Genomic DNA, 113,930 nt, shown 5'->3' on the forward strand with positions numbered 1-113,930 from the left:
AGATCCGCGAGGCCGCCAAGCTGATCACCGCGGCCAAGCGCCCGGTCCTGTACGTCGGCGGCGGCGTCCTGAAGGCGCAGGCCACCGCGGAGCTGAAGGTCCTCGCAGAACTCACCGGAGCGCCCGTCACCACCACACTGATGGCGCTCGGCGCATTCCCCGACAGCCACAAGCTGCACGTGGGAATGCCGGGCATGCACGGAGCGGTCACCGCCGTCACCGCGCTGCAGAAGGCCGACCTGATCGTCGCCCTCGGAGCCCGCTTCGACGACCGCGTCACCGGCAAGCTGGACAGCTTCGCGCCCTTCGCGAAGATCGTCCACGCCGACATCGACCCGGCCGAGATCGGCAAGAACCGCGCCGCCGACGTGCCGATCGTCGGAGACGCCCGCGAGGTCATCGCCGACCTGATCCAGGCCGTGCAGGCCGAGCACACCGCGGGCCAGCAGGGGGACTACACCGCTTGGTGGAAGGACCTCAACCGCTGGCGCGACACCTACCCGCTCGGCTACGACCAGCCCGAGGACGGCTCGCTCTCCCCGCAGCAGGTCATCGAGCGCGTCGGAAAGCTGGCCCCCGAGGACACGATCTTCGCGGCGGGCGTCGGCCAGCACCAGATGTGGGCCGCCCACTTCATCGAGTACGAGAAGCCCGCCACCTGGCTCAACTCCGGCGGCGCCGGCACGATGGGGTACGCGGTCCCGGCCGCGATGGGCGCCAAGGCCGGCCGGCCGGACCGCACGGTCTGGGCGATCGACGGCGACGGCTGCTTCCAGATGACCAATCAGGAACTGACCACCTGCGCCCTGAACAACATCCCGATCAAGGTCGCCATCATCAACAACGGCGCCCTCGGCATGGTCCGCCAGTGGCAGACGCTGTTCTACAACCAGCGTTACTCCAACACCGTCCTGCACAGCGGTCCCGAGGACATCGGCCCCAACAAGGGCACGCGCGTCCCGGACTTCGTGAAGCTGTCGGAGGCCATGGGCTGCGTGGCGCTGCGCTGTGAGCGCCCCGAGGACCTCGACAAGGTCATCGCCGAGGCCAACGCCATCAACGACCGCCCCGTCGTGGTCGACTTCATCGTCCACGAGGACGCCCAGGTGTGGCCGATGGTCGCCGCAGGCACCTCGAACGACGAGGTCATGGCCGCCCGCGGGGTCCGCCCCGACTTCGGCGACAACGAAGACGACTGAGACCGAGAGCGAAAGAGAGACCCAGAGTCATGTCCACCAAGCACACGCTCTCCGTCCTGGTCGAGAACAAGCCCGGTGTCCTCGCCCGGATCACCGCCCTGTTCTCCCGCCGCGGCTTCAACATCGACTCCCTGGCCGTGGGCGTCACCGAGCACCCCGACATCTCACGCATCACCATCGTCGTGAACGTCGAGGACCTGCCGCTCGAACAGGTCACCAAGCAGCTCAACAAGCTCGTCAACGTCCTGAAGATCGTCGAACTCGAGCCGTCCGCGGCCGTCGGCCGTGAACTGGTCCTCGCCAAGGTCCGCGCCGACAACGAGACGCGTTCGCAGATCGTCGAGATCGTCCAGCTGTTCCGCGCCAAGACCGTGGACGTCTCGCCCGAGGCGGTCACGATCGAGGCCACCGGCTCCAGCGACAAGCTGGAGGCGATGCTCAAGATGCTGGAGCCCTTCGGCATCAAGGAGCTCGTCCAGTCCGGCACCATCGCCATCGGCCGCGGCTCCCGCTCCATCACGGACCGCAGCCTGCGGGCGCTGGACCGCAGCGCCTGAACCCGCCCGCATGGCGAGACCTGAAAACTTTCTTCCCCCCGCCCGCCGTACGGTGGGTCGCAACACCAGCACACATAGGAGATTTCCAGTGGCCGAGCTGTTCTACGACGACGACGCCGACCTGTCCATCATCCAGGGCCGCAAGGTCGCGGTCATCGGATACGGCAGCCAGGGCCACGCCCACGCGCTGTCGCTCCGTGACTCGGGTGTCGACGTCCGTGTCGGTCTGCACGAGGGCTCCAAGTCCAAGGCCAAGGCCGAGGAGCAGGGCCTGCGCGTGGTGACCCCCTCCGAGGCCGCCGCCGAGGCCGACGTCATCATGATCCTGGTGCCGGACCCGATCCAGGCCCAGGTCTACGAGGAGTCCATCAAGGACAACCTCAAGGACGGCGACGCGCTGTTCTTCGGCCACGGCCTGAACATCCGCTTCGGCTTCATCAAGGCCCCCGAGGGCGTCGACGTCTGCATGGTCGCCCCCAAGGGTCCGGGCCACCTCGTCCGCCGTCAGTACGAGGAGGGCCGCGGCGTTCCGTGTATCGCGGCCGTCGAGCAGGACGCGACCGGCAACGGCTTCGCGCTGGCTCTCTCGTACGCCAAGGGCATCGGCGGCACGCGGGCGGGCGTCATCAAGACGACCTTCACCGAGGAGACCGAGACCGACCTGTTCGGCGAGCAGGCCGTGCTCTGCGGTGGCACCGCCGCGCTGGTCAAGGCGGGCTTCGAGACGCTGACCGAGGCCGGCTACCAGCCGGAGATCGCGTACTTCGAGTGCCTCCACGAGCTGAAGCTCATCGTCGACCTCATGTACGAGGGCGGCCTGGAGAAGATGCGCTGGTCGATCTCCGAGACCGCCGAGTGGGGCGACTACGTCACGGGCCCCCGCATCATCACGGACGCCACCAAGGCCGAGATGAAGAAGGTCCTCGCCGAGATCCAGGACGGCACGTTCGCCCAGCAGTGGATGGACGAGTACCACGGCGGTCTGAAGAAGTACAACGAGTACAAGACGCAGGACGAGAACCACCTCCTGGAGACCACGGGCAAGGAGCTCCGCAAGCTCATGTCCTGGGTCAACGAAGAGGCCTGAGGTACTCCGGGTCCGGGGCACCGCCGCGGGGCGCTGCCCCGGACCCCGCTCCTCAATCGCCGGAGGGGCTGAATCTGTCGCTTGTCCATGGTGTCCAGCCACGGACGGGTGATCCTTCCGCGGAGGCGTAAGGCGAGGCCCGTCTCGCCACTACACTGCTGTTCAACAAACGCGTCAGGCCCACAGCGTCGTGCGTCTTCCACGCGGCTGAGCGACACCGAGGAGGGGCAGGCACGCCCCCGAGCCGCCCGGCACGCACTCTCGCCGCACCGGCCAAAGGCCCGAGTAGCTCCGCTACGAGGACCTTCGTCCGGCACGCCGAGAGCACGCACCGAACGACACGGGATCGCACCCGCCCCTCCCCGGTGCCGCTCCCCTCCACCCGCATGCGGCCGTCGGGACGGCCGTCCGCATTGGACTTGTGAGGACTCACGTGAGCACTGCTGCCAACGGCAAACCGGTCGTACTCATCGCTGAAGAGCTGTCGCCCGCCACTGTCGACGCCTTGGGCCCGGACTTCGAGATCCGTCAGTGCAACGGCGCGGACCGCGCCGAGTTGCTGCCCGCCATCGCCGACGTCGACGCGATTCTGGTCCGCTCCGCGACCAAGGTCGACGCCGAGGCCATCGCGGCCGCGAAGAAGCTGAAGGTCGTCGCCCGTGCGGGCGTGGGCCTGGACAACGTGGACGTGTCCGCCGCCACCAAGGCGGGCGTCATGGTGGTGAACGCACCCACCTCGAACATCGTCACCGCCGCCGAACTCGCCTGTGGCCTGCTCATCGCCACGGCCCGCAACATCCCCCAGGGCAGCCAGGCGCTCAAGGCCGGTGAGTGGAAGCGCTCCAAGTACACGGGCGTCGAGCTCGCCGAGAAGACCCTCGGCGTCGTCGGCCTCGGCCGCATCGGAGCCCTTGTCGCCCAGCGCATGTCCGCCTTCGGCATGAAGGTCGTCGCCTACGACCCCTACGTGCAGCCCGCGCGGGCCGCGCAGATGGGCGTCAAGGTCCTCACGCTCGACGAGCTGCTCGAAGTCTCCGACTTCATCACCGTGCACCTGCCCAAGACCCCCGAGACGGTCGGTCTGATCGGCGACGACGCCCTGCACAAGGTCAAGCCCGCCGTCCGCATCGTGAACGCCGCGCGCGGCGGGATCGTCGACGAGGAGGCGCTGTACTCGGCGCTCAAGGAAGGCCGCGTCGCGGGCGCCGGTCTGGACGTGTACGCGAAGGAGCCCTGCACGGACTCCCCGCTCTTCCAGTTCGACCAGGTCGTCTGCACCCCGCACCTCGGCGCCTCCACGGACGAGGCGCAGGAGAAGGCGGGCGTCTCCGTCGCCAAGTCGGTGCGCCTCGCCCTCGCCGGTGAGCTGGTCCCGGACGCGGTGAACGTCCAGGGCGGCGTCATCGCCGAGGACGTGCGCCCGGGTCTGCCGCTCGCCGAGAAGCTCGGCCGGATCTTCACCGCGCTCGCGGGCGAGGTCGCCGCGCGGCTCGACGTCGAGGTGTACGGCGAGATCACCCAACACGACGTGAAGGTGCTCGAACTCTCCGCGCTGAAGGGTGTGTTCGAGGACGTCGTCGACGAGACCGTCTCGTACGTCAACGCGCCGCTCTTCGCCCAGGAGCGTGGCGTCGAGGTCCGCCTCACCACCAGCTCGGAGTCCCCGGACCACCGCAACGTGGTCACGGTGCGCGGCACCCTCACCGGCGGCGAGGAGATCTCGGTCTCCGGCACGCTGGCAGGCCCCAAGCACCTGCAGAAGATCGTCGCCGTCGGCGAGTACGACGTGGACCTGGCCCTTGCCGAGCACATGGTCGTCCTGCGGTACGCGGACCGTCCCGGTGTCGTCGGCACCGTCGGCCGTGTCCTCGGTGAGTCGGGGATCAACATCGCCGGTATGCAGGTCGCCCGCGCGGACGCGGGCGGCGAGGCGCTCGCCGTCCTGACGGTGGACGACACGGTGCCGCAGCCGGTGCTGAACGAGCTTGCCGCGGAGATCGGTGCGGAGTCCGCGCGTGCGGTGAACCTCACGGACTAGTAACCCCGCGGCTTCGGCTGCCGGTTCATCACCGGCTTCGCCGAGTTCGTCCTCAAACGCCGGACGGGCTGGAAACCTCCAGCTCGTCCGGCGTTTGCGTTGCGGACGGCGCCTCCTGCGCCGTCCGGCGCAGCGTCACCGCTGCCAGTGCCGCCGAGGCGGCCAGCAGAACCGCCCCCGTGAGCGCCGCGACATGCATGCCGTTGGTGAACGCGTCGCGGGCCGTGTCGAGCAGGGCCGTGGCCGCCTTGTCCGGCATCTCCTGGGCCACCGCGAGCGCGCCGCCGAGGGTCTCGTGGGCCTCCGCCGGGGCCGAGTCCGGCATTTCGCTGCGGTAGACCGCGTTGCCGATGGAGCCGAGGAGCGCCATGCCGAGCGCGCCGCCGAACTCCTGGCCGGTCTCCAGGAGCGAGGAGGCCGAGCCCGCCTTCTCCGCCGGGGCCGAGCCGAGCGCCAGGTCGGTGAGTTGCGAGCCGATGATCACGGCGCCGCAGGCGATGAGCCCGGCGGCCGTGAGGACCGTCCACAGCGAGTCCGTGCCGGTCAGTGTCAGCACGCCGAAGCCGCAGGCCGAGGTGACGAAGCCGGACGAGACGACGTAGGCGCGGTTGACCCCCCGCTGCACCAGAGCCGTGGCGACCGGGGCCGCGAAGCCGATGAGGACCGAGGGGAGCAGCGCCCACAGGGCGGCCTCCAAGGCGCTCTTGCCGAGGACGGACTGCAGGTACTGCGTGGTGAAGTACGCCGAACCCATCATCGCCAGCACCGAGATGAGGTTGAGGAGGACCGCGGGGGCGAAACCGCGGCCCCGGAACAGCGCCGGCGAGATCAGCGGTGACTCCGTGGTGCGCTGGCGGTGGACGAACAGGGCGGCGAAGACGAGTCCGACGACGAGCGAAGCGACGTACGCGGCCTCGAAGCCCTGGGCGGCGATCTCCTTGAGGCCGTAGACGACGGGCAGTACGGCGGCCATGGACAGCGGCACGCTCAGCAGGTCGAAGCGGCCCGGCTCCGGGTCCTTGAACTCGGGGATGAGGACCGGCGCGAGGACCAGGAGCATCACCATCGCGGGCAGGTTGACCAGGAAGACCGAGCCCCACCAGAAGTACTCGACGAGAAGTCCGCTCATCACCGAGCCGAGCGCGATGCCGGCGACCATCACGCCGGACCAGATGCCGATGGCCTTCGCGCGCTGTCCGGCGTCGCGGAACATCGTGCGTACGAGGGCCATCGTCGACGGCATCAGGGTCGCGCCGCCGATGCCGAGGACCGCGCGGGCCGCGATCAGCATCTCGGCGCTGTCCGCGTACGCGGCGGTGAGCGAGGCCGCGCCGAAGGCGGCGGCGCCGAACATGAGGAGCTTGCGGCGGCCGATGCGGTCGCCGAGCGAGCCCATCGTCATCAGCAGACCGGCGAGCACGAAGGCGTAGATGTCGAAGATCCAGAGCTGCTGGGTGCCGCTCGGCTCCAGGTCCGCGCTGATCGCGGGGATCGCGAAGTAGAGGACCGAGACGTCCATCGAGACCAGGAGCAGCGGCAGCATCAGGACGGCGAGGGCGGTCCACTCCTTGCGGCCCGCGCGCTCCGGGACCGCCGAATTCGCTTGTTCGTGCGTCGAGTTCGTCATGCCGAGGACTGTACGGACGTCTTAAACAGTTGTCTAGTACGAGCGTATAAAACGATGGTCTGGGACGAATGTATGGATCGGGGGTACGCTTGCCCGCATGGGACACCGTGAGGATCTGCTCGAAGGCGCCAAGCGCTGCCTGCTGGAGAAGGGCTTCGTGCGCACGACGGCCCGCGACATCGTCAAGGAGTCGGGGACGAACCTGGCGTCGATCGGCTACCACTACGGCTCGAAGGACGCGCTGCTCGTGGAGGCGTTCGTCGCCCTGGTCGAGCGGGCGGGCGACAGCTTCGGCGACGCCCCCGCGGGGCAGAGCGCCACGAAGGACGGCTCGATCGAGCGCTTCGAGGAGGTGTGGGCGAACATCCTGCGCGCGTTCCCCGAATCCCGCGCCATCTGGATGCTGTCCTTCGAGGTCATCACGCAGGGCGAGCGCCTCGCCGGAGTGCGCGAACTCCTGGTCAAGGCACAGCGGGAGGGCCGCAGCGGGATCGCCGCTGTCTTCACCGGCATCGAGGAGAGCGTCCTGCCGGAGGACGTGGTGGAGACCGAGGGGCGCTTCTACACGACGCTGCTCAACGGCCTGATGGTGCAGTGGCTCTTCGACCCGGATTCGGCGACGACCGCCGAGCAGCTCACGGAGGGCATGCGGCGGGCGATGGGGCGGATGTCCGGGGCCTGAAATGCCTGTGGTGCGGGCGGCGTCGCGCCACCCGCACCACGAGGGGTCATGCCGTGCCGGGGTGCTTCGCTACCACTTGATGCAGGCGCGCGGGACGTAACCGATCTTGCTGCTGTTGTTCGGGCCACCGTAGAGCCACTGGGTGCTCGTCTTGCCGCAGAGCGTGTACTTCTGGCCCGTGATCGGCTTGCCGTCGTTGCAGACGGTGCCCTTCTTGCCCTTGGACCACACGCCGACGGCGGTGGCTCCGAGCTTCGCGTGCGTACGGATCTTCACGCTCTCCTTGGCGGGAACGTTGATGATCGCGGCCCTGCAGTTGGGCGCCGCGGAAGCGGACACGTCCGCCGAGGCCACGCCGGTCGAGAGGGTGGTGCCGATGAGGGCGGCAGCGGCGACGGCGGGGCCCAACAACCTGAACTTCATGGGGGGTTCGTTCTCCTTCTGAGGTGGGGGTCGATCAACAGGGGGAACAGTATCCGGCCAGGCGCGGGCATGGTCACGTCACGAGGGCTCGTTGCGGGGCTGGTACGGCTGTGTAGGGAGCGCGATTTCATGAGCACTGAGTCCTGCGGAGATACCGGAATCCGCGCCCCGTGCGCAATACGCGCGGTCGGTGATCATGAGCAGAATCGGCAGTTGGACCCTAAGCAGCCCCCACAGCCTGTAGCAGGCTCAGACGTGGGAAGCGCAAAGGGGGTTGGGGGTGAGCAATGGTCTCCGTATGAAGCTCGTGGTGGGGTTGAGCTTCAATGATCGTGACGATCGCCGGCTACTCAAACCGGCGATCGTCGGCTATGTTGCGGCCGTTTGACGGGACGTCCTGTCCAACCGAGCGACGGTCATACTGCAGGCTCAAACGAAGGTCCTGCACTTCCGCTCAGTCAAGTGGTGCCCTGTGGCGCACGATGCGGGTGTAAGAGAGTGCCGGGGCTGATCCCGAGGAGCCGGGCGTCGAATATGCACATCACCGCGACCGTCTGGCCGAGATGAGCGGGCCATTCAAATTGTGCAACATGCCCGTGCAATTCCTGGCCTGGGACCGGACCTGCGCCTTCCTCCGCCGCTGGTGCGAGAGAGGTCTGATCGCCAAATTTCACAACCAGTCGGGCAGGAAGGTCCGCCAGGCGGCGGGCCTGGCGGATCCCGCGGCTACTGTGATCGACTCGCAGTCGGTGAAGGCGGACGCGGGCGTCGGCGCGGGCAGTCGGGGCTACGACGGCGGTAAGAAGACATGGTGTCAGTCGGCGCCGCCGCTAATCGGAGGGTTCGCAGCCCGAGGTACGGAAGCGCCTGCCGCCGATGAGGAACACTGGCTGGGAAAAGTTGAAGACGAGGCGCGGCATAACGCATCGGTCACCGAGTCGAGGATGAACCGCCCGTGTTGGGGCAGCGGTGGCGTATATCGGAAGCCACTCTCCGTGTGCGTGACGATGATGCTGCCCGCGCAGCATCGGTTTTCCGCGCGTCCTCGGGCCATGGCGTCGGAGAGGTGCCCTTCGGACAGGGGCAGTGAGCCTGCCCCGTGGCAGTGGACCGACAGCTGAGTGCAGGCGATGTGCGCGTCGGGGGCGGCCTCGCGCACCCCCTTGATGATGTCCCGTCGCGGGTTGGCCGTCCGGCCGCTCGTCCCCATGGAGAAGACCACGAGGCGCGGGTCGACGGCGGCGGTGAGAGACCGGGCGAAAGCCACCGGTTTCGCGGAGCCGGGGAGACCGCCGTGATGCGGGAAGACGAGGACCTCCGCGGAGAGTTCGCGCCCATGTTCCAGGAGGTCCCTCAGTCCGACCCCGTCGATGTCGCTGGCGAGGAGCACCGCCTCCGCGCCGTCGAGCAGGACCCGGACGACGGCGGCCATCGTGTTGCTCGTCACCTTCCCGAATCGAGGATCATGTGCCCGTGGACCGGCGAGTGCCATCACTGTCCTCGGGTGGCAGACTTCGAGTTCCGCCCGTCCTACGCGGATGGGAATTCCCGTATCCGTACGGACTGGCAGGATGCCGGTGGTGCGCTTGTCGTCCGCCAAGAGCTGCAGGGTCTGCTGGAGGTGCCTCCACGCCTTCGTGTCCTTGGACGCGTCCGTGTTGATCCGGATCCGTCCAAGCGGCCACTTCGGGTCGAGGAGGAGCTGATTCATCCCCGCGATGTGATCGTTGTCGACATGGGAGACGATTACTTCCTCAAGGGTGGCACAACCGATCCTCTCGAGTTCCGCGTGCGTGGTGTCGTCCGCAGCGTCGATGACCGCGCAACGCGACCCGTCGCGGACGATGGCGGAGTTTCCGTGCCCCACGTCCAGAATGGTGACCGCGAGCTCTCCCTTGGGGGAGCCGCTCTGGCTGGGGAGGAGAGGCGCGGTCACAGGGCTTGGATCTCCTCGGACAGTTGGGGGGCCAGGGTGATGTGCGTGAAGCAGAGGTCTTCTGCCCGACGGGCGTAACAATTGACTTCGGCCCGCAACCAGGTCCCGGGCGGCAAGGACCCAGCAGACGTTCCCGTGTCCTGCTCAAGTCGCGACAGTGGCAAGCGCGCCGGACGGGTCAGGCTCCAGCCGCTGACAAGCACCTCTGCATACGGACTCTCGCCCTCCGGGTGCACGGCGAGGACCTCGACCGGGGTGCGGAACCGGCGCCGTTCACGCGACACCGTGCCGGCCGCCTCCTCAATCGCGTACCGGACCGCACCGAGGACCTGTTCGCTCTCGGCACCTTTGGGGACGACCGCGGGGATGTCGGCCCGCCACTGATGGATGGAGGACGCCTCATGGGTGCCGACATGCGTACTCATCACGATGGCCGGGAGCTTTTGTGGACGGCTGTTGGCCCGCGCGGCGAGCTCTGCCCCCGTGAAGGCGACCGTCCAGCTGTTGCGTAGCAGGTGGTCGCAGACGAGTACGTCCATGGGAGGAAACGTGGAAAGGTACTCCTCGGCTGTCGCCCGGGGTTCTGGCCGGGGCATGATCAGGGCCCGCATGTCGAAGTCCTCGAAGAGCCGGCCGAGGGCCTCGGCCTCGGCGGTCACATCGTCGACGATGCCCACAGTCCGGACACCCTCAAGCTGAGAAGTCACGCTCGTTCCCCCTGTCCGTCGTTCGAGTCCCCCGTGGCGGCCGTTGTCGAGACCGGCAGCTCAATCAACAACCGTGCGCCTCCCAACGGTCCGTTTTTGAGAGCATTTTGACGGCCTGTCATATCGCTGACGGAATCCCGGACAATCGTCAGACCCAGGCCCGTGCCACCGTCGCGAGTGGTGTATCCGGGCACCCAAATCTCCTCCAGCGGAGCTCGAATTCCCGGCCCCGAGTCATCGACGGTGAGCCTGATCCACAAAGCCTCCTCCTCGACGAAGGACTGGGTGGCGAGATGGACCCTCCGCGCCTCACCGCCGTCCGGACGAGTCAACGCATGGACGGAGTTGACGAGCAGATTGGCGATGATTGATTCGATCGCGGCCTCGTAGGTACGCACATGAAGGCCCTGACACTCGAGATCGTGAGTGACGTGGATACCGCGATCGCTGAGGAAGTTGTGGAACAGCCTCAGGGTGGTCAGGCACACCTCGTCGATGTCCACGTCCTTTAGGTCGCGCTTCTTGCGGACGAGGAGATTCAGCGGGAGCTGCGCGAAGATCTGCAAGGTGTGTGCGCCGTCCATGATGCTGTTCAGAGACGGTTTGTAACGGCCGTCGACGGTCGACGCGTCGACATCCTGACGGAGCCTCCTGTCGACCGTGCGTGCCTCTTGGACGATACGCGCGGCGGGTTGCTGCGCCTCGTGCGCGAACACGGCGGTACTCGTTCCCACGGTGGCGAGGGCTCGGTAGAGGAGCAGTTCGGCGTGGAGATCCTGAATCTCCCGCAGGCGCTGATCCGCCAGGCGCTGCGAGGTGGTAAGGACGCGCTGGACCGCCTCACGGTCGATGTCACCGCCCAACCGTCCCTGATCGTCCGCTAGCTGCTCCTCCATGTCCTCTCTGGCTCTGGTGAACTCGGCCTCGGCGTCGGCACTTTGGGCCTTCGTGCGTGTGCGTTGCACCTGCCGTTCCCGTTCGCGAAGCTGTCGACGACGCTGCGATGCCCATTCCACCGCAGAAACCGCGAACTCGCGCAGCTCACCGAACGCGGCGTTGTGGACAAATCCGCTGCGATCCGTCTTGGGCTGGAGACGATTCTCGGGATCACTGACGACGAGGCACCCTACGGAGTTGTTGGTGTAGGGGCGAAATTCGGAGAGTACCGCTCGGCGGACATTGATATTCAGCCAGTCGTCCCCGGGATCACCGTAGGGCTGGACACGCAGCCCATGATGATAGAGATGTACGCCGCCGACATCCGAGAGCCAGCTCTTGATCTCGGGTGTCGGCTGCATCGAATTACGCAAGGCGACTGAGTTTTTCGGGTTGAGATTGAACATCCACAGGTCGAACTGAGCTGCTGGCGCGCTGCTGAAGAGTTGGTTGGCGCCTACGGGAGGTCGCCTACGGCGGTCTCCGACTGCGGCGGCCCGGAGCTCGCTCGCAGTCGCCGTGGCGAGCAGATTCGCCTTGTGGTCCCTGAGTTCCACCGACTGAGTGCCATCCGCGCCAAGCTTCCCCGACAGGTGAAACTCCGCCCATTGCAGATGTTCCTGGGTTACCGAAGCAGCGAGGTCTTCGTGCCCGAACGCCGAAGAGTTCCAGAGGATTTTAAAAGTCGACTCGGACTGGAACGGCCCCGTGAGAAGCATGAGTGAGCGCGACAGTCGCTCGACGTCGACGTCGCTGAGGCCCACACGAAGGTCGTGTATCTCAATGCGGGTTCCGACGCGCCCGTGAGGCGCGACCTCGCGGAGCTCCAGCGGGACATCCTCCACTGCGTGTGCGGAATCGAGCTCGTCCCAGTCGATATAGAGCTCGTGCTGTACATCCGTGCTCGCCCGAGCCCGTGTCGTGACCTTCACGCGACGCCCCAGCCGGAGGGCCGCAAGCCGTCCAAGTCCCTTCTCTCCGACCCGACGTCGGTTCCTACTTGTGAATGGGGACGATGACTTTTCGGAGCTACCGATGAGTAGGAAGTCGGAGGTGAGCTGGGCACCGGTCATGCCGTCCCCATCGTCCGTGACGATGATGGAGCCGCCAGGGCGCGTGGCGTTGATCAGCTCGATGCCGCACTCGGTGGCATCGGCGTCATACGCGTTGCGCACCAACTCCATGATCCCCATGTCAGGGTGCGGAACGAGTTCTTCACCGAGACGTGTGAGGATCCTCGGTGCGAATCGCAGATGGTGCCTGGCCAACTGGAGCCGCCTCTCCCGAGCAGTGGATTCCGCGGATTATAGCCGTGCGTGCCTATCTTGGGTCTTGTTCCGGGAAGTGATGCAGGTGATCAGACAGATGCCGCACACCCCGGAGCTTCGGCGGCCCGACCACCGCCCCTTGGCGGAGAAGAATCCGTCGCCCCTCAATCTCAGTGACGGTGAACTGCTCACCGTTGAAGCCGATTGGCAGCCCCGGCCGCAGCATCGTCGTCCACCGGGTCATCTGTGCCTCCGCAGTACGCAATCACCCGACAGCGGCCGGACCGAGAGGTCGGTGGTCAGCCGCTCCGCCCGCAGAAGTGTCTCAGCGACGGACGGGCTTCCTCGCGCCTCCCGTCTCCGGTCGGCGTTCGGTGAGCGCCATCCCGCCGTCGACGCCCCCCTTCCAGACCCGTTCGACTTAACCGGCCGGTACGACACCGGGACACCAATAGGCGGCCAGAAGCCTGACCGTGGTCGCCGAGGCGTAGTCGCCTGAGTAGTGCGCCACCCCGTGCACCGACCGGACCCGACGCCACGGGGCCGACTCGTCGAAGTCCCTATCAGTCGAGGAGACCACGTCACATGATCTCCGGCTGTAGTACGTGCCACATGGATGACCGCCTCCGGGCATGTGCTGGAATACCGCGCTGCCGCAGGCGACCTTCGAATCCGTTCCGTTGTCACGTCAATCCGGCGTCTCGAATCAGGGCCGCAACCCTAGCCTGGTTCTTGAATACGTTACCCGGGTATGCGTTGGCTGGGAATGCCAAGACCATGGCGGCGACATACGAATTGACCTCCGACTCCAATCCGCCCAGAACGGGATTCAGATCACTCTTGGGATCTCTCAAGAAACTATCCCCCAGCTTCCTCATCACCAGATGCGCGATGACTCTTCTGCCATGCACCGCGATACCAGCCTCCGCGCCGTCGCGCTCTCGCTCGATCTTGTCGAGCAACTTGTCGACAGAAACGGTGATCCTCACAGCTCGCGTAAGCCTCAGGGGGTCCGTATTCGGATTGAAGAGGGAGCGATAAACGGATGCCTCGGAAAACAGTCGGGAAACTTCCCGTTTGGCGATCACCGAGTGATTTACGCTACTTGAGGCGCATGCAAGGGCCACTGCGGCCTGCCTTACCTCAATCACCTTTGCAGAATCCTTCGATTTAGCCTGTTCCGCTGAACGCAGAAGGTACTCATATCCGAGCACCTGCAGTTCACGGGCGAGACGGTGCTGCTCTTGGTCCAAGAAGGCAAAATCCTGACTGGAAACTTCATTCTGGGTATTGGCGAACCTCGTGATGCGGCGTCCCAGTTCATCTTCGGCTTTAGGTACCTCGATGCATCGCACGAGAACGAAAGCACTTCCCAGATTCTTCTCATGCTCTGTTCCGAGCACCGTGCCCAAGGTTGAAACGGTCTGCGCTCCATTGACGATGCTCGCACCGGAAAGTTTGAAGAATCCGACGTCACGATTCAGGGCGCCTCCGGGACCAATCTCAATCGCCTCTGCCAGCACAGTGATGCCGTTGTTGTAATAGGCAAACCGTTCCGGATCATCACCGATCGTTTGTAGGATCCCATCATTAATATCAGATCTAGGAATCACGACACGAATGTTCTCGGCGAAAAGATCGATACCATGGTCCTTGAACCAACCCGCAATCTCGGCCGCGCTAACCCGTCCGTAATACATTCTTTGGGGTTCGGACGCCCGCCCCCAGTCGAGCATCTGCAACTCGATATCAACGGCAGGTCGCGCCTGCTCCGAGATTGAATTAAAGAGATCGGCCTGAGTGAAGTGAACATGGGTGGCGAGGGGTTCAATTCCTTCCAGGTCATTGAGTTGATTCAGCAATTCGAGAATGGGATCCTGAACTTCCGATGCAAGCGCATCGCCGGCTGTCGTAACTGTGACCAATCGGATACGAGCCCCTGGCGTCTTTAGTAGATCACGAACTGCCGTCCTCGTGCCTTCGGAAGCATGAGCGAGATCATTATCGGCACGCATTCCGAGCAGCGATTTTACGCCTTGCAAGAACTTTAGAACGTCACCCAGCGCCATAGAACCCGACCCATCCTGGCGCCACTTTGATTGAACAAAGACAACCAACTTTGTCGTCGAGTCGACTCCGATGGCATCAATTCCCCGGTCTTTAGCACCGTCTGTGATCTCAATCAACGGCTGAGACCCTTCCGAGGAACCCAGAACAAGATGGACGGAATGAAGCGCCAAGAGGCGCGACAGGTTATTTACATCATCCAAGTCGGTGTTCCAGTTTTCCGGCTCATAAAGAGCGCGAACGTGAGTCTCGATCTGACTGACGTGAAACTTGCTCACACCATTTCCCCTCTGGTTGACCAGGAAAGTTATCGAATATATCCATCAGATGCGGGGGAGTTGCCTGTGGTCAAGGCGGGAGTTGCTGACGTCGCATCTGGTGTACCCCTCTTCCAAGCTGCGGACCTACTCAGCGCCGACAACTTGCGTGGGGGCCATGACGTGACGATGCCAAGAGGGTGGCCGCAGGGTCGAGAGATCAAGCTGGTCGGGTTCGTATCCCCGTGCCTCCCTGTCGCTCCGCGGAGGTCACTTTCATCGCACTCACAGTCTCCCGTCCGCGATGTGGAGGATCTCGCGGGCTTCGCGGAGGAACTCCCGTCCGCGTTCGGTGGGGGCGAGGGGTCTGGCAGAGCGGTCGATGATCTGGAAGCCCACTGCCTTCTCGACGCCGATGACTCGTTGGCGGAGCGCGCTGTCGGTTCCGGAGCCGTCACTCCGGGCCGCAGCGGCGAAGCTGGGGTGGCCGGGGATTCGGGTTATGGCTCGTAGTCGGTCGAGGGCTTGCGAGGTCATGACCACTTTGCGCATGTCCTCGGACAGGGGGCGGTGAAGGTTTAAGTGTCCGACGGCGTTGTAGCAATGCCCCCCAGAGGGGCGGATCGGGATATCCCAGGCTTTGGCCATCTTGGTGAGGTGGTAGTGGGTGACGCCGCGTTCGCGCGCGAGGTTGGCGATGTCGCGTTGGCGTACAACGTACTCGTGGTGGAGCCATTCGCGTGTGATGTCGGGGCGGTCCGGGATGCGTCGTGGCCGAGGGCGGAGTGGGATGCCTTCCTGCCGGAGGAGCCGGCGGACCGTGTCAGGTCTGCAGGACGCCAGGTTGGCGATGTGCGTGAGTTCCAGCTTCTGGTTCACGTAGAGGTCCCGGAGTCGATCCGAGGCAAGGGCGTCTTCGCGGATCTTGACGGTTCTCACGGTCCGTGTGCTGAGGTGTTTGCCGATCACGTCGCTGGGGGTGGTTGCGCCGGTCTCCGTTAGATCGCAGTAGAGGCGGACGTGTTCTGAGGCCAGGCCAAGAGCATCAGCGGCCTCGTGGATGGTGCCGGACGTTACGAGCAGGTCGCGGAATTCGTCCTTGACGATGTCTGTGGGGGAGAGGCCGGGCCATCGGGCAGCGGTCACCCAGGCATCAGGTGGTTCCCAGGTAACGGGTTCGATGATCTTGTGGTGGGCGAGGTTCTCTTCGGCCTGCTGGCGTAGAAACGAGCGGAGGGCGCGGGGCGCATGGAACCGGAACTCCGAGCAGTGCCACGCGAACCGGTAGGACGCCCCTTCGGGCGGGGGATGAACCTCGCCGGTCAGCAGCATCAGGAGATACGCACGCATGAGGAAGACGCGATGCTGCTGGCCTGGGTTCCAGCCCTGCTGGGCGCATAGCCGCGTATATGCATCGAGATCGAGGGTGACGGTGGTGCTGGTGAAGGTGGCTCGTCGTCCGGCGTAGTCGATAGGCGAGCCGTGCTGGTCCAAGGCGCGGGCGAGCTGGGCCAGTGTGGATGCCAGTGGGGTCAGATCGTGATCGAGGTAGAGGCGTCGTTCGATGCTGTCGCGGTCGGTGTTGATCTCCTGGTTGCCCAGGAGCGGGCCGACACGTTCGAAGTTCAGCTGGGGCGGTCCGCCGGGAAGCAGAAGGAAGCTGCTGCAGCCGCGGCGGAACGTGCCCGCGCGGGGGGCCTTGTTGTTCGTGGGCCGTGGGAGCAGGCGCATCGTCCATCCGGGCCAGAGCATCGCAGGGATCATGGCCGCCCGGCGGGTGATGGCGTCGGCTGAGAGGTCCGGCCAGCGCGGTCGGGGGCCGGCGCTGGCGTAACGAAGTCGGGCGTGCAGGGTGGCACGGCGGTCGAGCTTGGCCAGCACGCGCCCGACCAACTCGGGACCGCTCCAGGTCCACCGGTCGGCCATCGCGCCGATGTTGTTCTTCGAAGCCTTCAGCAGTGAGCGGTCGGCTTCGAGGATCCACTCGAAGAGTGCCTCGTGGTCGGCATGGCCAGGGTGGAGGGCGATGCGGGCCAACGCGGTGCCGACGGCGGCGTTGTGGGCGTCGTGCCCGACGTCCTCGCTGGTCAGTTGCGGTAGCTCTCCGCCGCATTCGGCCACGACGGTGAGTACGACTTCCGGCGCTTGGTCCCCGATGGTGTGCAGGCACCTCCCGGCCATCGTTGTGTACCAACAGATCCCGCGGCGAGAGGCCAGCGAGTTGGGCCCGGGTGAGCTGCTTGGGCTTAATGCGGTCCGGGCCGTTGACCTCCTGAAGCCAGCCCGGAAGCCGGGTGGGCGAGTACTGGCAGTCGTCGCCTTCGAACGGCGCGAGGTCCTCGGCCGTACTCAACGGCTCTCCCAGACGTCGGCGTAGTAGTCCTCGTCGGCGTTCGCGAGTATGTCCTCCTCGCCGGGCACGACCGCTTCCAGCTCGTCGTCCTCGTCATCGTCGCCACCCGGAACCTGTTCCGTGGCTGCGACGGCCCGCAGGTTCGCATGCCCCGGCTCGTCCTTGCTGGCCCCGGGCCCGCCGGTGGCCGCCACACGCCGCAGAGACGACAGCGAGGCGACCACATCCGCCTCGTCCGGCGCCTCATCTTCGCCGACCATGCGCAGCCGATCCTGCGACAGCCGCAGCGCCATCCGGCGTTCGGTACGGTCCCGGGTCAGTCCGGCGCCCCAGCGATCCAGCAGCTCGATCAGTGCACGCTTGGTATCCGGGAATCGATGTGTCTTCTTGGCGAGCCTGCGGGCGTAGACCACTGCCTCTCGGCTCACCGGGCCATCGAGAGCTGCCGCATGCTCCCAGTCCAGGACGTGCCAGGTCCGCTCCTTCGGGTCCTGGAAGTACGCTTTGGTGATGTCGCCGGAGTCAACGGCGATCGGCCACTTCCCGGCGTCAACACCCCGGTAAGGGCTGGGCTGGTTGCGGTGACCGTTGAGCCCGTCGCCGTTGTAGCGCAGGCCGTCGACCTCCACGCCGTAGTGGTGGATCGGGACGCGGAACTCCTCGAGGAAGTCCAAGGCCAGATGGGGCCGCAGGGGGATCCGCAGCGGGCCGGCCCGGGTCACCCCGTGCTCGAACATCTCCAGCGGGCTCAGCTTCAGCCCCGTCACCTCCGGGATGCACAGCCCTCGGTGGTGGCGCCTGTGGTACACCGTGGTGATCCATTCCCGGATGATCGCTTCGAGTTCGTCAATGAAGAAGTACGCCTCGTCCTCGACCTTCTCGCCGCGGCTGTGCACATCCGAGCCCTTGTATCCGGGCAGTGCGGCCAGGATGCCCTTGTTGAGGGTGCCGAACCAGCGTTCCACCGGCTTGTCGGTCGGGGTTTTGGGACGGGCGGGCTGCAGCGAGATCCGGAGCTTGGCACAGACGCTCTTGATGTGGTTCGAGAGGTAGACCTTGCCATGGTCGAAGATGATCGTTTCCGTGGCGACCGTCGGCAGCAGCGGCTGCCCGTCCCGGTCCACCAACTTCTCCGCGTCGACCACCACAGCCGACGGAACACCGCAGTACGGCAGCGGCTCCCCGCCGTTCGCGCGGGCCTCACGCGGACGCACTGTCTCGTACAACACGCCCGCGACATCGACCGACTTCGTCGACACCGGGGTCAGCCGCAGCCCCACGATGCACCTGCTGTACAGATCCATGGCGACGGTCAGTTCGCAGCGCACCCACCGGCAGGTCACCGGCTCCATCGCGAAGACATCCAGACTGTTGGTGTCCAGCACCACGTACTCGCCCGGCCGAGTGGCACGCAGCCTGCCGTACGTGCCCTGCGGACCATCCGCGATCGACCGCTTCCCCTTCGTGCTGCCCTCGAAGGCGTTGGTCCCCTTGGACATCTGCCGCAGCAGCTCATAGCCCATCGTGCGGGCCGGCAGCGGAACCGTGCCCTTCCCGTGTTCCTTGACCAGTCGCTCCTCGATCTCGGTCAGGATCAGCCCCCGCACCGGGCGACTCGCCTTGACGTTCGCTTTCAAGACCGACTCGGCCATCTCCACCCAGCGGGGATCCGCCCGCTCCAACACACTGCGTGCCAGCCGGTCCACAACGAGTCCGGCCGGGCCCGACTTCTTCAGCGCCGCCGTCCACCGGCGGACCGTACTGACCCCGACACCGAGCTCGGCAGCCTTGACTGCGTAGCGGTGCAGCATCGGCTTCCCTGATGCGAAGTCCGCACGCGGCTCTCCCTCCAGGGCAAGCGCAGCGTCGCCGAGCCGGTACCCGGTGAGGACCTCCTGGATGTGCTGGACCTTCACTGTCAGCTCGTCGTCCTCCTCGTTGGCCAGACCACTCAGCACAGCCGCAGCCGCCGTCACCTCCTCCGGGACTGACACCAAGACCGTGGTGGTGGGATGGGAGAGCAGCACCGAGATGTCGACCTGCCTCAGTTTCGGTGGCCCGGCCAGCCCTGACTGCCGCAGGAGAATCCGTCGGCCCTCGATCTCCGCGACGGTGAACTGTTCACCGTCGAAGCTGACCGGCAGACCGGGCCGCAGCGTTGTCGTCCACTCGGTCATTCTTGCCTCCACAGAACGCACTCACCCGACAGTGGCCGGGCCGCCAGGTCCGTGGTCAGCCGCCCCGCCCACAACAGCGCCATCAGCGCCGGACGGGCTTCTTCAGGAGGTCTGCCGCCCGCCAGACGACGCTCGGCGAGAACCATCTCCTCACCATCAACGACCTCCTGCCAGGCCCGCTCGACCTCGTCATCGGGCACGACTCCTGGGTGCCGATAGGCGGCCAGGAACCTGACGTTCTCCACGAGCGTCCGCTCTGCCCCCGACCAGATCTCGTACTCCCAGCCATGCCGCTCGATCAGCTGCCTCGGCCAGTCCAGCGCGTGTACGACCTTGGGGTCCTCAAGCCGTGAGGCCGGCTTGACGTTGACGACGCGCACTGGCCCCGAATCCATCACCAGGAGAAAGTCCGGAACGTGACTGCGCACCTTGCCGTCGATCCGCGCCACCATGCGACAGGGCTGGGCAAAGATGCCGCACACCACTGGATCGAAGTCGGCGAGCAGTAGACGCGCCAGCTCCAGCCGACTTTCGTAGACGACCTGACCGCCCGTCGTCGAGGACGCATAGTCGCCCGAGTAGTGCGCCTTCCCGTGTACCGAACGAACCCGGCGCCACGGCTCGGACTCGGTGAAATCCCTCAACCGGAGCTGAGCGAATGGGAATTCACGAGTCGATCCGTCCCCGTACCGGATCGACGCCGTCGGGACCGTGCGCTTACTGCGGCCCTTGCGCGGACGCTCTGTCGCCATACTTGAACGATGCGAACGCTTCGCACCGCCCAAACCGGAAGATCTTAAACAGTCGACTACTGACAGCTACTGACCGTAATCACTGCCCATGATCACGCGGAAATGCTCGAACGGTGCTCATGGTCACGCGGAAGTGCTCACGAAACTGCGGATCCTAGAGGCTGTTACAGGCGTGACGACTTCAAGACCATGTGCAGCAGCAACCGGTCCTCGCCGTCGTCCAGATCGAGGCCCGTGAGCTGCTCCACGCGCGAGAGGCGGTAGTAGAGCGTCTGGCGGTGGATGCCCAACTCCGCCGCCGTGCGGCCCGCTTGGCCCGCGCAGTCCAGGAACGCCTCTGCGGTGCGGGCGAGTTCGCGGTGGGCGGGGGAGAGCAGCGCCCGGGCCACCGGGTCCTGGGCGGCCTCCGCGGGCAGCGAGGTGAGCAGGCGGTAGGGGCCCACGTCCGACCACTGGGCCACGGGGGCGAAGCGGGGCTCGGCGCGGGCCGCGCGGGCCGCCGTCGACGCCTCCCACCAGGCGGCGCCGAGCTCCTCAAGGCCGTGCCTGGCGCTCGCGATGCCCGCCGCCGCGGAGCGGGCCGACTCCAGGAGCCGCGTGGCCGCCGCCACCGCCGGGGTGGACACGTCCGCCGAACGCAGCCGGACCAGGACCGCGAGGCTCTGGCCCGCCGTACCCCAGGGCACCGTGCACAGGGCGGTCGCCCCCTGCACCGTACGCACGGAAGGGGCGGAGTCGGGGTCGGCGGAGGGCCAGGGCGCGACGCACACCACCGCGTGCAGGCCCTCGCCGCGCGGGCCGAGCGCCGTGCGCAGGTCCGCCACCGCCATGTCCCGCTGCCAGCCGCGCTCGGCGGTCAGGGCCGCGCGGAACTCCCGGGTCAGATCGCTGCCGGCCTGCGCCTCGTCGGCGAGCAGCGCCCCGATGCGGCCCGCCACCTCCATGGCGGCGGTGAGCTGGGCGTCCGTGGGTCCGGGGGTGTCGTCAAGCAGCCATACGTAGCCCAGGGCGAACCCCCGATGCCGTACGGGAAGGCAGATACGGCCGCGGACGACGCCCGCCTCCGGAGTGGGCGGAATGCGGACCGGGGCCGTCGCGCGCGTGATGCCGAAACCCTCGAACCAGGCGCGGACGTCGGCCGTGGAGCGGCGCGTGAGGATCGAGCGGGTGCGGACCGGGTCGAGGGCCGCCGCGTCGAAGCCGCTGTCGCCGCCGCCGTCGTGCGCGCCGAAGGCGATCAGCTCGAAGTCGCGGTTCTCGAGCGTCGCGGGCGCGCCGAGCAGGGCCGAGATCTCGTCGACCAGTTCCTGGTAGTCGCCTTTCACGCTGTCCATTCTGACGTAGTTCGCCCCCGCCTTCAGACAGATGTCTGAGATCCAGGGCACGGATGCGTGACAGCTGTCGATGGCACCGGCTCCGAGGGATCCTTAAGTTTCACGGTGGTTCTCCGTGCCGTACCGGGTTGTTACGCATATCCAGGTACGGCCCCGTCTCAATCTCTCCGTGGAGGTGCCCGTGCTGGGTCCCGTGATCCTCGCCGCGTCGCGCAGCGACCGGATGCGCCGTTTCGTGTCGGCGGCCCCGGGCACCAAGCAGGTCGTCGGCCGGTTCATCGCCGGTGAGACGGTGGACCAGGTCGTCCCGATCATCACGGACGCCGCCGACAAGGGCCTTGAAGTCACCCTCGACGTCGTCGGCGAGGACATCACCACGCCCGAGCAGGCCGCCGCCGCGCGCGACGCCTACCTGGAGCTCGTCGAGCGCCTCAAGGACCTCGGCCTCGGCACGAAGGCCGAGATGTCCGTGAAACTGTCGATGTTCGGCCAGGCGCTGGAAGGCGGCCACGAGCTGGCCCTCGCCAACATCCGCCCGGTCGTCGAGGCCGCCGCCGCGATCGGCACCACGGTCACCCTGGACGCCGAGGACCACACCACCCTCGACTCGATGTTCGCCATCCACGAGGAGCTGCGGAAGGACTTCCCGCAGACCGGCTGCGTCATCCAGTCCTACCTCTTCCGCACCGAGGACGACGCCCGCCGCCTGGCCGCCGCCGGCAGCCGCGTACGCATCGTGAAGGGCGCCTACAAGGAGCCCGCCGAGGTCGCGTACCTGGACAAGGCGGAGATCGACAAGGCGTACGTGCGGATCACGCGCATCCTCATGGAGGGCGACGGGTACCCGATGATCGGGTCCCACGACCCGCGCCTGATCTCCATCGCGCAGGAGCTCGCGCGGCGTGCGGGGCGCAAACTGGATGAGTACGAGTTCCAGATGCTGTACGGCATCCGCAGCGACGAGCACGTTCGGCTCGCGGCCGAGGGCCACCGGATGCGGGTGTACACCGCGTACGGCACCGACTGGTACGGATATTTCATGCGCCGCCTCGCGGAGAAGCCGGCCAACCTGCTCTTCTTCGCCCGCTCCATCCTCACCAAGGGCTGAGCGCTCCTTTCCCGACTTCCCCCGACCCCCCCTTAAGGAGATACGGACTCATGGACGCCGTGACCCAGGTCCCCGCCCCCGTCAACGAGCCGGTGCATGGCTACGCCCCCGGTTCCCCGGAGCGCGCCCGCCTCGAGACCAAGCTCAAGGAACTCTCCGAGAACCCCATCGAGCTGCCGATGACCATCGGCGGCGTCAAGCGCCTCGGTGGCGGTGAGCCCTTCCAGGTCGTGCAGCCGCACAACCACAAGGCCGTCATCGGCAACGGCCGCGGCGCCACCAAGCAGGACGCCCAGGACGCGATCGACGCCGCGCTCGCCGCCGCCCCCGCGTGGCGCGCGATGGCCTTCGACGACCGCGCCGCGATCATCCTGCGCGCCGCCGAGCTGCTCTCCACGACGTGGCGCGAGACGCTCGCCGCCTCGACGATGCTCGGCCAGTCCAAGACCGCCCAGCAGGCCGAGATCGACACGCCCTGCGAGCTCATCGACTTCTGGCGCTTCAACGTCAAGTACGCCCGTGACCTGCTCGCCGAGCAGCCCCCGGCGAACGCGACCGGCGTCTGGAACCGTCTGGACCACCGCCCGCTCGAGGGCTTCGTCTACGCGATCACCCCCTTCAACTTCACCGCGATCGCGGGCAACCTCCCCACCGCCCCCGCCCTCATGGGCAACGTGGTGGTCTGGAAGCCGTCCCCGACGCAGACGCACGCCGCCGTCCTGCTGATGCAGCTCCTGGAAGAGGCGGGCCTGCCCAAGGGCGTCATCAACCTCGTCACCGGCGACGGCATCGCCGTCTCCGAGGTCGCCCTGCACCACCGCGACCTCGCGGGCATCCACTTCACCGGCTCGACCCCGACCTTCCAGCACCTGTGGAAGACGGTCGGCGAGAACATCGCCAAGTACCGCACCTACCCCCGCCTGGTCGGCGAGACCGGCGGCAAGGACTTCGTCGTCGCGCACCCGAGCGCCGACCGCGCCATCCTCAAGACGGCCCTGACCCGTGGCTCCTTCGAGTTCCAGGGCCAGAAGTGCAGCGCCTCCTCGCGCGCCTACGTTCCGGCCTCGATCTGGAACTCCGGTTTCAAGGAGGAGTTCGCGGCCGAGGTCGACGGCATCAAGATGGGCGACGTCACGGACCTCTCCAACTTCATCGGAGCGGTCATCGACGAGCGCGCGTTCGCCAAGAACAAGGCGGCCATCGACCGCGCCAAGTCGGACGACTCCTGCACGATCGTCGCGGGCGGCACGTACGACGACTCGGTGGGCTACTTCGTGCGCCCGACCGTCGTCGAGTGCTCGGACCCGGCGAGCGAGGTCTTCACGACCGAGTACTTCGGTCCGTTCCTTGCGGTCCACGTCTACGAAGACGACAAGTACGAGGAGATGCTGACCCAGATGGAGTCGGCATCGGACTACGCCCTGACGGGTTCGGTCATCGCGAACGACCGCGCGGCAGCGGCGTACACGATGGACAAGCTCCGCTACGCGGCGGGCAACTTCTACATCAACGACAAGTCGACCGGCGCCGTCGTCGGCCAGCAGCCCTTCGGCGGCGGTCGCGCCTCCGGCACCTGCGACAAGGCGGGCGCCCCGCAGAACCTGCAGCGCTGGACGCTGACCCGCGCCATCAAGGAGACGCTGGTCCCGCCGACGGAGTACGGCTACCCGCACATGGGCTGACGCCCCCCGGGGCCTCGACGCCCCTCCCTGAACTCCGCCTCCGACCTGGGCCCCACCCCGGTCGGGGGCGGTGTCATTTTCCGGGGCCGTCCAGGCGCCGGGTCAGGAAGCCGTCGATGAGCCCGGCGATCTGCGCCGCGTGGGTCTCCAGGGCGAAGTGGCCGGCGGGCAGGAGGTGTACCTCGGCCTCCGGCAGGTCACGGAGGAAGGCGAGGGCGCCGTCCGGCACGAAGATCTCGTCGTGGGCACCCCAGGCCGCGAGCAGCGGCACCTGGGAGGCACGGAAGTACTCCTGGAACGCGGGGTACAGGTCGATGTTGCTGCCGTAATCACCCATCAGGGCGAGCTGGATCTCGTCCTGGCCCTCGCGCGCCATCAGAGCGATGTCGTGGAGCCAGGCGTCGGGGCTGACCAGGGACGGGTCGGGAACGCCGTGCGTGTACTGCCACTTGATGCCTTCCGGGGAACGGATCTCCCGTACGGCGGCGGCGGTCTTCTCGTTCGGGTCGGCGATGTACGCGAGGACGGGCGCCCAGGCTTCGGCGCCGAGGCCCTCCTCGTACGCGTTGCCGTTCTGCGTGACGATCGCGGTGACGCGCTCGGGGTGCGCGAGGGCCAGGCGCAGACCTATGGGTGCGCCGTAGTCCTGGACGTAGAGCGCGAAGCGGGTCAGGCCCAGCTGCTCGGTGAACTCCGCGGTGAGGTCGGCGAGTTCGGCGAAGGTGTACGTGAAGTCCTGCGGCGCGGGGGTGGCGGAGCGGCCGAAGCCGATGTGGTCCGGGGCGATGACGCGGTAGCGGTCGGCGAGGAGCGGGATGAGGTCGCGGAACATGTGCGAGCTGGTGGGGAAGCCGTGCAGCAGGAGGAGTACGGGGGCGTCGGCGGGGCCTGCCTCGCGGTAGGAGATCTCGTGGCCGCGGACGGTGGTGGTGCGGTGGTGGGTCTTGTGGGTTCCCTGACTGCTCATATCTAACCCCTCAAGTGTGGTTTGGTGGTTGCTTCTGGGGTGAGTAGAGCACAGGACGGTCTAACCAGTCAATGTTCTTTAGAGGGTTAGGTGTGGCGGCGGCGGTCAGACGCTGCTCTTGCCCGTCGCCGCGGAGATCACCTCGTCCAGGACCTCCCTGGCCCGCAGCAACTCCTCCACCATGCCGTCGATCCGCGCCCGCTCCACCGCCAACTCCTCCACCAGCCACGGCGTGGCCTTCTCCGAGGGGCCGCCGTCCTTGTCCCGCATGCACGGCAGCAACTGCTCGATCTTCGCGCTGCACAGGCCCGCGGCGAACAGCTCCTGGATGTGGATGACGCGGTCCACCGCGTGCTCCGGATACTCACGGTGCCCGCCGGGAGTACGCTCGGCGGCCAGCAGGCCCTGCTTCTCGTAGTAGCGCAGCGACCGTTCGCTCACAGCGGTACGCTTCGCCAGCTCGCCGATCCTCATGTCCCGCGTACCTCCGCACTTGAATCTGACACCAGTGTCAGCTCCTACCGTTCCGGCATGACGAACAGCGAGCTCCTCACACCGTATTCCGCGCCTTCCGCCCACGGCCTGCGTCTGCCCAATCGCATCGTGATGGCCCCCATGAGCCGCCATCGCGCCGCGGAGGACGGCACCCCGCTGCCCGTGGTCGCCGAGCACTACGCCCAGCGCGCCACCGCCGGCCTCATCGTCACCGAGGGCATGTGGCCCGCCAGTAGAGGGCAGAGCGACTGGCGGATCCCGGGGATCGAGACCTCCGCCCACGTCGCGGGCTGGCGCAGGGTGACCGAGGCGGTGCACGAGGCGGGCGGCAGGATCTACGCGCAGCTCATGCACGGTGGCCGCAAGGGCCACCCCCTGGCCCGGATCGACGGCGACCTTCCCGCGGGGCCCTCCGCGGTGCTCGTGCCGGGCCGTGTCCACGTCAGCGACGGCGGGAAGGCCGATCCGGTCGTCCCGCGCGCGATGACCCGCGACGAGATCCACACCGCCGTGCGCGACCATGTCACCGCGGCCCGCAACGCCGTCGCCGCGGGCTTCGACGGGGTCGAACTCCACGGTGCCAACAGCTACTTGATCCACCAGTTCCTCGCCGACAACACCAACTTCCGCGAGGACGAGTACGGCCGGGGCTCGATCGCCGACCGCATCCGCTTCGCCGTCGAGGTGACCCGGGCCGTCGCCGACGCCATCGGCGCCGAGCGCCTTGGGCTGCGCCTCTCGCCGGGCAACCCGCAGTTCGGCATGGCGGAGGCCGACCCGGGCCCCGTCTACCGCGCCCTGGTCGACGAGCTCGACGGCCTCGGCCTCGCCTACCTCCACCTCACCGACAACGCCGACTACCCCGCCCTCGCCGACCTGCGCCCCCACTGGCACGGCACGCTCATCGCCAACGTGGGCGAGAACGGCGACCCGACCTCGCGTGAGGCGGGAGAGGCGGTCCTGGCGGCCGGGCGCGCCGATCTCGTCTCGTACGGCAGGGCTTTCATCTCCAACCCCGACCTGCCGGAGCGGTTCGCGGTGGACGCGCCCCTCCAGGAGATCGACGCGGCGCACCTCTACACCCACGGGGCCGAGGGGTACACCGACTACCCTTTCCTGGAGCGCCAGTTGGTCTCCGCTCAGACCTCCACAAGCACCTGATCCAGCGTTTTCCGCACGAGATCGGGGACCTGGCAGTCCGGTGCCGGATAGCCCACGGGTATCACCGCGAACGCCTTCTCGTTCTCCGGACGGCCCAGGACCTGCGACAGGAAGCGCATGGGGCTCGGAGTGTGGATCAGTGCGGCGAGCCCCGACAGATGCAGCGCGGAGAGCAGCATCCCGACCGCGATGCCGACCGACTCGTCCACGTAGTAATGCTTGTGCTTGGTGCCGTCGTCCCCGAGCCAGTACCGCTGCTGGAAGACGACGATCAGCGCGGGCGCGTCCGTCAGATGGGTCTTGATCCCGTCGGTGCCGAGCGGACGCAGCGCCGCGAGCCACTCCTCGCCGAGCCGGCCGTCGTACGAGATCCGCTCCTCGCGCTCGGCGGCCTCGCGGATGCGCGCGCGGATCGCAGGATCCCGTACGAGGACGAACGTCCACGGCTGCTGATGTGCGCCGGAGGGTGCGGTCGCCGCGCACGCGATGGCGTCCCGCACGGCCTGCTCCGGGACGGGGTCGGGGGCGAACTGCCGCACCGTGCGCCGCTCCCGCATCCGCGTCCGCAACTCGGCGGCGTGCGCGAGGGATTGGTCCTCGGGCATGCGGGCGGGGCGGTACGGGACGGAGCGGTAGGGCTCGCCGTGGATGGGGGTCCACTCCTGCTGCTGTTCGGTCTCAGGCATGCGTCCGATTCTGCGGCGGAAGGTGCCGCGCGCGCCATGGTGCAGACCAATTTCCGGCCGGGGTGGCCGCTGTGCCCGGAGTCCTCAGCTCCAGCCCGCCACGATCAGCGAGAGACCGGTCGCGAAGCCGCCGCAGAGCAGCGCCAGATACACGGCGTAGAACCTGCGCAGCCGGTGTACGAGGAAGCCGAACGCCCCGAAGGCGAGGCCCACCGTGAGGGTGCGGGAGCCGCGCGAGAGGGCCGAGTGGGCCAGCCAGTCGGACGGCGCGATGTCCGCGCGGCCCGCCTCCCGTGCGTACACCTTGAAGGGGATGCCGTTCCAGGGCTGGTGGCGGACGGCTGCCGCCGACTCGACGGACAGTTCCTCGCGTACTTCGGCGCGCATACGTTCCGTGGTCAGCGGCTGCGGCAACTGGACGCCTGAGGCTGCCAGTTGGAGCGCGAGGAGGCCGCCGGCCAGGCTGCCCGCCAGTGCCAGGAGGGACAGCTTCAGGGCCCGGCGCGGTACCGCCACGCAGGCGATCGCCAGGAACAGCTCCGGCATCAGCGGCCAGCTCAGCGCCTCCGCGCACGCCCAGGCGAAGGCGAGTGCGAGGCCCCAGCGGGAGCCGGCGACCGTAGCGGTGCGCTTGCGCGTGGCGGAGTCCCTGAGGGGTTCTTCGTTCGTACGCCGACGCAGTGCGGCCACCGCGTCGCGGGCCTCCTCGGGGGTGACCGAGGCGGGCAGCGGCTCACCGATGGCGACCCGCACCAGGGCGGGGCGGAGCCTGCCGTGCTTGGGCAGCAGGCGGTCCGTGCCCGCGATGGCGACCGGGACCACGGGTACGTTCGCGTGTCGGGCGAGCACCAGGGCGCCCTTGTGGAAGGCGCCAAGTTCGCCTGCCCTGGCGCGGGTTCCCTCCGGGAAGAGGACAACGGCTCCGCCCGCGCGGAGGCCGTCCGCCCTGGCGAGGAGGTCGTCCATGCCGCCACCGGTGCGGCGCACGGGGAATCCCGCGGCGAGGCGGCTGCAGATGCGGCTGCGCCGGCGGGAGGCGAACCAGTAGTCGGCGGCGGCGCCGATCGCGGGGGAGTGGCGGGCGTCCAGGGCGGCGAGGAGGGCGGCGGTGTCGGCGTGGGAGGAGTGATTGGCCACGACGACGCAGCCACCGGGCGGCAGTTGACCCCTTCGCTGGACACCTCCGGTGAGGGTGAGGAGGGTCCACCACAGGGCGCGGCGGAGGTACGCGGCGCGAGGCCTTGCGCACCGTCGATCACCGGCTCCGCCGAGTTCGTCCTCAATCGCCGGACGGGCTGGATACGTCGTACGAACCCTCACAGCGTCACCACCATCGTCAGGAGCAGAGCCACCAGCAGCGAATCGATCCGGTCGAGCAGGCCGCCGAACCCGGGCAGCCAGCTCCCCGCGTCCTTTACTCCCGCCTCTCGCTTGACCATCGACTCCAGGAGATCCCCGAGCACGCAGCCCACAAGCACCGCCGCCCACAGCACGGGGGAGAACGCGCCGACCGCGGCCAGCGCCCCGGCGGTCGCGGCGGCGGCGCCCACGACCCCGGCCCAGGTTTTGTTGGGGGAGAGGGGAGACAGCGGGCGGGACAGGAATCCGGTGCGGCCGAGCGCCGTGCCCCCGCACCACGCCCCTACGTCCCCGAACGCCACCGCGACCCCCACCGCCACCGCCGTGTCGCCCAGCAGGACGAGGCCGCTCAGCGATACGGGGATCCACAGCAGCCCGAAGACGGTCCGCGAGGTGTGCGTGAAGCCGTGCGTCGCGTCACCCGAGAGCAGCGAGGCCAGCGCGGCGGCAATCAGCAGGCCCCCGGCCGTCCTCAGGTCCAATGCGTCAGGCGCGACCCAGGCGAGGCCCGGCACCGCGACGGCCCCCGCCCACAGCACCGCGCGGTCGCCCCGCGGCAGCCCCGCCATCCGCGCGTACTCGCCCACGGCGACGACGCCGAGCCCGGCCGCGAGCGCGAACACCCCCGCCCGGCCGAGGAAGAACGCCCCGAGGAAGAGCGGCGCGGACAGCGCCCAGGTCCGCCACCGCTTGCGCAGCTCGGCCCGCATCCGCACCCCCGAGGGCAGCGCGGCGACGGCTACCCCGCCCACACCAAGCACCCCGGCCACCACGGGCACCGCCCGCCCCGCCGCTTCCCCGGCGACGAACGCGGCGCTCATCGCTGACCCTCCGGGCAAGCCTGGCCCAAGTCCCGCCACAGCCGCGCGAGCCGCAGCCCCGCCGTCAGGGCCGAGCCCGCCGCGATCACCGCCAGTACCGGGATCACCCAACCCGAAGCCGCCGCCAGGACGACGAGCGCGCAGCGCTCCGTCTTGCCGACCGGGCCGCCGTTCAGGCGCCCCGCGCCCGCCGCCGCCCCGGCAAGCGAGACCCAGGAAGGCAGCGTGGCCGCGAGGCCTGCCGTGGCCACCAGCCAGAGCGGGGCCAGGGTCAGGAAGCCCGCGATGACCACCAAGTCGGCGGCGCGGTCGCCCAGTTCGTTGAGGAGCGCGCCGCGGCGCGTCATACGGCCGGTGTCGCGGGCCAGCGCCCCGTCGAGGTTCGCGAAGGCGAGGCGGGCCGCGAGCAGCGCGGCCACCGGGAGCGCGGCCACCGGCACCGGCAGCCAGGCGAGCGCCGCCGCCGCGCCCGCGGCGCAGAGCACGCCCGCCACGGTGAGGGTGTCGGGCGACACCTCGCGGCGGGCGAGCGCACCGCGTACGCCGGACAACCGGTCCGCGTACCAGGGCTTGAGAGCGTAGAGGCCGTTCATGGCACCGACTCTGCCGCCGCCGGGCCGCGGGCGAATCGGCGTGCGTACTCAGATGTGCGCTGAGTACGGTGGACGGGTGACCACGCTGCGTACGGCCCATACCTCCGATCTCGCGCCCGCCGAACTGCGCGCCGCCCGCGCGCTGATGGACGAGGCGTTCGACGGTGACTTCGCCGACGCGGACTGGGACCACGGACTCGGCGGCGTCCACGCCCTGGTGCACGACGCGTCCGGCGTCCTCCTCGCGCACGGCTCCGTCGTCCAGCGCCGCATCCTGCACAACGGCCTCTCGCTGCGCATCGGTTATGTCGAAGCGGTCGCCGTCCGCCCGGACCGGCAGCGGCAGGGCCTCGGCGGGCAGGTCATGGGCGCCTTGGAGCGGGTGATCGACCGGGCGTACGTCCTGGGCGCGCTCTCCGCGTCGGACGAGGGCCGGCGGCTCTACCTCGCGCGCGGCTGGCAGGAGTGGAAGGGCGCGGTCGGCAGCCTCGGCCCGGACGGGGTGATCCTCATGCCGGATGAGGAGCCCCCGCTCCTCTGGGGCGCCGCCCTCGACCCGGCGCACGACCTCCTCATCGACTGGCGCGACGGAGACATCTTCTAGACGGTGACGATGATCTTGCCGAGGTTCTCGCCCCGCAGCATCCCCAGGAACGCCTCCACGATCCGCTCGAACCCGCCGACCACGGTCTCGTCGAGCCCGACGCGCCCGCTCTGCAGGTGCGGCACCACGAACTCGTACAACTCCTCTTGCGCCTCATAGTGGTTGCGTAGGTGGAAGCCCTCCATGCGCAGGCTCTTCTCGACGATGTCGGGGAGATTGCGCAGGGCGTACGGCGTGCCGGTGCTGTTGTACTGGGCCATCGTGCCGATCCGTACGATCCGCCCGTACTCCCGCAGCGAGGAGATCGCCGCTTCGAGGTGCTCGCCGCCGACGTTGTCCACGTACAGGTCGATCCCGCCGGGCGCCGCCTTCGCGAGCAGGTCGGCCGTCGGGCCCGCGTGGTAGTCGAAGGCCTCGTCGTAGCCGACGTGTTCGGTCAGATAGGCCGCCTTCGCCGCCGTCCCCGCGCTGCCGACGAGCCGCCCCGCTCCCATCAGCCGGGCGAGCCGCCCGGTGGCCGTGCCCACGCCACCGGCAGCCGCCGAGACGAACAGGTCCTGCCCCTCGCGGAGTTGGGCGATGCGGGTGAGCCCGACGTAGGCGGTGAGCCCGGTGCCGCCGAGGATGCTCAGATGCGCGGAGAGCGGTACGCCCTCGAAGCGGGGCACAGCGCGTGCCTCGCCGGGAGTGACGACGGAGTGGGTGCGCCAGCCCTGCCGGTGGAAGACGATCTCGCCCTCGCGGAGCGCGGGGTCGCGGGACTCGATGACACGGCCGAGCGCCCGGCCCTCCAGGGGCGCGTTCAGTGCGAAGTCCCCGTCCATCATTTCGCGGTGATAGGGGTCCACCGACCAGTACAGGTTCTCCACCAGGGCCGTTCCGGGGGCGGGCGTCGCAGGGGCGGACTCCACGAAGGCGAAGTGGCCGGGGGTGGGGTAGCCGTGGGGGCGGGCGATCTGGTGCACGGTGAGCGCGGTCTCGGTCATGGCGCCGACCGTACGGAGGAATGAGGGGGCCGGGCAGAGGGTTGCGCTCATGGAACGGCCCGGACCATGAAGAGCCCTCATAGAAGCAGGTGGGACCCAGGATGACCGCAGCCAGCACCGCGAACGCGACTGCCGCCGCCAGTGACCTGGCCCCGCACGAGCTGCGCATCCTGGTGGCCGTCGACTGCGAGCGCGGCTTCTCGGCGGCGGCCAAGGCCCTCGGGGTGACCCAGTCCGCCGTCTCGCACTCCATACGCGGGACCGAGCGCAAGGTCGGAGCAGTGCTCTTCGAGCGGGGCCGCAAGGGCGCGACGCCGACCGCGGCCGGTGCCGCCGCCGCTGCCCACGCCCGGCGCGTCCTGCGGCTCCTGGACGCCCTGGCCGCCGATGCCCGCGGCGCCGAACGGGGCACGGTCGCGGGCCCGCTGCGCATCGCCGCCTTCCGCAGTGTGGTCCTGCACCTGCTGCCGCCCGTCCTGGAGCGCCTCACCGCCCGCCATCCCGGCATCGAACCGGAGGTGCGCGTCGTCCGCGAGCTGGGCGCGGGGACCGCGGGGGAGGTGGCGGAGGGGCGTGCGGACGTGGGCATCGCGACGGTCGGGGCGAGCTCGCCGGTGCCTGCGGGGCTCATCGGCGGCGTACTCGTCGAGGAGCCCTACTCGCTGGTGCACCCCGCGGGCCACCCCGACCCGCGGTCCCTGCCACTGGTGGACTGGCACGAGAACTGCGGCTCCTACACCCGTCAGTGGTGGGCCGGGCAGGAGTGGATCCCGAAGGCGACCGTCCTGACCGAGGACGACGGAGCAGTGCTCTCGATGGTGAGCAGGGGTCTCGGTATGGCGATCATGCCCGCGCTCTCCCTGAACGGAGCACCGGACGGAATCGAGATCACTGATCTCGGTCCGGAGCGCCCGACGCGTTCCGTGGGCTACGTCACCACCCCGGAGCTGGCTCAGACGGCCGCCGTCCGGGCCCTGATCCGCGAGCTCAGAGGTGCCGAAGGGGGGGCGGCGAGTGAGGCCCGTCTCAGATAGTAGGAAGTCCGAGTAATTGTGGAGACAGATGCTCCGTCCTCGCTTAGCTTTGTTAGAAGCCGAACGTCTCGCTCGATCAAGCGAATGGCGGTCGTGAGCCGGAGCCCCACGCAGGCAACCCCTGCGGCTCCTCCGCTCCCCGCCCCTTCCGGCGTCTCGAAATCACGCTTCCCTCAAGGAGTGGACTTCTCATGGCCGAGACGACCGCACGCCGAGTCCGACACGCCTCCCGTACCAGCGATTCCGACCGCAAGAAGGCCGCCGCGGCCCTGCAGCGCGCCCTCGACCGCAGGGACAACGGCGGCGAGACGGGTCACTGACCCGCCCGCGCACCTGAGTCCCTACTTACCGCGCACCACCTCGAAGTGGTCCACGCGCTCACCGCTCTCGGCGAGCGCGGAGACCGTCAGCTTCGGGCTCGCGCCGGCCGTCACCTCCACCGCGAGGAACGAGAAGCCGGTGTACCGCACCCGTGACCACTCCACTGTGTCCGGGTCGGGAAGGCGCGCCTTCGTCCAGTGGAACGACAGGATCGAGTCCCGGTCCTCGACGTTGCCCTCGAAGCTGTCCTTGACGCCCGCCGGGAAGCTGTAGAGGTCCTTGCCCGCGCCGCCCGCGGTGACGTACACGATGCCGTCGCGCGTCGGATCGGTCGACGCGCCGACCGGCACGGGCTTGCCGACCTCGCCGTTCTTGATGGCGTCGGTGCGCTCGTAGACGTGGTTGTGTCCGTTGATGACCAGGTCCACCTGGTGCTTGGTGAACAGATCGAGCCACGCGTCGCGCACCCCGCCGTCCGAGGCGTGGGTCGCCGTCGAGTACATGCAGTGGTGGAAGAAGACCACGACGAAGTCGACGGACTCGTCCGCCCGCAGTTCTCTCAGGCGCTTGTCCAGCCAGGCGGTCTGCTTGCCGTCCGTGTACCCCTTGTTGGCGGGGATCTCGTACGAGACGTCGTTCGCGTCGAGCGCGACGACGCCGACATTGCCGTACGTGAAGGAGTAGACGCCCGGCGCGTTCTTGGGGTCGAAGCCGTTCTCGGGGAGCGACCAGCGGGCGGACTGGCCTCCGTAGCCGTTGGGTGAGTACCAGGCCTCCATGTCGTGGTTGCCGGTCGTCACCATCCATGGGACCGACTTCGCCACGGACTCCGTCTGCGCGAGGAAGGTGTCCCACACGCGTGCGTCGTACGTGTCGGACTCCTTGCCGTGCCCGGTGCTGTCCGCGTAGCAGATGTCGCCCGCGTGCAGATGGAAGGACGGGTTCTGGCCCAGGATCAACTGGTCGTTGGCGAGCGCGTCGTAGCTCACGCCCTGGTCGCCGAAGGCCGTGAAGACGAACTTCTCCGCTTTGGCCGGGGCCGTGCGGAAGGAGCCGATCGTCGCCATCCGCTCGGGCGACGCCGGGTCGAAGCCGTCGTGCCCGACGCCGTAGTAGTACGTCGTGCCGGGCTTCAGGCCGTCGAGTGCCGCGTGCAGGTAGTACTGCTCGACCGCGGGCAGCTTCTTCGACAGGGACGGGGTACGCAGGTCGCGCACCTCCGCCTCGACCTTCTGGCTCAACTCCCAGGGCTTCGACCCCACCCGCAGGTAAGGGGACTTGACGGCGAACGGCACCTGCCAGGAGACCCGCATCTGCGTCTTCGGGTCGGCCCCGAAGGCGAGATGCCGGGCGAAGGGCGCCACAAGCCTGCCGTCGACCTTGACCGGCGCGGACGGCGAGGCCAGCGGGCTCGACGCCGAGGCGCCCGCGCCGTGGGCGCTGCCCGAGCTGCCCGCGAGCAGCGCGATGCCGCCCGCCGTTCCAGCCGTGGCGAACGAGCCGGCGAGAACCTTGCGGCGGGAGAACTTCTTGCGCAGGTACGCGTGCTGTTCCGGCATGCTCATCCCGGACGCGAGGTGCTCCGGTATGCCGACGTTGGGGGTCTCCATAGAGGGAGAACTTCCCAGTAACTTCCAACTCCCGCCAGGCCTGCGGGTGAAGAGAGGGTGGCCATGTGGTGGCGTACTCGTGGGGCATGCGCGCGGCCTACCAGGGGTGTCCGCATGCCGGACTGCTCGTGTCATCCCGTGGGACGGAGCGTAGGCTGCCCGCATGTCTCGCAGCATCAATCTCGCAGTGATCCCCGGTGATGGAATCGGCCAGGAAGTCGTGGCCCAGGGGCTCAAGGTCCTCAATGCCGTCCTCCCGCAGGATGTGAAGCTGGAGACCAAGGAGTTCGACTTCGGCGCCAAGCGCTATCACGCCACCGGTGAGACCCTCACCGACGCCGACGTCGACGCCCTCAAGCAGTACGACGCGATCCTCCTCGGCGCGATCGGTGACCCTTCGGTCCCGTCCGGCGTCCTGGAGCGCGGCTTCCTGCTGAAGCTCCGCTTCCTCTTCGACCACCACGTCAACCTGCGGCCCTCGAAGCTCCTTCCCGGCGTCTCCACCCCGCTCGCGGGCCAGCCGGAGATCGACTTCATCGTCGTACGCGAAGGGACCGAGGGCCCGTACACGGGCAATGGCGGCTCGATCCGCACGGGCACCCCGCACGAGGTCGCCACCGAGGTCTCCGTCAACACCGCCTTCGGTGTGGAGCGCGTGGTCCGTGACGCCTTCGCCCGCGCGCAGGCCCGCCCGCGCAAGAAGCTGACGCTGGTCCACAAGAACAACGTCCTCGCGTACGCCGGTCACCTCTGGACGAACGTCTTCAACAAGGTGGCCAAGGAGTTCCCCGAGGTCACCACCGACTACATCCACGTCGACGCCGCGACGATCTACCTCGTCACCGACCCCGGCCGCTTCGACGTGATCGTCACCGACAACCTCTTCGGCGACATCATCACCGACCTCGCGGCTGCCGTCTCCGGCGGCATCGGCGTCGCGGCCTCCGGCAACATCAACCCGGCGCGCGAGTTCCCCTCGATGTTCGAGCCCGTGCACGGTTCGGCGCCGGACATCGCGGGCCAGGGCAAGGCCGACCCGTCGGCCACCGTTCTGTCCGTCGCGCTGCTCCTGCGTCACCTCGGGTACGAGGACGAGGCCGCGCGCATCGAGACGGCCGTCTCCGCGGACCTCGCGGAGCGCGGCGAGACGGTCCGCTCCACGGAGCAGATCGGCGACGCCCTCGCCGTACGAGTAGCTGGCTGACCCGGCAGCTCACCCTTCTGACGCAGAAGCCGCCGGGTCTGGTTCACGACCCGGCGGCTTCTCGTATGCGGCTCCGGGTGCCACCATCGACCCCTGGGCCGCATTCACGCTGTTTCTTCCTCGGGGCCACGCGAGCGATAATCGAACGTGGGGCCGCGGAATGCAGGGTTACTCGGACGTCCTAGTACGAGAAGTACAGGCGTGAGCGCGGTCCGTCACCATCACACCGTGAAGGACTAGTACTCATGACGACGACGCCGACACCCACGATCGAGCTCAAGCCCACCTCGTCCCCGCTGTCCGACGCGGAGCGCGAGGCGATCCTGGCCAACCCCGGCTTCGGCCGCCACTTCACCGATCACATGGTGACGATCAAGTGGACGGAGGGCCGCGGCTGGCACGACGGCCAGCTCGTGCCGTACGGCCCGCTCTCCCTCGACCCGGCGACCAACGTCCTGCACTACGCGCAGGAGATCTTCGAGGGCCTGAAGGCCTACCGCCAGCCCGACGGAACGGTGGCCTCCTTCCGCCCCGAGGCCAACGCGGAGCGCTTCCAGCGGTCGGCGCGGCGCCTTGCGATGCCGGAGCTGCCGGTCGAGACGTTCATCGAGGCGTGCGACGTCCTGGTCAAGCAGGACAAGGCGTGGGTGCCGGCGCATGGTGGCGAGGAGTCGCTGTACCTGCGTCCGTTCATGATCGCGAGCGAGGTCGGCCTGGGCGTGAAGCCCGCCAACGAGTACCTCTTCATCGTCATCGCCTCGCCCGCGGGCGCGTACTTCCCCGGTGGGGTCAAGCCCGTCTCGATCTGGCTGTCGGAGGACCGTGTGCGGGCCGTCCCCGGTGGCGTGGGCGACGCCAAGACCGGCGGCAACTACGCGGCGTCCCTGCTGGCGCAGGCCGAGGCCGCGGAGAGGGGCTGCGACCAGGTCGCGTACCTGGACGCGGTCGAGCACAAGTGGGTGGAGGAGCTCGGCGGGATGAACCTGTACTTCGTGTACGGGGACAAGATCGTCACCCCCACGCTGACGGGCTCGCTCCTTGCCGGAATCACCCGGGACTCGCTGCTCACGGTCGCCCGTGACCTCGGCTACTCCTCGGAGGAGTCGCGGGTCTCGATCGACCAGTGGCAGGCGGACACGTCGGAGGGCACCCTGACGGAGGTCTTCGCGTGCGGCACGGCGGCGGTGATCACTCCGGTGGGCACGGTGAAGTGCCGCTCGGGGGAGTGGACCCAGAGCGGCGGTCAGCCCGGCCCGGTGACGATGAAGCTGCGGGAGGCGCTGCTGGATGTGCAGCGGGGGACGGCGAAGGACCGTCATGGGTGGATGCACGACCTCGGCTGAGGGTTTTCCTGTGCGGGTGCGGTGCTGGTACGAATCCCGCACTTGCCCAGCCCAGGCATACGTTCCCCACCCGCTGGCGCGGTACGCCCCCCACCCGCCCCACTCCTGTCGCAGTCCGATCCCACCCACCCACCGGCACCGCCGGGCGATCGGGTGGGTGGGCGGGAAAGGTTTGTTTCGGTGAGGGTGGATGCGGGGTGATCGGGTGAGTGGGCGGGGAAGCCCGTTCGGGCAGGGGAGAGCTGCGGGGCCCGGCCCGGCTACGGGGTGGGGACGGTGACCGCCGGCTCTGGGGACGGCTCCCGCTCCAGGGCCGCGTACATCAGACCCCCCACCACCCCCGACAGCAGGAAACTGCAGTCCACCCCACCCGTGAGGGACAGCAGCGGCCCCTCGTAGGAGGGAAGCGAGACCGCAGCCACGCCCACCACCGCTCCCACCGCCCAGCTCACCGTCGCCGGGACGTTCCAGCCCCCGCGGTACCAGTACACCCCGCCCCTGGAGCGGCGGTTGAAGACCTGGAGAGCCTCCGCGTCGTACACGCCCCCGCAGCGGACGAAGCCGATCAGGGTGATCACCGCCCAGGGGGTGCCGATCGCCGTGAGGAGGAGGACGAAGGACGTCATCGCGTCCTGCGCCTCCCACGCGTAATGGCCCACGAACACGCACCCCGTGGCCACCACCGCCACCGTGTACGTCGCCCGGGCACGGGAAGCCCGCGGCAGGATCGCATCCAGGTCGAGGCCCATCGAGTACAGCATCAGGCCCGCGTTGCCCACCGAGCCCGCGGAGGCGGCCAGCAGGAGCGGGATGAGGTACCAGGTGGGGGACGCCGACACCAGCGGGCCCGCGTAGTCGAGCGCCGCCCCCGCCGCGTACGCCGTGAACGTACCGAAGAGCTGCGGCACTAGGAGCCCGGCGAGCAGGCCGACCCACGACGCCCGCAGGACCGTGCGGGAAGTGTGCCGCGTAGGAGAGACGTAGCGCGTGTAGTCGCCCAGGAGCGTGATGAACGCGATCGGGCCGCTCAGTCCCGCCGCCACCAGGGCAAGCAGCCACGTCGGCCAGAACGAGCCCAGGAGATAGCCGCCCGCGTCGGGCAGGGCCGAGGTGGTGAAGTCGGGGCCGTAGGCCACGAGGCCGAGGATCAGCAGGGCCGTCATGCCCACCGCGAGGACGCGCGACAGACGCAGCAGGACCCGGTAGCCGTAGACCGCGCCGGTCACCGTGGCGGCGGCGAGGAGCGCGTACACGACCCCGTACGAGAGAGCGCTCGCCGGGAGCCCCGTCAGGCGGTGCAGCACGCCCACCATCACGTCGCCGCCGATCCAGACGGTCAGCGAGGTGTAGCCGAGGGAGAGCAGGAGGCCGACGACCGAGCCGACCAGGCGGCCCCGCACGCCGAACTGGGCGCCGGAGGACGTGGAGAGGTTGGTCCCGGTGCGGAGGGAGACCAGGGCCAGGGGCGCCGTCAGGGCCGTGCCCAGGACCGTGCCCGCCACCACCGAGGTGACCGAAGCCCACCAGCCGAGGCCGAACGACACCGGCAGCCAGCCGAAGACGATCACCCCAAGGCAGAGGTTGGAGCCGAGCAGGATCGAGATGAGATCGCGGGGGCCGCTGGTGCGTTCCCCGTCCGGGATGGTGTCGACTCCGCGTTGTTCTATCGGCATGAGGGTGCCCCTGACGCTGGATCGTGGCGGTCTGCGCACACAGGCCGCCGTCCGACTGTTTGAGTGCCGCTCTATGTGACCTGAGCCCTGCTCCTACGTCAATGCTTCCGTTGCGTGGATCTCATGGTTAGAGTGACATTCAAACGACGGAGGTGTGGTGCGTGCGGCTTACCCCCACGGAACGCGACCGGCTGCTGCTCTTCGGGGCGGCCGAGCTGGCAAGGGCCCGCAAGGCGCGCGGCCTCAGGCTCAACGTCCCCGAGGCGACCGCGCTGATCGCGGACACGGTCTGCGAGGCGGCCCGCGACGGCGCCCGGCTCGCCGAGGCGATCGAGCGGGCACGTGCGGCCCTCGGTCCTGACGACGTCCTGCCGGGCGTCGCGGACGTGGTGACCGAGGTGCATGTCGAGGCCGTCTTCGACGACGGGTCCCGGCTCGCCGTCGTGTCCTCGCCGATCGGCGAGGGGCTGGGGAGCCAGGCGCCCGGCGCGCTGCTCCCGGGCCCCGAGCACGAGGAACTCGCGCCGGTGGTGACGCTCAGCGTGCACAACACGGCCACCGTGCCCGTCTCGGTCACCTCGCACTTCCATCTCTTCGAGGCCAATCCCCGGCTCGACTTCGACCGCCGTGCCGCGTACGGCATGCGGCTCGCGGTGCCCGCCGGGTCCTCCGTGCGCTTCGGGCCAGGCGAGAGCGTCGACGTCGGGCTCGTGCCGATCGGCGGCGAGCGGATCGCGATCGGCTTCGCCGGACTTGTGGACGGCGCGCTCGACGCGCCCGGCGCCAAGGAAGAGGCCCTGCGCAGGGCCGTGGCCTGCGGCTATCTGGGAGCTGACCGATGAGCATCGATCCATACGCGTACGCGGCGACCCACGGGCCCCGCGCGGGCGACCGCGTCCGGCTCGGCGACTCGGGCCTGGTGGTCCGGGTGGAGTCCGACGCGCAGAAGTACGGCGACGAATTCCTCGCCGGGTTCGGCAAGACGGCCCGCGACGGGCTGCATCTGAAGGCCGCCGCCGTGCGGGAGACCTGCGACGTCGTGATCAGCAATGTGCTGGTGATCGACGCGGTGCAGGGCATCCGCAAGGTGTCCGTCGGCATCCGCGAAGGCCGTATCCACGCCATCGGACGGGCCGGCAACCCCGACACCCTCGACGGCGTCGACGTCGTCGTCGGCACCGGCACGTCCATCGTCTCGGGCGAGGGGCTGATCGCCACCGCCGGATCCGTGGACACCCACGTGCATCTGCTCTCGCCGCGCATCATGGAGGCCTCGCTCGCCTCCGGCGTCACCACCGTCATCGGCCAGGAATTCGGGCCCGTGTGGGGCGTCGGCGTCAACTCGCCCTGGGCGCTGCGCCACGCGTTCAACGCCTTCGACGCCTGGCCCGTCAACATCGGCTTCCTGGGGCGGGGTTCGTCGTCGGACGGCGCGCCGCTCGTCGAGGCGCTCGCCGAGGGCGGGGCCTCGGGCTTCAAGGTCCATGAGGACATGGGCGCCCACACGCGCGCCCTGGACACCGCGCTGCGCGTCGCAGAGGAACACGACGTGCAAGTCGCCCTGCACAGCGACGGGTTGAACGAGTGTCTGTCCGTCGAGGACACCTTGAAGGTGCTCGAAGGACGGACCATCCACGCCTTCCACATCGAGGGCTGCGGCGGCGGTCATGTGCCCAACGTGCTGAAGATGGCGGGCGTGCCGAACGTCATCGGCTCCTCCACCAACCCCACGCTTCCCTTCGGGCGCGACGCGGTCGCCGAGCACTACGGGATGATCGTCTCCGTCCACGACCTGAAGACCGACCTGCCGGGCGACGCCGCCATGGCCCGCGACCGCATACGCGCCGGGACCATGGGCGCCGAGGACGTGCTGCACGACCTGGGCGCCATCGGGATCACCTCGTCCGACGCGCAGGGCATGGGCCGGGCCGGTGAGACCGTACGCAGGACCTTCGCGATGGCCGGGAAGATGAAGGCCGAGCTCGGGCCCATGGAGGGGGACGGCGCGGACGACGACAACGCGCGCGTCCTGCGCTACATGGCCAAGCTGACCATCAACCCCGCCATCGCGCACGGCCTCGCCCACGAGGTGGGCTCCATCGAGGTCGGCAAGATGGCCGACATCGTGCTGTGGCGGCCCGAGTACTTCGGCGCCAAGCCACAGCTGGTGCTCAAGTCCGGCTTCCCCGCGTACGGCGTCGTGGGCGATCCGAACGCCGCGACCGACACGTGCGAACCCCTCGTCCTTGGACCGCAGTTCGGGGCGTACGGCGCCACGCCCGCCGACATCTCCGTGGCCTTCGTCGCGAAGGCGGCCGTCGACCAGGGCAACGACCAGATGCCCACCCGGCGGCGCAGGGTCGCCGTGCGGGGTACCCGTGGCATCGGGCCCGCCGATCTGCGCCTCAACTCCCGCACCGGCTCCATCGACGTCGACCAGCGCTCCGGCCTGGTCACCCTCGACGGCGACCCGGTGCGCTCCGAGCCCGCCGACTCGGTCTCGCTCAACCGCCTCTACTTCCTTTAGTCCTCCTTCGTAGGCCTCCCCGTAGGGATCACCATGACCTTCCGTATGCCCCCCGAGTGGGCCCCGCACGAGCGCACCTGGATGGCGTGGCCGGGACCCAACCCGACGTTCACGAACGAGCGGGAGCTCGCCGACGCGCGGGCCGCCTGGGCGGGCGTCGCCCGTGCCGTACGCCGCTTCGAACCCGTCACGATGATCGTCGGCACCGGCCAGAGCGAGTCGGCCCGCGCGCTCCTCGGCCCGGACGTCGAGCTGGTCGAACGCGATCTGGACGACGCGTGGATGCGTGACATCGGCCCCACCTTCGTCCGTGACGGCGACCAACTGGCCGCCGTGGACTGGGTGTTCAACGGCTGGGGCGGCCAGGACTGGGCCCGCTGGGAGCACGACGCGAAGATCGCCCGCCATGTCGCCGACCTCGCGGGCGTACCCGTCCACGCCTCGCCCCTGGTCAACGAGGGCGGCGGAATCCACGTCGACGGCGAGGGCACGGTCCTGCTGACCGACACCGTCCAGCTCGACCCGGGACGCAACCCCGGCCTGACGCGCGAGCAGGCCGAGGAGGCGGTGCACGCCCGTATCGGCACGAGCAAGGCGATCTGGCTGCCGCGCGGCCTGGCAGGCGACTACGGCCAGTTCGGCACCCGTGGCCATGTCGACATCGTGGCCGCCTTCGCCGCCCCCGGAGTCGTCCTCGTCCACTCGCAGCAGGACCCCGCCCACCCGGACTTCGAGATCAGCAAGGAGATCATCGGGGTGCTGCGGGGGCAGACGGACGCCCGGGGACGCACCCTGCGGATCGTGGAGGTGCCCGCGCCGACCGTCCTCACGGACGACGAGGGGTGGGTCGACTACTCGTACATCAACCACTATCTCTGCAACGGCGGCGTCGTCCTGTGCGCCTTCGACGACCCGCGCGACGAGATAGCGGCGGGCATCTTCCGCCGTCTCTTCCCGGAGCGGACCGTGACGCTCGTGGACGCCCGTACGATCTTTGCCGGGGGTGGTGGCATCCACTGCATCACCCAGCAGCAGCCGAAGATCTAGCGTCGCCCACGAAGACCGGGCGGCACCTCGTACCTCAGGAGTCCCCCGTGGCCCAGGCCGCACGCCGCAAGAACGCCCCGCCGCGTGAGGACGTGCTGGCCGCCGCCATGGCGATGATCGCCGAGCGCGGCCTGGAGAAGCTCACCATGGCCGCGCTCGGCCGCGAGGTCGGCATGAGCAGCGGCCACCTCCTCTACTACTTCCACTCCAAGGACGAGCTGCTCCTGCGCACCCTGGAGTGGAGCGAGGCCGCGCTCGGCGCCGAGCGCGGCAGGCTGCTCGCGCGGCGGGGCACGGCACGCGAGCGCCTCGACGCGTTCGTCGATCTGTACGTTCCCGACGCACCCGGCGACCCCCACTGGACGCTCTGGCTGGAAGTCTGGAACCGCTCCCTGAACGCCGCCGAGGCCGAGCGTGACCGGCAGGTCGCCATCGAGGGTGCCTGGCACCGCGACCTGGTGGCGCTGCTCGCCGAAGGTGTCTCGCGCGGCGAGTTCGGCGCCCTGGACCCCGACCGGTTCGCTGCGCGCCTGAGGGCGCTGCTCGACGGGTTCTCCATCCACGTGGCGATCGGTCTGCGCGGCACGGGAAGGGACCAGATCCTCGCGCATGTACGGGAGTTCCTGGACGGAGCGCTCGCCTCGGCCCCCACGGACCCCGCCGCCCCCGTCTAGGTTGTACGCAATCCTGCGGATTGCCTGTCGCCTGGAGGTGCGCTTGTATCCCGGTGGGCCTTCGGTGTCCGGCCGGGGGTCACGACAGGTTTTGGGGGAAGCCATGTCCACTGTCAGACGTGTGCGCTCAAGTGCCACCGGCCTGTGCCTGGCCGCCGTGCTCGGCACACTGGGAGCGCTCCCCGCCCACGCGGAGCCCGATCCGCTGCCGCCGCCCACCGAGCGGATCAGCGTCACCCGCGCCGGGGAGCAGCTCGCCGAGGCGTCGTACGACCCGGCGATGGGGGATCGCCGGGTAGCCGCCTTCACCACCGACGGGGGCGCCGACGGCCTCTCGCGGGTGTTCGTCAACGCGCCCGGCGGCATAGCGGAGGTCAGCTACAACGCCAACGGGCCGTCGTACGAAGGCGCGCCCTGCGCCAGCGGGCGCATGGTCGGCTTCGTCTCCGAGTCCACGAGCCTCGGCAGCCCGAGGCCCGACCACCGCCCGAACGTCTACATCCGCAACCGTTCGGTCGGCAAGATCACCGGCCTGCACAGCTACCAGGGCGTCCGCTTCGCCTCGATGGGGGAGCCGCACGTCGACCCCGGCTGCCAGTGGATCGTCTTCACGGCCACTCTCCCGGCCATCGACGAGGACCCGAAGCCCCAACCCCGCGTCTACCGCTTCCAGTTCAACGGCGGTGGCACGGACCTGATCAGCGAGGCGTCCGGAGGGGCCGCGGCGAACCCGTCGATCAGCTTCCAAGGGGAGTACGTCTCCTACGAACAGGACGGCGACATCTACGTCCGGAACACGCTGACCGGCACCCTGGAGAAGGTGTCCGTGGCGCGGGACGGGGGCGGCGCGAACGGCACGTCCTCGGGCGCCTCGCTCAGCTCCGACGGGCGACGCGTGGCCTTCGACTCGAAGGCCTCCAACCTCGCCGCCGGTGACAAGAACCGCGACAAGAACCGCGACGTGAACGTCTTCGTGCGCGACCTCGACGCGGGCACCACGACGCTGGTGAAGGGCCCGGGCAAGAAGGGCTACACCGCGGACGCCTCGCTCGCCCTGAACGGCACGCATGTCGCCTACACCTCGGCGAAGCGTCGCGGCAAGGGCTCCGTGCCCGCCGTCTACGTACGCGAACTGGCCACCGGGACAACGCAGTTGGTCAGCGTCGACCAGAAGGGTGGCCGCAACGACCTCCCGGCCGGGAACCCTTCGGTCAACGACGACGGAACCGTGGTGGCCTTCGACTCGGCGTCGGCCGGCCTCGTGCCGGGGGACACCAACGGCGTGTCCGACGTCTTCCTCCGGACAGTCGAGTGGCAGCCGCAACCATAAGCGCATCTCGTGCATCACAGACATTGCGGACACTGCGCGTGCATGTGAACGCACCGACCGCACCGAACCAGCGGAAACCACGGGGGATTTGACCATGCCAAGCAGCAACACCCTGCACCGGAACAAGCGCCGAGCGGCCCTGGCCGCCGCCGCACTCGTCGCCGCCGTCACCGCCACGACGCTGCCCGCCGCCGTCGCCGCACCCGGCGCCGCCGGACCCCGCACGGAAGGCGTCAGCGTCACGCCCGACGGCAAGGCGGGCAACGGCGGCACGTCGGGGGCGGTGATCAGCCGCGACGGGCGGTTCGCCGCCTTCGACTCCGTGGCATCCGACCTGGTCGCCGGCGACACCAACGGACAGCGCGACATCTTCGTACGCGATCTGCGCACCAAAAAGACCGAGCGCGTCGCCATCGAAGGGCGCGAGCTGCGCGGTCCTTCGCTCAGCGCCGACGGACGCTACGTCGCCCTGATCTCCAGCCCCGATGGCTCCTACTCCGACTCCGACGTCCGGCTCTACGACCGCAGGACCAAGAAGGTCGAGCGGCTCGACGTCGAGCTGCCCGACGGCTTCGCGGGGACGGGCGCGGGCAGCGTCTCGCTGAGCGCCAACGGCCGGTACGCCGTCTTCAGCACCCGGCACACCTCGAAGGGCCCGGCCGTCTTCCTGCGGGACCGCAAGTCCGGAAGCACCGAGCGCATCAGCCAGCCCGACGACACCTGGGAGCCGCGCTCCTCGCACTCGCCGACCGTCAGCGACGACGGCAGCCGCGTGGTCTACGCCCGCAACTACTCCAACGGCCCGCGCGGCGACGACTGGAGTGACGTATGGCTGCGGGACCGCACGACGGGCGAGCTGACGAAGATCGACCGCTCGTACGACGGCTCGCAGACCGAGAAGGAGTCACTCGAACCGGCGATCAGCGGCGACGGCCGCACCGTCGTCTTCGAGTCCCGTGACACGCATCTGATCGCGGACGACGACGACGCCGCGTGGAACGTCTTCGTGCACGACATCGCTTCCGGCAAGAACCAGCGCGTCCACGGCACCCAGGGCGGCCCCGGCGAGGCCTACACCCGTTCGCCCGCGATCAGCGCGAACGGCCGCTATCTGACGTTCATCTCGGAGCTCACCGAATCCGGCTCCGAGTACGGCAAGGAATGGCCCGTCTACCTGCGGGACCTGAAGAAGGGCGGCACCACGCTCGTCACCCCGGACACCACGGGCGGCGCGGCCACGGCACGGGTCGCTCCCGGCGGCATCTCGGCGGACGGCAGCCGGATCGCTTTCACCTCCGGCGACAAGACGCTCCTGAGCGGTGACACCAACGACCGGGACGACGCGTTCGTACGCCACCTGCGCTGATCCATCCGTCGGCTTCGCCCGCGGGCGGCGCGTCCCATGCGCCGCCCGCATCGTGAGACGGGGCAGCGCGGTGTGTGCGGGCTGTGGCAGGCTGCCACCGTGCTCTCGTTCGCCATGATTATTGGCAGCAGGCGCGCCGGTCCGCAGTGACCGTCTCGTACCACCATGTACGGGCGGACACCGTCGTCTCCAGACCCGCGCGCAAACCTCTCGTACCCACGAGGGGTTTTTTCGTTTCCTGGCCCAACATCAGCCGGACGCGGAGCGCGAGGGATCATTGAGGCGGTGGAGCCGGTCATTCCGGTAGACCGAGATCCGACACAGGAGCCAGATCAGCATGACGGAAACCAGCACACCCGACGATACGTTCCACGTCTTTGACACCACGCTGCGCGACGGCGCGCAGCGCGAGGGAATCAACCTGACCGTCGCGGACAAGCTGACCATCGCCCGGCACCTGGACGACTTCGGCGTGGGCTTCATCGAGGGCGGCTGGCCGGGCGCCAACCCCCGCGACACCGAGTTCTTCGCCCGCGCGCAGCAAGAGATCACCTTCCGGCACGCCCAGCTCGTCGCCTTCGGCGCCACGCGCCGCGCGGGCGGCACGGCCGCCACGGACCCGCAGGTCAACGCCCTGCTGGAGTCCGGCGCCCCGGTCATCACGCTCGTCGCCAAGTCCCATGACCGGCACGTCGAGCTCGCCCTGCGCACGACCCTTCAGGAGAACCTGGAGATGGTGCGCGACACCGTCTCCTACCTCGTGGACCAGGGGCGGCGCGTCTTCGTCGACTGCGAGCACTTCTTCGACGGCTACCGCGCCAATCCCGAGTACGCCAAGTCCGTCGTCCGCACGGCATCCGATGCGGGCGCCGACGTCGTCGTCCTGTGCGACACCAACGGCGGCATGCTCCCCGCCCAGATCCAGGCGATCGTCGGGACCGTACTCGCCGACACCGGCGCCCGGCTCGGCATCCACGCGCAGGACGACACCGGCTGCGCCGTCGCCAACACGCTCGCCGCCGTCGACGCCGGCGCCACGCACGTGCAGTGCACGGCCAACGGCTACGGCGAGCGGGTCGGCAACGCCAACCTCTTCCCCGTGGTCGGCGCCCTGGAGATCAAGTACGGCATGCGGGTCCTGCCCGAGGGCTCGCTGCGCGAGATGACCCGCGTCTCGCACGCCATCGCCGAGGTCGTCAACCTCACCCCCTCCACGCACCAGCCGTACGTAGGTGTCTCGGCCTTCGCCCACAAGGCGGGCCTGCACGCCTCCGCGATCAAGGTCGACCCGGACCTCTACCAGCACATCGACCCGGACCTCGTGGGCAACCGCATCCGGATGCTGGTCTCCGACATGGCGGGCCGCGCCTCCATCGAGCTCAAGGGCAAGGAGCTCGGGATCGACCTGGGCGACGACCGGGAGCTGGTGGGCCGGGTCGTCGAGCGGGTCAAGGAGCGCGAGCTCAGCGGATACACGTACGAGGCCGCCGACGCGTCCTTCGAGCTGCTGCTCCGCGAGGAGGTCGAGGGCCGGGCACGCCGCTACTTCCGCGTCGAGTCCTGGCGGGCCATCGTCGAGGACCGCCCCGACGGCACGCACGCGAACGAGGCGACCGTGAAGCTGTGGGCCAAGGGCGAGCGCATCGTCGCCACGGCGGAGGGCAACGGCCCGGTCAACGCGCTCGACCGGACGCTGCGGGTCGGCCTGGAGCGGATCTACCCCCAGCTCGCCAAGATGGAGCTCGTCGACTACAAGGTCCGCATCCTGGAGGGCAAGCACGGCACGTCCTCCACGACCCGCGTGCTGATCTCCACCAGTGACGGTGACGGCGAGTGGTCGACGGTCGGCGTCGGGGAGAACGTCATCGCGGCGTCGTGGCAGGCGCTGGAGGACGCGTACACCTTCGGGCTGCTGCGGGCGGGCGTCGAGCCGGTGGAGTAGAGCCGGTGGAGCAGAAACCGGGCCCGCTCCGGACCGCCGTCGCGTGCCCGACTGAGTTAGCTTCGAAGTATGAGCAATGGGGCGAAGCGAATATTTGTCGCACTGTCCGGGCTGCTCCTGTCCCTGGGTGCCGTGTCGTTCACGGCGGCGCCCGGGGCTACGGCCGCCACCAGCGTCCCCGCGGTCGCGGACGCCTGGGAGAAGAGCCCGGTGTACGTGGATCCGGCGGCCTCGGACCAGCTGTCCTCCGCCGACGCGAACGCGCTCGCGGAGAAGATCAAGGACGCCGACAAGCCCGTGTTCGTGGCGGTGCTGCCCGCCGACTTCCCCAAGCAGCACCTCTTCCAGAAGCTGCGGACCGAGACCGGCGTGACGGGTGTGTACGGCATCCGGCTCGGTGACGCCTTCGACGCGAAGGCCGACCCTCAGGTGCTGAGCCCCGCCGCCGTCGACAACCTCGTCACGACGTACGGGGGCCCGGACAGCACACTGACCCCCAAGGCCCAGCTCAACGCCTTCGTCGACCAGGCGGTGCGTGACGCCAACGGGTCGGCGCCCTCTTCGTGGGGCGGCGAATCCGGTGACGACGGCGTCTCCGTGGGCGCGCTCGTGGGTGTCGGCGCGGTGCTCGTGGCGGGCGGCTTGGCCTCGTACGCGGTGATCCGGCGCAACCGTCGCCGCCGCGCCGATGAGCAGCGGGCGGCCCTGGAGAAACTGCGGGTCGTGGTGGACGAGGACATCACGGCGTACGGCGAGGAGCTGGACCGGCTCGACTTCCACCCCGCCGAAGCGGGCGCCGACGACGCGATGCGCGCCGACTACGAACGGGCGCTCGACTCGTACGAGAAGGCGAAGTCGTTCATGGCGGCGGCGCAGCGCCCCGAGGAGGTCCGCGGCGTCACCCAGGCGCTGGACGACGGCCGCTTCTCGCTCGCCCTGCTCGCCGCACGACGGGAGGGCAGGCCCTTGCCCGAGCGCCGCGCCCCCTGCTTCTTCGACCCCCGGCACGGCCCGTCCGTGAAGGACGCCCAGTGGGCACCGCAGGGCGGCGCCGAACGTACGGTCCCGGTCTGCCTGGCGGACGCGACGCGCCTCGCGGAGGGGGAGGAGCCGATGGCGCGTACGGTCGCGACGGACTCGGGGGAGCGGCGGCCGTACTGGGAGGCGGGCCCGGCGTACGGGCCGTGGGCCGGCGGGTACTTCGGTGGCGGCATGCTGCCGGGGCTCCTCGTGGGCACGATGCTGGGCGGAATGATGGCGAGCCCGGCGTACGCGGCGGACTACGGCGCGGGGTACGGGGACTTCGGGGGCGGGGCCGGTTCGGGCTTCGACGGCGGGGACTACTCCGGCTCCGACTTCGACCCCGGGGACTTCGGCGGCGGCTTCGGTGGCGGGGGCGGCGGGGACTTCGGCGGGGGCGGGGACTTCGGGGGCGGCGGTTTCTAGGGTTACGCGGGCCACGGGTCAACCGACGCCCGGCGGCCGCATCCAGCCCTCAGGCCACGCTCAACCCCGTGAGCTCGGCGGACAGTTGCCACAGGCGCGCCGCGGCCTCCGGGTCCGTCGCCCAGGGCTTGACGCCGCCGATCAGCATGTCCTCGGTCGTGGCGGGCCCGGCGATGTCGCAGTCCTGGCAGTACGCGCCGCCATGGGCGTCGAGCAGCGGGGACGTCGCCGCCCAGACCGCCGTGGCCGCGCCCCGCGCCGGGCTCTTGAAACCCCGCGCCGGTGTGCCGTCGGGCGCCATCCAGCCCTGGGCGATCTGTTCCTCCCGGGGGATGTGGCGCTGGAGGGGCGTGAGGATGCTGCCGGGGTGTACGGAGAAGGCCTGCGGGCCGGTGCCGTGCGCGCTCAGGGAGTTCAGGTGGAGGGCGAAGAGCGCGTTCGCGGTCTTGGACTGGGCGTAGGCCCGCCAGCGGTCGTAGCCGTCGTGGAAGTGCGGGTCCGACCAGCGGATGCCGGAGAGGAAATGACCGGACGAGGCGACGGACACCACACGCGCCGTGCCTGAACTCAACGCCGGGTAAAGGTGGTTGACCAGCGCGTAGTGGCCCAGGTGGTTGATCGCGAAGTGGGACTCCCAGGTGCCGTCAGGGCCGACGCGGGTCTCCGGGCAGGCCATCACTCCCGCGTTGTTGATGAGGAGGTCGAGGGTGGCGTGTGTATCGAGGAAGCCGTCGGCGAAGCGCGTGACGCTTGGCTGGTCCGCCAGATCCAGCTCCCGCACCTCCACCCGCTCGGTGCCCCGCAGCGCATCCCGCGCCGCCCCGGGCCTGCGCGCCGGAACGACGACGTGGGCGCCCGCACGGCTGAGCGCCCGGGTGATCTCCAGACCGAGGCCGGAGTAGCCACCGGTGACGAGAGCGGTCCTGCCCGAGAGGTCGATCCCGCCAAGTACGTCGTCGGCGGTGCTGTGCGCACCGAACTCGCTGCCGATGGGGCCGAGTTGTGGCTGCCGCTGCCCTTGTCGCTTCTGTCGAGGTGAGGTCATGGGCGTGACGCTAGAAGCTGAACCGCGCTCCAAGGCAAGGTGTGCCCTGTTCGATGGCGGACCCGATCCCCCCACGCTCGACGCACCTCACCAGCCGGAGGAATCTTGAACGAGCAAGGCACGAACACCACCACGCCTTCTGCCACCACGTGGGCCGTCCTCGACAGCGCGCACGCGGCGCTCCGTACGGCCGTCCGGGGTGTGCGGGCCGGGGACTGGGACCGCCCGACGCCGTGCGCCGAGTGGAACGTCACCCAGGTGCTGCAGCACGCCGCCGGTGATCAGCTCGGCTACGCCGCGGCCCTCGGCCATGGGCCCGGCCCGGCGGAGAATCCGTTCGCGCCGTCGGGAAAGCTGACGGACAGCCCGGAGGCCCTGCTGGAGCCGGCGCTCGCGGCTGCCGCCGAAGCCTGGGCGGCCGTCGACGAAGCGGCTCAGGAGGTAAAGGTGCCGCTCCCGCCCGGCGCCATGACCGCCGTACTCGGCGTGGGCGCCTGCGCACTCGACGCCGCCGTCCATGCCTGGGACATAGCGGTGGCGACCGGCCAACCATCGCCGCTCACCGACGAGTTGGCGAGGCCGCTGCTCGACGTGGCCCACCACATCGTCGAGCCGATCCGTGCCTTCGCCTTCGCGCCCGCCCTTGAGCCGGAGGAGGGCGACACGGATGACGCGGACCTCGCCGCACTGCTGCGTTACCTCGGCCGCAGCCCCGACTGGACGGCAGAGTAGAGCCCACAAACCGGCCCACCCACCCCGCCCCTGAAACGCGGGGCAATCGGGTGGGTGGGAAAGGCTCCGCCGCGCAGCGGCGGGCACGGACACCGCTCAAGGCTCAGGAGCCGGAACGAATCGCGGAAATGTCGAAGCGAAGCTTGATCTTGTCCGAGACAAGGACCCCGCCCGTCTCCAGCGCCGCGTTCCACGTCAGGCCCCACTCCGAGCGCAGGATCTCCGCCTTGCCCTCGAAGCCGACCCGCTCGTTCCCGAAGGGGTCCGTGGCCGAGCCGTTGAACTCCAGGTCGATGGAGAGCGGCTTCGTGGTGCCGAGGATCGTCAGGTCACCGGTGACGCGGTAGTCGTCGCCGCCCAGCGCCTCCGCCTTGGTGGAGCGGAAGGTCATCTCCGGGAACTCGTCGATCTTGAAGAAGTCCGAGCTCTTCAGGTGACCGTCACGGTCCGCGCTGCCGGTGTCGATGCTCTCCATCTGTACGTCGAGGGAGGCCGTCGACTGGGCGGGGTCCGTGCCGTCCAGGTGCAGCGTGCCGGCGACGTCGGTGAAGGAGCCCTTGACGTTCGTGACCATGGCGTGGCGGGCGACGAAGCCGATCGACGAGTGCGAGGGGTCGATCGAGTAGTCGCCGGTCAGGGCGGCCAGGTCGGGGTTGACCGTGGCGGGCGCCGTGGCGGTGGTGGCGGATGCGGTGTCGTTTTCGTTCTTGCGGCCGAAGAGACCCATGACTGCTCCTTGGGGACGAGCTGCGGGGGTGAGCCGAGCTGCGAGCTACGAGGGATTGATCTGTTGAACGTTCAACGAGATCGACCATAACTCTATTCAGTTCAACTTTCAACCTTTGTTGGGGTGTGAGGATGTGATCCCCGCGGTGTGAGGTGTCTCTCACGTTCACCCTTTGTGGAATCCCTACAGCGCCACACTCCTCTGAGCAGTCACTTCGGGCCCACTGGGGCGCGCTTCTGTTCGGGGGTGCCAGGAAAACGGGCCGGAGACTGTGCAGAGTCGACGGTCCGTTTCTATGGGCGTACTTCGTAAGGTCACTACATGACCGTTTTGGACGACACCGCTTCTCCCGAAGGCGAGCCCACCGACGCACGTGGGCGCGTGGCCGAACTGCACGCGATCCGTGCCGAGGCGCTGCGCGGCCCCAGCGAGAAGGCGACCGAGGCCCAGCACGCCAAGGGCAAGCTGACCGCCCGCGAGCGGATCGAGCTGCTTCTGGACGCGGGTTCGTTCCAGGAGGTCGAGCAGTTGCGCCGGCACCGGGCGACCGGGTTCGGCCTTGAGGCGAAGAAGCCGTACACGGACGGTGTGATCACCGGGTGGGGCACGGTGGAGGGCCGCACGGTCTTCGTCTACGCCCATGACTTCCGCATCTTCGGCGGCGCGCTCGGCGAGGCGCACGCCACGAAGATCCACAAGATCATGGACATGGCCATCGCGGCCGGTGCCCCGCTGGTCTCCCTGAACGACGGCGCCGGCGCCCGTATCCAGGAGGGCGTCTCCGCGCTCGCCGGGTACGGCGGCATCTTCCAGCGCAACACCAAGGCGTCGGGTGTCATCCCGCAGATCAGCGTGATGCTGGGCCCGTGCGCCGGGGGAGCGGCCTACAGCCCGGCCCTGACCGACTTCGTGTTCATGGTCCGCGAGACCTCGCAGATGTTCATCACCGGACCCGACGTGGTCCGCGCGGTGACCGGCGAGGAGATCTCCCAGAACGGTCTGGGCGGCGCCGACGTGCACGCCGAGACGTCGGGCGTCTGCCACTTCGCGTACGACGACGAGGAGACCTGCCTCGCCGAGGTCCGCTACCTCATCGCGATGCTCCCCTCCAACAACCGCGAGAACCCGCCCGCCCACGAGTCGGACGACCCGGCGGACCGCCGCTCGGACGTCCTGCTCGACCTGGTCCCGGCGGACGGCAACCGTCCGTACGACATGACCAAGGTGATCGAGGAGCTCGTCGACGACGGCGATTTCCTTGAGGTCCACGAGCGCTGGGCCCGCAACATCATCTGCGCCCTGGCCCGCCTGGACGGCAAGGTCGTCGGCATCGTCGCCAACCAGCCGCAGTCGCTGGCCGGCGTCCTGGACATCGAGGCGAGCGAGAAGGCCGCGCGCTTCGTCCAGATGTGCGACGCCTTCAACATCCCGATCGTCACGCTGCTCGACGTGCCCGGCTTCCTGCCCGGCGTGGACCAGGAGCACGGCGGCATCATCCGCCACGGCGCCAAGCTCCTCTACGCCTACTGCAACGCCACCGTGCCGCGGATCTCGCTGATCCTGCGCAAGGCCTACGGCGGCGCCTACATCGTCATGGACTCCCAGTCCATCGGCGCCGACCTCACCTACGCCTGGCCCACAAACGAGATCGCGGTGATGGGCGCCGAAGGCGCCGCCAACGTCATCTTCCGCCGCCAGATCGCGGCAGCCGAGGACCCCGAGGCCATGCGGCAGAAGATGGTCAAGGAGTACAAGGCCGAGCTCATGCACCCCTACTACGCCGCCGAGCGAGGCCTGGTCGACGACGTCATCGACCCCGCCGCCACCCGCGAGGTCCTCATCAGCTCCCTCGCGATGCTCCGCAACAAGCACGCAGACCTGCCGTCGCGCAAGCACGGCAACCCCCCGCAGTAATTCCTGCAGTAGCCCACAAGGAGAACGCTGCACATGACTACCCCCGACATCCGCGTCGAGAAGGGCCACGCAGAGCCCGAGGAGGTCGCCGCCATCACGGCGATCCTGCTGGCCCGCGCCGCGGCCACCGCCCAGGCGCCCACGCCCCGCCGAGGCCGCGACAAGGCCGGCTGGCGCCGCCTGGAGCGCACCCCGGGCTTCCGCGCCCCGCACAGCTGGCAGGGCTAGCACCTCGCCCGACCGCACCTGAAAGGGCCCCGCACTCACTGGAGTGCGGGGCCCTTTCCCATGTGCCGCGGGGCAATGACGATGGGCCCCGCACCACCTGAGAGTGCGAGGCCCATCGACGTACAAGCAAGGACCGCTAACGCAGCCGCGCCATCAACGCGTGCTCCACGAGCGTGATAAGCCCGCTCTTCGCGTCCGCGCGATGCCGTGCGTCGGTCGTGATGATGGGGGTGTCAGGGCCGATCTGCAGCGCCTCGCGCACCTCGTCCGGCGTGTACGGCTGATGGCCGTCGAAGCCGTTGAGGGCGATGACGAAGGGCAGGCCGCTGTTCTCGAAGTAGTCGACGGCGGGGAAGCAGTCGGCGAGACGGCGGGTGTCGACGAGTACGACGGCGCCGATCGCGCCGCGTACGAGGTCGTCCCACATGAACCAGAAGCGGTCCTGTCCCGGCGTACCGAAGAGGTACAGGATCAGGTCCTGGTCCAGGGTGATGCGGCCGAAGTCCATGGCCACCGTCGTGGTGGTCTTGTCCCCGGTGTGGGTGAGGTCGTCGATGCCCGCGGACGCGGACGTCATGACGGCCTCGGTGCGCAGCGGGTTGATCTCAGAGACCGCCCCGACGAACGTGGTCTTGCCCACGCCGAAGCCGCCCGCCACCACGATTTTCGCGGAGGTGGTGGAGCGGGCTGTTGCTCCGCCGCTAGAGCTTGCGAAGTCCACTGAGCACCCTTTCGAGCAGTGTCACGTCAGGCTGACCGCCGGCGGACTCGTCGCCGCCCGGCTGATGGATGGCGACAAGTCCGGCCTCCGCCAGGTCGGCTACGAGGATCCGGGCGACGCCGAGAGGAATGGTGAGAAGTGCCGAGATCTCAGCGACAGACTTGATCTCGCGGCACAGATTGCAGATCCGCTGATGCTCGGGCAACTGGCCCTGCAACTGGTGCGGTTGTGCGGTGGTGTGCACCAGCGCCTCGATGGCGAGCTGGTAACGGGGCCTGGTACGTCCGCCCGTCATGGCGTACGGGCGCACCAGGGGGTTGCTCGCGGCACCGGCGGGCGCCGGTTCAGGAGCGCGTCGCTGTGGCTGCACTGGCTGGATCCTGGGGGTATGAGGCTGCTCGTACGGGCTCTGGCGGGGGCCCGGCTGCTGCGGCTGCTGGTAAGGCCTGCGGTGCTGGCTCGGCGCGGAGGGGAAGTTGTAACGGTTGGGCGCCCCGTCGTGCGGTCCCTGACCCTGGCCGTGACCAGGCGACCAGTTGGCCGATGACGAACCGTCCGGGGGTGTTCCTGAACCTGCCACGTACTCCTCCTCCGACTGTGCCGGGCACCATCATTCTGGAGCCGCGTCCCGAAACCTTACGGCCACGGGACGCGAAAACGCACCGTACGTCTACTAGTTGAGAAGGCTCCCCTGCAGCTCCGCACGCAGGTCGGGCGTGAGGACGGTGCCGGCACGGTCGACAAGAAGCGCCATCTCGTACCCAATGAGACCGATGTCCGCGTCCGGGTGGGCGAGTACGGCCAGCGAGGACCCGTCGGAGATGGACATAAGGAAGAGAAATCCTCGCTCCATCTCCACAACGGTCTGGGTCACGGAACCGCCCTCGAAGATCCGGGACGCCCCGGCGGTGAGGGAGGTCAGACCGGATGCGACGGCCGCCAGCTGGTCGGCCCGGTCGCGGGGGAAGCCTTCGGACATCGCCAGAAGGAGTCCGTCGGCGGAGACCACCACCGTGTGGGACACCCCAGGGGTGTTGTCCACGAAGTTGGTGATCAACCAGTTCAGGTTCTGCGCCGCCTGGCTCATCGGGCTCACACTAACGCTCCTGGTTGTAGGTGCTGTCAGGTCCACCGTGGTGATTACCGGTGTCCTGGCCATTCGTGGTGTCGCTGCCTGCGCTGCGTCCCCGCTGGACGCCGCGGCGCAGGTTGCTCAGCCGGCCCCGAACGTCCTCGGGGTCGCGGGAGACCTGAGGGCCGCCCTGTGGGGTCTGTTCCGCCGTGCCCTCGACCAGATTGGCCTTGGGCACCCGCTTCGGGAGACCGGACGGGGTGATCCCACCCGCCTTGGGCTCCTTCAGCGATTCGGCGCGCTGCCAGCGGTCGTCGTTGGACGTACGCCAGCTGCTGTCATTGTTGCCGAACGCGTCCCCGGTGGGGGCCGGAGCGCTGCCGTTGCCGGCCGCTCCCCCGCCGCCGCGGCGCGGAAGACCCGCGGAGGTCGTCTCGTGCACCGTGGACGGGGCCGGTCCGGGACGCTCGAAGCCTACGCGCTCGGCGCCGTTCGCGGGAGCCGCCGGCTCAGATTCCGGTTCCGGAGAGTACTCGGTCCGATACGCGCCCGCGTTCGGCTCGTATCCGTCATTCGACGGCCAGTCGTCCTGGTGAGAGCGGTCGGGGTAGGCCACGAACGGCTCGGAGACGGCACCCGTACGAGCGGCGTGATCATCGTGACCCGCCTCCGCATAGGGGGCGTCCTGGTAGCTGTCCTGGTATCCGTCCTGCGCCGGGTAGTACGACTCGTCGTACGACGGCTGCGCCTGGCCCTGGCCGTAATCGTCGTACGCCGGGACCTGCTGGTCGTACGCCGGATCGAACCCGCCCTGCCGGTCGAAGCCCTGCTGCTGCGGCTCGGCCTCGTCGCGGAAGAGCGGACGGCCGTCGGGGGACTGCGCCTGCGCCTCCAGGGCGGCACGCCGCTCCTCACGCATCAGCGAGCGGTTCACCGGGTCGAGATCCGGGGAGTCGAGCGCGTCGCCGTTGTAGCGGCTGTCGTCGAAGCCCAGCTCGGCCGCCGTACGCATCGGCTGGTGGTTGAAGGCCGGCTGCTCCGGGGCCTGCTGCTCCGGCATGATCGAGGAGACCGTGAACTCGGACTCCGGCAGCTGGTGTTCGCCGCCGCCACCGTGCGTGATCCCGTCGGGGAGCATGACGAGCGAGGTCGTACCGGCCTGCTCGCCCGAGGGGCGCAGCTGGACGCGGATGCCGTGCCGGTCGGAGAGGCGGCCGACCACGAACAGGCCCATGCGCTGCGAGATCGCGGCGTCCACCGTCGGCGGGTTGGCCAGCTTGTGGTTGATGTCCGCGAAGTCCTCGGCGGTGAGGCCGATGCCCTTGTCGTGGATCTCGACCATGACGCGGCCGTCGGGCAGACGCGTCGCGGTGACGCGGACCTTGGTCTGCGGCGAGGAGAACGTGGTGGCGTTCTCCAGGAGCTCGGCGAGCAGGTGCACGAGGTCGGTCACGGCCAGGCCGTGGATCTCGGCCTCCGGCACGCCGGACAGCTCGATGCGCTCGTACTGCTCCACCTCGGAGGAGGCGGCGCGCAGCACGTCCACCAGCGGGACCGGCTGGTCCCAGCGGCGGCCGGGCTCCTCGCCCGCGAGGACCAGGAGGTTCTCGCCGTTGCGGCGCATACGGGTCGCCAGGTGGTCCAGGCGGAAGAGGGACTCCAGCTGGTCCGGGTCGGCCTCGTTGTTCTCCAGGTCGGTGATGAGGGTCAGCTGGCCCTCGATCAGCGACTGGTTGCGCTGCGAGAGGTTGGTGAAGATCGCGTTGATGTTGCCGCGGAGCAGCGCCTGCTCGGCGGCGAGCCGGACGGCCTCGCGGTGCACCTGGTCGAAGGCGCGGGCGACCTCGCCGATCTCGTCCGTGGAGGAGATCGGGATGGGCTGTACGCGGGTGTCGACGCGGCCCGGGTCGGTACGCGAGAGCTGGTCGACCAGCATCGGAAGGCGCTGCTCGGCGATACCGAAGGCGGCCGTACGCAGCTGGCGCATCGCGCGGCTCATCTGGCGGGCCATGAGCCCGGCCAGGATGAAGGCGGCGAGCAGCGCGATCACGACGATGCCGCCGGTGATGTACGCGTTGCGCTGGGCGTTGGCCGCGATGTCCGACGCCTCGGTCACGGCCTTGTCCGCGAGGTCGGACTCGATGGTGCGGTAGGCGTCGAACTTGGCGCTCGTGGTGGCCCACCAGGCCTCGGGAGTGACGCCCTGGCCGGCGAGGGCGACCCGCGCGCTCGGCTGCGTGGTCTCCAGCTGCGCCATGGCGGCGACCATCGCCTCGGACGACGGCGGCGGCACGAAGGTCTCACCCTTGGCCTTGGCGGCGGCAGCGGCCTGTTTGGCCTGCTTCTCGCCGTCGGCCTTCAGCTGCTTCTTCGCGGCCTCCAGCTTGGCGACGTCCGCGGGGGTGCCACCGCCCTTGTACTCCTCGATGGCGATGCCTTCGAGGTAGGCGTACGAGGAGAGCGCCACGCGCTGCTTGGCGAAGCTGGAGGCGGTGGGTCCCGGCTTGACCAGCAGGTGCGTGCCGATGGAGCGCTCGAGGGAGAGCGCGGCCTTGGTCAGCGAGATGGCGTAGACGGTGCGGCCGTAGCTGGTGATGTTTCCGGTGCCGAGACCGAGCTCGTTGGCGAACTCCATCAGGGGGTGCTGGATGGCTACGTAGCCCTCTTCGGTCTGCGCGCCGGAGAGCTTGGAGGTGTACGCGGCCTGGCGCAGGGCCTGCAGCCCCGGCTCCACCTTGTGGAAGCCGTCCAGGCGGCGCTCGAGGCCTTCCTTGTGCGGCATGTTCTCGGCGGCGGCGTCGAACTCGCCCTTGGCGGTGTCGGTGGCCTTGCGGGCCTTCACCACGATGGGGTCGTTCTTCTTGCCGCGCAGCAGCGGGGCGGCGCTGAGGTCGCGCTCTTCGATGAGGCGGTTGCCGTAGTTGAGGGAGGCCCGCACCAGGCGGGCCGTGTTCTCGGCGTCCTGGGCTTCGTTCCAGGTGTCGATCGAGGCCTTGACCTGGAAGCCGCCCATGACGAGGCCGACAAGCACGGGTATGAGGAGGATCGCGTTCAGGCGGGTCGGCACGCGCCAGTTGCGCGGGGACATTCTGCCGCCGCTGGGCGCCGGCGGCTCCATGCCCTGCACATCGGTGGGGGACGCCGCTGTGCGCGGCGGCGGGGTGAAGTTGCCCCGCGTATCCCGCGTATGCGGCGGTGCGGGGCTCGTCTTGCTTCGCCTCACTCGACCAACAACCTCTCGGCGGCGGGACCTACACCGGTCCCGCTGTCGTCTCCAAGGCCCGTGCTACTGGGCAGTTCAGCGCATTCCAGCACGTCAGGGGGTCCTCTTCCAAACAGTGGGAAGCGGAAGTTCCGAGTGGTGTAAGCCTCAGATAAAACGGTCAAATAGAGCGAGCCCCGCCAAAAGGCGGGGCTCTTGTGCGCGCAGCGACACCAGATGACCGCGACGCGTGGCGGCGCCCGGCGAATTCTCTGTCGAAACGTTATGAACAGAGCGGCCACCCGTGTCAAAAGACACAGGCCGCCCTGTGGAATCTACGGTAACTGCCGTACTGCCTCGTCTACTTGAGTCGTGCCATAAGTGCGTGTTCGACCAGTGTGATCAGGCCACTCTTTGCGTCCGCACGGTGTCGCGCGTCGGTCGTGATGATCGGCGTGTTGGGGCCGATCTGGAGAGCTTCCCGCACTTCATCGGGGGTGTAAGGCTGGTGGCCGTCGAAGCCGTTGAGGGCGATGACGAAGGGCAGGCCGCTGTTCTCGAAGTAGTCGACGGCGGGGAAGCAGTCGGCGAGACGGCGGGTGTCGACGAGTACGACGGCGCCGATGGCGCCGCGTACGAGGTCGTCCCACATGAACCAGAAGCGGTCCTGACCGGGCGTACCGAAGAGGTACAGGATCAGGTCCTGGTCCAGGGTGATGCGGCCGAAGTCCATGGCGACGGTCGTCGTCGTCTTGTCCCCGGTGTGGGTGAGGTCGTCGATGCCCGCGGACGCGGATGTCATGACGGCCTCGGTGCGCAGCGGGTTGATCTCGGAGACCGCGCCCACGAACGTGGTCTTGCCCACGCCGAAGCCGCCCGCCACCACGATTTTCGCGGAGGTGGTGGAGCGGGCTGTTGCTCCGCTGCTAGAGCTTGCGAAGTCCACTGAGCACCCTTTCGAGCAGTGTCACGTCAGGCTGACCGCCGGCGGACTCGTCGCCGCCCGGCTGGTGAATGGCGACGAGCCCGGCCTCCGCCAGGTCGGCCACGAGGATCCTGGCCACGCCGAGCGGCATGGAGAGCAGCGCCGACACCTCGGCCACCGACTTGACCTCACGGCACAGGTGGCAGATGCGCTGGTGCTCGGGGAGCAGCCCCATCAGCTGGGCCGGGTCGGCCGTCGTGCTCACCAGCGCCTCTATCGCGAGCTGGTAGCGGGGCCTGGTCCGGCCGCCGGTCATCGCGTAAGGACGCACCAGCGGCTGGTCGCCTTCAATCCCGTACGACGCGTGAGAGCCGTACGAATCGTGAGAGGCGTTGGGCGGGGTCATGGATCCTCCGGGCGGGACAGCAGGTGGTCTGCGTGCCGTCGATAGAGCCGGTGGGGGCACAAGGCGGCCGGACGGTTGGTCAGGACGTTCGGTCGGTGGGGCGGCCGAGGAGAGAAGCTAGTGGAGCAGGCTGCCCTGCAGTTCTGCGCGGAGGTCCGGGGTGAGGACGGCGCCCGCGCGGTCGACGAGAAGTGCCATCTCGTAGCCGACAAGGCCGATGTCGCACTCGGGGTGCGCGAGTACGGCCAGGGAAGAGCCGTCGGAGACCGACATGAGGAAGAGGAACCCCCGCTCCATCTCCACCACGGTCTGGGTGACGGCGCCGCCCTCGAAGATCCGGGAGGCCCCGGCGGTGAGGGAGGTAAGACCCGACGCGACCGCGGACAGCTGGTCGGCGCGGTCACGCGGGAACCCCTCGGACATCGCCAGAAGGAGGCCGTCGGCGGAGACCACGACGGTGTGGGACACCCCGGGGGTGTTGTCCACGAAGTTCGTGATCAACCAGTTCAGATTCTGTGCCGCCTGGCTCGGACTCAACTAACGCTCCTGCTGGTGAGTGGGGAAGCTGCCGGTCTGGCCGGTACCGGCCTGGCGACCCTGCTGGATGCCCCGACGGAGATTCGTCAGCCGGCCGCGTACCTCTTCGGGCGCACGCGAGACCTGCGGACCTGTGCTGTCCTGCTGCTGCTGTGCGGTACCCGCGACGAGGTTGGCTCGCGGGACACGGCGCGGCAGGCCGGATGTGGTGATGCCACCGGCGGACGGCTGCTTGACGCGCTCGGCCTGGCGGCCCAGCTCGTCGTTGGGCGAGGTGCGCCAGGAGGCGGCACTGCCGTTCGTGACGTGGCCGCCGTTCCCGCCGCCGGTTCCGTTGGACGCGGGAGCGGGGGCGGAGGCCGGACGTGCGGGTCCGGCCGGGTTCTGCGGCTGGGGCCGCGACGGCAGGGGGGACGAGGGCTGCGGGCGCTGCTGCTCCGGGGTGGCCGGAGGCGGGGCCTGCTGGTTCTGCTGCTGCTGGAACCAGTTGGTCTCCAGCGTGTCGAACAGCGGGGTGCGGCCGTCGCCGGGGCCGGCGGGGGGCAGCTCGTCGGGCTGCGAGGGCTGCTGCGGCTGAGGTTGCTGCTGCGGCTGCTGCTGCGTCGGAGGCACGGGCGGGATGCCGAGCCGTCCGCCCTGACCCTGGCTGCCGGGGCCTTGGCCCTGAGAACCGGGGCCCTGACCGCGCCGGGGCATGTCGCCCGCGTCACGGCCGCCGCGCTGCTGGGGCGCTCCGGCGCCGGGCGCGCCGGTCTGGTAACCGGGAGCGCTGGTGCCGGGCCGCTGGAACTGGCCCGTGCCGGAGGTCGTGTCCTGGGCAGCGCCCTGACCACCTTGGCTGCCGCCCTGGCCGCCGAAGACGTCGGGCCGTACGAACTGCCCGGTGCCCTGCTGGCCCTGGTGCTGCCCTTGGCCCTGACCCTGGCCCTGGTTCTGCGGTGAAGGCGAACCCGCCCCGGGCGGCGGTCCGTTGAAGTCGGGACGCGCGAACTCGGCGGTCGATCCAGGCCCCTGCATGCTGTTGGCAGACGGAGCCGGGTGCGGGAACTGCCCGGTGGACTCCGGCTCCTCGTGACCACGCGGGGTGTCGAACGGCTCCCGCGAGACCTGCGGCTGCGCGTTCTCGTCGCTCCAACTGGGCACGCGCGGCTGCGGGTTGCCCCCGGGAAGCTCGGCACGCGGGCCACCGCGCGGTGGCAGCTGCGGCCTGCGGCCCTGGTCACCGGCGTCGTTCGCGGCCGGGTTCTGGGGCGTGGCGGGGTTCACCGGGTTCGTACGCTGCTGCGGCACGGGAGGCTGCGGCGCGGAGGAGCCCTGGCCACGGCCATTGCCCTGGCCGTTGCCCTGCCCGTTGCCCTGGCGGCCCGCGAAGAGGCTGCCACCGCCGGAGCCCTGCCCGGGCTGACCCTGCTGCGGACCCTGGGGCCTGTGCTGACCCTGACCGCCGGCCGGACCCACCGGAGCGGACGGCGAACCGGCACGCGGCCCGGCGTCACGCGCGGGCAGCGCGGCACGCGGCCCCGCCCCCGCGACCTGGCCACGCGGCGGACCCGCACCGAGGCGGCCGGCGGAACCCGCGGGCCCCGCGGAACCGGCCGGGCCGGGTGCGCCACCGCCGGGGCCGACGCCACGGCGCGCGGCGGCGGCACCGGCCGAGGCCTGCGCGGCGACGGGGCCGCCGCCCTGGCCGGGACCGGGCGTACCGGGCTTGTTCGGCGCGTTCTTGCCGCCCTGGGCGACATCGATGGGCAGCATGACGAGCGCGGTCGTGCCGCCGGAGTCCGAAGGACGGAGCTGGATGCGGATGCCGTGACGCTGCGACAGACGGCCGACCACGAACAGACCCATGCGGCGCGAGACCGAGACGTCCACGGTGGGCGGCGACGCGAGCCGCTCGTTGATCGCCGCGAGGTCCTCGGGCGAGAGGCCGATGCCGGTGTCGTGGATCTCGATCAGTACACGCCCGTCGGGCAGCGCGTGACCGGTGACCTTGACCTTGGTCTGCGGCGAGGAGAACGACGTCGCGTTCTCCAGGAGCTCGGCGAGTAGGTGCACGAGGTCGTTGACCACGCGTCCGGCGACCTCGGTCGTCGGAACCGCGGAGAGCTCGATGCGCTCGTACTGCTCCACCTCGGACGCGGCGGCACGCAGCACGTCGACGAGGGGAACGGGCCGAGTCCAGCGGCGGCCGGGCTCTTCACCGGCGAGAACGAGGAGGTTCTCGCCGTTACGGCGCATGCGGGTCGCGAGGTGGTCGAGCTTGAAGAGCGAGGAGAGCTGGTCCGGGTCGGCCTCGCGCGACTCCAGCTCGGAGATGAGCGAGAGCTGACGCTGGATGAGGCCCTGCGAGCGGCGCGAGAGGTTGGTGAACATCGCGTTGACGTTGCCTCGAAGGAGCGCCTGCTCGGCGGCGAGACGGACGGCCTCGCGGTGCACGTCGTCGAAGGCCGCGGCCACCTGGCCGATCTCGTCCCTGGAGTGCACACCGACGGACTCGACGGAGGTGTCCACGTCCTGCGGGTCGGCCTCGGAGAGCTGCTTGACCAGCTCGGGCAGGCGGTCCTGGGCGACCTTGGTCGCGGTGTCCTGGAGGCGCCGCAGCGAGCGGATCATGGACCGGGCCACGACGAAGGCGCCGACGAGCGAGACACCGAGGACGAGGAGGATCAGCGCACCGTTGAGGATGGCCGCCTGCTCGGACTCGTTGCGCAGCTCGCGGGCCTTCTGCTCCATCTCGTTGAGCAGCGTGAGCTCGATCTTCGACATCGCGTCGATCTTGGTGGTGTCGTTGTCGAGCCAGTCCTTGTACGACTTCTTGTCCTGGAGCTTGATGCCGCCCTCCTGCTCAAGCACACGCTTGGCGTAGGAGTCGGCGCCCTTGATGGAGGCGTTGCCGCCGTCGATGGGCTTGGTCAGCTCGTCGGCGTTGCCCGCGTAGATGCCCTTGAAGGCCTGGAGCTCGGAGCCCTCCTTGTCGAGGGCGGAGAAGCCGTAGCGCCGGTCGGTCTCGGAGATTTTGCCGAACGTGCCGTTGCCCGCGGGGAGCGAGGCGGCGATGACGGCGCGCTGCACCGAGGCGTACTCCTTGGCGGAGGAGAAGGCCGTCAGGGCGCGGGTGCGCTGGATCATGTCCGGGTTGCTGGTCGCCTGCGCCATGTCCGAGGAGAGCGAGAGCAGCTGCTCGATGAGCTGGCTGTACGCGTCCACCGTCTGAGAGGTGGAGTTCGCGTCCTTGTAGGCGTCCTTGCGGACCCGGTTGATCTGCTGGAGCTGCTGGGTGATCTCGACGGTGTTCGCCCGGACGCCGAGGAGGCCCTTGTTGCCCTCGGTGTCGTCGAGGTCCTGCGTCCCCTGGAGGAAGCGGTTGTAGGCGCGGTCGGTCTTCTGCCGGGCGCCCTTGACGACGTAGTCCGAGGCCTTCGCGCCGTGCGCGAGGGGGCCTGCCGAGCGGTCGCGCTCCTCCTGGAGCGCCGAGGCCAGCTCGGTGGCCTGCTTGGTCATGTCGGTCAGCAGCTTCATGTTGTCGAGCTGCTGGATCTCGTCCATGGACGCGTTGATGCGGAGCGCGCCGAGCGAGGTCGCGGTGATCACGGGGAGCGCGAGCAGCGAGACAAGTCGGGTGGAGATGCGCCAGTTGCGCAGGGCTATTCGCGAGCCGGGGCCGCTGGGCGATTTCGCCGGGCCGCCGGCCGGAGCGCTCGGCTTCGCGCCGCCGGAGGGCAGGCTTGCGCCGCCCGCTCCGCGCGCGGCTCCGAGGCCGTTGTCGCCGGACGGTACCTGTCCGGGGTTCTGGGCGTGCTGGGCCGAGGAGCCGCGGTCGGTGCCGCCGCGCTCCGGCTCCGCCGCAGCGCTGCCATCCCTCTTGAAACGTCCCTGCACTAGCGTCGCAACCTCTGGACCAGGCGTCCCTCCGCGTAGACGGGGGGACGGTGTCGGCGTCGTGGAGCGCGAAGCGCCCCATGGTGGTCGTGAGTGACCGGCGCTGCTCCCCTTCTCCGCCGCCACTCGGCGCTGCGTTGCGCCCCTGCGCGCCGGTTCGATCCCGCGGCGGTCCCGGGAATTCCAGCACAGTGCAGGATCTCCAACAAGGCCCGTGTGTCGCGCCGCGACCTCCGTGACAGGGCGTGAGTGGCGCGTCACGAGACGTAGAAAGTGATCTGGGGCAAAACACCCCAATATCCGCAAGACACCTACGGGTGGGGGGTGTCCCAGTGTTCATGATCGGGAGCGGAATGGTGGCTTCAGTGGCGCAATGTCCGATTCCAACAAAGCCTCCACGGGCCTGAATTGACCCATTTGCCCGCTCCGTCGTGAGCAAACTCACATGAAGATCAAGGCCTCAACCGAGCTTTGGCCGGGAATTGGATGTTTAGCCTGACGCTTTACAGGGATGGCGAATCCGACAACCCGCGCCCCCTCCCGGGCGCCTCAACTGACAGGGCCTGAACAGCAGATGAAGACTGTGAAGTCGGCGATGTTCCGCAACATAGCCAACCCGCGCCGCACCACTCTCGCCCACCTCACGGACGCGCAGGAGGTCCAGCCCCCGGCCGAGCAGCCGGATCACGCGCTGGAACTGCCCACCCAGACGGCCAACCCCAAGCGCACGATCCTGATGGACGCACCGGAGGAGTTCACCCCTGAAACCAGCCCGTCCGGCGTTTGAGGACGAGCCCGCGCAGCGGCGACAGACGGTGAGCAAGGCCGCAGGGCCACGGAAGGCCCGGTCGCAAGCCGCCCGCAGGGCCCCGCGTTAGCCTTGGAGCCGTCAGACTCCACCCATCCCAGCAAGGGGCCAACGCTCACGTGCGCATCGCCAGGTTCTCCATCGACGGCAACGTCGCCTTCGGCGCGGTCGAGGGCGAAAGCCCCCCCGGAACGACCGATGGGCTCGTCCTCGACATCATCAAGGGCATCCCGTTCGCGGACTTCGAGCTCTCCGGTACGAAGGTCCCGCTGAGCAAGGTCAGGCTGCTGCCCCCGGTGCTCCCCAACAAGGTCGTGGGCATCGGCCGCAACTACGCGGACCACGCGGCGGAGCTCGGCAACGAGGTCCCCGACGTCCCGGTCGCCTTCTTCAAGCCGTCCACCTCGGTGATCGGCTCCGGCGACGCCATCGCGTACCCCTCCTTCTCGCAGGAGGTGCACTACGAGGCCGAGCTGGCCGTGGTCATCGGCCGCATGTGCCGCGAGGTCCCGCGCGAGCGCGCCCGTGACGTCATCCTCGGCTACACCTGCGCCAACGACGTCACCGCGCGTGACGTGCAGCAGCGCGAGAAGCAGTGGGCCAGGGCCAAGGGCTTCGACAGCTCCTGCCCGCTCGGCCCCTGGGTGGAGACCGAGCTCGACCCCTCCGACCTCACCATCCAGTGCACGGTCAACGGCGAACAGCGCCAGCTGGGGCGTACGACCGACATGGTCCGCTCCGTCGAGGACCTGATCGTGCACATCTCCGAGGCCATGACGCTGCTCCCGGGCGACGTCATCCTCACGGGCACCCCGGCAGGCGTCGGACCGCTCAACGTCGGCGACGAGGTCGCCGTCACCATCGAAGGCATCGGCACTCTCACCAACAAGGTGATCAAGCGTGGCTAACGCGACGAACGTCCGCGTACGTTTCTGTCCCTCGCCGACCGGCAACCCCCACGTGGGCCTGGTCCGCACCGCTCTCTTCAACTGGGCCTACGCCCGGCACAACGAGGGCGTCCTGGTCTTCCGCATCGAGGACACCGACGCGGCTCGCGACTCCGAGGAGTCCTACGAGCAGCTCCTGGACTCGATGCGCTGGCTGGGCTTCGACTGGGACGAGGGCCCCGAGGTCGGCGGCCCGCACGCGCCGTACCGCCAGTCGCAGCGCATGGACATCTACCAGGACGTCGCCGCCAAGCTCCTGGACGCCGGCCGCGCGTACTACTGCTACTGCTCCACGGAGGAGCTTGACGCCCGCCGCGACGCCGCCCGCGCCGCCGGCAAGCCGTCCGGCTACGACGGCCACTGCCGCGACCTGACCGCCGAGCAGCGTGCCGCGTACGACACCGAGGGCCGCAAGCCCATCGTCCGCTTCCGCATGCCCGACGAGGCGATCACGTTCACGGACCTGGTCCGCGGCGAGATCACCGTCCAGCCGGAGAACGTCCCGGACTACGGCATCGTCCGCGCCAACGGAGCACCGCTCTACACCCTGGTGAACCCGGTCGACGACGCCCTGATGGAGATCACCCACGTCCTGCGCGGCGAGGACCTGCTCTCCTCGACCCCGCGCCAGATCGCCCTCTACAGGGCACTGGCCGACCTGGGCATCGCCAAGGAGACCCCGGTCTTCGGCCACCTCCCGTACGTCATGGGCGAGGGCAACAAGAAGCTCTCCAAGCGTGACCCGCAGGCGTCCCTGAACCTCTACCGCGAGCGCGGCTTCCTCCCCGAGGGCCTGCTGAACTACCTGTCCCTCCTGGGCTGGTCGTTCTCCGCGGACCAGGACGTCTTCTCGATCCAGGACATGGTCGCGAAGTTCGACCTCGCGGACGTGAACGCCAACCCGGCCCGCTTCGACCTGAAGAAGGCCGAGGCGATCAACGCCGACCACATCCGCATGCTGGACGTGAAGGCGTTCGCGGCGGCCTGCGAGCCGTGGCTGAAGGCCCCGCACGCCAACTGGGCCCCCGAGGACTTCGACCAGGCGGCCTGGGAGGCCATCGCCCCCCACGCGCAGACCCGCATCAAGGTGCTCTCCGAGATCACGGAGAACGTCGACTTCCTGTTCCGCTCGGAGCCGGTCGAGGACGAGGCGTCCTGGACCAAGGCCATGGGCAAGGGTGACCCGGCCGCCCTCCTGACGACGGCCCGCGCCAAGCTCGACGCCGCCGACTGGACCTCCCCGGAGTCCCTCAAGGAGGCCGTCCTGGCCGCCGGCGAGGAGCACGGCCTGAAGCTCGGCAAGGCCCAGGCCCCGGTCCGCGTAGCCGTCACCGGCCGCACGGTCGGCCTGCCCCTCTTCGAGTCCCTGGAGATCCTGGGCAAGGAGAAGTCGCTGGCCCGCGTCGACGCGGCCCTGGCGAAGCTCACCGCGTAGGCACACCCGTACGCCCATCCGTACGCGACGAAGGACCCGGAAGCCTCCACGGCTCCCGGGTCCTTCGCATACCGTCGAACCATGCCGATCAAAGCCGTGGTCTGGGACATCGACGACACGATCTTCGATTACGCGCGCGCCGACACCACCGGCATGCACGCTCACCTCACCGCCGAAGGCCTCATCGAGCGCTTCGAGACCGCCGAACGCGCCCTCGTCCTGTGGAAAGAGATCACCGAGCGCCACTGGGCCCGCTTCAGCGCCGGAGGGATCGAGTTCGAGGCCCAGCGCCGCGACCGCGTACGCGAGTTCCTGGAGAACCCCGTCCTGACCGACCAGGAGGCGGACGACTGGTTCGGGCGTTATCTCGGTCACTACGAAACCGCCTGGTCCCTCTTCCCCGACACTCTCCCGGCCCTGGACGCCCTCGCCGACGACTACCGCCACGCGGTCCTGTCCAACTCCGCTCTGGCCGTCCAGGAGCGCAAGTTGAGGGTTCTCGGCGTGCGCGACCGCTTCGAGGCCGTCCTGTGCGCCGCCGACCTGGGCTTCTCCAAACCCGCGGCCGAGGCCTTCCTCGCGGTGTGCACGACGATGGGGCTGCGGCCCGACGAGATCGCCTACGTGGGGGACCAGCCGGAGATCGACGCCAGGGGCGCCCGTGACGCCGGTCTCCTCGGGATCTGGCTCGACCGCAACAGCGCGGCCCAGGAAGGCCCGTCGGGCGTGCACCGCATCACGCACCTCGCCGAGCTGCCGCCGCTGCTCCGGGCCGATACCCGTTTTGGAGCGCCGTCCACCTTCGGGTAATGTTCTTCCTGCGCCGCCCGAGAAAACCGAAAGGTCCGATCAGGAAGCGCAAGTCGAACAAAACTCCCGCAAGGGGTTGCGTATCGATGGCCTATGGTGTAATTGGCAGCACGACGGTTTCTGGTTCCGTTAGTCTAGGTTCGAGTCCTGGTAGGCCAGCTCGCAGAGCTTATCTGCAACGCCCCCGTTGTGTAGCGGCCTAGCACGCCGCCCTCTCAAGGCGGTAGCGCCGGTTCGAATCCGGTCGGGGGTACAGATCCTTCCCATGGAAGCAGTCAGGGTCGCACCCGCTGCTACCGATGCAGGATCGCTAGGGCCCCCGTTGTGTAGCGGCCTAGCACGCCGCCCTCTCAAGGCGGTAGCGCCGGTTCGAATCCGGTCGGGGGTACGCAGGTCTAGCTGGTCTAGACCACAGTGGGCTATGGTGTAATTGGCAACACGACGGTTTCTGGTTCCGTTGTTCTAGGTTCGAGTCCTGGTAGCCCAGCGCAGTACAGCAGGACACGCTAGCCCCCGTTGTGTAGCGGCCTAGCACGCCGCCCTCTCAAGGCGGTAGCGCCGGTTCGAATCCGGTCGGGGGTACAGATAACGGACAAGGGGCCTTCCCGCGAGGGAGGGCCCCTTCGTCATGCCCGCTCCGGTGAACTCCCTTGCCCGAAGCGGCGGTTGGACTCCTCGGCCTGGGCGAGCCTGCGCAGGCTCAGCAGGACCGGCTCGTACAGCACGGTGAGGGCGATCGCCGCCTCCAGCTGTGCGTCGAGTGATCCATAGCGCTCCATCAAGTCCAGGTCGCTGACGCCCAGTTGAGCCGCGGCGCCCGCGTACGGCGCCAAGTCGTCGACGGCGCAGGGGTATCCGAGCCGGGCGAGCGTCCCGACCGCGGTCACGAGCATCGCGTACGCCGGTGACCGCGGGCCGATGTCCTGGCTGTACTGCCAGCCGATCCGCTCCAGCAGGGTGTCGACGGTGTGGTGCGCCGTCTCGGCCGCGGGGTCGTCCTCGGCGGGCTCGGGGCCGTGGGGGAGTGCGTAGAGCGCCGTGCCCAGGCGGGAGTTGTGGTCCAGGGTCTCGTTCTCCAGGGCGGTGAGCACCTCGCGCGCCGAGGCGACCGGTACCCGGCCCACCTGGATGAGCGCCCGGACGAGCCGAAGCCGCTGGAGGTGGTTCTCGTCGTACTCGGCCTGTGTCGCCGTCATGCGACGGCCCGGTGGAAGCAGGCCCTCGCGCAGGTAGTACTTGATCGTGGCCGTCGAGACCCCGCTGCGCGTGCTGAGCTCCGCCAGCCTCATCGGTTCACGTTCCCTCTTGCGTATCGACTTGGTGAGTGACACTATCCAATCATGGATAGCGAAACTATCCAACGCGTTCCGGAGGGGGAACCATCGTGAGCAGCAAGCCGATCGAAGGCCGCATGACCGCTGACGCGCAGGGCGGCGTCACCGTCTTCCACATCGGGATGCGGATCAACAACTTCCGTGCCGTGCGCAGCTGGTGGCCGGTCTTCCGCGCGATGCCGCGGATGCTGAAGGAGCTCTCCGAGGATCCGGAGAGCGGCCTGCTGAGCTATCAGCTGCTGCTCGGCGCTCCGCGGGTGCTGTACGTGGTGCAGTACTGGGAGTCGTCGGAGAAGCTCCTGGCCTACGCGTCCGCCCAGGGCAAGGAGCACCGGCCCGCCTGGGCCGCCTTCAACCGGCGGCTCCGGGAGGGCAAGGGCAAGGTCGGCTTCTGGCACGAGACGTACGTCGTGCCGGCCGGCGCCCACGAGGCGGTGTACATCAACATGCCGGAGTTCGGCCTGGGGGAGGCCACCGGTGTGGTGCCGGTCGGCCGCCGGGGCGAAAGCGCCGCCGACCGCCTCAAGGCGGCTTGAGGCGGCCTGAGGGCGGAAGAAGAGGGCAGAAGAAACGCCCGAGGGGCAGCCGCGGCGTTGAGGCCGCCCCTCGGGCGTTCATGTGTGCTGTCTGCGGGCGGTGCGGGTCAGCCCGTGCGGCGCAAGGCCTCGGAAAGGCGTCCGGCGGCGTCGATGATGGCCTGCGCGTGCATCCGGCCCGGGTGGCGGGTCAGGCGCTCGATCGGCCCGGAGACCGAGACAGCGGCGACCACGCGGTTCGAGGGACCGCGCACGGGGGCGGAGACGGACGCGACGCCCGGCTCCCGCTCGCCGATCGACTGGGCCCAGCCCCTGCGGCGTACGCCCGAGAGGGCCGTGGCCGTGAAGCGGGCGCCCTGGAGGCCGCGGTGCAGGCGCTCCGGCTCCTCCCAGGCCATCAGGATCTGGGCGGACGAGCCCGCCTTCATGGTGAGCGTCGAGCCGACCGGGACCGTGTCCCGCAGGCCCGAGAGACGCTCGGCCGCGGCGACGCAGATGCGCATGTCGCCCTGACGGCGGTAGAGCTGCGCGCTCTCGCCCGTCACGTCACGCAGGTGCGTGAGGACCGGGCCCGCCGTGGCGAGCAGACGGTCCTCACCGGCCGCCGCCGCGAGTTCCGCGAGCCGCGGGCCGAGAATGAAACGGCCCTGCATGTCCCGCGCCACCATCCGGTGGTGTTCCAGTGCCACGGCGAGGCGATGTGCCGTGGGTCGTGCGAGTCCGGTGGCCGCGACCAGCCCCGCGAGGGTGGCCGGACCGGACTCCAGGGCGCTCAAGACGAGAGCCGCCTTGTCGAGAACGCCGACGCCGCTAGAGTTGTCCATGCGTCGATACTCGCGTCTCACTCTGTGAAACGCAAGTTCAATTTTCCATGGAACACGTCACCCTGGTGGTGCGATCCGCGGACCAACGGAAAGCGGTCCACGCACGGCACGAGGGGTACGGGCGTGGACGAACAATTCTCTAGTTGGGCCGGCCCAACACAGCCGGTCGGAGGGAAAGCGATGGGTAGGACACTCGCGGAGAAGGTCTGGGACGACCACGTCGTCCGGCGCGCCGAAGGCGAGCCCGACCTCCTCTACATCGATCTGCACCTGCTGCACGAGGTGACAAGCCCCCAGGCCTTCGACGGTCTGCGGCAGGCGGGCCGCCCGGTGCGGCGCCTCGACCTCACCATCGCCACCGAGGATCACAACACCCCGACCCTCGACATCGACAAGCCCATCGCCGACCCGGTCTCGCGGGCCCAGTTGGAGACGCTGCGCAAGAACTGCGCCGAGTTCGGCGTACGTCTGCACTCGCTGGGCGACGTCGAGCAGGGCGTCGTCCACGTGGTGGGCCCGCAGCTGGGCCTGACCCAGCCCGGCACCACCGTGGTCTGCGGCGACTCCCACACCTCCACGCACGGCGCCTTCGGCGCGCTGGCGTTCGGCATCGGCACCTCCCAGGTCGAGCACGTCCTGGCCACCCAGACGCTGCCGATGGCCCCTCCGAAGACCATGGCCATCACGGTCGACGGCGAACTGCCCGACAGCGTCACGGCCAAGGACCTGATCCTCGCCATCATCGCGAAGATCGGCACCGGCGGCGGCCAGGGCTACGTCCTGGAGTACCGCGGCTCCGCCATCGAGAAACTCTCGATGGAAGCCCGCATGACCATCTGCAACATGTCGATCGAGGCCGGCGCCCGCGCGGGCATGATCGCCCCCGACAAGACCACCTTCGACTACATCGAGGGCCGCGACCACGCCCCGAAGGGCGAGGAGTGGGACGCGGCGCTCGCGTACTGGAAGACCCTGAAGACGGACGAGGACGCGGTCTTCGACGCCGAGGTCTACATCGACGCCACCAAGCTCGCGCCGTTTGTCACCTGGGGCACCAACCCGGGCCAGGGCGCGCCGCTCTCGGAGCAGGTCCCCGATCCTGCTTCGTACGAAGACGCGTCGGAGCGCTACGCCGCCGAAAAGGCCCTGGAATACATGGGGTTGACCGCCGGACAGCCGCTGCGCGACATCAAGGTCGACACCGTCTTCGTAGGTTCGTGCACCAACGGCCGTATCGAGGACCTGCGTGCGGCGGCCTCCATCGTCGAGGGCCGCAAAGTCGCCGATGGCGTACGGATGCTGGTCGTTCCCGGCTCGGTCCGGGTCGCCCTGCAGGCCATCGAGGAGGGCCTGGACAAGGTCTTCACCGCCGCGGGGGCCGAATGGCGGCACGCGGGCTGCTCGATGTGCCTGGGCATGAACCCCGACCAACTGGCCCCCGGCGAGCGCTGCGCGTCGACCTCCAACCGCAACTTCGAGGGCAGGCAGGGCAAGGGCGGACGCACCCATCTGGTCTCGCCCCAGGTCGCCGCCGCCACCGCGGTCACCGGTCACCTGTCGTCGCCCGCGGACCTGACCGACGCCACCCCCGTCACCGCCGGAGTCTGAGAGTCATGGAAGCATTCACCACGCACACCGGCCGGGCCGTTCCGCTGCGCCGCAGCAACGTCGACACCGACCAGATCATCCCCGCGCACTGGCTGAAGAAGGTCACCCGGGACGGATTTGAGGACGGGCTCTTCGAGGCCTGGCGCAAGGACGGCGAGTTCATCCTGAACAAGCCCGAACGGCAGGGTGCCACGGTCCTGGTCGCGGGCCCCGACTTCGGTACGGGCTCCTCGCGCGAACACGCCGTATGGGCGCTGCAGAACTTCGGCTTCAAGGCCGTCATCTCCTCGCGCTTCGCCGACATCTTCCGCGGCAACTCGCTGAAGAACGGCCTGCTCACCGTCGTGATCGACCAGAAGGTCGTGGACGCGCTCTGGGAGCTGACCGAGCGCGACCCGCAGGCCGAAATCACCGTTGACCTGCAGGATCGCCAAGTTCGCGCCGAGGGCGTCACCGCCGACTTCGAGCTCGACGAGAACGCCCGCTGGCGCCTCCTGAACGGCCTGGACGACATCAGCATCACGCTCCAGAACGAGCCGGACATCGCCGCGTACGAGGCGAAGCGCCCCTCGTACAAGCCGCGGACCGTGCGGGTCTGACGCCCCGCGGCACCCCCGCAACACCCTGGTGTACCCCCAATCGTGGACGGTTGGGGGTACATCTGCGTCCGGGCCCGAAAGGGAGGTGCTGACCTGAACGGGTGGTCTCAACTCCCTTGATTCGGACGGAAGAAGAGGCTTGAAATCCCCTTGTACTCGTCTCGACCGGGTACCCTCAGGAGGGCGCCGGATGTGGGTAGTTACCCCCTGCGGAGGCGACAACTCGCCCCAGATGGCACAATCGGTGCATGGGACGTGACAGCCAACTCGAGCTCTACGGGCTTGTTGCGGACCAACTGAAGGAAGCGCACTCAAGGGTGCGTGCACTGCAAGTCCCGGAGGGCGTACGGATGGCGCTGACCCGGAAGCTGCTGGTCATTACGGCCGCGGCCAAACACGATCTCGCCGATGCGGCAAGGCGTCTGGAGCGATTCATCGCGGACCTCGATGAGGGCCGATTCCCCGAAGACACCTGAACGGCAAGGCTCAACAGCCCTTCGAGGAGCCTTCGAGGAACTCATGGACAGCCGAGTTCGTTGCGGCACAAGGGTGATTAGCCCGTTTCGTGTTTGATTTGCGGTATATATCTGCCTAACGTGCGAAAAAGCCTGGCGAATACGCTCGGGCGAGGTCTCCGAAGGGGAAGACGTGAACAAGGCGCAGCTCGTAGAAGCGATTGCCGACAAGGTGGGTGGCCGTCAGCAGGCCGCCGACGCCGTGGACGCGGTTCTGGACGCAGTCGTCCGTGCCGTCGTCAGCGGAGACCGTGTTTCGGTCACCGGTTTCGGCTCGTTCGAGAAGGTCGACCGTCCGGCTCGTTACGCCCGCAACCCGCAGACCGGGGAGCGCGTTCGGGTCAAGAAGACCTCGGTTCCGCGCTTCCGCGCCGGTCAGGGCTTCAAGGACCTGGTGAGCGGCTCGAAGAAGCTCCCGAAGAACGACGTCGCGGTCAAGAAGGCGCCCAAGGGCAGCCTTTCGGGTGGCGGTGCTTCGGCGACCGTCAAGAAGGCCGCGGCCAAGAAGGCCACCACCGCCAAGAAGGCGACGGCGAAGAAGGCCGCCACCGCCAAGAAGGCCACCGCCAAGAAGACGACGGCGACGGCGAAGAAGGCCACGGCGAAGAAGACCACCGCCAAGAAGGCCACGGCGACGGCGAAGAAGGCCGCGGCGAAGAAGACCACCGCCAAGAAGGCCACGCCGACCGCCAAGAAGGCCACGGCCAAGAAGACCGCGCCGGCCACCAAGAAGGCCACCGCCAAGAAGACCGCGCCCGCCAAGAAGTCGACGGCGCGCAAGACCACTGCCAAGAAGGCGACCGCCCGCAAGAAGTAAGGCACGAGGGCACTCACGCGCCGGGCCGGGCTCCCAACCGGGAGCCCGGCCCGCGGCGTGTGTGGGGCTTGTGTGAGGAGAAGCTGCCGGAGAAGGCCTGGAACCGGCCTGGAAGGTCTGGAACCGGCCTAGAACGTCTGCAGCGTCACCAGCGTGATGCGCCGCCCCTCGCCCTCTCCCTCGACCTCGATCCGCACTCGCTGGCCCGGCCTGAGCAGCCGCAGGCCGCCCGCGTCGAACGCCGGGGGATCGAAGGGCACCGGAGTGCCGTCGTCGAGCAGCACGCTGCCGCTGCGGGTCTCGGAGTCGTACGTGTACGCGGTCGCCTGCATGGAGGCAGCGTACTCAGTCGGCGATCAGCAGCCGCGCGGCAGCCGTCGCCGTACGCGGGCCGACGCCGAGCGCGAGAGCCGCCCGCAGATCATCGCCGGTGTCCACGTCCTGGCGTACGGAAGCGACACCGCCGAGCGGAAGTTCCACCGCTCCGGAAGCCGCGTGCCGGGAGCGAGACGCCGTGCCGAATGCGGGGCGCAATTCCATGCCGGGGGCAGCGGACAGCAGCGTCGTGCCGATTCCCGCGGCATCCGGAAGGAAAGCCCGGGGGAATTGGGCCGCACTGTCGAGCACCCTGGCCAATTCAAGGGGCCGCAGCGCGGGGAGATCGGCATTCAGCGCCGCGACAGCCGTTTCGGGCCGCTCGGCGCGCACGGCGGCCGCTCCGTGCGCCAGAGCGGCGTTGAGTCCCCCCGCGGGCTCGTCCCCGACCATCCGGGCCCCCAGCGCCGCGAGCTCGCGCCCGGCGAGGCCGTCGTCCGTGACGACCACCACATCCCGTACGGCGGGACAGGCCAGCGCGGCGGCCACGGTGTCCTGCGCGAAGGCGAGGGCGAGGCCGGGGCGCAGGGTGTCGCCCGTGGTGGCGGTGAGCCTGCTCTTGGCGCGCTCCAGCGGTTTCAGGGGTATGACCAGGGTCCACTGCACGGGGGGCGGCTCCGTCCTTCGCGTCGCGCTCATTGTGACCTGCCGACCGAGGCACTACCGGGGCCGGGTTCCAGGGGCGGGCGTACGGTGTTCTCGACAGACAGGCAGCCTGAGGCGACACTTGTGCGGCCTGCCAGGTTCATGGAGGAAGGTGTCCGAGTGTCCCGCCGCAGAATCGGCTTCTGGTACCGCCTGGCAGCGGTCATCGCTAAACCGCCGCTGGTGGTTCTGTTCAAGCGGGACTGGCGAGGAATGGAACACATTCCGGCCGACGGTGGATTCATCACCGCGGTGAATCACAACTCGTATATCGACCCGCTCTCGTACGCCCACTTTCAGTACAACACCGGACGAGTGCCGCGTTTCCTGGCAAAGGACGGCCTTTTCAAGGACGGTTTCGTCGGCAAGGTCATGAAGGGCACAGGACAGATCCCGGTCTACCGCGAGACCACGAACGCGCTGGACGCCTTCCGCGCCGCTGTCGACGCCATCGAGCGCGGTGAGTGCGTCGCCTTCTACCCCGAGGGCACCCTCACCAGGGACCCCGAGATGTGGCCGATGACAGCCAAGTCCGGCGCCGCGCGGGTCGCCCTGCGGACCCAGTGCCCGGTGATTCCGGTCGCCCAGTGGGGCGCCAACCTCGCGCTGCCGCCCTACAGCAAGAAGCTCAGCCTTTTCCCCCGCAAGAAGCTCCAGGTGCTCGCGGGTGAGCCGGTGGACCTCACGCGCTTCTACGACAAGGAGCCGACCCCCGACGTCCTGCGGGAGGTGACCGAGACCATCATGGGCGCGGTCACCGAACTCCTGGAGGAGATCCGGCAGGAGAAGGCCCCCCAGGCTCCGTACGACCCGCGCACGGCGCGCCTCGCGCAACGACGCAAGGCCACCGTGAAAAGCCCCGCGACGAGCCCCGCGAAAATCCCCGAGAACAGCCCCGAGATCACCACGGAGGACAGCAAGTGACGAACCCGGTGAAGGCCGCCGTCTTCGGAACGGGCTCTTGGGGTACGGCCTTCGGCATGGTGCTCGCCGACGCGGGATGCGACGTCACCCTGTGGGGCCGCCGCGCAGCACTCGTCGACGCCGTCAACTCCTCGCGCACCAACCCGGACTACCTCCCCGGTGTCGAACTCCCGGCGAACATCAAGGCGACCACCGACCCGGCACAGGCCGCGGCCGGCGCCGACTTCACCGTGCTCGCCGTGCCCTCGCAGACCCTGCGCGGAAACCTCGCGGAGTGGGCGCCGCTGCTCGCCCCCGACACCGTGCTCGTCTCGCTCATGAAGGGCGTCGAACTCGGCTCCGCGATGCGGATGAGCGAGGTCATCGAGGACGTCACGAAGGTCGCCGCCGACCGCGTCGCCGTCATCACGGGTCCCAACCTCGCCCGCGAGATCGCCGCACGGCAGCCCGCGGCGGCCGTCGTCGCCTGCCGCGACGAATCGATCGCGCAACGCCTCCAGACCGCCTGCCACACGCCGTACTTCCGCCCGTACACGAACACGGACGTCGTCGGCTGCGAACTCGGCGGCGCCGTGAAGAACGTCATCGGTCTCGCCGTCGGCATCGCGGACGGCATGGGCCTCGGCGACAACGCCAAGGGCTCGCTCATCACCCGCGGCCTGGCCGAGACCACCCGCCTGGGGCTTGCGATGGGCGCGGACCCGCTGACGTTCTCCGGACTCGCGGGCCTCGGCGACCTGGTGGCCACCTGCTCGTCGCCGCTGTCGCGCAACCACACCTTCGGCACCAACCTCGGCAAGGGCATGACGCTGGAGGAGACCATCGCGGTCACCAAGCAGACCGCGGAGGGCGTCAAGTCCTGTGAGTCGGTGCTGGATCTGGCCCGCAGGCACGGCGTCGACATGCCGATCACCGAGACGGTCGTCGGCATCGTGCACGAGGGAACGCCGCCGGTCGTGGCCCTCAAGGAGCTGATGTCGCGCAGCGCCAAGCCCGAGCGCCGCTGACCGGACCCGGTTCGGCGGGGGACGCCCCCATACCCTCGCGCCCAGCGGGTACTCTCAAGCCGATATGAGCAGCGAGAACCTCCCCCAGAGCCCCGAGCCGCGCCCCGAGCAGAGCTCTGAGCTGCCGCTCCGCAAGCCGCGTGTGGCCGTCGTGTTCGGCGGCCGCAGCTCGGAGCACGGCATCTCGGTCGTCACGGCGGGCGCCGTACTGCGTGCCATCGACCGCACCAAGTACGACGTCCTGCCCATCGGCATCACCACGGAAGGCCGCTGGGCGCTGACCGCCGACGAGCCCGACCGGATGGCGATCACCGACCGCAAGGTCCCGAGCGTCGCCGACCTCGCCGAATCGGCAGAGGGCGGCGTCGTCCTGCCCCTGGACCCCGCCAACCGCGAAGTCGTCTACAGCGAGCCGGGCTCCGTGCCCAAGGCCCTCGGCGAGGTCGACGTCGTCTTCCCGATGCTGCACGGCCCCTACGGAGAGGACGGCACCCTCCAAGGCCTCCTGGAGCTCTCCGGAGTGCCCTACGTGGGCGCCGGAGTGCTCGCCTCGGCCGTCGGCCAGGACAAGGAGTACATGAAGCGGGTGTTCACCTCCTTCGGGCTGCCCGTCGGCCCGTACCTGGTGATCCGCCCGCGCGAGTGGGACCGCGACCAGCAGACCGCCCGCAAGAAGATCGCGGAGTTCGCCGGCGATCACGGCTGGCCGCTGTTCATCAAGCCCGCGCGCGGGGGCTCTTCGATGGGCATCACGAAGGTCGACTCCTTCGACGGCCTCGACGAGGCGATCGAGGAAGCCCGGCGCCACGACCCCAAGATCCTCGTCGAGTCGCTCCTGCGCGGCCGCGAGATCGAGTGCGGCGTCCTGGAGTTCGAGGACGGGCCGCGCGCGAGCGTGCCCGCCGAGATCCCGCCCGTGCAGTCGCACGCCTACTACGACTTCGAGGCGAAGTACATCGACTCGACGCCCGGGATCGTGCCCGCCCCGCTGACGCCCGAGCAGACCGCCGACATCCAGCGGCTCGCGGTCGACGCCTTCGAGGCCACCTCCTGCGAGGGCCTGGTGCGCGCGGACTTCTTCCTCACCGAGGACGGGCAGTTCGTGATCAACGAGATCAACACGATGCCGGGCTTCACGCCCATCTCGATGTACCCGCAGATGTGGGAGAAGAGCGGCGTCGGCTACGCGGAACTGGTGGACCGCCTCATCCAGGCGGCCCTCAACCGCTCCACAGGGCTGCGCTAGCCCGGCACAGGCCCTACGCGACCCCCTTGGGGACGGTCTTCTTGATGGGGACGGCGAAGTCCGTCAGCGGGCTCACGCCGTCCCCCGTGCGCTCCTTGGGCAGGGTGATCTCCACGTACGCCTTGCGCAGCGTGGAGGTGAAGCGGAACGACCCGTCGTCCTGCTCGTCGAGCAGCCAGTTGACACCGTCCACCGTCACGCCGTCGGCCTCGGGGTCGTTCATCTCGGGCGGCCTCGCCACACCGCAGCGCAGTATGATCGCCGGGTCTCCCCACCCGGCGGTCAGCTCCGACTTCGGCTCGGGATCAGCGCGCCCCAGACCGTCCACCTTCTTCGGCAGCCGCTCGTCCAGGTTCCGGCACAGTTCGGTGACCTTGCTGTCCGGGGAGGGAACCGCAGCCTTCACCGCTTCGTCTGCTGAGGAGCAGCCCGCGGATGCGATCAGCAGTGCGAGGGCAGGGGCTGAGACGAGGCAGCGGCGCCGGCGACGGGAAATCTTCACCGGCCAAGGGTAGACGGGGGCTACAAGTGCACGACGGGGCAGGTCAGGGTCCGGGTGATGCCGTCCACTTGCTGGACCTTGGCGACCACCATGCGGCCGAGTTCGTCGACCGTGTCCGCCTGGGCGCGCACGATGACATCGTAGGGTCCGGTCACGTCCTCGGCCTGGATCACTCCTGGGATCTTGCCGATCAGCTCGGCGACGGTCGACGCTTTGCCGACCTCTGTTTGGATCAGGATGTACGCCTGTACCACGGAACCTCCAGGGCGGCCACGAGGATCATGTGGGGAGAAGGGACGCCACGGTACCGCGTCGCCGCTTCCCACGGGGAGACCCGGGCGACCTGTGGCGCGCACATCACGGTGGACGGGCAACAGAAGTTGACGGTCATCTCGACCGTACCTATGACAGAGACGGCTCGCGACCGCAAGCCGAGCAGCGTTGAAAGGGCATGGTGAGTCCCGGTGAAGGGAACCGTCGGCGAGTTGGGGGAGTTCGGTCTGATCAGGGAACTCACCTCCCGGCTCACCACCACCCCGGCCGTCCGGCTCGGCCCCGGCGATGACGCCGCCGTCGTGTCGGCCCCCGATCGCAGGGTCGTGGCGAGCACCGACATCCTCCTTGAGGGGCGGCACTTCCGCCGCGACTGGTCCACCGCGTACGACGTGGGCCGCAAGGCCGCCGCACAGAACCTCGCGGACATCGCCGCGATGGGCGCCGTACCGACCGCGCTGCTCCTCGGCCTCGTCGTGCCCGCCGAACTCCCCGCCAGCTGGCCCACCGAGCTCATGGACGGACTGCGGGACGAATGCCAGGTCGCCGGAGCGGCCGTCGTGGGCGGAGACGTCGTACGCGGCGACACGATCACCGTCGCGATCACCGCGCTCGGCGATCTGCGCAACCACGAGCCGGTCACGCGCGCGGGCGCACAGCCCGGCGATGTCGTCGCCGTCACCGGCTGGTTGGGCTGGTCGGCCGCCGGGCACGCGGTGCTCTCCCGCGGCTTCCGCTCGCCACGCGCCTTCGTGGAGGCCCACCGCAGGCCCGAACCGCCCTACCACGCGGGCCCCGCGGCCGCCGGCCTCGGCGCGACCTCGATGACGGACGTGAGCGACGGGCTCATCGCCGACCTCGGTCACATCGCCGACGCGAGCAAGGTGCGCATCGACATCCGCTCAGGAGACGTCGACGTGCCCTCCCAGATGAACGACATCGGCCAGGCCGTCGGCGTCGACCCCATGCAGTGGGTGCTCAACGGAGGCGAGGACCACGCGATCGTGGCGACGTTCCCGCCTGACGTGAAGCTGCCCGCCCGCTGGAAGGTCATCGGCGAGGTCCTCAACCCCTCGGCCCTGCCGCAGGTGACGGTCGACGGGGCGCCCTGGACCAGCAAGGGCTGGGACCACTTCGGCGACAACGGAGACATGGAGTGACCGAGTGAACACCGCACCGCCCCGCGTCCTGACCGTCGCCGGCTCCGACTCCGGCGGCGGCGCGGGCATCCAGGCCGACTTGAAGACGATGCTGGCGCTCGGCACCCACGGCATGAGCGTCATCACCGCCGTCACCGCGCAGAACTCCCTCGGCGTGCAAGGCGCTTGGGAACTGCCGGTGGAGGCGGTGCGGGCGCAGTACCGCAGCGTCGTCGACGACATCGGCGTACAGGCCGTCAAGACGGGCATGCTGGCGTCGGCCGAACTGGTCGAGGCCGTGGCCGAGTTGATCGCGGCCACCGACGCCCCCTCGGTCGTCGACCCGGTGGGCGTCTCCAAGCACGGCGACTCGCTCCTGGCGGCCTCCGCGCTCGACTCCGTCCGTACGAAGCTGCTCCCCGTCGCCACGGTCGCGACCCCGAACCTCGACGAGGTCGCGCAGCTCACCGGCATCCATGTCGAGTCGGAGGACGGCATGCGCAGGGCGGCTGCGGCCCTCCTCGCCTACGGCCCGCGATGGGCGCTCATCAAGGGCGGCCACCTCCAGGGCGACGCGGTGGACCTGCTCACCGACGGCTCCGAGGAACTCTGGCTGCGCGCACCCCGCCACGACAACCGCCACACGCACGGCACGGGCTGCACCCTGGCCAGCGCTGTCGCCGCAAACCTGGCCAAGGGCCTGCCGGTGCCGGAGGCGGTCACCGCCGCGAAGGAGTACGTGACCGGGGCGATCGCGGCCGGGTTCGCACTCGGCGGCGGGATCGGGCCGGTGGACCACGGCTGGCGGTTCAGGGGTCAGTAAGTACTGGCGGACGCATACGGGAACACGAAAGAGCCGGTCTCCCGAAGGGGACCGGCTCTTTCAGCAACCAGCTAGGTGGCCGCGCTTACTAAGCGTCAGCGCGAGACCTTGCCGGCCTTGATGCACGAGGTGCAGGCGTTGAGCCGCTTCGGCGTCCCGCTGACCACGGCACGAACGCGCTGGATGTTCGGGTTCCAGCGACGGGACGTACGGCGGTGTGAGTGCGAGATGTTGTTGCCGAAGCTCGGCCCCTTGCCGCAGACGTCGCAGTTGGCAGCCACGGGTCACTCCAAGACTTCAGATGCACTTACGGGTAATCCCGGCATGCCGGGATCAGTGCAATGATCGTGGGTGGCGTTGCCAGGAGGAATGTCCCGATGGGTATCGGGCAACCGGAGCAGCATACAACGACTGCTTCGATAGAACGAAACTACCATGTCTCGCCCCGGCCCCGCCCCGGGCCCTTCGCCCTTCCCGGTCTACGCTGCGTCCATTCCGGATGCCTTTAGGAGGCGAGCAGGTGCCGCAGAACCTCGACGCCGTCGCGGTGCGCGCCTGGTGCGGCCTCGCCCTGGACGCCCTGGGCGGCGCCCGCGAGGAGATCGACGCGATCAACGTCTATCCGGTCGCGGACGGTGACACCGGAACCAACCTCTATCTGACCGTGGAATCGGCGGCCCAGGCGGTCGACGCGGTGTTCACGGGCCTTGAACCGTCCCGCCCCGCACTGGCCGAATCCGTGCGGGCCATGGCGCACGGCGCGCTGATCGGCGCCCGCGGCAACTCGGGCACGATCCTCTCGCAGCTGCTGCGGGGGATGGCACAGGTCCTCGGCGCCGACCGTGACTCGGATCACGCCGACGGCCAGGCGCTGGCACTCGCGCTGCGGCGGGCCGCGGAGTCGGCGTACCAAGCGGTCGCGCACCCAGTGGAGGGCACGGTCCTCACGGTGGCCGCCGCCGCGGCGGACGCGGCTTCCGGCGCCGACGGCGACTGCGGGGCGGTGGCACGCGCCGCGTACGACGGAGCCTGCCGGGCCCTCGACGCGACTCCCGGGCAGCTCGCGGTGCTCGGCCGGGCCGGAGTGGTGGATGCCGGGGGGCGCGGGCTCGTGGCGGTCCTCGGGGCGCTGGTGGGTGCCCTGTCGGGCGAGACAGTGACCCTGAAGACGACCGCTTCGGGCGGCCACGCGCGCGTGGAGCCCATCGAGTGCCAGGACGACCCGGGCGACGACACGGACGCGGCCCCCGCCTTCGAGGTGATCTACCTCCTTGAAGCCGACGACACGGCCGTCACACGGCTGCGGACCCGGCTCGACGGACTCGGCGACTCCCTCGTCGTCGTCGGCGGCGACGGCCTGTGGAACGTCCACGTCCATGTGGACGACGCCGGCGCCGCCGTCGAGGCGGGCGTCGAGGCGGGGCGGCCCCACCGCATCCGCATCACCCACTTCGGAGTGGGCGACGCACACACCGCGGGCGCCGCGAAGCCGCCGCGGGAACGTGCGCAGCGCGCCATCGTCGCCGTCGTACCGGGGGAGGGGCTCGCCGGTCTCTACGCCGATGCCGGGGCGACCACGGTGCCCACGCGCCCCGGGGAGCCGCCCGCCAGCGGGGAGCTCGTCGAGGCGATCCGGCGGGCCCACGCGCGGGAGGTGGTGCTCCTGCCGAACGACGCCGAGCTGCGCCACACCGCTGCCGCCGCCGCGGAACAGGCCCGCACCGAGGGCGTACGCGTCGCGCTGATCCCCACCCGGTCCGCGGTCCAGGGCATCGCGGCGCTCGCCGTGCACGAGCCGGACCGCCGCTTCGACGAGGACGTCGTCGCGATGACCTCGGCGGCCGGCGCGACCCGGTACGCCGAACTGGCCGTGGCCGAGCGGCAGTCGTGGACCTCGGTCGGCATCTGCCAGGCCGGGGACGTGCTCGGCCTGATCGACGGCGATGTCGCGGTGATCGGCGACGAGACAAGCCGCACCGCGCGGTCCGTCCTGGACCGGATGCTGGCCGCGGGCGGCGAGATGGTCACGCTGGTGCTCGGCGAGGACGTACCGGACAGCGTCGGCGACGATCTTGAGAAGCATGTGCGCGAGGTGCATCTGGCCGTCGACACGGTGGTCTACCGCGGTGGACGACAGTCCGCGCTGCTGCTCATCGGCGTGGAGTAGCCGCCCGCGGCATTCCTGGCCACCACCTGACCAGCGGATTTCGGGGTCGTACGCCGAATTGTCAGTGGTGTGGTGTGCAATGGATCTCGTGCCCGCGCTCGAAGAACCCCTGAAGAAAGTGGTCGGTCCCGCCACCGCGAAGGTGATGGCCGAGCACCTGGACCTGCACACCGTCGGCGACCTGCTGCACCACTACCCCCGGCGGTATGCCGAGCGCGGTGAGCTCACCCGCCTCGCCGATCTCCCGCTGGACGAGCACGTCACCGTGGTCGCCCAGGTCGCGACGGCACGCATCCTGACGTTCAACGGCGGCAGGGGCCAGCGCCTCGAAGTGACCATCACCGACGGCAGCGGCCAGCTCCAGCTGGTCTTCTTCGGCCGCGGCATCCACAAGCCGCACAAGGACCTGCTGCCCGGCACGCGCGCGATGTTCGCGGGCAAGGCATCCGTCTTCAACCGCAAGATGCAGCTGGCGCACCCGGCGTACGAACTCCTGAAGGCCGACCCCGACACCCCCGACACCGACGAGGCGGTCGGCTCCTGGGCCGGCGCCCTCATCCCGATCTACCCGGCCACCGCCAAGCTGGAGTCCTGGAAGATCGCCAAGTCCGTCGACGCGGTCCTGCCCAGCGCCCAGGAAGCCGTCGACCCGCTGCCGCCGGGCCTGCGCGACGGCCGGGACCTGATCCCGCTCCCCGAAGCGCTCCTGAAGATCCACCGCCCCCACACCAAGACGGACATCGAATCCGCCCGCGCCCGCCTGAAGTGGGACGAGGCCTTCGTCCTCCAGGTAGCCCTGGCCAGACGCCGGTACGCGGACGCGCAACTCCCCGCGATCGCCCGCCGCCCCCGCGAGGGCGGCCTGCTCGACGCCTTCGACGCGAAGCTGCCCTTCACGCTCACCGAGGGCCAGGAGAAGGTCTCCAAGGAAATCTTCGACGACCTGGCAACCGAACACCCGATGCACCGCCTCCTCCAGGGAGAGGTGGGCAGCGGTAAGACAATGGTCGCCCTGCGCGCCATGCTCGCCGTCGTCGATGCGGGCGGGCAGGCCGCGATGCTCGCGCCCACCGAAGTCCTCGCGCAGCAGCACCACCGCTCGATCACCGAGATGATGGGCGAACTTGCCGAGGGCGGCATGCTCGGTGGATCCGATCAGGGCACCAAGGTCACGCTGCTCACCGGCTCCATGGGCGTGGCGGGGCGGCGGCAAGCCCTGCTCGATCTGGTGACGGGCGAGGCCGGGATCGTCATCGGCACGCACGCGCTGATCGAGGACAAGGTCCAGTTCCACGACCTGGGCCTGGTCGTCGTCGACGAACAGCACCGCTTCGGGGTCGAGCAGCGCGACGCCCTGCGCGGCAAGGGCAAGCAGCCCCCGCACCTCCTGGTCATGACGGCCACGCCCATTCCGCGCACGGTCGCGATGACGGTCTTCGGCGATCTGGAGACCTCGGTCCTCGACCAGCTCCCGGCGGGCCGCTCGCCGATCGTCACCCATGTCGTGCCGGCCGAGGACAAGCCCCACTTCCTGGCACGCGCGTGGGAGCGCGTGCGTGAGGAGGTGGAGAACGGCCATCAGGCGTACGTGGTGTGCCCCCGGATCGGCGACGAGGACGACGACCCGAAGAAGGCCAAGAAGAAGGCCGAGGAGCAAGCCACCGCCGAGAAGCGGCCGCCGCTGGCCGTCATCGAGGTCGCCGAGCAGCTCACCCGTGGCCCGTTGAGCGGCCTCACGGTCGAGATCCTGCACGGCCGCATGCAGCCCGACGACAAGGACGCGGTGATGCGCCGCTTCGCCACGGGCGAGACCCAGGTCCTGGTCGCGACGACGGTCATCGAGGTCGGCGTGAACGTCCCGAACGCCACCGCCATGGTGATCATGGACGCGGACCGCTTCGGCGTATCGCAGCTGCACCAGCTGCGCGGCCGCGTCGGCCGAGGCTCGGCCCCCGGCCTCTGCCTCCTGGTCACCGACATGCCCGAGGCGAGCCCGGCCCGCGCCCGCCTCGGAGCCGTGGCCGCGACGCTCGACGGCTTCGAGCTCTCCCGCATCGACCTGGAGCAGCGCCGCGAGGGCGACGTACTGGGCCAGGCGCAGTCCGGTGTCCGCTCAAGCCTGCGCATGCTCGCGGTCATCGAGGACGAGGAGATCATCGCCGAGGCCCGCGAGGAGGCCGTCGCCGTGGTCTCCAGGGACCCGGACCTTGAGCAGCTGCCGGAGCTGCGCACCGCCCTGGACGCCCTCCTGGACGACGAGCGCGAGCAGTACCTCGACAAGGGCTGAGACAAGGGCTGACAGGCGGCAGGGACAACGGGGCTGAGAGACTGAGGCCGGATCTTCCCGCACGTTCGTTCACCGACAAGGACTCAGATGACCCGCGTGATCGCCGGTGTGGCCGGCGGACGTCGCCTCGCCGTCCCGCCAGGAACCGGCACACGGCCCACGACCGACCGCGCACGCGAGGGCCTGTTCTCCACCTGGCAGGCCCTGCAGGGCACGCTTGACGGGGCGCGCGTCCTCGACCTGTACGCCGGGTCCGGAGCCATCGGCCTCGAAGCGCTCTCCCGCGGCGCGGGCCACGCCCTGCTCGTCGAGGCGGACGCCCGCGCGGTGCGCACCGTCCGGGAGAACGTCAAGGCCATCGGCCTGCCCGGAGCCGAGGTCCGGGCAGGCAAAGCAGCCCAGATCATCCAGGGCGGCGCCCCCTCCACCCCGTACGACCTGGTATTTCTCGACCCTCCGTACGTCGTCACCGATGACGATCTTCGCGAGATCCTGCTCACACTCCGTGCGGGGGGCTGGCTCGCGGACGACGCGCTCGTCACCGTTGAGCGCAGTACCAGAGGCGGGGAATTCGGCTGGCCCGACGGCTTCGAAGCACTGAGGGCCCGTCGCTACGGCGAAGGCACGTTTTGGTACGGTCGCGCCGCCTCTACGTGCGACGACTCAGTGATCGCGCCATGACCGGACCGGAGAGCGAGGGAATTCAGTTGCGCCGCGCCGTCTGTCCGGGGTCGTACGACCCCGTCACCAATGGACACCTCGACATCATCGCCCGTGCTTCCAAGCTGTACGACGTGGTGCATGTGGTGGTGATGATCAACCAGTCCAAGCAGGGCCTGTTCACGGTCGACGAGCGGCTCGAACTGCTCCGCCGGACCACCGCCGACTACGGCAACGTCGAGGTCGAGTCCTTCCACGGCCTTCTCGTCGACTTCTGCAAGCAGCGCGACATCCCGGCCATCGTCAAGGGTCTGCGGGCGGTCAGCGATTTCGACTACGAACTGCAGATGGCCCAGATGAACAACGGCCTCTCGGGCGTCGAGACCCTCTTCGTGCCCACCAACCCCACCTACAGCTTCCTCTCCTCCTCGCTGGTCAAGGAGGTCGCCGCCTGGGGCGGCGACGTCGCCCACCTGCTGCCGCCGGTGGTCCACGAGGCACTGACCGAGCGCATCGGCAAGAAGTGACGCACTGACAGTCCGTCACCCGGTGTCGGACGGCCGCCGACTGGCCTTACAGTCGTGCCGTCCGTCTCCAACCAGCTGTAGAGAGTGGCGAGCACACGGTGGACGTGCAGAAGAAGATCGATGAGATCGTCGAGGCGGTCGGCAGCGCCCGGTCCATGCCCATGTCGGCCTCGTGCGTGGTCAACCGCGCCGATCTCCTGTCGATGCTCGAAGAGGTGCGCCAGGCGCTGCCCGGCTCCCTCGCCCAGGCTCAGGAGCTCATCGGCGGCCGCGAGCAGCTGGTCGAGCAGGCCCGCCAGGAGGCGGAGCGGATCATCGAGTCCGCGCACGCCGAACGCGGCTCGCTGATCTCCGACACGGAGGTCGCCCGCAATTCCCAGGGCGAGGCCGAACGCATCCTCGCCGAGGCCCGGCAGGCCGCCGACGAGGTCCGCGTCGAGGCCGACGACTACGTGGACAGCAAGCTGGCCAACTTCGAGGTCGTCCTCACCAAGACCCTCGGCTCCGTGGGCCGCGGGCGCGAGAAGCTCCTCGGCACCGGACCCGGCCTCGACGAGCAGGGTTACGAGGACGAGGACGCCCCGCAGCGCAGCCTCGACCCCGAGACGCTGCGCCGGGACGCGGACGCGTACGTAGACGCCAAGCTCGGCGCCTTCGAGGCGGTCCTTGCCAAGACCCTGGAGGCGGTCGGCCGCGGCCGTCAGACCCTGCACGGCCGGGCGCCCGCCGACGACCTCGCGGGCCTCGCCCAGGACCTGGGCTCCCAGGCGCACACCACGGACGCCGAGTACCTCGCGGGCCTCACCGACCCCACGGCGACGGCCCCCGCAGCCCCGGCCCCTGCCGCCCCGCAGCCACCCCAGGCGCCCCCGCAGATCCCCGCGCAGCAGCCGTACGCCCCGCCCCAGCAGGAGCCGGACCCCTACGCGTACCAGCAGCAGGACCAGTACGCCTATCAGCAGCAGTACGCCCAGCAGGACCCGTACGGCTACCAGCAGCAGGATCCGTACGGCTACCCGCAGCAGGGCTACGACCAGGGCCAGCAGCAGGGCTATGCGGAACCGCAGCAGCATCAGCAGCAGCACCAGAACCAGCAGGCCCCCGGGGTGCTCGACGAGACCAGCCTCTTCGACACCGGCATGATCACGGCGGAGCAGCTGCGCCAGTACGAGCAGGGCCGCTGACGCCCGGTCCGCGGTCCTTCCGGGACCGGATTGGGCCGAGAGCGAATGGTCCAGTATCCTGGCTCTTCGGTCGCGCGTACGTCCGCGATCCGGGCTGCCCGGCTCATGAGCACAGCTCATGACGGGGACGGCCCTCATTGAACTTCCAGGATTCGAAAGCAGGAAAAGCCCTGAGTGCTCACCTTGACCACCGCAACCCTCTCGTGTTCGACACACACGAGCTGGGTCGGCGGCCCGGTGCGCTGCAGCGGCTGACCCGTTCCGTCGAGGCCCCCGGTTCGCCGGGCGGTTTCGGTATCGAAGGGGTCATCGGAGTGCCGGCAGGCGCCCCGGTCGAGCTGGAGATCCGCCTTGAGTCGGTCATGGAAGGGGTGCTTGTCACAGGCACCGCCCGTGCGTCGGCCGAGGGGGAGTGCGTAAGGTGTCTGGAGCCGCTGAAGCTTGAGGTGGAAGCGGACTTCCAGGAGATGTTCTCGTACCCTGACGCCGACGACCGGGGCCGCACAGCGGAACCGGCCGACGACGCCGAGGACGACGAGGACAGGCTCTATCTCGAGGACGGCTTGTTCGACCTCGAGTCTGTGCTGCGTGACGCGGTAGTGCTCGCACTGCCGATGCAGCCGGTGTGCCGGGACGACTGTCCGGGCCTGTGTTCCCAGTGCGGAGCACGGCTCGCGGACGACCCGGAGCACCACCATGACGCCCTCGACATCCGTTGGGCGGCACTGCAGGGACTCGCCGGGACCATCCAGGACGGCGAGAAGGACGACGTGAGCGGCGCCGAAGCCGGCGTCGACGAGAAGCAGGAGAAGTAGCCGTGGCTGTTCCGAAGCGGAAGATGTCGCGCAGCAACACGCGCCACCGCCGGTCGCAGTGGAAGGCTGCGGTCCCCAACCTGGTCGCGTGCGAGCGCTGCCACGAGCCGAAGCTGCAGCACATCGCGTGCCCCAGCTGCGGCACGTACAACAAGCGCCAGGTCCTCGAGGTCTGAGCGGCTGGTGAGAGGCACCGTGTCTAGCCACAAAACGGCGGATGACGCCAAGGCGGAAAACGCCAAGAAGCAGGCGGAGAACACGGCCTCGTCCCACACGCTTTTGGAAGGGCGGCTCGGGTACGTACTCGAGTCCGCCCTTCTGGTGCGTGCGCTGACCCACCGTTCGTACGCGTACGAGAACGGCGGTCTGCCGACGAATGAACGGCTCGAGTTCCTCGGGGACTCGGTGCTTGGACTCGTCGTCACGGACACGCTCTATCGCACCCACCCCGACCTGCCCGAAGGCCAGCTGGCCAAGTTGCGGGCCGCGGTGGTCAATTCGCGTGCGCTGGCGGAGGTCAGTCGAGGCCTCGAACTCGGCTCCTTCATCCGGCTCGGCCGGGGTGAAGAGGGTACGGGTGGCCGGGACAAGGCATCCATTCTCGCCGACACCCTTGAAGCGGTGATCGGCGCCGTCTATCTGGACCAGGGTCTGGACGCGGCGGGTGAGCTGGTGCACCGGCTCTTCGACCCGCTGATCGAAAAGTCCTCGAACCTGGGTGCGGGACTGGACTGGAAAACCAGCCTCCAGGAGCTCACCGCGACCGAGAGCCTCGGTGTTCCCGAGTACCTCGTCACGGAGAGCGGCCCGGACCACGAGAAGACCTTTACTGCTGCCGCCCGCGTCGGAGGCGTCTCGTACGGCACCGGCACCGGCCGCAGCAAGAAGGAAGCGGAGCAGCAGGCCGCGGAGTCCGCGTGGCGCGAGATTCGCGCTGCCGCGGATGAGCGGATCAAGGCGGCGGAAGTCGCTACCGCTACCGCTGCTGTGAAGGTTGACGAGGGCGCAGAAGCCCCCTCTGCCTGACAGTCGCTTTACTGTTGGTGCCGGTCGCCCTGTTGGGTGGCCGGCACCAGCCATTTTCGCCGCTTCGCGGTATTTTTCCCGCCCCCCACCCGATTGCCCCGGAGTAGTCCTCATGCCCGAGCTGCCCGAGGTCGAAGTCGTCCGGCGTGGTCTGGAGCGTTGGGTGGCCCATCGGACCGTCGCCGACGTAGAGGTGCTGCATCCGCGTGCCGTGCGGCGGCATCTCGCGGGCGGTGACGACTTCGCGTACCGCCTCAAGGGGCAGCACATCGGTATGGCGATGCGGCGCGGGAAGTATCTCTGGCTGCCCGTCGAGGAGAGCAACACCTCGATCCTCGCCCATCTGGGCATGAGCGGGCAGCTGCTCGTGCAGCCCCAAGAGGCGCCCGACGAGAAGCACTTGAGGATCAGGGTGCGGTTCGCCGACGAGCTCGGCACCGAGCTGCGCTTCGTCGACCAGCGCACCTTCGGCGGGCTCTCGCTGCACGAGAACACCCCGGACGGCCTGCCCGACGTCATCGCGCACATCGCACGCGACCCGATCGACGCGGAGTTCGACGACGCGGCCTTCCACACCGCGCTGCGCCGCCGTCGTACGACGATCAAACGCGCCCTGCTCGACCAGTCGTTGATCAGCGGTGTCGGCAACATCTACGCGGACGAGGCCCTTTGGCGGGCGAAGCTGCACTACGAGCGGCCCACCGGAACGTTCACGCGCCCGCGCACCGCCCAACTCCTGGGCCACGTACGGGATGTGATGAACGCGGCCCTCGCCGTCGGCGGGACGAGCTTCGACAGCCTGTACGTGAACGTGAACGGCGAGTCCGGGTACTTCGAGCGGTCGCTCGACGCCTACGGACGTGAGGACGAGCCGTGCCGCCGCTGCGGTACGGCCATGCGACGGCGCCCCTGGATGAACCGCTCCAGCTACTTCTGCCCGCGCTGTCAGCGGCCGCCGGCCGCGCCGCTGTCGTAGCGTTCGCGCGCCGCGAGTACGCCGTCCATCCTGCCCTCCACGAAGTGGATGAGGCCCATCAGGCGATCGGTGATCTCCCGGCCGAGCGGCGTGAGTTGATACTCCACACGCGGCGGGTTGGTGGGCTGTGCGTCGCGGTGGACCAGGCCGTCGCGCTCCAGCGCGTGCAGGGTCTGGGAGAGCATCTTCTCGCTCACGCCGTCGACCCGGCGGCGCAGTTCGTTGAAGCGGAACGTGCCGTCGTGCAGTGCGCCCAGGGTGAGCGCGCCCCAGCGTCCGGTGACGTGCTCCAGGGTGCCGCGTGAGGGGCACTGCTTGGAGAACACGTCGTACGCCAGGTCCTGAACGCCTTCGGTACACGCCCCGTCCGGGGTGCCCTCGGCCTGAGCGGTGGGATCCATGCAGTCAGCATACTCCCGCGCAGCGCAACCTCATGGGTTGCGCTAACGAAAAGTTAGCCCTCGGGGGTTCCGTCTCCTAGAAGCCGAAGTCCTGCGTCCACCAGGGGCCGCCCTGCGCGAAGTGCGCGCCGACGCCCAGGGTCTTGTAGTCGCAGTTGAGGATGTTGGCCCGGTGACCGGGGCTGTTCATCCAGGCGTCCATCACGGACCGGGCATTGGCCTGCCCGCGGGCGATGTTCTCGCCGCCCAGGTCCGATATCCCGGCCTTCTCGGCGCGGTCCCACGGGGTCGCGCCGTCCGGGTCGGTGTGGTCGAAGAAGCCGCGCTCGGCCATGTCCGAGCTGAACCGCCCGGCGAGGGCGGCCAGCGAATCGTCCGCGCGCACGGGGGTGCAGCCGACCTTGGCCCGCTCTTCGTTGACGAGGGTGAGCACCGCGGCCTCGGCCGCCTGCTCGGCGGAGGGCGACTGCGAGCCGTTCGCCGCCGGAGCCTTCGGTTTCTGGGACGGGGTGCGCGAGGGGCTCGGGGGCGTCGTCTTCTTCTGCTTCTCGGCCTCCGGCGCGGGCGCCTTGGTCGACGGCTTCTTCGACGGCTCGGCCGAGGGCTTCTCTGTGGACCGCGAGGGGGAGGGGCTGGGGGCGTCGGGGCGGCCCGAGCCGCGGCTCGGCGGGGCCGACTCGCGGTCGGCGGTGCCTTCGTCGCCGCCCTGGGGCGCCACCTTGCTGGGGGTGCTCGCCGACTGCACCTTGTTCGATTCGCCGCCACCACCGAGCGAGTAGTTGTCGGCGCCCGGGACGAGGCCGGAGGCCACTGCCACGGCGCCCATCGCGACGGCGGCCGAGACGCCGAGCAGGCCGGTGCGCACCGGTGTGGCACGGCCCCTGCGGCGGTGCGACACGGTGGCGGGGTGGGGCTCCGGGGCGCCGGCGTGCTCGCCCGCGTACACGTCGGAGACCCCAGTGGCGCGGCCGGTGGCGGCTCCCCCTGCGCCGGAGCGTCGGTGGCGTCCCATCTCCTGGCCTTCCTCGTCCTAGCGGTCAACGTGACTCACCCATACGGGTGAGGCTCATCGAGTCGGGACTGTACGCGATGGCGCATGGGGACGAAGTGCTACGAGAGCAATTGGCCGGTTAGCGTGCACCCATGAACGAAGAAGTCAGGCTCACGGCCTGGGTGCGTGGCCAGGTGCAAGGCGTGGGATTCCGCTGGTTCACGCGGGCCAAGGCTCTTGAGATCGGGGGTCTGAGTGGTTTTGCTCTCAATTTGGAAGACGGCCGCGTGCAAGTCGTCGCGGAGGGGGCGCGAGCCGGCGCCCAGGGGCTCCTCGACTGGCTGCGCGAGGGCGACACACCCGGCAGGGTCGACGGTGTCACTGAGATCTGGGACACCCCACGAGGCATCTACGAGACGTTCGCGATTCGCTGACGGAGAGCGGTCGGGCGGCCTCGCTCAGGCGGGGTCGGGGCAACTGCCCGGGGCAGGAAATACCTGGTGGTTGCCAAGAACGGTCCATCGTGGCAGGCTCCGGGAGTAAGGATGATCGACACGCCCCCAGGGCCCCGCAGCAGAGGCAGCGCCGCCGTTTCTCCGGCCGCACGCCCTCGGGTCGCCCGCCAATACGGGGCGTGATCGTGTTGACCGTCAAACTTTTTGGTGAGACTCTGGAAGCCCCGCGCACCTTAGCTGTTTGGCATGTGAGAACGGCCAGCAAAACCCAGCACGAAACAACGAGTGCCAAGCACCGCGGGTGCGATTCCCTCACGACCCACACCGCTTCGGTCGGTCACTCATTGTGGAGGACCATCCATCATGGCAAAGGCGCTTCTCGGTTACGTCGGCGGTTCCGACCCGCGACTTCTCGCCGAGATGCGACGGCTCCAGCAGCGTGTCCAGGACCTGGAATCTGAGCTCACCAAGATCCAGGCCGAGAACGACGCGCTCGCGGCTGCCGCTTCTCACGAATCGCTCCTGGAGAGCATCGACGTACCCCAGGCGGAGCCTGCGCTCACCTGACCACCCACTAGTAAGGCACTCGCCTCGCGGGGTCCTGCGTCACGCCAGTTCGCGTAACGCTCCGACGACCCTTCGGGCTGCCTGTTAACGCACGTGGTCGGGCTGCTTATGGCAGCCGCTTGTCCAGTACTGCAAGGGACGCTTCGGCGTCCCTTCTTTCTTGCCACAGGTATGCCGCCGCTAGCCTGTTTGCTTTACACCTGATGTGCCCTGCATCTTCCGGGGTGAAACGGTCAGTGAAAGGTAGAGTCCGGCGGCGTGCACCTCAAGGCCCTGACACTGCGCGGTTTCAAATCCTTCGCGTCGGCCACGACGCTGAAGTTCGAACCGGGCATCACCTGCGTCGTCGGACCGAACGGCTCCGGCAAGTCCAATGTCGTGGACGCGCTGTCCTGGGTCATGGGCGAGCAGGGCGCCAAGTCGCTGCGCGGCGGCAAGATGGAGGACGTCATCTTCGCCGGCACCACCGGGCGCCCGCCGCTCGGCCGGGCCGAGGTGTCCCTCACCATCGACAACTCCGACGGCGCCCTGCCCATCGAGTACGCCGAAGTCACCATCACGCGGATCATGTTCCGCAACGGCGGCAGCGAGTACCAGATCAACGGCGACACCTGCCGCCTCCTGGACATCCAGGAACTGCTCTCCGACTCCGGCATCGGCCGCGAGATGCACGTCATCGTCGGGCAGGGCCAGCTCGACGGCGTACTGCACGCCGACCCCATGGGGCGCCGCGCCTTCATCGAGGAGGCCGCCGGCGTCCTCAAGCACCGCAAGCGCAAAGAGAAGGCCCTGCGCAAGCTCGACGCGATGCAGGCCAACCTCGCCCGCGTCCAGGACCTGACCGACGAGCTGCGGCGCCAGCTCAAGCCGCTTGGCCGGCAGGCCGCCGTGGCGCGCAGGGCCGCCGTCATCCAGGCCGATCTGCGCGATGCCCGTCTCCGTCTGCTCGCCGACGATCTCGTACGCCTCCAGAACGCGCTGCGGACGGAGGTCGCCGACGAGGCCGCGCTCAAGCAGCGCAAGGACTCCGCCGAGGCCGAGCTGAAGAAGGCGCTCCACCGGGAGGCCGAGCTGGAGGGTGAGGTGCGGCGCCTCGCCCCGCGGCTCCAGCGGGCCCAGCAGACGTGGTACGAGCTGTCGCAGCTGGCCGAGCGGGTGCGCGGCACGGTCTCGCTCGCCGACGCCCGGGTCAAGAGCGCGACCGCGGCTCCCCCCGAGGAGCGGCGTGGCCGTGACCCCGAGGACATGGAGCGCGAGGCCGCGCGGATCCGGGAGCAGGAGGCGGAGCTGGAAGCCGCCCTGGAAGCCGCGGAGCACGCCCTTGAGGACACCATCGGCCACCGTGCCGATCTGGAACGGGAGCTGGCGGTCGAGGAACGCCGCCTGAAGGACATGGCGCGGGCCATCGCCGACCGGCGTGAGGGTCTCGCACGGCTGCACGGCCAGGTCAACGCGGCGCGTTCGCGGGCAGGGTCCGCGCAGGCCGAGATCGACCGGCTCGCCGTGGCGCGGGACGAGGCGGGGGAGCGCGCGGTCGCCGCCCAGGAGGAGTACGAGCAGCTGAAGGCGGAGGTCGACGGGCTCGACGCCGGTGACGCGGAGCTCGGCGAGCGGCACGAGGAGGCGAAGCGTTCCCTCGCGCAGGCCGAGGGCGCGCTCACCGCGGCGCGGGAGGCCGCCACCGCCGCCGAACGCAAGCGGGCCGCGGTGGCCGCCCGCCGCGAGGCGCTCGCGCTCGGCCTGCGCCGCAAGGACGGGACGGGAGCGCTGCTCGCCGCGAAGGACGGCCTGGCGGGGCTGCTCGGCCCGGCCGCCGAACTCCTTTCGGTCGCTCCGGGGTACGAGGTCGCCATCGCCGCGGCGTTCGGCGCGGCGGCGGACGCGATCGCCGTGGCCACGCCCGCGTCGGCGGCGGATTCCATCCGGCTGCTGCGCAAGCAGGACGCGGGACGGGCGGCGCTGCTGCTCGCGGGGGCGCCTGACGCGGAGGGCGACGTACGTACCGGCGGTGCTGAAGGGCCGCCCTCCGCCGCCGAGTTGGTGCGCGGTCCGCAGGAGCTGATGCCCGCCGTGCGGCGGCTGCTGCGGGGCATCGTCGTCGTCGGCACCCTCGAGGACGCCGAGGATCTCGTCTACGCCCGGCCGGAGCTCACCGCCGTCACCGCCGAAGGCGACCTGCTCGGGGCGCACTTCGCGCAGGGTGGGTCTGCCGGGGCGCCGAGCCTGCTCGAAGTCCAGGCGTCCGTCGACGAGGCCGCCGCCGATCTTGAGCAACTCGCCGAAGAGTGCGATGAGTTGGCCCGCGTACAGCAGGAGTCCGGCGAGCGGCGCAAGGAAGCCGCCGCGCTCGTCGAGGAGTTGGGGGAGCGCAGGCGCACCGCCGACCGCGAGAAGTCGTCCGTGGCCCAGCGGCTCGGCGCGCTCGCCGGGCAGGCGCGGGGCGCCGCGGGCGAGGCCGAGCGCAGTGCGGCAGCCGCGGCCAAGGCGCAGGAGGCGCTGGACAAGGCGGTCGAGGACGCCGAGGAGCTGGCCGAGCGGCTCGCGGTGGCGCAGGAGGCTCCGGTCGAGGAGGAGCCCGACACCTCGGTACGCGACCGGCTGGCCGCGGATGGGGCCAATGCCCGGCAGACCGAGATGGAGGCCAGGCTTCAGGTACGTACGCATGAGGAGCGGGTCAAGGGGCTGGCGGGGCGTGCCGACTCGCTCGACCGGGCCGCGCGCGCCGAACGTGAGGCACGCGCGCGTGCCGAGCAGCGCAAGGCCCGGATGCGGCACGAAGCCGCGGTCGCCGAGGCCGTTGCCCGGGGCGCGCGGCAGTTGCTCGCGCACGTCGAGGTCTCCCTCGTACGGGCCCAGGAGGAGCGCGGCGCCGCCGAGCGCGCCAAGGAGGCGCGGGAGCGGGATCTGGCCGCCGAGCGCAACCAGGGGCGCGATCTCAAGGCGGAGCTCGACAAACTGACGGATTCAGTTCACCGCGGCGAGGTACTCGGTGCCGAGAAGCGGCTGCGGATCGAGCAGCTGGAGTCCAAGGCACTGGAGGAACTCGGTGTGGAACCGGCGGGACTCGTGGCCGACTACGGCCCGGACCAGTTCGTGCCGCCCTCGCCCGCCGCCGAGGGCGAGGAGCTGCCGGAGGATCCAGCGCACCCGCGCAACCGGCCCGTGCCGTTCGTCCGGGGCGAGCAGGAGAAGCGGCTGAGGTCCGCCGAACGGGCGTATCAGCAGCTCGGGAAGGTGAACCCGCTGGCCCTGGAGGAGTTCGCCGCTCTGGAGGAGCGCCATAAGTTCCTGAGCGAGCAGCTGGAGGACCTGAAGAAGACACGCACCGACCTCCTGCTGGTGGTGAAGGAGGTCGACGAGCGCGTCGAGCAGGTCTTCACCGAGGCCTACCGGGACACGGCAAGGGAGTTCGAGGGCGTCTTCTCGCGGCTCTTCCCGGGCGGCGACGGGCGGCTCATCCTGACGGATCCCGACAACATGCTCACCACGGGCGTCGACGTCGAGGCGCGTCCGCCGGGCAAGAAGGTCAAGCGGCTCTCGCTGCTCTCGGGCGGTGAGCGGTCGCTGACGGCCGTGGCGCTGCTCGTCTCCATCTTCAAGGCGCGGCCCAGTCCCTTCTACGTGATGGACGAGGTCGAGGCCGCGCTCGACGACACCAACCTGCAGCGGCTCATCCGCATCATGGAGGAGCTGCAGGAGGCATCGCAGCTCATCGTGATCACGCACCAGAAGCGGACGATGGAGGTCGCGGACGCGCTGTACGGCGTCTCCATGCAGGGGGACGGCGTCTCGAAGGTGATCTCCCAGCGGCTCCGGTAGGCCTTCACCGGCCCGTCGCAGTCCTGCGCCGACCCTTCACCGGTCGGGCTCAATAAGTTCAAGACTTGAACGAAGTCAGCCTCATGCGTGCCTGAAAATCACAGGAACCCAGGTATTGACTTCGAAACTTGAAGGCATAGTCTCTGCAACGTTGCTTTTACCTTCAGGTGGTGGGCGGCGCGAAGTTGTGCGCCACTTGAAGAGCTCGCCCCCACCCCCGGCAATGCAGCCGGTGGCCCGAGGAGTCCATGTGACCAGCACAACGAAGGTGCCGCAGCCCGAAGGCAGAGAGGCCCACCCCGACCATCTCGGCCATGTCATCTTCATTACGGCAGCCGCCGCGATGGGTGGCTTCCTCTTCGGCTATGACAGCTCGGTGATCAATGGCGCCACCGTCGCCATCCAGCACCGCTTCGACGTCGACGCGAACATGCTCGGCTGGATCATCGCCACCGCGCTGCTCGGCTGTGCCGTCGGTGCCGCGATCGCCGGCCGCATCGCCGACCGCATCGGCCGTATCCGCTGTATGCAGATCGCCGCGCTCCTCTTCGCGGCGAGCGCCGTCGGTTCGGCCCTGCCGTTCGCGGCCTGGGACCTGACGATGTGGCGCTTCATCGGCGGCATCGGCATCGGCATGGCCTCCGTCATCGGCCCGGCCTACATCGCCGAGGTCGCGCCGCCCGCCTACCGAGGCCGCCTCGCCTCCTTCCAGCAGGCCGCGATCGTCATCGGCATCGCCGTCTCCCAGCTGGTCAACTGGGGCATCCTGAACATGGCGGACGGCAACCAGCGCGGCAAGCTGATGGGCCTCGAGGCCTGGCAGCTGATGCTCGGCGTCATGGTCATCCCCGCCCTCCTCTACGGCCTGCTCTCCTTCGCCATCCCCGAGTCGCCGCGCTTTTTGATCTCGGTCGGCCGCAACACCGAGGCGAAGAAGGTCCTCGGCGAGGTCGAGGGCACCAAGATCGACCTGGACGCGCGCGTCAGCGAGATCGAGGAGGGCATGCGCCGCGAGCACAAGTCCTCCTTCAAGGACCTGCTCGGCAAGGTCGGCTTCCTGCCGATCGTCTGGATCGGCATCGGCCTCTCGGTGTTCCAGCAGCTCGTCGGCATCAACGTGATCTTCTACTACTCGAACCAGCTGTGGCAGTCGATCGGCAAGGACCCGAGCAGCTCGTTCCTGTACTCGTTCGAGACGTCGATCGTGAACATCATCGGCACGGTCATCGCGATGGTCTTCGTCGACCGCATCGGCCGCAAGCCGCTGGCCATCATCGGCTCGGCCGGTATGGCGCTCGCGCTGTTCACCTGCGCCTGGGCCTTCTCGTACCGCACCGGCACCGGCGACAACGTCTCGCTGCCCGACGCGCAGGGCCTGACGGCGATCATCGCCGCCAACTTCTTCGTGCTCTTCTTCGCCCTCTCCTGGGGCGTGGTCGTCTGGGTCCTGCTCGGCGAGATCTTCCCGAACCGGATCCGCGCCGCCGCCCTTGGTGTCGCCGCGGCCGCGCAGTGGCTCGCCAACTTCGCGATCACCAAGACGTTCCCGAGCATGTCCGAGTGGAGCCTGACCGGCTCGTACATCATCTACGGCGCCTTCGCCCTGATCTCGATCCCCTTCGTCATGAAGTTCGTCAAGGAGACGAAGGGCAAGACCCTGGAGGAGATGGGCTAATCCCCGCTGCCCCTCCTCTGCGGAAGCTGCCCCGGTTCAAGGACCTATTCCTTGAGCCGGGGCAGTATGTTTTCGCAGAAGTGGTGCAGGCTGCGCCATCCCTCGTCGACCGGCATCCCGCCGGCGAGCGGATGCAGTACGAGATTGGCGGCGCCGCCCTGGACGTACGCCACGCACTCGTCGGGCGTCAGGACGCGGTAGACGCCCTCGGCGCGCAGCTCATCGACCGTGGTGGCGGCGGACTTCACCGCCGAGCGGATGTCCTTGGACTGCCAGGAGGCGTACGTGCGGGCCTCGTGCAGGAAGTGCTCGCCGTGCTCGGCCCAGGTGCGGTCCGGGTCGTCCGCGATGTGCAGGAGCGGGGTCTCGGCGGCGGGCATCATCGTCCAGCCCTCGGTGCCGTACTCCGCGAGGCGTTCGTTGTAGTAGGCCTCCAGCTCCGGCAGATGGGCGCTGGGGAAGAACGGCAGGCCGAGCCGGGCCGCGCGCCGGGCCGCGGCCTGTGAGGAGCCGCCGACCAGGAGCAGCGGGTGGGGCCGGGTGTGCGGGCGCGGGGTGACGCGTACGCTGCGGCCGCGGAACTCGAAGGGCTCGCCCGTCCAGGCCTTCAGAAGCGTGTCGAGCAGCTCGTCCTGGAGCTTGCCGCGCCGCTTCCAGTCGACGCCGAAGGCCTCGTACTCCTCGGGCCGGTAGCCGATCCCCGCCACGGTCACCAGACGGCCGCCGCTGAGCAGATCGAGTACGGCGATGTCCTCGGCGAGCCGCAGCGGATCGTGCAGCGGCCCGATGATCGCGGAGACCGTGACAGCGATGCGCCGGGTCGCGCCGAATACCGCGCCCGCGAACGTGAAGGGCGAGGGCAGCCAGTTGTTGGCGACGCCGTGGTGCTCCTCGGTCTGGATCGTGGAGATGCCCCGGTCGTCGGCGTACGTGGCCATCTCCAGGGCGGCCTTGTAGCGCTCGCTCAGCGAGGTGGGCGTGGCATCCGGATCGACGAGGTTGAAACGTACGACTGTGACGGGCATGGGAAACGTCCCCCTTCACCGTGGGCGGCGAAGGGGGACGTTAGTTGACGTAGTGTCAGATGAACAGTGTCCGGCGGGAGTTGGTCCGCGTCAGGCGGAGACCAGCTCCGTCTCGCCCTCGCCCTTGCCCTTGCCCGAGGGGGCCGCGGGGGCCGGGGTCTTGGGGAGCACCGCGTACAGCGCGGCCGCGATGACGATCGTGGCCAGCCAGCCCAGGCCGTTGCGGCCGACCCAGGACGTGGCGAGCGGGCCGCTGAACCAGTCGACCTTCGTGAAGAGCAGCCCCACCACCAGGGCGATCGCCCACGCGGCCATGGCCTGCCAGGCGAAGCCCGCCTTGTACCAGTAGGCGCTGGTGCGCTTGGTGTCCATCAGGGCCTCGGCGTCGTACGTCTTCCTGTGCAGCATGTCGACGCCGAAGACGCCGATCCAGGCGGAGAACGCGACGGCGAGCAGGGTGAGGAAGGAGATGAACGAGCCGATGAAGCTGGTGGCCACGTTCATCAGGAGGTAGCCGAAGATCAGGCTGATGACGGCGTTGATGGAAACGGCCCACGCGCGCGGGACCTTGATGCCGAGCGTCATCGCGGTGAAGCCCGCGGAGTACATCGACATCGAGTTGATCAGCAGCATGCCGATCAGGGCCATCAGCAGGTACGGCACCGCGATCCACGTCGGCAGGAGCTGGCCGAGGAAGGAGACCGGGTCCGAGGCCTTGGACAGGCTCGGCGTGGAGACCGCCATGACGGCGCCCATCAGGACCATCGGGACGACGACGATGCCGGCGCCGCCGACCGCGTTGCCCACCAGGGCCTTGCTGGAGGCGTTGCGCGGGAGGTAGCGCGTGAAGTCCGGGCCCGTGGGGACCCAGCTGATGCCGCCGGCGGCGATCACGCCGACGCCCGCGATCATCGAGGCGGTGGAGCCCGCGGACTGCGAGAAGACGTCCGACCAGGCGGTGTTGGCCAGGAGGTAGACCAGGACGAGGATGCTGAAGGCGCCGAAGAGGTACGTCGCCCAGGTGTTGCAGACGTGCAGCACCTTGCGGCCGAGGCCGCTGATGACGAACGTACAGGCGACGAAGGCGATCAGCGTCACGACCGTCAGCCACTTGCTGGACTTCACGCCGAAGCAGATGTCCAGGACGGTGATGATCGCGTACGCGCCCGTGACCGCGTTGATCGTCTCCCAGCCCCAGCGCGCTACCCAGATCAGCGAGCCGGGGAAGAGGTTGCCGCGCTGGCCGAAGACCGCGCGCGAGAGGGTCATGCCGGGGGAGCCGCCGCGCTTGCCCGCGATGGAGATCAGGCCGACCATGCCGTAACTCAGGACGGGCGAGACGAGGGCGACGACCAGGGCCTGCCAGAAGTTGAGGCCGTTGGTCACGATGAGGCCCGCGCCCATGGTGAGCAGCAGGACGCTGATGTTGGCCGCCACCCAGGTGGGGAACAGCTCGCGGGTCCTGCCGGTGCGCTCGGAGTCGGGGACGGGCTCGAGGCCGCGTGTCTCCAGGGCGCCTTCGTTTTCGGCGGTGGTGCTCATGGGGTGGGTCCGTGCCTCTCGCTCGGATCGCAACGCCGCGACCCGTCCGTGGGGGTGATCGCGTTGGACTCTACGCGCGTTGATGCGGGGAGCTCCATCGTACTTTAGTCCGAGTAGTGCCCTCTGTGAGCTTATGTTCTTTGGAGGAAGCCACAAGCTGGGCCCCTGTTGCCCCGACTGACGACGTCGCATATTGAGGCGTCGTGAGTTCTTGCCTGGCGGCAGCTTCAGATCCTGCGCGGTATCTCGCCGCTACGTTCCCCTGTTGATGGTGGAGTTGTCATGGTCAACTAGCGCGGTGGGCCAGGTACTTACGACCTTTATCGCAGTGGCGGGAACACTCATCGGTTCACTTCTGGGGCATCAGTTCCAGAAGCGTGTGGCGGACCGGAGCGAACGCCGCAGCGCCGTCCTCGCCTTCACCGCTGCGACCAACGAATTCATACGGAGCCAACACGACTGGTGGCACCGGCAGCACGAGGAACAGGACGGTCCAGCGCATGTAGCAGCCAGAACGGAAGCCTTCCGGATCCGCGGCCAGGCCTTCCAGGCCGTTCACCAGCTCCGCCTGCTCGTACCCGATGGCAACCTGCATGCGCGGGCCGAGCAGACCATTGGGATGATCGGTGCTCTTCACCGCGCAACAGACCGCGAAGATCTGCGAACGAGGTCGGTCGAGGCACGGGCGTCCCTCAACTCTTTCGTTGTGCAGGCCTCAGCCCAGATCAGGTAGACAGTCGGCAGCCCTCGTACAGGCACTCAGAAGATCGGGAGCTGTTTGCCCTGGTAGCGCCGGACGGATGCATATCCCGCCCACGGGCGTCCCGCTTCCGCGGCGTGAAGCTCGGTGGCGAGAGGGCTGTAGCCGAGTGCCTTGGCAACGAGTGCGGGCGGTATCTCCAGGATGAGCTCGCGGAGGGCCGAGTTCCGCCCGCGGAGGATGGGGACGTCACTGTTCCATAGGGCTTTGTGGAGGGTGGCCGGAGCCATCGGTTGTCCTGGGGTGGCGCCGGGGAAGAGCCAGCGGGTGCGGTCGTTTCGGGCGGTCGTGGTGTGTCGTCGTTGAGGCAGGTAGTCGCGAAAGAGCTGGTCAAAGGGGTGAGGGACGGGGAGGGGCTCTCCGCCGGTGAGGTGCACGGTGACTTCGGCGTCGGTGATCCGGATGTCGTCGACGCTCATGCGGGAGATGCGCGTGACTGGCTGGGCGTAGAGCAGGACGAGTAGCCCGAGGACTCGACTTTCGAGGCGGATCGAGCTGTCTTCGGCGAGTCGTCGGAGGAGACCGAGGCGTTCGTCCTGGCCGATGGAGTCGAGCTTTGCGTGGCGGATCCAGGGGAAGTCGACCTTGGCCATGACACGGGTGCGTACCGCCCAGTGCACAAAGGTGGCCGCGTGGCGTCGAGTGCCCGTGCCGGTGGCGAGCCATTCGTCCACGTGGCTTTGTGAGCAGGTCAGCGGGGTGCGGTCGCGGTCTCGTAGCCAGGTCAGGAAGTCGGCTCCGGCGCGGACGTCGGCTCGTGCTCGGGCCACGGTGGTCGGCGCGACCATCCCTTGGGCGTCAAGCTCACGCAGCCGTCGCAGATGGTGCCAGGTGGCGAAGCAGCGCACGAGTTGCCGATCGTCGGGGTCGGCGATCCGAGGCATCTTCCACTCCAGCCACCGCAGGAATTCCGCCTCGGCCCGGTTGCGTTCGGGCAAGACGCCGGTGGTGATGAGGAGTTCGCGGGCGTGTTCTGCGGCCTGGTGCGGGGTGAAGTTGTCGAAGGTCTCGTGGTCGAGGGGCAGGCTGCCGTCTGCCAGGCCGCGCAGGAGCGTCTTGACGTGTGGGTACCGGGTCCATAGTCGAGCGCTGACCGGTCGTTCCTGGGCGACTAGGGCGTCGACGAGAGGCTGCAGCGGGCGCGCGATTCGCCCTGTGCCGTCATCGAGCAGGACCGCCAGGTCGTCCTGGAGACAACAGCGGTGACACAGGCCCCGACGGCCGCGGTCGGCTTCTTCCCCGCAGCGTGTGCAGTGGAAATCGCGGGGGATGCCCGCGCAATCGCGGCAGATGGGAATGCGATCTTCGTTCAGGCCGGGTAGGAGTCGCTCGACGCCGCAGCTGGGACAGGCGCCGCGGCACTGCATGGCGCGGTAGTAGCAACGGCCACAGACGAACCCTTCGGGCCATTTGGCGACGCCGTAGCGGCCGTTGGTGACGCCGCAGCGTGCGCAGGGCTTCTTGCAGCGGGGCATCTCAGTCAGTCCGTCGTACTTGTGCGCGTCGCGGGCGGATGGTGCTGTTGAGGTCGACGACCGTGGGCCCGCCGGAGGCTGCCCGGCGCGGCTGCTGAGCGGTCTGTACCTCGAATTGGCACAGGTCCTCGACGCTGCACTCCAGTGCGTCACAGAGGGCGCCGAGCAGGGACAGCGACAGGCGTTCCGGACGCTGGCCGACCAGGCGGTAGATCTGTGAGGCCGACAGGTCGATGCCCCGGTCCTTGAGGAGCGGAATCAAGTCGGAGATGTTGTTGAGGCCGCGTGCGGCCATGATCTCCCGCAGGCGCCAGGAGTACGTCACTGAGCGGTTCACGGCGCCTCTCCCGCAGCTCGGCGCCCGATACGGTCCAGGGCGGCCCGCACTGTGCGGGCCCGGTAATCGGGGGAGACGTGTGTGTAGATCGTGGTGGTCGACGCATGTTCGTGGCCGACCTGCTGTTGCACAAACAGAGAGTCGTAACCGGCCTCAATGAGATGGGACACGTACGACCTCCGCAGCGAGTGGAAGTCCAGCCCGTCCGCCAGTCCCAGTTCATGCCGGCAGCGCGTGAACAGGGACGTCACAGAGGAGAGACTGAGAAACCTCCCCCGTTCCGAGGGCCAGAGCGCGGGGGAGCCAGCCTCTGCGAACAACGGACGGACCTCCTCGACCCACTGCCCGAGGGCGTCCGCCGCCCAGTCGAACAACGGGACCGTCAGCACGGCCCGCCGCTTGGGCGGTGAACCGCGCATGGCCTTCCCGAAACGCACGTGGACGATGCCGTAGGTGCCGAACTCCGGCGCCTTGGGATTGCTGCCCAGATCGCACAGTTCGAGGTGCCGAACCTCGTTACGGCGCAAGCCCCAGCCGTATGCGACCTTCAGCAAGGTTGCATCGCGGAAGGCGGTAAGCCACCCTTTACGCCCGGAGGATTGCGCGGCCACGGCTCGCTCGTCGGCGTGGTCGAACAGCGCCTGCAATTCGTTGTGAGTGAGGGCTCGCTTGCTGGGCCCGGCCTGGGCTTCCTGGGTGTGTCGGGCGGTGTTCCACTCGTGGCAGATCTGCACAGGATGCGTGCCGAACCGCGTCTCACACTCGGTCGACCAGCCGTAGGCAGGATCGGTGAGATAGCCCATGAAGAGTCTGATCCCGGTCTGATAGCCGAGCACCGTCGAGCGGCTGTTCCGCCGGACCCCGCGCGCCTCGGTGGTGAACTCGTCCACGTGCGCGGCTGTCCACAGCCACGGGTCGGCGCCCGTGAAGGCCCGGAAGCGCCGGATGAGCGCTTCCCGTTGCTCGACCGTGCCGAAGCTGAGATTGCGGGCCAGCTGCTGGTTGCGCCAGCCGTCCAGCATCGCCTGGAAAACCTGATCTTCCGGGTGCAGCAGAGGTACGCCGGCCGCCAGATGCAGGTGAGCCGATCCATCAATGGGCCCCATGGGCCGCCTCGCATAGATCGCGAAGAATTCGCATGTTCTGCGAACGATGCTGGTCAGGGCAAGGTCACGCACGGCCATCACATTGTGTGGAGCGCGGCCGAAGGATCGACTTCAGCCCCGTGCTGACGTGTAAAAACACTGTTGGTTGAAGAAGACGCACAGCTCAGAGGCGGATATGCCAGCCGGGCTCAGGTGGGTCGTGATGACTCATACGCGTACCGTCACGGGTTCGCACCTTCTGCGATTCCCCACCTTTCATGGCTGATACTGGGTGGGTTATGGAAATCGTCATCCTTGCTGTAGTCATCGCCGTGGTCGTGATCGGCGCGCTCGGCGGGCTCGTGGTCGGCAGCCGCAAGAAGAAGCAGCTGCCGCCGCAGGCCCCGTCCTCCGCGCCCACCATCACCGCCCCTCCGGCCGAGCCGCACGTCGGCGACGAGGCCGAGACGCCGCGCGACGAACCGCGCCGCACGATCGAGGAGGTGGAACTCCCGCTCGCCGAGCCCTCGGCATCGGCCCCGGTCGTCGTCGAAGAGCCGGTCGCCCCGGAGATCGAGACCCCGGAGCCCACGGCAGGCCGCCTGGTCCGGCTGCGCTCTCGGCTCTCGCGCTCGCAGAACGCGCTCGGCAAGGGGCTGCTCACGCTCCTCTCGCGCGAGCACCTGGACGAGGACACGTGGGAGGAGATCGAGGACACGCTCCTGACCGCCGATGTCGGCGTCGCCCCCACCCAGGAACTGGTCGAGCGGCTCCGTGAGCGCGTCCGCGTGCTCGGCACCCGCACCCCGGTCGAGCTGCGCGCCCTGCTGCGCGAGGAGCTCGTCGCGCTGCTCGGTACGCGCGAGGGCGCCGACTTCGACCGCGCGGTCAAGACCGAGTCGGGCCTGGAGACGCCCGGCATCGTGATGGTCGTCGGCGTGAACGGCACCGGCAAGACCACCACCACCGGCAAGCTCGCGCGCGTCCTCGTCGCCGACGGCCGCTCCGTGGTCCTCGGCGCCGCGGACACCTTCCGCGCCGCCGCCGCCGACCAGCTGCAGACCTGGGGCGAGCGCGTCGGCGCGCGTACGGTCCGCGGCCCCGAGGGCGGCGACCCCGCGTCGATCGCCTTCGACGCGGTCAAGGAGGGCATCGCGGAGGGCGCCGACGTCGTCCTCATCGACACCGCGGGGCGGCTGCACACCAAGACCGGCCTGATGGACGAGCTCGGCAAGGTCAAGCGCGTCGTCGAGAAGCACGCGCCGCTGGACGAGATCCTGCTCGTTCTCGACGCCACGACCGGGCAGAACGGCCTGGTGCAGGCGCGGGTCTTCGCCGAGGTCGTCGACATCACCGGCATCGTCCTGACGAAGCTGGACGGCACGGCCAAGGGCGGCATCGTCGTCGCTGTGCAGCGGGAGCTGGGGGTGCCGGTGAAGCTGATCGGCCTGGGCGAGGGGGCGGACGACCTGGCTCCGTTCGAGCCGGAGGCTTTTGTGGACGCGCTCATCGGGGACTAGGCCGGATTCACCTGCGGGTGCGTTGTGGCTGGTCGCGCCCGCGCGGCGGAGCCGCAGATGTCACAGCCCCGCGCCCCTTACGGGGCGCTGCTGAACCGCACGTACGAAAGAAATGCCCCGCCCCGGGGTGCAGCCGGGGTGGGGCATTTCCGTGCGCGGGCGTGTCTACGCCGGGGAGCGATGGGCCACGTAAGCCAAGGTGCCGAGCACCAGCCGCGCCTGCGGCGGATGCGTCGCCGAGTCCAGGTCGGGCGCGCGCAGCCAGCGGACCGGGCCGAGGCCCGCGCGGTCGGAGGGCGGAGCCGTGATGTGCGTGCCCGGGCCGAGGCCGTGCAGGTCGATGCCCGCGTCGTCCCACCCCATGCGGTAGAGCAGCTGGGGCAGTTCGGCGGCGGCCCCGGGGGCGACGAAGAAGTGCGCGCGGCCGTCCGGGGTTGCCGCCACCGGGCCGAGCGGAAGACCCATGCGCTCCAGGCGGACCAGCGCCCTGCGGCCGGCCGCCTCGGCCACCTCGATCACGTCGAAGGCACGCCCGACCGGCAGCAGTACGGCGGCGCCGGGGAACTGCGCCCAGGCTTCGGTTACTTCGTCGAGCGTGGCGCCCGCGGGGACCTCGGGAGCGAACTCCAGGGGGTGGGCGCCGGGGGCCTCGCAGCCGGCCGCGCCGCAGGAACAGCGGCCGTCCAGAGCGCGTGCGCCGGGGACCGCGGCCCATCCCCACAGTCCGGTGTACTCGGCCACCGATGTGCGGTCCGACGCGCGACCGCGCCGCCGTGAACCGGTGCGGGGCTTGTCGGTCCCCCGGATGCCGCCGATCGTGAAGCCCATGCCCCCTCCAACGGGTCGAGCGCGGTGTGGTTACGTGACGGACTCGGATCGTGACCCTGTGCTTTTGTGGCGGCGCCCGGTGGCCCCAGGGGAGTGCGCTCGGTCATGCGCGCCCCTAAGTGCTCCCTTTCGCCCACTGTCGGTCGTCCGCTGTCAAGTCAATCGCTTGTAGCGGCCCGGGAGTTCATTCGAAGGGGTGGCGAATGGTGGCGTTTCCGCGATCGCCCTCGCCGGAGGGGTGATCGTAGGATTACTTTCAGTACACGGGCCCCGAGTGTTGTGCACTCGTGGGTATGCCGGAGGCAAGTCGGGTTCCTGTTCGATGGGTGACGTTCTCCGGACGGAGGGTCGCGATGCGCGGCATTCTGGTAGGGCTTGACGTGGTACCGCGAGAAGTGTCATGAGGGATGGGGGCGTTCCAGTGGGCGGCAATGGCGGAAGTGGTGCGAACGCTGAGAAGCGCCCCAACGAACTGCTCAATTCCTGGTTCGTGCGCAGCGGCTGGTCGAAAGGCGAGTTGGCGCGCCAAGTGAACCGCAGGGCACGGCAGTTGGGCGCGCACCACATCTCCACCGACACCTCCCGGGTGCGGCGCTGGCTGGACGGCGAGAATCCGCGCGAGCCCATTCCGCGCATCCTCTCCGAGCTGTTCTCCGAGCGCTTCGGCTGCGTCGTCGCGGTCGAGGACCTCGGGCTGCGCGCCGCGCACCAGTCGCCTTCCGTGTCCGGCGTCGACCTGCCATGGACCGGACCCCAGACCGTCGCGCTCATCAGTGAGTTCTCGCGCAGTGACCTGATGCTGGCGCGCCGCGGCTTCCTCGGCGCCTCCCTCGCGCTCTCCGCGGGCCCCGCCCTCATCGAGCCCATGCAGCGCTGGCTGGTCCCAGGGCCGACGACCCCGGCCGCCGACCCCGAGCCGTCCGCGCCGTCCCGCAGGCCCGGCCGGCTCTCCAAGCCGGAGCTCGACCTGCTCGAGTCCACGACCGTGATGTTCCGGCAGTGGGACGCGCAGTGCGGCGGCGGGCTGCGGCGCAAGGCCGTCGTCGGCCAACTGCACGAGGTGACGGACCTGTTGCAGGAGCCCCAGCCGGAGGCCACCGCCAAGCGGCTCTTCAAGGTCGCGGGCGAACTGGCCGAACTCGCCGGCTGGATGAGCTACGACGTCGGACTCCAGCCCACCGCCCAGAAGTACTTCGTACTGGCCCTGCACGCCGCGAAGGAAGCGGGCGAGAAGCCGCTCGGTTCGTACATCCTCTCCAGCATGAGCCGCCAGATGATCCACCTCGGGCGGCCCGACGACGCGCTCGAACTCGTCCACCTCGCGCAGTACGGAAGCCGTGACTGCGCCAGCCCGCGCACCCAGGCCATGCTGTATGCGATGGAGGCCCGCGCCTACGCCAGCATGGGCCAGCCCGGCAAGTGCAAACGGGCCGTGCGCATGGCCGAGGACACCTTCGCCGACGCCGCCGACTTCGACGAGCCCGAGCCCGACTGGATCCGCTTCTTCTCCGAGGCCGAGCTGAACGGCGAGAACGCCCACTCGTTCCGCGACCTGGCCTATGTAGCGGGCCGCAGCCCCACGTACGCCTCGCTCGCCGAGCCCGTCATGGAGCGCGCCGTCGACCTCTTCGGCAAGGATTCCGAGCACCAGCGTTCGTACGCACTGAACCTCATCGGAATGGCCACGGTCCACCTGCTCCAGCGCGAGCCCGAGCAGAGCACCGTCCTCGCGGGACAAGCCCTGACCATCGCCAAGAAGGTCCGCTCGGAGCGGGTCAACACCCGGCTCCGCAAGACCGTGGACACTGCCGTGCGGGACTTCGGGGAGGTCGCCGAGGTCGTGCACCTGACCGAACAGCTCGCCATCGACATGCCCGAAACCGCCGAGGCGGTCTGACGGCGCCCCACCAGAACTCCGGCCGCGGCCGGCCCATCCCGAACCGCCCGACTCGGCTCCCCCGCGTTAGGTCAATCGGATGGCCGCCGCGGCCGGTTTGTGCGGTGTGCGCAGGGTATGAAACCGCGCCCCGCCCGACCCGGCAGTTCATGGACGCGTAACACGTACGACCTCTTCGTCACTGCGGCGAAACATCGAGGGGCGCCCCTTGAAACGGCGCTGGGCCAATCTCATGGCGCATAACGGCCCACCCCGTTTGCCCCGCCCGCACGGGCCGCATACGACGACGAGGAGACGCCGATGCCCCCAGGCATCACGCTAGCCGCAGACGCCCCGCAGCTGTCTGCCGCCAACACAGGGTTCATGCTCATCTGTTCCGCCCTGGTCATGCTCATGACGCCAGCACTCGCCTTCTTCTACGGAGGCATGGTCCGCGTCAAGAGCACGCTCAACATGCTGATGATGAGCTTCATCAGCCTGGGGATCGTCACCATCCTCTGGGTGCTGTACGGCTTCTCCATCGCGTTCGGCACCGACCACGGCAGCCTCTTCGGCTGGTCCTCCGACTACGTCGGTCTGAGCGGCATAGGCCTCACCGAACTGTGGGACGGCTACACCGTCCCGGTGTATGTCTTCGCCGTCTTCCAGCTGATGTTCGCGATCATCACGCCCGCCCTGATCAGCGGCGCCCTCGCGGACCGCGTGAAGTTCACCGCCTGGGCGCTGTTCGTGACCCTGTGGGCCACGGTCGTCTACTTCCCGGTGGCGCACTGGGTGTGGGGCACCGGAGGCTGGGCCTTCGAGCTCGGGGTCATCGACTTCGCAGGCGGCACGGCCGTGCACATCAACGCCGGTGCCGCGGCGCTCGGCGTGATCCTCGTGATCGGCAAGCGCGTCGGCTTCAAGAAGGACCCGATGCGGCCGCACAGCCTGCCGCTCGTCATGCTCGGCGCCGGTCTGCTGTGGTTCGGCTGGTTCGGCTTCAACGCCGGATCGTGGCTGGGCAACGACGACGGCGTCGGCGCGATGATGTTCCTGAACACGCAGGTCGCCACCGCCGCGGCCATGCTGGCCTGGCTCGCCTACGAGAAGATCCGGCACGGCGCGTTCACCACGCTCGGCGCCGCATCCGGTGCCGTAGCCGGTCTCGTCGCGATCACCCCGTCCGGCGGCTCCTGCTCGCCGCTCGGCGCGATCGCCATCGGTGCCATCGCCGGTCTGCTCTGCGCCATGGCCGTCGGCCTGAAGTTCAAGTTCGGCTACGACGACTCCCTCGACGTCGTCGGTGTCCACCTCGTCGGCGGTGTCGCGGGCTCGCTGCTCGTCGGCTTCTTCGCCACGGGCGGCGTCCAGTCCGACGCCAAGGGCCTCTTCTACGGCGGCGGCCTCGAACAGCTGGGCAAGCAGGCCGCCGGTGTCGGCGCCGTACTCGCCTACTCCCTGATCGCCTCCGCGATCCTCGCCTTCCTGGTCGACAAGACCATCGGGATGCGGGTCAGCGAGGACGAGGAAGTGGGCGGCATCGACCAGGTGCAGCACGCCGAGACCGCGTACGACTTCAGTGGAGCGGGTGGCGGCACGGCCCCCCGCACCACGGTGCCCGCCCCGGTCCAGGACACCGGGAAGGCTGCGAACGAGAAGGACAAGAAGGTGGACGCATGAAGCTCATCACCGCGGTCGTCAAGCCGCACCGGCTCGACGAGATCAAGGAAGCCCTCCAGGCCTTCGGCGTCCAGGGCCTGACCGTCACCGAGGCCAGCGGCTACGGCCGCCAGCGCGGTCACACCGAGGTCTACCGTGGCGCGGAGTACACCGTCGACCTCGTACCGAAGATCCGGATCGAGGTCCTGGTCGAGGACGACGACGCCGAACAACTCGTGGATGTCGTGGTGAAGGCCGCTCGAACGGGCAAGATCGGGGACGGAAAGGTCTGGAGCGTCCCGGTCGAGACGGCGGTCCGGGTGCGGACCGGCGAGCGTGGGCCTGATGCGTTGTGAGCTCTGTCGGCAGGGCTGAGCCGACAGAACTAAGCGGAACTGAGCGGGACTGACAGGAGCTGCTGGGTGACGAGTGTGGACGTACGTAGTGAATCGGACTCGGAAGACTCCGGACCCAGCGGCTATGCGGCGGCCCGGCTGCGCCTCCTTCAAGGGGAGGCGCGGTCCGGGCCGCCGCGCCGTTCGGCCCTGGCCGACCTCACGGACGACTGGCTGACCGGCCTCTTCACGGCCGCGGGCGCGCCGCGGGGGGCCGCACTGGTGGCCGTGGGCGGGTACGGCAGGGGCGAGCTCTCGCCCCGCAGCGACCTTGATCTGCTGCTCCTGCACGACGGCAGCGCGGACGCCGGCGAGGTCGCCGCCCTCGCGGACCGCATCTGGTACCCCATCTGGGACCTCGGGCTCGCCCTCGACCACTCCGTGCGTACGCCGGTGGAAGCGCGCAAGACCGCGGGCGAGGACCTCAAGGTGCAGCTGGGGCTGCTCGACGCGCGGCACGTCGTGGGCGATCTCGGGCTGACCGCCGGGCTGCGCACGGCCGTACTCGCCGACTGGCGCAACCTCGCGCCGAAGCGGCTGCCCGAGCTGCGCGAGCTGTGCGAGGAACGGGCCGAGCGGCAGGGGGAGTTGAGCTATCTCCTGGAGCCGGACCTGAAGGAGGCGCGGGGCGGCTTGCGGGATGCGACCGCCTTGCGGGCCGTCGCTGCTTCGTGGCTGGCCGATGCGCCTCGGGAGGGGCTCTCCGATGCCCGGCGGCGACTCCTTGACGTGCGGGACGCGCTGCATCTGACGACGGGGAGGGCCACGGACCGGCTCGCCCTCCAGGAACAGGATCAAGTCGCCGCCGAACTGGGGTTGTTGGATGCCGACACCTTGCTGCGTCAGGTGTACGAGGCGGCGCGCACCGTCTCGTACGCGAGTGACGTGACGTGGCGCGAGGTCGGCCGGGTGCTGCGGTCCCGGTCCGTGCGGCCTCGGCTGCGGGCGATGCTGGGCGGCGGCAAGGGGGCGGCGGCCGAGCGCTCGCCGCTGGCCGAGGGGGTCGTCGAGCAGGACGGGGAGGTGGTCCTCGCCCGGGCGGCGCGGCCCGAGCGTGATCCCGTGCTGCCGCTTCGGGCGGCTGCCGCGGCTGCTCAGGCCGGGTTGCCGCTTTCGCTGCACGCGGTGCGGAGGATGGCGGCGGCCGTGCGCCCCCTGCCCACGCCGTGGCCTGCGGAGGCCAGGGAGCAGCTGGTGACGTTGCTCGGGGCCGGGCGTCCCACGGTCGAGGTGTGGGAGGCGCTTGAGGCCGAGGGGCTGATCACTCGCCTGCTGCCCGACTGGGAGCGGGTGCGGTGCAGGCCGCAGCGCAACGCCGTGCACACCTGGACCGTCGACCGGCACCTCGTGGAGACGGCGGTGCAGGCCTCGGAGCTGACGCGGCGGGTGGGCAGGCCCGACCTGCTGCTCGTGGCCGGGCTGCTGCACGACATCGGCAAGGGCTGGCCGGGGGACCACTCCGTGGCCGGGGAGATCATCGCCAGGGACGTCGCGGCCCGGATCGGTTTCGACCGTGCGGATGTGGCGGTCCTGGCGACGCTGGTACGCCACCACCTGCTCCTGATCGAGACGGCGACCCGGCGGGACCTCGACGACCCCGCCACGGTGCGGTCGGTGGCGGACGCGGTGGGATCACTGGGGACGCTCGAACTCCTTCACGCGCTGACGGAGGCGGACGCGCTGGCCACCGGTCCCGCCGCCTGGTCCACCTGGCGGGGCTCGCTCGTCACCGACCTGGTGAAGCGGGTGGGCGCGGTCCTGTCGGGGGACGAGCCGGAGGGAGCGGAGGACATCGCTCCCACCGCCGAGCAGGAACGGCTCGCTGTGGAGGCGTTCCGGACGGGCGGCCCTGTGCTGGCGCTGCGCGCGCAGACGGAGGGGAGCGGGGACGAGACTCCGGGGGACCCCGAGCCCCTGGGTGTGGAGCTGGTCATCGCGGTG

Annotated in this window: 101 protein-coding genes and 5 tRNA genes (2 of these 106 running past the window's edge); 61 read left to right on the forward strand and 45 right to left on the reverse strand. The window is 69.2% G+C overall.

The features are described from left to right. The 4 genes from ACGFX9_RS17410 to serA all read left to right on the forward strand — a co-directional run. Positions 1–1,199 carry the 3' portion of an acetolactate synthase large subunit gene (locus tag ACGFX9_RS17410; protein ID WP_393471901.1) on the forward strand. It extends 649 nt beyond the left edge of the window, so only the last 1,199 of its 1,848 coding nucleotides appear in the window; the start codon falls outside the window, past its left edge; the stop codon is at positions 1,197–1,199. A gap of 29 nt (positions 1,200–1,228) precedes the next feature. Next, positions 1,229–1,756, forward strand: coding sequence for an acetolactate synthase small subunit (gene ilvN, locus ACGFX9_RS17415; protein WP_361838263.1), 528 nt, complete (start codon positions 1,229–1,231; stop codon positions 1,754–1,756). A gap of 88 nt (positions 1,757–1,844) precedes the next feature. Next, positions 1,845–2,843 carry a ketol-acid reductoisomerase gene (ilvC, locus tag ACGFX9_RS17420; RefSeq protein ID WP_393471904.1) on the forward strand — a complete coding sequence of 333 codons (999 nt, stop codon included), beginning with the start codon at positions 1,845–1,847 and terminating at the stop codon, positions 2,841–2,843. Positions 2,844–3,276: 433 nt separating this feature from the next. Then, entirely contained in the window at positions 3,277–4,881 is a 1,605-nt protein-coding gene (serA, locus tag ACGFX9_RS17425; RefSeq protein WP_393471907.1) for a phosphoglycerate dehydrogenase, read from the forward strand. A gap of 52 nt (positions 4,882–4,933) precedes the next feature. Here the strand turns inward: serA and ACGFX9_RS17430 are convergent, their stop codons facing one another. Beyond that, positions 4,934–6,508 (reverse strand): MFS transporter, encoded by a 1,575-nt coding sequence (locus ACGFX9_RS17430; protein ID WP_393471910.1) that lies wholly within the window; start codon positions 6,506–6,508, stop codon positions 4,934–4,936. Positions 6,509–6,605: 97 nt separating this feature from the next. Here ACGFX9_RS17430 and ACGFX9_RS17435 point away from each other — a divergent pair, with 97 nt between their 5' ends. After that, positions 6,606–7,190 carry a TetR/AcrR family transcriptional regulator gene (locus tag ACGFX9_RS17435; protein ID WP_393471913.1) on the forward strand — a complete coding sequence of 195 codons (585 nt, stop codon included), beginning with the start codon at positions 6,606–6,608 and terminating at the stop codon, positions 7,188–7,190. A gap of 69 nt (positions 7,191–7,259) precedes the next feature. On the opposite strand, the gene ACGFX9_RS17440 is transcribed toward ACGFX9_RS17435, so the two are convergent. The 9 genes from ACGFX9_RS17440 to ACGFX9_RS17480 all read right to left on the reverse strand — a co-directional run bounded on the left by ACGFX9_RS17440 (position 7,260) and on the right by ACGFX9_RS17480 (position 21,400). Continuing rightward, positions 7,260–7,613 carry a hypothetical protein gene (locus tag ACGFX9_RS17440; protein ID WP_393471917.1) on the reverse strand — a complete coding sequence of 118 codons (354 nt, stop codon included), beginning with the start codon at positions 7,611–7,613 and terminating at the stop codon, positions 7,260–7,262. A gap of 814 nt (positions 7,614–8,427) precedes the next feature. Beyond that, positions 8,428–9,549 (reverse strand): ComEC/Rec2 family competence protein, encoded by a 1,122-nt coding sequence (locus tag ACGFX9_RS17445; RefSeq protein WP_393471920.1) that lies wholly within the window; start codon positions 9,547–9,549, stop codon positions 8,428–8,430. Beyond that, a complete protein-coding gene (locus tag ACGFX9_RS17450) occupies positions 9,546–10,256 on the reverse strand; it encodes a response regulator (RefSeq protein ID WP_393471923.1) in 711 nt (236 codons plus the stop codon). Before ACGFX9_RS17450 ends, ACGFX9_RS17445 begins: the two co-directional genes overlap by 4 nt. Next, positions 10,253–12,376 carry an ATP-binding protein gene (locus tag ACGFX9_RS17455; RefSeq protein ID WP_393471926.1) on the reverse strand — a complete coding sequence of 708 codons (2,124 nt, stop codon included), beginning with the start codon at positions 12,374–12,376 and terminating at the stop codon, positions 10,253–10,255. The genes ACGFX9_RS17450 and ACGFX9_RS17455 overlap by 4 nt, the downstream gene beginning before the upstream one ends. Before the next feature lie 767 nt (positions 12,377–13,143). Further along, complete coding sequence (locus tag ACGFX9_RS17460; RefSeq protein WP_393471928.1) at positions 13,144–14,805, reverse strand: AIPR family protein; 1,662 nt, start codon at positions 14,803–14,805, stop codon at positions 13,144–13,146. A gap of 264 nt (positions 14,806–15,069) precedes the next feature. Then, positions 15,070–16,905, reverse strand: a complete 1,836-nt coding sequence (locus tag ACGFX9_RS17465; protein ID WP_393471931.1) for a hypothetical protein — start codon at positions 16,903–16,905, stop codon at positions 15,070–15,072. 228 nt (positions 16,906–17,133) lie between these two features. Beyond that, positions 17,134–19,314, reverse strand: a complete 2,181-nt coding sequence (locus tag ACGFX9_RS17470) for an integrase (RefSeq protein WP_393471933.1) — start codon at positions 19,312–19,314, stop codon at positions 17,134–17,136. After that, complete coding sequence (locus ACGFX9_RS17475; protein ID WP_393471936.1) at positions 19,311–20,066, reverse strand: TnsA-like heteromeric transposase endonuclease subunit; 756 nt, start codon at positions 20,064–20,066, stop codon at positions 19,311–19,313. The genes ACGFX9_RS17470 and ACGFX9_RS17475 overlap by 4 nt, the downstream gene beginning before the upstream one ends. Before the next feature lie 164 nt (positions 20,067–20,230). Further along, positions 20,231–21,400: a PucR family transcriptional regulator gene (locus ACGFX9_RS17480; protein ID WP_393471939.1), complete on the reverse strand. Its 1,170-nt coding sequence runs from the start codon at positions 21,398–21,400 to the stop codon at positions 20,231–20,233. Between the two features lie 181 nt (positions 21,401–21,581). Here ACGFX9_RS17480 and ACGFX9_RS17485 point away from each other — a divergent pair, with 181 nt between their 5' ends. Continuing rightward, the gene (locus tag ACGFX9_RS17485; RefSeq protein ID WP_393471943.1) at positions 21,582–22,508 is read left to right on the forward strand and encodes a proline dehydrogenase family protein; all 927 of its coding nucleotides are present in this window, start codon (positions 21,582–21,584) and stop codon (positions 22,506–22,508) included. A gap of 50 nt (positions 22,509–22,558) precedes the next feature. Next, entirely contained in the window at positions 22,559–24,190 is a 1,632-nt protein-coding gene (gene pruA / locus ACGFX9_RS17490; RefSeq protein ID WP_393471946.1) for an L-glutamate gamma-semialdehyde dehydrogenase, read from the forward strand. Positions 24,191–24,263: 73 nt separating this feature from the next. Here pruA and ACGFX9_RS17495 read toward each other — a convergent pair whose 3' ends face one another. Beyond that, the gene (locus ACGFX9_RS17495; protein ID WP_393471949.1) at positions 24,264–25,157 is read right to left on the reverse strand and encodes an alpha/beta fold hydrolase; all 894 of its coding nucleotides are present in this window, start codon (positions 25,155–25,157) and stop codon (positions 24,264–24,266) included. Between the two features lie 105 nt (positions 25,158–25,262). Further along, entirely contained in the window at positions 25,263–25,631 is a 369-nt protein-coding gene (locus tag ACGFX9_RS17500; protein ID WP_393471951.1) for a MerR family transcriptional regulator, read from the reverse strand. Positions 25,632–25,688: 57 nt separating this feature from the next. Here ACGFX9_RS17500 and ACGFX9_RS17505 point away from each other — a divergent pair, with 57 nt between their 5' ends. Beyond that, positions 25,689–26,813 carry an alkene reductase gene (locus tag ACGFX9_RS17505; protein WP_393471953.1) on the forward strand — a complete coding sequence of 375 codons (1,125 nt, stop codon included), beginning with the start codon at positions 25,689–25,691 and terminating at the stop codon, positions 26,811–26,813. Here the strand turns inward: ACGFX9_RS17505 and ACGFX9_RS17510 are convergent. The 4 genes from ACGFX9_RS17510 to ACGFX9_RS17525 all read right to left on the reverse strand — a co-directional run bounded on the left by ACGFX9_RS17510 (position 26,792) and on the right by ACGFX9_RS17525 (position 30,272). After that, positions 26,792–27,499, reverse strand: coding sequence for a nitroreductase family protein (locus ACGFX9_RS17510; RefSeq protein ID WP_393471955.1), 708 nt, complete (start codon positions 27,497–27,499; stop codon positions 26,792–26,794). The two genes, ACGFX9_RS17505 and ACGFX9_RS17510, sit on opposite strands and share 22 nt — an antisense overlap. A gap of 84 nt (positions 27,500–27,583) precedes the next feature. Then, the gene (locus ACGFX9_RS17515; protein ID WP_393472514.1) at positions 27,584–28,783 is read right to left on the reverse strand and encodes a lysophospholipid acyltransferase family protein; all 1,200 of its coding nucleotides are present in this window, start codon (positions 28,781–28,783) and stop codon (positions 27,584–27,586) included. Positions 28,784–28,815: 32 nt separating this feature from the next. Further along, positions 28,816–29,679, reverse strand: coding sequence for a phosphatidate cytidylyltransferase (locus ACGFX9_RS17520; protein ID WP_393471958.1), 864 nt, complete (start codon positions 29,677–29,679; stop codon positions 28,816–28,818). Then, positions 29,676–30,272: a CDP-alcohol phosphatidyltransferase family protein gene (locus ACGFX9_RS17525; protein WP_393471961.1), complete on the reverse strand. Its 597-nt coding sequence runs from the start codon at positions 30,270–30,272 to the stop codon at positions 29,676–29,678. The genes ACGFX9_RS17520 and ACGFX9_RS17525 overlap by 4 nt, the downstream gene beginning before the upstream one ends. Positions 30,273–30,324: 52 nt before the next feature. Between ACGFX9_RS17525 and ACGFX9_RS17530 the strand changes: the two genes are divergently transcribed. Further along, positions 30,325–30,876, forward strand: coding sequence for a GNAT family N-acetyltransferase (locus ACGFX9_RS17530; protein WP_393472517.1), 552 nt, complete (start codon positions 30,325–30,327; stop codon positions 30,874–30,876). Here the strand turns inward: ACGFX9_RS17530 and ACGFX9_RS17535 are convergent. Further along, positions 30,873–31,862, reverse strand: coding sequence for an NADP-dependent oxidoreductase (locus ACGFX9_RS17535; RefSeq protein WP_393471965.1), 990 nt, complete (start codon positions 31,860–31,862; stop codon positions 30,873–30,875). The two genes, ACGFX9_RS17530 and ACGFX9_RS17535, sit on opposite strands and share 4 nt — an antisense overlap. Before the next feature lie 101 nt (positions 31,863–31,963). Here ACGFX9_RS17535 and ACGFX9_RS17540 point away from each other — a divergent pair, with 101 nt between their 5' ends. Beyond that, complete coding sequence (locus ACGFX9_RS17540; RefSeq protein ID WP_393471969.1) at positions 31,964–32,896, forward strand: LysR family transcriptional regulator; 933 nt, start codon at positions 31,964–31,966, stop codon at positions 32,894–32,896. Between the two features lie 191 nt (positions 32,897–33,087). After that, a complete protein-coding gene (locus ACGFX9_RS17545; protein ID WP_393471971.1) occupies positions 33,088–33,216 on the forward strand; it encodes a hypothetical protein in 129 nt (42 codons plus the stop codon). Positions 33,217–33,237: 21 nt separating this feature from the next. On the opposite strand, the gene ACGFX9_RS17550 is transcribed toward ACGFX9_RS17545, so the two are convergent. Next, positions 33,238–34,827, reverse strand: coding sequence for a purple acid phosphatase family protein (locus tag ACGFX9_RS17550; RefSeq protein ID WP_393471974.1), 1,590 nt, complete (start codon positions 34,825–34,827; stop codon positions 33,238–33,240). A 163-nt stretch (positions 34,828–34,990) separates the two neighbouring features. Between ACGFX9_RS17550 and ACGFX9_RS17555 the strand changes: the two genes are divergently transcribed. Then, positions 34,991–36,031: a 3-isopropylmalate dehydrogenase gene (locus ACGFX9_RS17555; RefSeq protein WP_393471977.1), complete on the forward strand. Its 1,041-nt coding sequence runs from the start codon at positions 34,991–34,993 to the stop codon at positions 36,029–36,031. Positions 36,032–36,276: 245 nt separating this feature from the next. Continuing rightward, positions 36,277–37,374 carry a branched-chain amino acid aminotransferase gene (locus tag ACGFX9_RS17560; RefSeq protein WP_393471979.1) on the forward strand — a complete coding sequence of 366 codons (1,098 nt, stop codon included), beginning with the start codon at positions 36,277–36,279 and terminating at the stop codon, positions 37,372–37,374. Positions 37,375–37,634: 260 nt separating this feature from the next. On the opposite strand, the gene ACGFX9_RS17565 is transcribed toward ACGFX9_RS17560, so the two are convergent. Then, positions 37,635–39,047 carry a cytosine permease gene (locus tag ACGFX9_RS17565; RefSeq protein ID WP_393471981.1) on the reverse strand — a complete coding sequence of 471 codons (1,413 nt, stop codon included), beginning with the start codon at positions 39,045–39,047 and terminating at the stop codon, positions 37,635–37,637. Positions 39,048–39,208: 161 nt separating this feature from the next. Between ACGFX9_RS17565 and ureA the strand changes: the two genes are divergently transcribed. The 8 genes from ureA (at position 39,209) to ACGFX9_RS17605 (ending at position 49,379) form a co-directional block, all read left to right on the forward strand. Further along, positions 39,209–39,889, forward strand: coding sequence for an urease subunit gamma (ureA, locus tag ACGFX9_RS17570; protein WP_393471983.1), 681 nt, complete (start codon positions 39,209–39,211; stop codon positions 39,887–39,889). Continuing rightward, complete coding sequence (locus ACGFX9_RS17575; protein ID WP_393471986.1) at positions 39,886–41,574, forward strand: urease subunit alpha; 1,689 nt, start codon at positions 39,886–39,888, stop codon at positions 41,572–41,574. Before ureA ends, ACGFX9_RS17575 begins: the two co-directional genes overlap by 4 nt. Positions 41,575–41,607: 33 nt before the next feature. Further along, positions 41,608–42,621, forward strand: a complete 1,014-nt coding sequence (locus ACGFX9_RS17580; protein ID WP_393471990.1) for an agmatine/peptidylarginine deiminase — start codon at positions 41,608–41,610, stop codon at positions 42,619–42,621. Between the two features lie 47 nt (positions 42,622–42,668). Further along, positions 42,669–43,295, forward strand: a complete 627-nt coding sequence (locus ACGFX9_RS17585; protein WP_393471992.1) for a TetR/AcrR family transcriptional regulator — start codon at positions 42,669–42,671, stop codon at positions 43,293–43,295. A 103-nt stretch (positions 43,296–43,398) separates the two neighbouring features. Then, positions 43,399–44,625 carry a TolB family protein gene (locus ACGFX9_RS17590; protein WP_393471996.1) on the forward strand — a complete coding sequence of 409 codons (1,227 nt, stop codon included), beginning with the start codon at positions 43,399–43,401 and terminating at the stop codon, positions 44,623–44,625. A gap of 94 nt (positions 44,626–44,719) precedes the next feature. Further along, the gene (locus ACGFX9_RS17595) at positions 44,720–45,991 is read left to right on the forward strand and encodes a hypothetical protein (protein ID WP_393471999.1); all 1,272 of its coding nucleotides are present in this window, start codon (positions 44,720–44,722) and stop codon (positions 45,989–45,991) included. Positions 45,992–46,328: 337 nt separating this feature from the next. Further along, the gene (gene cimA, locus ACGFX9_RS17600; RefSeq protein WP_393472002.1) at positions 46,329–47,933 is read left to right on the forward strand and encodes a citramalate synthase; all 1,605 of its coding nucleotides are present in this window, start codon (positions 46,329–46,331) and stop codon (positions 47,931–47,933) included. Positions 47,934–48,002: 69 nt separating this feature from the next. Continuing rightward, a complete protein-coding gene (locus tag ACGFX9_RS17605; protein WP_393472005.1) occupies positions 48,003–49,379 on the forward strand; it encodes a hypothetical protein in 1,377 nt (458 codons plus the stop codon). Positions 49,380–49,428: 49 nt separating this feature from the next. On the opposite strand, the gene ACGFX9_RS17610 is transcribed toward ACGFX9_RS17605, so the two are convergent. Further along, a complete protein-coding gene (locus ACGFX9_RS17610; RefSeq protein WP_393472007.1) occupies positions 49,429–50,424 on the reverse strand; it encodes an SDR family NAD(P)-dependent oxidoreductase in 996 nt (331 codons plus the stop codon). A gap of 105 nt (positions 50,425–50,529) precedes the next feature. On the opposite strand from ACGFX9_RS17610, the gene ACGFX9_RS17615 reads away from it, so the two are divergent. After that, positions 50,530–51,156 carry a TIGR03086 family metal-binding protein gene (locus ACGFX9_RS17615; protein ID WP_393472010.1) on the forward strand — a complete coding sequence of 209 codons (627 nt, stop codon included), beginning with the start codon at positions 50,530–50,532 and terminating at the stop codon, positions 51,154–51,156. 103 nt (positions 51,157–51,259) lie between these two features. Here ACGFX9_RS17615 and ACGFX9_RS17620 read toward each other — a convergent pair whose 3' ends face one another. Beyond that, positions 51,260–51,883, reverse strand: a complete 624-nt coding sequence (locus tag ACGFX9_RS17620) for a YceI family protein (RefSeq protein WP_393472012.1) — start codon at positions 51,881–51,883, stop codon at positions 51,260–51,262. A 321-nt stretch (positions 51,884–52,204) separates the two neighbouring features. On the opposite strand from ACGFX9_RS17620, the gene ACGFX9_RS17625 reads away from it, so the two are divergent. Both ACGFX9_RS17625 and ACGFX9_RS17630 read left to right on the forward strand, forming a co-directional pair. Then, complete coding sequence (locus ACGFX9_RS17625) at positions 52,205–53,797, forward strand: acyl-CoA carboxylase subunit beta (RefSeq protein ID WP_393472015.1); 1,593 nt, start codon at positions 52,205–52,207, stop codon at positions 53,795–53,797. 33 nt (positions 53,798–53,830) lie between these two features. Next, on the forward strand, positions 53,831–54,025 hold the full coding sequence (locus ACGFX9_RS17630) for an acyl-CoA carboxylase subunit epsilon (protein WP_393472018.1): 195 nt from the start codon (positions 53,831–53,833) through the stop codon (positions 54,023–54,025). A 136-nt stretch (positions 54,026–54,161) separates the two neighbouring features. Here the strand turns inward: ACGFX9_RS17630 and ACGFX9_RS17635 are convergent, their stop codons facing one another. The 8 genes from ACGFX9_RS17635 to ACGFX9_RS17670 all read right to left on the reverse strand — a co-directional run bounded on the left by ACGFX9_RS17635 (position 54,162) and on the right by ACGFX9_RS17670 (position 64,767). Beyond that, positions 54,162–54,746 carry an ATP/GTP-binding protein gene (locus tag ACGFX9_RS17635; protein ID WP_190084708.1) on the reverse strand — a complete coding sequence of 195 codons (585 nt, stop codon included), beginning with the start codon at positions 54,744–54,746 and terminating at the stop codon, positions 54,162–54,164. After that, complete coding sequence (locus tag ACGFX9_RS17640) at positions 54,727–55,326, reverse strand: DUF742 domain-containing protein (protein WP_160507408.1); 600 nt, start codon at positions 55,324–55,326, stop codon at positions 54,727–54,729. Before ACGFX9_RS17640 ends, ACGFX9_RS17635 begins: the two co-directional genes overlap by 20 nt. 93 nt (positions 55,327–55,419) lie before the next feature. Then, positions 55,420–55,833 (reverse strand): roadblock/LC7 domain-containing protein, encoded by a 414-nt coding sequence (locus tag ACGFX9_RS17645; protein ID WP_135330751.1) that lies wholly within the window; start codon positions 55,831–55,833, stop codon positions 55,420–55,422. Between the two features lie 10 nt (positions 55,834–55,843). Beyond that, entirely contained in the window at positions 55,844–59,041 is a 3,198-nt protein-coding gene (locus tag ACGFX9_RS17650; protein ID WP_393472021.1) for a nitrate- and nitrite sensing domain-containing protein, read from the reverse strand. Between the two features lie 340 nt (positions 59,042–59,381). Then, positions 59,382–59,966: an ATP/GTP-binding protein gene (locus tag ACGFX9_RS17655; protein ID WP_249587535.1), complete on the reverse strand. Its 585-nt coding sequence runs from the start codon at positions 59,964–59,966 to the stop codon at positions 59,382–59,384. Further along, complete coding sequence (locus ACGFX9_RS17660; protein WP_393472024.1) at positions 59,947–60,351, reverse strand: DUF742 domain-containing protein; 405 nt, start codon at positions 60,349–60,351, stop codon at positions 59,947–59,949. Before ACGFX9_RS17660 ends, ACGFX9_RS17655 begins: the two co-directional genes overlap by 20 nt. A gap of 117 nt (positions 60,352–60,468) precedes the next feature. Then, positions 60,469–60,888 (reverse strand): roadblock/LC7 domain-containing protein, encoded by a 420-nt coding sequence (locus ACGFX9_RS17665; protein ID WP_393472027.1) that lies wholly within the window; start codon positions 60,886–60,888, stop codon positions 60,469–60,471. Continuing rightward, positions 60,889–64,767 (reverse strand): nitrate- and nitrite sensing domain-containing protein, encoded by a 3,879-nt coding sequence (locus ACGFX9_RS17670; protein ID WP_393472030.1) that lies wholly within the window; start codon positions 64,765–64,767, stop codon positions 60,889–60,891. It abuts the gene before it with no gap. A gap of 574 nt (positions 64,768–65,341) precedes the next feature. On the opposite strand from ACGFX9_RS17670, the gene ACGFX9_RS17675 reads away from it, so the two are divergent. The 9 genes from ACGFX9_RS17675 (at position 65,342) to ACGFX9_RS17715 (ending at position 69,349) form a co-directional block, all read left to right on the forward strand. Further along, a complete protein-coding gene (locus ACGFX9_RS17675; RefSeq protein WP_393472034.1) occupies positions 65,342–65,554 on the forward strand; it encodes a hypothetical protein in 213 nt (70 codons plus the stop codon). Positions 65,555–65,694: 140 nt separating this feature from the next. Then, positions 65,695–66,483, forward strand: a complete 789-nt coding sequence (locus tag ACGFX9_RS17680) for a fumarylacetoacetate hydrolase family protein (RefSeq protein WP_393472036.1) — start codon at positions 65,695–65,697, stop codon at positions 66,481–66,483. Then, a complete protein-coding gene (gene gltX, locus ACGFX9_RS17685) occupies positions 66,476–67,957 on the forward strand; it encodes a glutamate--tRNA ligase (protein ID WP_393472039.1) in 1,482 nt (493 codons plus the stop codon). The genes ACGFX9_RS17680 and gltX overlap by 8 nt, the downstream gene beginning before the upstream one ends. A gap of 81 nt (positions 67,958–68,038) precedes the next feature. Continuing rightward, the gene (locus tag ACGFX9_RS17690; protein WP_393472042.1) at positions 68,039–68,767 is read left to right on the forward strand and encodes an HAD family hydrolase; all 729 of its coding nucleotides are present in this window, start codon (positions 68,039–68,041) and stop codon (positions 68,765–68,767) included. A gap of 87 nt (positions 68,768–68,854) precedes the next feature. Then, positions 68,855–68,926: transfer RNA gene (locus ACGFX9_RS17695), tRNA-Gln, on the forward strand. Between the two features lie 21 nt (positions 68,927–68,947). Then, positions 68,948–69,020, forward strand: a tRNA-Glu gene (locus ACGFX9_RS17700). Positions 69,021–69,082: 62 nt separating this feature from the next. Continuing rightward, positions 69,083–69,155: transfer RNA gene (locus ACGFX9_RS17705), tRNA-Glu, on the forward strand. A 27-nt stretch (positions 69,156–69,182) separates the two neighbouring features. Continuing rightward, a tRNA-Gln gene (locus ACGFX9_RS17710) sits at positions 69,183–69,254 on the forward strand. 22 nt (positions 69,255–69,276) lie between these two features. Then, positions 69,277–69,349: transfer RNA gene (locus ACGFX9_RS17715), tRNA-Glu, on the forward strand. A gap of 44 nt (positions 69,350–69,393) precedes the next feature. Here the strand turns inward: ACGFX9_RS17715 and ACGFX9_RS17720 are convergent. Continuing rightward, positions 69,394–70,056 (reverse strand): MerR family transcriptional regulator, encoded by a 663-nt coding sequence (locus ACGFX9_RS17720; protein WP_393472045.1) that lies wholly within the window; start codon positions 70,054–70,056, stop codon positions 69,394–69,396. 122 nt (positions 70,057–70,178) lie between these two features. Between ACGFX9_RS17720 and ACGFX9_RS17725 the strand changes: the two genes are divergently transcribed. Then, complete coding sequence (locus ACGFX9_RS17725) at positions 70,179–70,637, forward strand: DUF4188 domain-containing protein (RefSeq protein ID WP_393472521.1); 459 nt, start codon at positions 70,179–70,181, stop codon at positions 70,635–70,637. 107 nt (positions 70,638–70,744) lie between these two features. On the opposite strand, the gene ndgR is transcribed toward ACGFX9_RS17725, so the two are convergent. Continuing rightward, positions 70,745–71,461, reverse strand: coding sequence for an IclR family transcriptional regulator NdgR (ndgR, locus tag ACGFX9_RS17730; RefSeq protein ID WP_053137572.1), 717 nt, complete (start codon positions 71,459–71,461; stop codon positions 70,745–70,747). A gap of 180 nt (positions 71,462–71,641) precedes the next feature. On the opposite strand from ndgR, the gene leuC reads away from it, so the two are divergent. The 4 genes from leuC (at position 71,642) to ACGFX9_RS17750 (ending at position 75,000) form a co-directional block, all read left to right on the forward strand. Then, entirely contained in the window at positions 71,642–73,069 is a 1,428-nt protein-coding gene (gene leuC, locus ACGFX9_RS17735; protein WP_393472048.1) for a 3-isopropylmalate dehydratase large subunit, read from the forward strand. 5 nt (positions 73,070–73,074) lie between these two features. Next, on the forward strand, positions 73,075–73,668 hold the full coding sequence (gene leuD, locus ACGFX9_RS17740; RefSeq protein WP_393472051.1) for a 3-isopropylmalate dehydratase small subunit: 594 nt from the start codon (positions 73,075–73,077) through the stop codon (positions 73,666–73,668). A gap of 248 nt (positions 73,669–73,916) precedes the next feature. Continuing rightward, positions 73,917–74,144, forward strand: a complete 228-nt coding sequence (locus ACGFX9_RS17745) for a hypothetical protein (RefSeq protein ID WP_393472054.1) — start codon at positions 73,917–73,919, stop codon at positions 74,142–74,144. 172 nt (positions 74,145–74,316) lie between these two features. Continuing rightward, entirely contained in the window at positions 74,317–75,000 is a 684-nt protein-coding gene (locus ACGFX9_RS17750) for an HU family DNA-binding protein (RefSeq protein ID WP_393472056.1), read from the forward strand. A gap of 128 nt (positions 75,001–75,128) precedes the next feature. Here ACGFX9_RS17750 and ACGFX9_RS17755 read toward each other — a convergent pair whose 3' ends face one another. After that, positions 75,129–75,332 carry a hypothetical protein gene (locus ACGFX9_RS17755; protein WP_160507421.1) on the reverse strand — a complete coding sequence of 68 codons (204 nt, stop codon included), beginning with the start codon at positions 75,330–75,332 and terminating at the stop codon, positions 75,129–75,131. A gap of 13 nt (positions 75,333–75,345) precedes the next feature. Continuing rightward, positions 75,346–75,981, reverse strand: coding sequence for a 2-phospho-L-lactate guanylyltransferase (gene cofC / locus ACGFX9_RS17760; protein WP_393472059.1), 636 nt, complete (start codon positions 75,979–75,981; stop codon positions 75,346–75,348). Between the two features lie 159 nt (positions 75,982–76,140). On the opposite strand from cofC, the gene ACGFX9_RS17765 reads away from it, so the two are divergent. The 3 genes from ACGFX9_RS17765 (at position 76,141) to ACGFX9_RS17775 (ending at position 79,197) form a co-directional block, all read left to right on the forward strand. After that, positions 76,141–76,944 carry a lysophospholipid acyltransferase family protein gene (locus ACGFX9_RS17765; RefSeq protein ID WP_393472062.1) on the forward strand — a complete coding sequence of 268 codons (804 nt, stop codon included), beginning with the start codon at positions 76,141–76,143 and terminating at the stop codon, positions 76,942–76,944. Further along, positions 76,941–77,951, forward strand: a complete 1,011-nt coding sequence (locus tag ACGFX9_RS17770; protein WP_393472065.1) for an NAD(P)H-dependent glycerol-3-phosphate dehydrogenase — start codon at positions 76,941–76,943, stop codon at positions 77,949–77,951. Before ACGFX9_RS17765 ends, ACGFX9_RS17770 begins: the two co-directional genes overlap by 4 nt. Positions 77,952–78,015: 64 nt before the next feature. Then, positions 78,016–79,197 carry a D-alanine--D-alanine ligase family protein gene (locus ACGFX9_RS17775; RefSeq protein WP_393472067.1) on the forward strand — a complete coding sequence of 394 codons (1,182 nt, stop codon included), beginning with the start codon at positions 78,016–78,018 and terminating at the stop codon, positions 79,195–79,197. 13 nt (positions 79,198–79,210) lie between these two features. Here the strand turns inward: ACGFX9_RS17775 and ACGFX9_RS17780 are convergent, their stop codons facing one another. Beyond that, on the reverse strand, positions 79,211–79,699 hold the full coding sequence (locus ACGFX9_RS17780; protein ID WP_393472069.1) for a DUF3515 domain-containing protein: 489 nt from the start codon (positions 79,697–79,699) through the stop codon (positions 79,211–79,213). Positions 79,700–79,719: 20 nt separating this feature from the next. After that, the gene (locus ACGFX9_RS17785) at positions 79,720–79,953 is read right to left on the reverse strand and encodes an Lrp/AsnC family transcriptional regulator (RefSeq protein WP_016642988.1); all 234 of its coding nucleotides are present in this window, start codon (positions 79,951–79,953) and stop codon (positions 79,720–79,722) included. Between the two features lie 210 nt (positions 79,954–80,163). On the opposite strand from ACGFX9_RS17785, the gene ACGFX9_RS17790 reads away from it, so the two are divergent. Next, a complete protein-coding gene (locus ACGFX9_RS17790) occupies positions 80,164–81,132 on the forward strand; it encodes a thiamine-phosphate kinase (protein WP_393472072.1) in 969 nt (322 codons plus the stop codon). A 4-nt stretch (positions 81,133–81,136) separates the two neighbouring features. Beyond that, the gene (gene thiD, locus ACGFX9_RS17795) at positions 81,137–81,934 is read left to right on the forward strand and encodes a bifunctional hydroxymethylpyrimidine kinase/phosphomethylpyrimidine kinase (protein WP_393472076.1); all 798 of its coding nucleotides are present in this window, start codon (positions 81,137–81,139) and stop codon (positions 81,932–81,934) included. A gap of 95 nt (positions 81,935–82,029) precedes the next feature. Here the strand turns inward: thiD and rpmB are convergent, their stop codons facing one another. Continuing rightward, positions 82,030–82,215 (reverse strand): 50S ribosomal protein L28, encoded by a 186-nt coding sequence (gene rpmB, locus ACGFX9_RS17800; RefSeq protein WP_160507429.1) that lies wholly within the window; start codon positions 82,213–82,215, stop codon positions 82,030–82,032. Between the two features lie 218 nt (positions 82,216–82,433). Here rpmB and ACGFX9_RS17805 point away from each other — a divergent pair, with 218 nt between their 5' ends. The 9 genes from ACGFX9_RS17805 (at position 82,434) to mutM (ending at position 91,576) form a co-directional block, all read left to right on the forward strand. Continuing rightward, a complete protein-coding gene (locus tag ACGFX9_RS17805) occupies positions 82,434–84,101 on the forward strand; it encodes a DAK2 domain-containing protein (RefSeq protein WP_393472079.1) in 1,668 nt (555 codons plus the stop codon). Positions 84,102–84,180: 79 nt separating this feature from the next. Further along, positions 84,181–86,388, forward strand: a complete 2,208-nt coding sequence (recG, locus tag ACGFX9_RS17810) for an ATP-dependent DNA helicase RecG (RefSeq protein ID WP_393472082.1) — start codon at positions 84,181–84,183, stop codon at positions 86,386–86,388. A gap of 87 nt (positions 86,389–86,475) precedes the next feature. Further along, complete coding sequence (rsmD, locus tag ACGFX9_RS17815; protein WP_393472085.1) at positions 86,476–87,069, forward strand: 16S rRNA (guanine(966)-N(2))-methyltransferase RsmD; 594 nt, start codon at positions 86,476–86,478, stop codon at positions 87,067–87,069. Between the two features lie 26 nt (positions 87,070–87,095). After that, entirely contained in the window at positions 87,096–87,575 is a 480-nt protein-coding gene (gene coaD, locus ACGFX9_RS17820) for a pantetheine-phosphate adenylyltransferase (RefSeq protein WP_393472524.1), read from the forward strand. Positions 87,576–87,673: 98 nt separating this feature from the next. Continuing rightward, complete coding sequence (locus ACGFX9_RS17825; protein ID WP_393472089.1) at positions 87,674–88,759, forward strand: cell division initiation protein; 1,086 nt, start codon at positions 87,674–87,676, stop codon at positions 88,757–88,759. A 170-nt stretch (positions 88,760–88,929) separates the two neighbouring features. Beyond that, on the forward strand, positions 88,930–89,574 hold the full coding sequence (locus ACGFX9_RS17830; RefSeq protein ID WP_393472528.1) for a YceD family protein: 645 nt from the start codon (positions 88,930–88,932) through the stop codon (positions 89,572–89,574). Between the two features lie 2 nt (positions 89,575–89,576). After that, the gene (gene rpmF, locus ACGFX9_RS17835; RefSeq protein WP_073491177.1) at positions 89,577–89,750 is read left to right on the forward strand and encodes a 50S ribosomal protein L32; all 174 of its coding nucleotides are present in this window, start codon (positions 89,577–89,579) and stop codon (positions 89,748–89,750) included. A 7-nt stretch (positions 89,751–89,757) separates the two neighbouring features. Beyond that, positions 89,758–90,600: a ribonuclease III gene (gene rnc / locus ACGFX9_RS17840; protein WP_393472092.1), complete on the forward strand. Its 843-nt coding sequence runs from the start codon at positions 89,758–89,760 to the stop codon at positions 90,598–90,600. A 112-nt stretch (positions 90,601–90,712) separates the two neighbouring features. Next, positions 90,713–91,576: a bifunctional DNA-formamidopyrimidine glycosylase/DNA-(apurinic or apyrimidinic site) lyase gene (gene mutM, locus ACGFX9_RS17845; protein WP_393472094.1), complete on the forward strand. Its 864-nt coding sequence runs from the start codon at positions 90,713–90,715 to the stop codon at positions 91,574–91,576. On the opposite strand, the gene ACGFX9_RS17850 is transcribed toward mutM, so the two are convergent. Then, complete coding sequence (locus ACGFX9_RS17850; RefSeq protein WP_393472096.1) at positions 91,546–91,977, reverse strand: winged helix-turn-helix transcriptional regulator; 432 nt, start codon at positions 91,975–91,977, stop codon at positions 91,546–91,548. The genes mutM and ACGFX9_RS17850 overlap by 31 nt on opposite strands. Positions 91,978–92,053: 76 nt before the next feature. Further along, complete coding sequence (locus ACGFX9_RS17855) at positions 92,054–92,989, reverse strand: CAP domain-containing protein (protein ID WP_393472099.1); 936 nt, start codon at positions 92,987–92,989, stop codon at positions 92,054–92,056. A 131-nt stretch (positions 92,990–93,120) separates the two neighbouring features. Between ACGFX9_RS17855 and ACGFX9_RS17860 the strand changes: the two genes are divergently transcribed. The 4 genes from ACGFX9_RS17860 to ACGFX9_RS17875 all read left to right on the forward strand — a co-directional run bounded on the left by ACGFX9_RS17860 (position 93,121) and on the right by ACGFX9_RS17875 (position 99,484). Then, positions 93,121–93,402, forward strand: coding sequence for an acylphosphatase (locus ACGFX9_RS17860; protein WP_393472102.1), 282 nt, complete (start codon positions 93,121–93,123; stop codon positions 93,400–93,402). 384 nt (positions 93,403–93,786) lie between these two features. After that, positions 93,787–93,990 (forward strand): hypothetical protein, encoded by a 204-nt coding sequence (locus ACGFX9_RS17865; protein WP_393406156.1) that lies wholly within the window; start codon positions 93,787–93,789, stop codon positions 93,988–93,990. Between the two features lie 258 nt (positions 93,991–94,248). Next, the gene (gene smc / locus ACGFX9_RS17870) at positions 94,249–97,809 is read left to right on the forward strand and encodes a chromosome segregation protein SMC (protein ID WP_393472107.1); all 3,561 of its coding nucleotides are present in this window, start codon (positions 94,249–94,251) and stop codon (positions 97,807–97,809) included. 223 nt (positions 97,810–98,032) lie between these two features. Further along, a complete protein-coding gene (locus ACGFX9_RS17875) occupies positions 98,033–99,484 on the forward strand; it encodes a sugar porter family MFS transporter (RefSeq protein ID WP_393472531.1) in 1,452 nt (483 codons plus the stop codon). Positions 99,485–99,528: 44 nt separating this feature from the next. Here ACGFX9_RS17875 and ACGFX9_RS17880 read toward each other — a convergent pair whose 3' ends face one another. The 6 genes from ACGFX9_RS17880 to ACGFX9_RS17905 form a co-directional block, all read right to left on the reverse strand. Beyond that, positions 99,529–100,509, reverse strand: coding sequence for an LLM class flavin-dependent oxidoreductase (locus ACGFX9_RS17880; RefSeq protein ID WP_393472111.1), 981 nt, complete (start codon positions 100,507–100,509; stop codon positions 99,529–99,531). Positions 100,510–100,599: 90 nt separating this feature from the next. Then, positions 100,600–102,051, reverse strand: coding sequence for a purine-cytosine permease family protein (locus tag ACGFX9_RS17885; protein ID WP_393472114.1), 1,452 nt, complete (start codon positions 102,049–102,051; stop codon positions 100,600–100,602). A gap of 349 nt (positions 102,052–102,400) precedes the next feature. Next, the gene (locus ACGFX9_RS17890; RefSeq protein WP_393472117.1) at positions 102,401–102,688 is read right to left on the reverse strand and encodes a hypothetical protein; all 288 of its coding nucleotides are present in this window, start codon (positions 102,686–102,688) and stop codon (positions 102,401–102,403) included. Positions 102,689–102,810: 122 nt separating this feature from the next. Next, positions 102,811–104,286 carry a hypothetical protein gene (locus ACGFX9_RS17895; protein ID WP_393472119.1) on the reverse strand — a complete coding sequence of 492 codons (1,476 nt, stop codon included), beginning with the start codon at positions 104,284–104,286 and terminating at the stop codon, positions 102,811–102,813. 1 nt (position 104,287) lies between these two features. Further along, positions 104,288–104,623 carry a helix-turn-helix domain-containing protein gene (locus tag ACGFX9_RS17900; RefSeq protein ID WP_393472121.1) on the reverse strand — a complete coding sequence of 112 codons (336 nt, stop codon included), beginning with the start codon at positions 104,621–104,623 and terminating at the stop codon, positions 104,288–104,290. Then, complete coding sequence (locus tag ACGFX9_RS17905) at positions 104,620–105,801, reverse strand: tyrosine-type recombinase/integrase (RefSeq protein ID WP_393472124.1); 1,182 nt, start codon at positions 105,799–105,801, stop codon at positions 104,620–104,622. Before ACGFX9_RS17905 ends, ACGFX9_RS17900 begins: the two co-directional genes overlap by 4 nt. Positions 105,802–106,007: 206 nt before the next feature. On the opposite strand from ACGFX9_RS17905, the gene ftsY reads away from it, so the two are divergent. Then, the gene (gene ftsY, locus ACGFX9_RS17910) at positions 106,008–107,228 is read left to right on the forward strand and encodes a signal recognition particle-docking protein FtsY (protein ID WP_393472127.1); all 1,221 of its coding nucleotides are present in this window, start codon (positions 106,008–106,010) and stop codon (positions 107,226–107,228) included. Positions 107,229–107,393: 165 nt separating this feature from the next. Here the strand turns inward: ftsY and ACGFX9_RS17915 are convergent, their stop codons facing one another. Next, entirely contained in the window at positions 107,394–108,056 is a 663-nt protein-coding gene (locus tag ACGFX9_RS17915) for a bifunctional DNA primase/polymerase (protein WP_393472129.1), read from the reverse strand. 421 nt (positions 108,057–108,477) lie between these two features. On the opposite strand from ACGFX9_RS17915, the gene ACGFX9_RS17920 reads away from it, so the two are divergent. From ACGFX9_RS17920 to ACGFX9_RS17935, 4 genes are all read left to right on the forward strand, one after another. Further along, the gene (locus ACGFX9_RS17920; RefSeq protein ID WP_393472132.1) at positions 108,478–109,953 is read left to right on the forward strand and encodes a hypothetical protein; all 1,476 of its coding nucleotides are present in this window, start codon (positions 108,478–108,480) and stop codon (positions 109,951–109,953) included. A gap of 300 nt (positions 109,954–110,253) precedes the next feature. After that, positions 110,254–111,615 (forward strand): ammonium transporter, encoded by a 1,362-nt coding sequence (locus tag ACGFX9_RS17925; RefSeq protein ID WP_393472135.1) that lies wholly within the window; start codon positions 110,254–110,256, stop codon positions 111,613–111,615. Continuing rightward, positions 111,612–111,950 carry a P-II family nitrogen regulator gene (locus ACGFX9_RS17930; protein ID WP_249587501.1) on the forward strand — a complete coding sequence of 113 codons (339 nt, stop codon included), beginning with the start codon at positions 111,612–111,614 and terminating at the stop codon, positions 111,948–111,950. The genes ACGFX9_RS17925 and ACGFX9_RS17930 overlap by 4 nt, the downstream gene beginning before the upstream one ends. 66 nt (positions 111,951–112,016) lie before the next feature. Continuing rightward, positions 112,017–113,930, forward strand: the 5' portion of a protein-coding gene (locus ACGFX9_RS17935; protein WP_393472137.1) for a [protein-PII] uridylyltransferase. 540 nt of this gene lie beyond the right edge of the window; 1,914 of the gene's 2,454 nt are visible here — the first part of the coding sequence; its start codon is at positions 112,017–112,019; the stop codon falls past the right edge of the window.

Origin of the sequence: Streptomyces sp. NPDC048436, assembly GCF_043200355.1 — a bacterium.
In the GTDB taxonomy this organism is placed as follows: domain Bacteria; phylum Actinomycetota; class Actinomycetes; order Streptomycetales; family Streptomycetaceae; genus Streptomyces.

Excerpts from the sequence above, each read along its gene's own strand:
- ilvN (WP_361838263.1), top strand. The coding sequence starts at position 1,229 with ATGTCCACCAAGCACACGCTCTCCGTCCTGGTCGAGAACAAGCCCGGT.
- ACGFX9_RS17430 (WP_393471910.1), bottom strand. The coding sequence starts at position 6,508 with ATGACGAACTCGACGCACGAACAAGCGAATTCGGCGGTCCCGGAGCGC.
- ACGFX9_RS17435 (WP_393471913.1), top strand. The coding sequence starts at position 6,606 with ATGGGACACCGTGAGGATCTGCTCGAAGGCGCCAAGCGCTGCCTGCTG.
- ACGFX9_RS17440 (WP_393471917.1), bottom strand. The coding sequence starts at position 7,613 with ATGAAGTTCAGGTTGTTGGGCCCCGCCGTCGCCGCTGCCGCCCTCATC.
- ACGFX9_RS17455 (WP_393471926.1), bottom strand. The coding sequence starts at position 12,376 with ATGGAGTTGGTGCGCAACGCGTATGACGCCGATGCCACCGAGTGCGGC.
- ACGFX9_RS17470 (WP_393471933.1), bottom strand. The coding sequence starts at position 19,314 with ATGACCGAGTGGACGACAACGCTGCGGCCCGGTCTGCCGGTCAGCTTC.
- ACGFX9_RS17475 (WP_393471936.1), bottom strand. The coding sequence starts at position 20,066 with ATGGCGACAGAGCGTCCGCGCAAGGGCCGCAGTAAGCGCACGGTCCCG.
- ACGFX9_RS17480 (WP_393471939.1), bottom strand. The coding sequence starts at position 21,400 with ATGGACAGCGTGAAAGGCGACTACCAGGAACTGGTCGACGAGATCTCG.
- pruA (WP_393471946.1), top strand. The coding sequence starts at position 22,559 with ATGGACGCCGTGACCCAGGTCCCCGCCCCCGTCAACGAGCCGGTGCAT.
- ACGFX9_RS17495 (WP_393471949.1), bottom strand. The coding sequence starts at position 25,157 with ATGAGCAGTCAGGGAACCCACAAGACCCACCACCGCACCACCACCGTC.
- ACGFX9_RS17500 (WP_393471951.1), bottom strand. The coding sequence starts at position 25,631 with ATGAGGATCGGCGAGCTGGCGAAGCGTACCGCTGTGAGCGAACGGTCG.
- ACGFX9_RS17505 (WP_393471953.1), top strand. The coding sequence starts at position 25,689 with ATGACGAACAGCGAGCTCCTCACACCGTATTCCGCGCCTTCCGCCCAC.
- ACGFX9_RS17510 (WP_393471955.1), bottom strand. The coding sequence starts at position 27,499 with ATGCCTGAGACCGAACAGCAGCAGGAGTGGACCCCCATCCACGGCGAG.
- ACGFX9_RS17520 (WP_393471958.1), bottom strand. The coding sequence starts at position 29,679 with ATGAGCGCCGCGTTCGTCGCCGGGGAAGCGGCGGGGCGGGCGGTGCCC.
- ACGFX9_RS17525 (WP_393471961.1), bottom strand. The coding sequence starts at position 30,272 with ATGAACGGCCTCTACGCTCTCAAGCCCTGGTACGCGGACCGGTTGTCC.
- ACGFX9_RS17530 (WP_393472517.1), top strand. The coding sequence starts at position 30,325 with ATGTGCGCTGAGTACGGTGGACGGGTGACCACGCTGCGTACGGCCCAT.
- ACGFX9_RS17535 (WP_393471965.1), bottom strand. The coding sequence starts at position 31,862 with ATGACCGAGACCGCGCTCACCGTGCACCAGATCGCCCGCCCCCACGGC.
- ACGFX9_RS17540 (WP_393471969.1), top strand. The coding sequence starts at position 31,964 with ATGACCGCAGCCAGCACCGCGAACGCGACTGCCGCCGCCAGTGACCTG.
- ACGFX9_RS17545 (WP_393471971.1), top strand. The coding sequence starts at position 33,088 with ATGGCCGAGACGACCGCACGCCGAGTCCGACACGCCTCCCGTACCAGC.
- ACGFX9_RS17550 (WP_393471974.1), bottom strand. The coding sequence starts at position 34,827 with ATGGAGACCCCCAACGTCGGCATACCGGAGCACCTCGCGTCCGGGATG.
- ACGFX9_RS17555 (WP_393471977.1), top strand. The coding sequence starts at position 34,991 with ATGTCTCGCAGCATCAATCTCGCAGTGATCCCCGGTGATGGAATCGGC.
- ACGFX9_RS17560 (WP_393471979.1), top strand. The coding sequence starts at position 36,277 with ATGACGACGACGCCGACACCCACGATCGAGCTCAAGCCCACCTCGTCC.
- ACGFX9_RS17565 (WP_393471981.1), bottom strand. The coding sequence starts at position 39,047 with ATGCCGATAGAACAACGCGGAGTCGACACCATCCCGGACGGGGAACGC.
- ACGFX9_RS17575 (WP_393471986.1), top strand. The coding sequence starts at position 39,886 with ATGAGCATCGATCCATACGCGTACGCGGCGACCCACGGGCCCCGCGCG.
- ACGFX9_RS17580 (WP_393471990.1), top strand. The coding sequence starts at position 41,608 with ATGACCTTCCGTATGCCCCCCGAGTGGGCCCCGCACGAGCGCACCTGG.
- ACGFX9_RS17590 (WP_393471996.1), top strand. The coding sequence starts at position 43,399 with ATGTCCACTGTCAGACGTGTGCGCTCAAGTGCCACCGGCCTGTGCCTG.
- ACGFX9_RS17595 (WP_393471999.1), top strand. The coding sequence starts at position 44,720 with ATGCCAAGCAGCAACACCCTGCACCGGAACAAGCGCCGAGCGGCCCTG.
- cimA (WP_393472002.1), top strand. The coding sequence starts at position 46,329 with ATGACGGAAACCAGCACACCCGACGATACGTTCCACGTCTTTGACACC.
- ACGFX9_RS17605 (WP_393472005.1), top strand. The coding sequence starts at position 48,003 with ATGAGCAATGGGGCGAAGCGAATATTTGTCGCACTGTCCGGGCTGCTC.
- ACGFX9_RS17610 (WP_393472007.1), bottom strand. The coding sequence starts at position 50,424 with ATGACCTCACCTCGACAGAAGCGACAAGGGCAGCGGCAGCCACAACTC.
- ACGFX9_RS17620 (WP_393472012.1), bottom strand. The coding sequence starts at position 51,883 with ATGGGTCTCTTCGGCCGCAAGAACGAAAACGACACCGCATCCGCCACC.
- ACGFX9_RS17625 (WP_393472015.1), top strand. The coding sequence starts at position 52,205 with ATGACCGTTTTGGACGACACCGCTTCTCCCGAAGGCGAGCCCACCGAC.
- ACGFX9_RS17630 (WP_393472018.1), top strand. The coding sequence starts at position 53,831 with ATGACTACCCCCGACATCCGCGTCGAGAAGGGCCACGCAGAGCCCGAG.
- ACGFX9_RS17645 (WP_135330751.1), bottom strand. The coding sequence starts at position 55,833 with ATGAGCCAGGCGGCGCAGAACCTGAACTGGTTGATCACCAACTTCGTG.
- ACGFX9_RS17660 (WP_393472024.1), bottom strand. The coding sequence starts at position 60,351 with ATGACCCCGCCCAACGCCTCTCACGATTCGTACGGCTCTCACGCGTCG.
- ACGFX9_RS17675 (WP_393472034.1), top strand. The coding sequence starts at position 65,342 with ATGAAGACTGTGAAGTCGGCGATGTTCCGCAACATAGCCAACCCGCGC.
- ACGFX9_RS17690 (WP_393472042.1), top strand. The coding sequence starts at position 68,039 with ATGCCGATCAAAGCCGTGGTCTGGGACATCGACGACACGATCTTCGAT.
- ACGFX9_RS17720 (WP_393472045.1), bottom strand. The coding sequence starts at position 70,056 with ATGAGGCTGGCGGAGCTCAGCACGCGCAGCGGGGTCTCGACGGCCACG.
- ACGFX9_RS17725 (WP_393472521.1), top strand. The coding sequence starts at position 70,179 with ATGACCGCTGACGCGCAGGGCGGCGTCACCGTCTTCCACATCGGGATG.
- ndgR (WP_053137572.1), bottom strand. The coding sequence starts at position 71,461 with ATGGACAACTCTAGCGGCGTCGGCGTTCTCGACAAGGCGGCTCTCGTC.
- leuC (WP_393472048.1), top strand. The coding sequence starts at position 71,642 with ATGGGTAGGACACTCGCGGAGAAGGTCTGGGACGACCACGTCGTCCGG.
- leuD (WP_393472051.1), top strand. The coding sequence starts at position 73,075 with ATGGAAGCATTCACCACGCACACCGGCCGGGCCGTTCCGCTGCGCCGC.
- ACGFX9_RS17745 (WP_393472054.1), top strand. The coding sequence starts at position 73,917 with ATGGGACGTGACAGCCAACTCGAGCTCTACGGGCTTGTTGCGGACCAA.
- ACGFX9_RS17755 (WP_160507421.1), bottom strand. The coding sequence starts at position 75,332 with ATGCAGGCGACCGCGTACACGTACGACTCCGAGACCCGCAGCGGCAGC.
- ACGFX9_RS17775 (WP_393472067.1), top strand. The coding sequence starts at position 78,016 with ATGAGCAGCGAGAACCTCCCCCAGAGCCCCGAGCCGCGCCCCGAGCAG.
- ACGFX9_RS17805 (WP_393472079.1), top strand. The coding sequence starts at position 82,434 with ATGCCTTTAGGAGGCGAGCAGGTGCCGCAGAACCTCGACGCCGTCGCG.
- recG (WP_393472082.1), top strand. The coding sequence starts at position 84,181 with ATGGATCTCGTGCCCGCGCTCGAAGAACCCCTGAAGAAAGTGGTCGGT.
- rsmD (WP_393472085.1), top strand. The coding sequence starts at position 86,476 with ATGACCCGCGTGATCGCCGGTGTGGCCGGCGGACGTCGCCTCGCCGTC.
- mutM (WP_393472094.1), top strand. The coding sequence starts at position 90,713 with ATGCCCGAGCTGCCCGAGGTCGAAGTCGTCCGGCGTGGTCTGGAGCGT.
- ACGFX9_RS17850 (WP_393472096.1), bottom strand. The coding sequence starts at position 91,977 with ATGGATCCCACCGCTCAGGCCGAGGGCACCCCGGACGGGGCGTGTACC.
- ACGFX9_RS17855 (WP_393472099.1), bottom strand. The coding sequence starts at position 92,989 with ATGGGACGCCACCGACGCTCCGGCGCAGGGGGAGCCGCCACCGGCCGC.
- ACGFX9_RS17860 (WP_393472102.1), top strand. The coding sequence starts at position 93,121 with ATGAACGAAGAAGTCAGGCTCACGGCCTGGGTGCGTGGCCAGGTGCAA.
- ACGFX9_RS17865 (WP_393406156.1), top strand. The coding sequence starts at position 93,787 with ATGGCAAAGGCGCTTCTCGGTTACGTCGGCGGTTCCGACCCGCGACTT.
- ACGFX9_RS17875 (WP_393472531.1), top strand. The coding sequence starts at position 98,033 with ATGCAGCCGGTGGCCCGAGGAGTCCATGTGACCAGCACAACGAAGGTG.
- ACGFX9_RS17880 (WP_393472111.1), bottom strand. The coding sequence starts at position 100,509 with ATGCCCGTCACAGTCGTACGTTTCAACCTCGTCGATCCGGATGCCACG.
- ACGFX9_RS17885 (WP_393472114.1), bottom strand. The coding sequence starts at position 102,051 with ATGAGCACCACCGCCGAAAACGAAGGCGCCCTGGAGACACGCGGCCTC.
- ACGFX9_RS17895 (WP_393472119.1), bottom strand. The coding sequence starts at position 104,286 with ATGCCCCGCTGCAAGAAGCCCTGCGCACGCTGCGGCGTCACCAACGGC.
- ftsY (WP_393472127.1), top strand. The coding sequence starts at position 106,008 with ATGGAAATCGTCATCCTTGCTGTAGTCATCGCCGTGGTCGTGATCGGC.
- ACGFX9_RS17915 (WP_393472129.1), bottom strand. The coding sequence starts at position 108,056 with ATGGGCTTCACGATCGGCGGCATCCGGGGGACCGACAAGCCCCGCACC.
- ACGFX9_RS17925 (WP_393472135.1), top strand. The coding sequence starts at position 110,254 with ATGCCCCCAGGCATCACGCTAGCCGCAGACGCCCCGCAGCTGTCTGCC.
- ACGFX9_RS17930 (WP_249587501.1), top strand. The coding sequence starts at position 111,612 with ATGAAGCTCATCACCGCGGTCGTCAAGCCGCACCGGCTCGACGAGATC.